The sequence below is a fragment of the Streptomyces sp. NPDC042364 genome (assembly GCF_056437585.1).
On the sequence record NZ_JBWKAJ010000003.1, the window covers coordinates 1 to 113983 of the forward strand.

General features: G+C 71.2%; 110 protein-coding genes, 2 tRNA genes and 1 pseudogene (1 of these 113 cut by a window edge). 20 read left to right on the forward strand and 93 right to left on the reverse strand.

Features of this window, described 5'->3' with window-relative positions:
- Positions 1–245: 245 nt before the first annotated feature.
- From AC067N_RS06500 to AC067N_RS06540, 9 genes are all read right to left on the reverse strand, one after another.
- Positions 246–617 carry a hypothetical protein gene (locus tag AC067N_RS06500; protein ID WP_478677781.1) on the reverse strand — a complete coding sequence of 124 codons (372 nt, stop codon included), beginning with the start codon at positions 615–617 and terminating at the stop codon, positions 246–248.
- Between the two features lie 88 nt (positions 618–705).
- On the reverse strand, positions 706–1335 hold the full coding sequence (locus AC067N_RS06505; RefSeq protein WP_478677782.1) for a hypothetical protein: 630 nt from the start codon (positions 1333–1335) through the stop codon (positions 706–708).
- Positions 1336–1363: 28 nt separating this feature from the next.
- Entirely contained in the window at positions 1364–1669 is a 306-nt protein-coding gene (locus tag AC067N_RS06510) for a hypothetical protein (RefSeq protein WP_478677783.1), read from the reverse strand.
- A complete protein-coding gene (locus tag AC067N_RS06515) occupies positions 1666–2241 on the reverse strand; it encodes a hypothetical protein (RefSeq protein ID WP_478677784.1) in 576 nt (191 codons plus the stop codon). Before AC067N_RS06515 ends, AC067N_RS06510 begins: the two co-directional genes overlap by 4 nt.
- Positions 2238–2633 carry a hypothetical protein gene (locus AC067N_RS06520; RefSeq protein ID WP_478677785.1) on the reverse strand — a complete coding sequence of 132 codons (396 nt, stop codon included), beginning with the start codon at positions 2631–2633 and terminating at the stop codon, positions 2238–2240. The genes AC067N_RS06515 and AC067N_RS06520 overlap by 4 nt, the downstream gene beginning before the upstream one ends.
- A gap of 163 nt (positions 2634–2796) precedes the next feature.
- Positions 2797–3216, reverse strand: a complete 420-nt coding sequence (locus tag AC067N_RS06525; protein ID WP_478677786.1) for a hypothetical protein — start codon at positions 3214–3216, stop codon at positions 2797–2799.
- Complete coding sequence (locus AC067N_RS06530; RefSeq protein WP_478677787.1) at positions 3213–3947, reverse strand: ATP-binding protein; 735 nt, start codon at positions 3945–3947, stop codon at positions 3213–3215. The genes AC067N_RS06525 and AC067N_RS06530 overlap by 4 nt, the downstream gene beginning before the upstream one ends.
- Before the next feature lie 9 nt (positions 3948–3956).
- Positions 3957–4778 carry a hypothetical protein gene (locus tag AC067N_RS06535; RefSeq protein ID WP_478677788.1) on the reverse strand — a complete coding sequence of 274 codons (822 nt, stop codon included), beginning with the start codon at positions 4776–4778 and terminating at the stop codon, positions 3957–3959.
- 37 nt (positions 4779–4815) lie between these two features.
- Positions 4816–5367, reverse strand: a complete 552-nt coding sequence (locus AC067N_RS06540) for an HNH endonuclease (RefSeq protein ID WP_478677789.1) — start codon at positions 5365–5367, stop codon at positions 4816–4818.
- A 111-nt stretch (positions 5368–5478) separates the two neighbouring features.
- Between AC067N_RS06540 and AC067N_RS06545 the strand changes: the two genes are divergently transcribed.
- Entirely contained in the window at positions 5479–5691 is a 213-nt protein-coding gene (locus AC067N_RS06545) for a type II toxin-antitoxin system prevent-host-death family antitoxin (RefSeq protein WP_478677790.1), read from the forward strand.
- A gap of 61 nt (positions 5692–5752) precedes the next feature.
- Here the strand turns inward: AC067N_RS06545 and AC067N_RS06550 are convergent, their stop codons facing one another.
- The 22 genes from AC067N_RS06550 to AC067N_RS06655 all read right to left on the reverse strand — a co-directional run bounded on the left by AC067N_RS06550 (position 5753) and on the right by AC067N_RS06655 (position 16022).
- Positions 5753–6088 (reverse strand): hypothetical protein, encoded by a 336-nt coding sequence (locus AC067N_RS06550; RefSeq protein WP_478677791.1) that lies wholly within the window; start codon positions 6086–6088, stop codon positions 5753–5755.
- The gene (locus tag AC067N_RS06555) at positions 6085–6294 is read right to left on the reverse strand and encodes a helix-turn-helix domain-containing protein (protein ID WP_478677792.1); all 210 of its coding nucleotides are present in this window, start codon (positions 6292–6294) and stop codon (positions 6085–6087) included. The genes AC067N_RS06550 and AC067N_RS06555 overlap by 4 nt, the downstream gene beginning before the upstream one ends.
- A 100-nt stretch (positions 6295–6394) precedes the next feature.
- A complete protein-coding gene (locus tag AC067N_RS06560; RefSeq protein WP_478677793.1) occupies positions 6395–6817 on the reverse strand; it encodes a hypothetical protein in 423 nt (140 codons plus the stop codon).
- A 65-nt stretch (positions 6818–6882) separates the two neighbouring features.
- The gene (locus AC067N_RS06565; RefSeq protein ID WP_478677794.1) at positions 6883–7344 is read right to left on the reverse strand and encodes an endonuclease VII domain-containing protein; all 462 of its coding nucleotides are present in this window, start codon (positions 7342–7344) and stop codon (positions 6883–6885) included.
- Between the two features lie 41 nt (positions 7345–7385).
- The gene (locus AC067N_RS06570; protein ID WP_478677795.1) at positions 7386–7544 is read right to left on the reverse strand and encodes a hypothetical protein; all 159 of its coding nucleotides are present in this window, start codon (positions 7542–7544) and stop codon (positions 7386–7388) included.
- A gap of 193 nt (positions 7545–7737) precedes the next feature.
- Positions 7738–8283 carry a WhiB family transcriptional regulator gene (locus tag AC067N_RS06575; RefSeq protein WP_478677796.1) on the reverse strand — a complete coding sequence of 182 codons (546 nt, stop codon included), beginning with the start codon at positions 8281–8283 and terminating at the stop codon, positions 7738–7740.
- Positions 8280–8900: a hypothetical protein gene (locus tag AC067N_RS06580; RefSeq protein ID WP_478677797.1), complete on the reverse strand. Its 621-nt coding sequence runs from the start codon at positions 8898–8900 to the stop codon at positions 8280–8282. The genes AC067N_RS06575 and AC067N_RS06580 overlap by 4 nt, the downstream gene beginning before the upstream one ends.
- Positions 8897–9298, reverse strand: a complete 402-nt coding sequence (locus tag AC067N_RS06585; RefSeq protein WP_478677798.1) for a DUF6205 family protein — start codon at positions 9296–9298, stop codon at positions 8897–8899. The genes AC067N_RS06580 and AC067N_RS06585 overlap by 4 nt, the downstream gene beginning before the upstream one ends.
- A gap of 3 nt (positions 9299–9301) precedes the next feature.
- A complete protein-coding gene (locus AC067N_RS06590; protein ID WP_478677799.1) occupies positions 9302–9592 on the reverse strand; it encodes a hypothetical protein in 291 nt (96 codons plus the stop codon).
- On the reverse strand, positions 9589–9873 hold the full coding sequence (locus AC067N_RS06595) for a hypothetical protein (protein WP_478677800.1): 285 nt from the start codon (positions 9871–9873) through the stop codon (positions 9589–9591). Before AC067N_RS06595 ends, AC067N_RS06590 begins: the two co-directional genes overlap by 4 nt.
- A complete protein-coding gene (locus tag AC067N_RS06600) occupies positions 9870–10199 on the reverse strand; it encodes a hypothetical protein (protein ID WP_478677801.1) in 330 nt (109 codons plus the stop codon). Before AC067N_RS06600 ends, AC067N_RS06595 begins: the two co-directional genes overlap by 4 nt.
- Complete coding sequence (locus AC067N_RS06605; RefSeq protein ID WP_478677802.1) at positions 10196–11026, reverse strand: exonuclease domain-containing protein; 831 nt, start codon at positions 11024–11026, stop codon at positions 10196–10198. The genes AC067N_RS06600 and AC067N_RS06605 overlap by 4 nt, the downstream gene beginning before the upstream one ends.
- Positions 11027–11107: 81 nt before the next feature.
- Complete coding sequence (locus AC067N_RS06610; protein WP_478677803.1) at positions 11108–11908, reverse strand: hypothetical protein; 801 nt, start codon at positions 11906–11908, stop codon at positions 11108–11110.
- The gene (locus AC067N_RS06615) at positions 11905–12393 is read right to left on the reverse strand and encodes an HNH endonuclease (protein ID WP_478677804.1); all 489 of its coding nucleotides are present in this window, start codon (positions 12391–12393) and stop codon (positions 11905–11907) included. The genes AC067N_RS06610 and AC067N_RS06615 overlap by 4 nt, the downstream gene beginning before the upstream one ends.
- Positions 12390–13274 (reverse strand): PD-(D/E)XK nuclease-like domain-containing protein, encoded by an 885-nt coding sequence (locus AC067N_RS06620; protein WP_478677805.1) that lies wholly within the window; start codon positions 13272–13274, stop codon positions 12390–12392. Before AC067N_RS06620 ends, AC067N_RS06615 begins: the two co-directional genes overlap by 4 nt.
- A complete protein-coding gene (locus AC067N_RS06625) occupies positions 13271–13702 on the reverse strand; it encodes a hypothetical protein (protein ID WP_478677806.1) in 432 nt (143 codons plus the stop codon). Before AC067N_RS06625 ends, AC067N_RS06620 begins: the two co-directional genes overlap by 4 nt.
- Positions 13699–13983, reverse strand: a complete 285-nt coding sequence (locus AC067N_RS06630) for a hypothetical protein (RefSeq protein ID WP_478677807.1) — start codon at positions 13981–13983, stop codon at positions 13699–13701. Before AC067N_RS06630 ends, AC067N_RS06625 begins: the two co-directional genes overlap by 4 nt.
- The gene (locus tag AC067N_RS06635; RefSeq protein WP_478677808.1) at positions 13983–14336 is read right to left on the reverse strand and encodes a hypothetical protein; all 354 of its coding nucleotides are present in this window, start codon (positions 14334–14336) and stop codon (positions 13983–13985) included. The genes AC067N_RS06630 and AC067N_RS06635 overlap by 1 nt, the downstream gene beginning before the upstream one ends.
- A 161-nt stretch (positions 14337–14497) precedes the next feature.
- Positions 14498–15130 (reverse strand): hypothetical protein, encoded by a 633-nt coding sequence (locus AC067N_RS06640; protein WP_478677809.1) that lies wholly within the window; start codon positions 15128–15130, stop codon positions 14498–14500.
- Positions 15127–15522: a hypothetical protein gene (locus AC067N_RS06645; RefSeq protein WP_478677810.1), complete on the reverse strand. Its 396-nt coding sequence runs from the start codon at positions 15520–15522 to the stop codon at positions 15127–15129. Before AC067N_RS06645 ends, AC067N_RS06640 begins: the two co-directional genes overlap by 4 nt.
- Positions 15523–15609: 87 nt before the next feature.
- A complete protein-coding gene (locus AC067N_RS06650; RefSeq protein WP_478677811.1) occupies positions 15610–15801 on the reverse strand; it encodes a hypothetical protein in 192 nt (63 codons plus the stop codon).
- Complete coding sequence (locus AC067N_RS06655; RefSeq protein WP_478677812.1) at positions 15798–16022, reverse strand: helix-turn-helix domain-containing protein; 225 nt, start codon at positions 16020–16022, stop codon at positions 15798–15800. Before AC067N_RS06655 ends, AC067N_RS06650 begins: the two co-directional genes overlap by 4 nt.
- A 258-nt stretch (positions 16023–16280) precedes the next feature.
- Here AC067N_RS06655 and AC067N_RS06660 point away from each other — a divergent pair, with 258 nt between their 5' ends.
- The gene (locus AC067N_RS06660; protein WP_478677813.1) at positions 16281–16727 is read left to right on the forward strand and encodes a helix-turn-helix domain-containing protein; all 447 of its coding nucleotides are present in this window, start codon (positions 16281–16283) and stop codon (positions 16725–16727) included.
- Positions 16728–16873: 146 nt separating this feature from the next.
- Complete coding sequence (locus AC067N_RS06665; protein WP_478677814.1) at positions 16874–17278, forward strand: hypothetical protein; 405 nt, start codon at positions 16874–16876, stop codon at positions 17276–17278.
- Here the strand turns inward: AC067N_RS06665 and AC067N_RS06670 are convergent.
- The gene (locus AC067N_RS06670; RefSeq protein WP_478677815.1) at positions 17214–18845 is read right to left on the reverse strand and encodes a recombinase family protein; all 1632 of its coding nucleotides are present in this window, start codon (positions 18843–18845) and stop codon (positions 17214–17216) included. The two genes, AC067N_RS06665 and AC067N_RS06670, sit on opposite strands and share 65 nt — an antisense overlap.
- A gap of 44 nt (positions 18846–18889) precedes the next feature.
- Here AC067N_RS06670 and AC067N_RS06675 point away from each other — a divergent pair.
- A pseudogene (locus AC067N_RS06675) lies at positions 18890–19600 on the forward strand (ammonium transporter); the annotation flags it as partial.
- 3 nt (positions 19601–19603) lie between these two features.
- A complete protein-coding gene (locus AC067N_RS06680) occupies positions 19604–19942 on the forward strand; it encodes a P-II family nitrogen regulator (RefSeq protein ID WP_055539461.1) in 339 nt (112 codons plus the stop codon).
- Between the two features lie 105 nt (positions 19943–20047).
- Here AC067N_RS06680 and AC067N_RS06685 read toward each other — a convergent pair whose 3' ends face one another.
- Positions 20048–20524: a hypothetical protein gene (locus AC067N_RS06685; RefSeq protein ID WP_478677816.1), complete on the reverse strand. Its 477-nt coding sequence runs from the start codon at positions 20522–20524 to the stop codon at positions 20048–20050.
- A 424-nt stretch (positions 20525–20948) separates the two neighbouring features.
- Between AC067N_RS06685 and AC067N_RS06690 the strand changes: the two genes are divergently transcribed.
- Positions 20949–22505: an oxidoreductase gene (locus AC067N_RS06690; protein ID WP_478677817.1), complete on the forward strand. Its 1557-nt coding sequence runs from the start codon at positions 20949–20951 to the stop codon at positions 22503–22505.
- 27 nt (positions 22506–22532) lie between these two features.
- On the opposite strand, the gene AC067N_RS06695 is transcribed toward AC067N_RS06690, so the two are convergent.
- From AC067N_RS06695 to AC067N_RS06715, 5 genes are all read right to left on the reverse strand, one after another.
- The gene (locus tag AC067N_RS06695; RefSeq protein WP_478677818.1) at positions 22533–22886 is read right to left on the reverse strand and encodes a cytidine deaminase; all 354 of its coding nucleotides are present in this window, start codon (positions 22884–22886) and stop codon (positions 22533–22535) included.
- 179 nt (positions 22887–23065) lie between these two features.
- Entirely contained in the window at positions 23066–23425 is a 360-nt protein-coding gene (locus tag AC067N_RS06700; protein ID WP_478677819.1) for an MmcQ/YjbR family DNA-binding protein, read from the reverse strand.
- Positions 23422–24729: a hemolysin family protein gene (locus AC067N_RS06705; protein ID WP_478677820.1), complete on the reverse strand. Its 1308-nt coding sequence runs from the start codon at positions 24727–24729 to the stop codon at positions 23422–23424. The genes AC067N_RS06700 and AC067N_RS06705 overlap by 4 nt, the downstream gene beginning before the upstream one ends.
- Complete coding sequence (gene ybeY / locus AC067N_RS06710; RefSeq protein WP_468070753.1) at positions 24726–25223, reverse strand: rRNA maturation RNase YbeY; 498 nt, start codon at positions 25221–25223, stop codon at positions 24726–24728. The genes AC067N_RS06705 and ybeY overlap by 4 nt, the downstream gene beginning before the upstream one ends.
- 14 nt (positions 25224–25237) lie before the next feature.
- Positions 25238–26305 carry a PhoH family protein gene (locus AC067N_RS06715; RefSeq protein WP_478677821.1) on the reverse strand — a complete coding sequence of 356 codons (1068 nt, stop codon included), beginning with the start codon at positions 26303–26305 and terminating at the stop codon, positions 25238–25240.
- A 496-nt stretch (positions 26306–26801) separates the two neighbouring features.
- Here AC067N_RS06715 and AC067N_RS06720 point away from each other — a divergent pair, with 496 nt between their 5' ends.
- The 4 genes from AC067N_RS06720 (at position 26802) to AC067N_RS06735 (ending at position 31126) form a co-directional block, all read left to right on the forward strand.
- Positions 26802–27008 carry a hypothetical protein gene (locus AC067N_RS06720; RefSeq protein ID WP_478677822.1) on the forward strand — a complete coding sequence of 69 codons (207 nt, stop codon included), beginning with the start codon at positions 26802–26804 and terminating at the stop codon, positions 27006–27008.
- A complete protein-coding gene (locus AC067N_RS06725) occupies positions 27005–28306 on the forward strand; it encodes a glucarate dehydratase family protein (RefSeq protein ID WP_478677823.1) in 1302 nt (433 codons plus the stop codon). The genes AC067N_RS06720 and AC067N_RS06725 overlap by 4 nt, the downstream gene beginning before the upstream one ends.
- A 259-nt stretch (positions 28307–28565) precedes the next feature.
- A complete protein-coding gene (locus tag AC067N_RS06730) occupies positions 28566–29678 on the forward strand; it encodes a carbohydrate kinase family protein (RefSeq protein ID WP_478677824.1) in 1113 nt (370 codons plus the stop codon).
- Between the two features lie 254 nt (positions 29679–29932).
- Positions 29933–31126 (forward strand): MFS transporter, encoded by a 1194-nt coding sequence (locus tag AC067N_RS06735; protein WP_478677825.1) that lies wholly within the window; start codon positions 29933–29935, stop codon positions 31124–31126.
- A 27-nt stretch (positions 31127–31153) separates the two neighbouring features.
- On the opposite strand, the gene AC067N_RS06740 is transcribed toward AC067N_RS06735, so the two are convergent.
- The 9 genes from AC067N_RS06740 to hrcA form a co-directional block, all read right to left on the reverse strand.
- Positions 31154–32143 (reverse strand): adenosine deaminase, encoded by a 990-nt coding sequence (locus tag AC067N_RS06740; RefSeq protein WP_478677826.1) that lies wholly within the window; start codon positions 32141–32143, stop codon positions 31154–31156.
- A gap of 49 nt (positions 32144–32192) precedes the next feature.
- Positions 32193–33101: a ribonuclease Z gene (locus tag AC067N_RS06745; protein WP_478677827.1), complete on the reverse strand. Its 909-nt coding sequence runs from the start codon at positions 33099–33101 to the stop codon at positions 32193–32195.
- Positions 33102–33107: 6 nt separating this feature from the next.
- On the reverse strand, positions 33108–33461 hold the full coding sequence (locus AC067N_RS06750) for a histidine triad nucleotide-binding protein (protein ID WP_478677828.1): 354 nt from the start codon (positions 33459–33461) through the stop codon (positions 33108–33110).
- A gap of 303 nt (positions 33462–33764) precedes the next feature.
- Positions 33765–37004 (reverse strand): S41 family peptidase, encoded by a 3240-nt coding sequence (locus AC067N_RS06755; protein ID WP_478677829.1) that lies wholly within the window; start codon positions 37002–37004, stop codon positions 33765–33767.
- Between the two features lie 99 nt (positions 37005–37103).
- Positions 37104–37670 (reverse strand): hypothetical protein, encoded by a 567-nt coding sequence (locus tag AC067N_RS06760; RefSeq protein ID WP_478677830.1) that lies wholly within the window; start codon positions 37668–37670, stop codon positions 37104–37106.
- Between the two features lie 330 nt (positions 37671–38000).
- Positions 38001–38750, reverse strand: a complete 750-nt coding sequence (locus tag AC067N_RS06765; RefSeq protein ID WP_478677831.1) for a 16S rRNA (uracil(1498)-N(3))-methyltransferase — start codon at positions 38748–38750, stop codon at positions 38001–38003.
- Entirely contained in the window at positions 38747–39919 is a 1173-nt protein-coding gene (locus tag AC067N_RS06770; protein ID WP_478677832.1) for a nitronate monooxygenase, read from the reverse strand. The genes AC067N_RS06765 and AC067N_RS06770 overlap by 4 nt, the downstream gene beginning before the upstream one ends.
- 123 nt (positions 39920–40042) lie before the next feature.
- Positions 40043–41179 carry a molecular chaperone DnaJ gene (gene dnaJ, locus AC067N_RS06775; RefSeq protein ID WP_478677833.1) on the reverse strand — a complete coding sequence of 379 codons (1137 nt, stop codon included), beginning with the start codon at positions 41177–41179 and terminating at the stop codon, positions 40043–40045.
- The gene (gene hrcA / locus AC067N_RS06780; protein ID WP_055543005.1) at positions 41180–42196 is read right to left on the reverse strand and encodes a heat-inducible transcriptional repressor HrcA; all 1017 of its coding nucleotides are present in this window, start codon (positions 42194–42196) and stop codon (positions 41180–41182) included.
- A gap of 315 nt (positions 42197–42511) precedes the next feature.
- Between hrcA and AC067N_RS06785 the strand changes: the two genes are divergently transcribed.
- Complete coding sequence (locus AC067N_RS06785) at positions 42512–43249, forward strand: MBL fold metallo-hydrolase (protein WP_478677834.1); 738 nt, start codon at positions 42512–42514, stop codon at positions 43247–43249.
- 42 nt (positions 43250–43291) lie between these two features.
- Entirely contained in the window at positions 43292–44101 is an 810-nt protein-coding gene (locus tag AC067N_RS06790; protein ID WP_478677835.1) for a DUF3097 domain-containing protein, read from the forward strand.
- Positions 44102–44141: 40 nt separating this feature from the next.
- Here AC067N_RS06790 and hemW read toward each other — a convergent pair whose 3' ends face one another.
- Both hemW and AC067N_RS06800 read right to left on the reverse strand, forming a co-directional pair.
- Positions 44142–45374, reverse strand: a complete 1233-nt coding sequence (hemW, locus tag AC067N_RS06795; protein WP_478677836.1) for a radical SAM family heme chaperone HemW — start codon at positions 45372–45374, stop codon at positions 44142–44144.
- A 61-nt stretch (positions 45375–45435) separates the two neighbouring features.
- The gene (locus tag AC067N_RS06800) at positions 45436–48024 is read right to left on the reverse strand and encodes a SpoIIE family protein phosphatase (protein WP_478677837.1); all 2589 of its coding nucleotides are present in this window, start codon (positions 48022–48024) and stop codon (positions 45436–45438) included.
- A 133-nt stretch (positions 48025–48157) separates the two neighbouring features.
- Between AC067N_RS06800 and AC067N_RS06805 the strand changes: the two genes are divergently transcribed.
- Entirely contained in the window at positions 48158–52291 is a 4134-nt protein-coding gene (locus tag AC067N_RS06805; RefSeq protein WP_478677838.1) for a HAMP domain-containing protein, read from the forward strand.
- Positions 52288–52860 (forward strand): response regulator, encoded by a 573-nt coding sequence (locus tag AC067N_RS06810; RefSeq protein WP_478677839.1) that lies wholly within the window; start codon positions 52288–52290, stop codon positions 52858–52860. Before AC067N_RS06805 ends, AC067N_RS06810 begins: the two co-directional genes overlap by 4 nt.
- Before the next feature lie 86 nt (positions 52861–52946).
- On the opposite strand, the gene AC067N_RS06815 is transcribed toward AC067N_RS06810, so the two are convergent.
- Positions 52947–54824 carry an AMP-dependent synthetase/ligase gene (locus AC067N_RS06815; protein ID WP_478677840.1) on the reverse strand — a complete coding sequence of 626 codons (1878 nt, stop codon included), beginning with the start codon at positions 54822–54824 and terminating at the stop codon, positions 52947–52949.
- Positions 54825–55127: 303 nt separating this feature from the next.
- A complete protein-coding gene (gene lepA / locus AC067N_RS06820) occupies positions 55128–56996 on the reverse strand; it encodes a translation elongation factor 4 (RefSeq protein WP_478677841.1) in 1869 nt (622 codons plus the stop codon).
- Positions 56997–57274: 278 nt separating this feature from the next.
- Between lepA and rpsT the strand changes: the two genes are divergently transcribed.
- Entirely contained in the window at positions 57275–57541 is a 267-nt protein-coding gene (rpsT, locus tag AC067N_RS06825; protein ID WP_055515178.1) for a 30S ribosomal protein S20, read from the forward strand.
- A 226-nt stretch (positions 57542–57767) separates the two neighbouring features.
- On the opposite strand, the gene holA is transcribed toward rpsT, so the two are convergent.
- The 8 genes from holA to leuS all read right to left on the reverse strand — a co-directional run bounded on the left by holA (position 57768) and on the right by leuS (position 68858).
- The gene (gene holA, locus AC067N_RS06830) at positions 57768–58754 is read right to left on the reverse strand and encodes a DNA polymerase III subunit delta (protein ID WP_478677842.1); all 987 of its coding nucleotides are present in this window, start codon (positions 58752–58754) and stop codon (positions 57768–57770) included.
- A 118-nt stretch (positions 58755–58872) separates the two neighbouring features.
- Entirely contained in the window at positions 58873–59118 is a 246-nt protein-coding gene (locus tag AC067N_RS06835; RefSeq protein ID WP_478677843.1) for a hypothetical protein, read from the reverse strand.
- 57 nt (positions 59119–59175) lie between these two features.
- Positions 59176–59985 carry an arylamine N-acetyltransferase family protein gene (locus AC067N_RS06840; RefSeq protein ID WP_478677844.1) on the reverse strand — a complete coding sequence of 270 codons (810 nt, stop codon included), beginning with the start codon at positions 59983–59985 and terminating at the stop codon, positions 59176–59178.
- Between the two features lie 4 nt (positions 59986–59989).
- Positions 59990–62641: a ComEC/Rec2 family competence protein gene (locus tag AC067N_RS06845; protein WP_478678283.1), complete on the reverse strand. Its 2652-nt coding sequence runs from the start codon at positions 62639–62641 to the stop codon at positions 59990–59992.
- Positions 62642–62715: 74 nt separating this feature from the next.
- Positions 62716–63951, reverse strand: a complete 1236-nt coding sequence (locus tag AC067N_RS06850) for a ComEA family DNA-binding protein (RefSeq protein WP_478677845.1) — start codon at positions 63949–63951, stop codon at positions 62716–62718.
- A 127-nt stretch (positions 63952–64078) separates the two neighbouring features.
- Positions 64079–64924 carry a DegV family protein gene (locus AC067N_RS06855; protein WP_478677846.1) on the reverse strand — a complete coding sequence of 282 codons (846 nt, stop codon included), beginning with the start codon at positions 64922–64924 and terminating at the stop codon, positions 64079–64081.
- A gap of 87 nt (positions 64925–65011) precedes the next feature.
- Positions 65012–65746, reverse strand: coding sequence for a hypothetical protein (locus tag AC067N_RS06860; protein WP_478677847.1), 735 nt, complete (start codon positions 65744–65746; stop codon positions 65012–65014).
- Between the two features lie 238 nt (positions 65747–65984).
- On the reverse strand, positions 65985–68858 hold the full coding sequence (gene leuS / locus AC067N_RS06865) for a leucine--tRNA ligase (protein ID WP_478677848.1): 2874 nt from the start codon (positions 68856–68858) through the stop codon (positions 65985–65987).
- A 435-nt stretch (positions 68859–69293) separates the two neighbouring features.
- Here leuS and AC067N_RS06870 point away from each other — a divergent pair, with 435 nt between their 5' ends.
- Both AC067N_RS06870 and AC067N_RS06875 read left to right on the forward strand, forming a co-directional pair.
- Positions 69294–70649 carry a cytochrome b/b6 domain-containing protein gene (locus AC067N_RS06870; protein WP_478677849.1) on the forward strand — a complete coding sequence of 452 codons (1356 nt, stop codon included), beginning with the start codon at positions 69294–69296 and terminating at the stop codon, positions 70647–70649.
- Entirely contained in the window at positions 70646–72262 is a 1617-nt protein-coding gene (locus tag AC067N_RS06875; RefSeq protein ID WP_478677850.1) for an NADH-ubiquinone oxidoreductase-F iron-sulfur binding region domain-containing protein, read from the forward strand. Before AC067N_RS06870 ends, AC067N_RS06875 begins: the two co-directional genes overlap by 4 nt.
- A 159-nt stretch (positions 72263–72421) precedes the next feature.
- Here the strand turns inward: AC067N_RS06875 and AC067N_RS06880 are convergent.
- From AC067N_RS06880 to AC067N_RS06920, 9 genes are all read right to left on the reverse strand, one after another.
- A tRNA-Ala gene (locus tag AC067N_RS06880) sits at positions 72422–72494 on the reverse strand.
- A gap of 201 nt (positions 72495–72695) precedes the next feature.
- Positions 72696–72929: a hypothetical protein gene (locus tag AC067N_RS06885; RefSeq protein ID WP_478677851.1), complete on the reverse strand. Its 234-nt coding sequence runs from the start codon at positions 72927–72929 to the stop codon at positions 72696–72698.
- A gap of 397 nt (positions 72930–73326) precedes the next feature.
- Positions 73327–73399 (reverse strand) — tRNA-Ala (locus AC067N_RS06890).
- A 131-nt stretch (positions 73400–73530) separates the two neighbouring features.
- A complete protein-coding gene (locus AC067N_RS06895; protein WP_478677852.1) occupies positions 73531–74199 on the reverse strand; it encodes a histidine phosphatase family protein in 669 nt (222 codons plus the stop codon).
- The gene (gene rsfS / locus AC067N_RS06900) at positions 74196–74642 is read right to left on the reverse strand and encodes a ribosome silencing factor (RefSeq protein WP_478677853.1); all 447 of its coding nucleotides are present in this window, start codon (positions 74640–74642) and stop codon (positions 74196–74198) included. Before rsfS ends, AC067N_RS06895 begins: the two co-directional genes overlap by 4 nt.
- 164 nt (positions 74643–74806) lie before the next feature.
- Positions 74807–76546 (reverse strand): LCP family protein, encoded by a 1740-nt coding sequence (locus AC067N_RS06905; protein ID WP_478677854.1) that lies wholly within the window; start codon positions 76544–76546, stop codon positions 74807–74809.
- 16 nt (positions 76547–76562) lie between these two features.
- On the reverse strand, positions 76563–77273 hold the full coding sequence (gene nadD / locus AC067N_RS06910) for a nicotinate-nucleotide adenylyltransferase (RefSeq protein WP_478677855.1): 711 nt from the start codon (positions 77271–77273) through the stop codon (positions 76563–76565).
- A 58-nt stretch (positions 77274–77331) separates the two neighbouring features.
- Positions 77332–77499 carry a hypothetical protein gene (locus AC067N_RS06915; protein WP_149829762.1) on the reverse strand — a complete coding sequence of 56 codons (168 nt, stop codon included), beginning with the start codon at positions 77497–77499 and terminating at the stop codon, positions 77332–77334.
- Between the two features lie 123 nt (positions 77500–77622).
- Positions 77623–77793, reverse strand: a complete 171-nt coding sequence (locus AC067N_RS06920) for a hypothetical protein (protein ID WP_478677856.1) — start codon at positions 77791–77793, stop codon at positions 77623–77625.
- 98 nt (positions 77794–77891) lie between these two features.
- Here AC067N_RS06920 and AC067N_RS06925 point away from each other — a divergent pair, with 98 nt between their 5' ends.
- The gene (locus tag AC067N_RS06925) at positions 77892–79019 is read left to right on the forward strand and encodes a M48 family metallopeptidase (protein WP_478677857.1); all 1128 of its coding nucleotides are present in this window, start codon (positions 77892–77894) and stop codon (positions 79017–79019) included.
- 78 nt (positions 79020–79097) lie between these two features.
- Here AC067N_RS06925 and AC067N_RS06930 read toward each other — a convergent pair whose 3' ends face one another.
- From AC067N_RS06930 to proB, 5 genes are all read right to left on the reverse strand, one after another.
- A complete protein-coding gene (locus tag AC067N_RS06930) occupies positions 79098–80168 on the reverse strand; it encodes an SCO2583 family membrane protein (RefSeq protein WP_478677858.1) in 1071 nt (356 codons plus the stop codon).
- Between the two features lie 101 nt (positions 80169–80269).
- Entirely contained in the window at positions 80270–80842 is a 573-nt protein-coding gene (locus AC067N_RS06935; protein ID WP_478677859.1) for an SCO2584 family spore wall biosynthesis protein, read from the reverse strand.
- 148 nt (positions 80843–80990) lie between these two features.
- Positions 80991–82277 carry a glutamate-5-semialdehyde dehydrogenase gene (locus AC067N_RS06940; protein ID WP_478677860.1) on the reverse strand — a complete coding sequence of 429 codons (1287 nt, stop codon included), beginning with the start codon at positions 82275–82277 and terminating at the stop codon, positions 80991–80993.
- Positions 82278–82465: 188 nt separating this feature from the next.
- Positions 82466–82930 carry a hypothetical protein gene (locus tag AC067N_RS06945; protein WP_478678284.1) on the reverse strand — a complete coding sequence of 155 codons (465 nt, stop codon included), beginning with the start codon at positions 82928–82930 and terminating at the stop codon, positions 82466–82468.
- Between the two features lie 161 nt (positions 82931–83091).
- Positions 83092–84198 (reverse strand): glutamate 5-kinase, encoded by a 1107-nt coding sequence (proB, locus tag AC067N_RS06950; RefSeq protein ID WP_478677861.1) that lies wholly within the window; start codon positions 84196–84198, stop codon positions 83092–83094.
- Positions 84199–84585: 387 nt separating this feature from the next.
- On the opposite strand from proB, the gene AC067N_RS06955 reads away from it, so the two are divergent.
- Complete coding sequence (locus tag AC067N_RS06955) at positions 84586–86655, forward strand: hypothetical protein (RefSeq protein WP_478677862.1); 2070 nt, start codon at positions 84586–84588, stop codon at positions 86653–86655.
- Positions 86656–87045: 390 nt separating this feature from the next.
- Here the strand turns inward: AC067N_RS06955 and obgE are convergent, their stop codons facing one another.
- The 8 genes from obgE to AC067N_RS06995 form a co-directional block, all read right to left on the reverse strand.
- Positions 87046–88482, reverse strand: a complete 1437-nt coding sequence (obgE, locus tag AC067N_RS06960; protein WP_478677863.1) for a GTPase ObgE — start codon at positions 88480–88482, stop codon at positions 87046–87048.
- Between the two features lie 140 nt (positions 88483–88622).
- Positions 88623–88877: a 50S ribosomal protein L27 gene (gene rpmA, locus AC067N_RS06965; RefSeq protein WP_468102637.1), complete on the reverse strand. Its 255-nt coding sequence runs from the start codon at positions 88875–88877 to the stop codon at positions 88623–88625.
- Positions 88878–88891: 14 nt separating this feature from the next.
- On the reverse strand, positions 88892–89212 hold the full coding sequence (rplU, locus tag AC067N_RS06970; protein ID WP_003990208.1) for a 50S ribosomal protein L21: 321 nt from the start codon (positions 89210–89212) through the stop codon (positions 88892–88894).
- Positions 89213–89415: 203 nt separating this feature from the next.
- Positions 89416–90762, reverse strand: a complete 1347-nt coding sequence (locus AC067N_RS06975; RefSeq protein ID WP_478677864.1) for a phospholipase D-like domain-containing protein — start codon at positions 90760–90762, stop codon at positions 89416–89418.
- Between the two features lie 304 nt (positions 90763–91066).
- Entirely contained in the window at positions 91067–95302 is a 4236-nt protein-coding gene (locus tag AC067N_RS06980) for an Rne/Rng family ribonuclease (RefSeq protein ID WP_478677865.1), read from the reverse strand.
- 245 nt (positions 95303–95547) lie between these two features.
- The gene (locus AC067N_RS06985; RefSeq protein WP_478677866.1) at positions 95548–96345 is read right to left on the reverse strand and encodes a TIGR03936 family radical SAM-associated protein; all 798 of its coding nucleotides are present in this window, start codon (positions 96343–96345) and stop codon (positions 95548–95550) included.
- Positions 96346–96393: 48 nt separating this feature from the next.
- Positions 96394–97524, reverse strand: coding sequence for a hypothetical protein (locus tag AC067N_RS06990; protein ID WP_478677867.1), 1131 nt, complete (start codon positions 97522–97524; stop codon positions 96394–96396).
- Positions 97525–97740: 216 nt separating this feature from the next.
- Positions 97741–98697: a proline dehydrogenase family protein gene (locus tag AC067N_RS06995; protein ID WP_478677868.1), complete on the reverse strand. Its 957-nt coding sequence runs from the start codon at positions 98695–98697 to the stop codon at positions 97741–97743.
- Between the two features lie 134 nt (positions 98698–98831).
- Between AC067N_RS06995 and AC067N_RS07000 the strand changes: the two genes are divergently transcribed.
- Entirely contained in the window at positions 98832–99836 is a 1005-nt protein-coding gene (locus AC067N_RS07000; protein WP_478677869.1) for a GlxA family transcriptional regulator, read from the forward strand.
- A 96-nt stretch (positions 99837–99932) separates the two neighbouring features.
- Here AC067N_RS07000 and AC067N_RS07005 read toward each other — a convergent pair whose 3' ends face one another.
- The 12 genes from AC067N_RS07005 to folC all read right to left on the reverse strand — a co-directional run.
- Entirely contained in the window at positions 99933–100394 is a 462-nt protein-coding gene (locus tag AC067N_RS07005) for a pentapeptide repeat-containing protein (protein ID WP_478677870.1), read from the reverse strand.
- A complete protein-coding gene (locus AC067N_RS07010) occupies positions 100361–101101 on the reverse strand; it encodes a hypothetical protein (protein WP_478677871.1) in 741 nt (246 codons plus the stop codon). The genes AC067N_RS07005 and AC067N_RS07010 overlap by 34 nt, the downstream gene beginning before the upstream one ends.
- Before the next feature lie 866 nt (positions 101102–101967).
- A complete protein-coding gene (locus AC067N_RS07015; RefSeq protein WP_478677872.1) occupies positions 101968–103926 on the reverse strand; it encodes a TIGR03960 family B12-binding radical SAM protein in 1959 nt (652 codons plus the stop codon).
- 97 nt (positions 103927–104023) lie between these two features.
- Positions 104024–105604: a CYTH and CHAD domain-containing protein gene (locus AC067N_RS07020; protein ID WP_478677873.1), complete on the reverse strand. Its 1581-nt coding sequence runs from the start codon at positions 105602–105604 to the stop codon at positions 104024–104026.
- 109 nt (positions 105605–105713) lie between these two features.
- Positions 105714–106910 carry a rod shape-determining protein RodA gene (rodA, locus tag AC067N_RS07025; RefSeq protein WP_478677874.1) on the reverse strand — a complete coding sequence of 399 codons (1197 nt, stop codon included), beginning with the start codon at positions 106908–106910 and terminating at the stop codon, positions 105714–105716.
- Positions 106907–109363 (reverse strand): penicillin-binding protein 2, encoded by a 2457-nt coding sequence (gene mrdA, locus AC067N_RS07030; protein ID WP_478677875.1) that lies wholly within the window; start codon positions 109361–109363, stop codon positions 106907–106909. Before mrdA ends, rodA begins: the two co-directional genes overlap by 4 nt.
- A gap of 128 nt (positions 109364–109491) precedes the next feature.
- Positions 109492–110163: a rod shape-determining protein MreD gene (mreD, locus tag AC067N_RS07035; protein WP_478677876.1), complete on the reverse strand. Its 672-nt coding sequence runs from the start codon at positions 110161–110163 to the stop codon at positions 109492–109494.
- 28 nt (positions 110164–110191) lie between these two features.
- A complete protein-coding gene (gene mreC / locus AC067N_RS07040; protein WP_478677877.1) occupies positions 110192–111142 on the reverse strand; it encodes a rod shape-determining protein MreC in 951 nt (316 codons plus the stop codon).
- A gap of 173 nt (positions 111143–111315) precedes the next feature.
- Entirely contained in the window at positions 111316–112335 is a 1020-nt protein-coding gene (locus tag AC067N_RS07045; RefSeq protein WP_004931372.1) for a rod shape-determining protein, read from the reverse strand.
- 373 nt (positions 112336–112708) lie between these two features.
- Positions 112709–113122, reverse strand: a complete 414-nt coding sequence (gene ndk, locus AC067N_RS07050) for a nucleoside-diphosphate kinase (protein WP_351245956.1) — start codon at positions 113120–113122, stop codon at positions 112709–112711.
- A gap of 127 nt (positions 113123–113249) precedes the next feature.
- A complete protein-coding gene (locus AC067N_RS07055) occupies positions 113250–113609 on the reverse strand; it encodes a DUF4233 domain-containing protein (protein WP_478677878.1) in 360 nt (119 codons plus the stop codon).
- Between the two features lie 8 nt (positions 113610–113617).
- Positions 113618–113983: the 3' portion of a bifunctional tetrahydrofolate synthase/dihydrofolate synthase gene (gene folC, locus AC067N_RS07060; protein ID WP_478677879.1), read on the reverse strand. The gene runs 1143 nt beyond the window's last position; 366 of the gene's 1509 nt are visible here — the last part of the coding sequence; its start codon lies beyond the right edge, outside the window; the stop codon is at positions 113618–113620.

The following is a 113983-nucleotide window of genomic DNA, read 5'->3' on the forward strand; positions in this document are numbered from 1 at the left end:
GTAGGCGGCGAGTTCGGACTCCAGCCGCTGGGCGCGCGCGTTCAGTCGCTGGTTCGTAGCGCGGGCCACGGCGAGTTCGGCGGTCTCGTGGTTGGGCACAGCTTCTCCTCGGGGATGATCAGGGGGCCGGACGCCGGTAGGTCGAATACCGGCGGCCGGCGTTCTGGTGCGCGGGGTGTCTGGTTGCCGGTCCCGCGTGGGTGTTCGTCGGCTGGGCGCGGGCTACACGACGGGGACGGTGGGGGTCACTCGCTCCAGCCGATGAGGCGGAACTCGACGCCCTGTTCCTCCAGCTCCCTCTTGGAGCTGCACTGCTCGGACGCCCAGACGAGGCGGAGGATCGCGTCGCCGTGGGAGGGCGGGCTGGTCTGGTACTCGCCCCACAGCCACCCCGCGTCGTCCAGCCAGACGGCGTCGTGCTTGTCGGTCGGGCGCTCGGCGGGCGGGGCGATCCCGGCTTCGACGGCGGCTCGCAGCCACTTGGCGGCCTCGTTGGTGGACTGCTCGCGCTCCTCGCTGGTGAGGTCGTTCCAGGCGGGGAGGTAGCTGATGGCCTCGTGGGCGATGCGCTGGCGGTGCTGGGCGAGGCGGAGGGCGCGGGGGTCGATGGTGGTCATGGTCGTGTCCTGTTCGGTTGGTGTCCCGCCCTCTTGGCGAGACGGTGCGGTTCGTGTCGATGGCGGGAGGTCGAGATGGACGGGACCGTCACACCGCCCCCGCGGTGTCCTCGCGCTTCCACTGCTCCTCGCGGTCGCGGAGCCGGCACTCCACCTCGAACACGCCCTCGTGGTCGCCGGTCTCGCGGGCGGCGGCAGCCAGTTCGGCGAAGCTGTCGCGGATCTCGTTGCGCTTCGCCTCAACCGCCGGGCGCTCCAGCTCGCGGATGCGGGCGCGGCGGGCGATCAGTTCCGACTCGCGGCGTGCGGCCAGTTCGCCGAGTTCCCGCTTCTCGCCGCGGAGCCGCTCGATCGTGGCGCGCATCCTGGCAAGTGCCTTCTCGTCCTCGCCGTGCCAGCGGATCAGCTTCGCCTTCTCGGCCTCGGTGTCGGCGAGTTCGGCGCGCTGGCGGCGGATCTCGGCGATCAGTGCGGCGACGTCTGCCGGTGCGTGGGCGATGAAGCGGGCGTTGGCGTAGGACTCGGTGTCCGTCCGGTCGGCGGTCAGGGTGGCGATGTCGCCGTCGGTGTTCATGCCGGTGGTCGTGGTGCGGGGTCGGGCTTGGATGGTGTAGGTGCCGTTGAGGTCGCGGTGGGTGCCCCATGGGCCGGGGGTGGCGGCTGTGTGGCGGGCTTCGATCTCGGCGAGCTGCTGCTCGGTGAGGGGCTGTGTGTTCATGGCGTCTCCTGGTGTGGTGGGCGGGGGCTCACGCGGGGGTGGTGGCGCGGGCTGGTGCTCCGCTGCCGGGGCAGGGGTGGCCGTGGGGTCCGTGACGGCGGATACGGCCAGCAGCGGTGATCAAGTGCCGGACGGTGCAGACCGGGCAGGCGGCACGCTGGCGGGGCTGGGGTTCGGTGCGGGGGATGTGGAGGCCCCATCCGCTGGAGATCAGGTATTCGGCGGCTCGTTCGGCGGCACCGCGTGGTGTGCGTTGGCCGGGTGGGGTGGTGAGGCGGTAGTCGTCGTAGGCGGCGGCGATGACGGCGATCGCAGCGTCCGGGATCGAGGTCACTGGGTGGTCTCCCTTCCGCAGTCGCAGAGGACGCGGCCGTTGCGGGCGGTGAGTTGGCGCCAGCGATGGAACGGACACGGCGCGACGAGAGCCGAGCCGGTGGGGTGCTGGACGATCGCGTAGCGCGGGTTGTACGGGCCGCCCATGGCTCTCAGAGGCTCTGTGGCGCCGCAGACGAGGCATCGCCCCACCCGACCCCCAGAAAGCTCCTCGTAGAGGCTCCTGCGGGATCCGGGGCAGTTCTTCGGCGGCGTGACGTGCCGGGGCTGGAAGACGAGAGTCCGTCCGGTGGGCCCGTCGGGTTCCTGTCCGGCGCCGACCGCCTTGCCGTCGCACAGGCCGCACACCAGCTCACCGGCAGGGGCGTCGTCGGTGGACAGGAAGTCGCCTTGCACGGCACCGGTGCACCACAGGCTGTAGACGGTGCGGCCGTCGCCGTAGCGGACGCCGGAGCGGACGCGATGCCAGCGGGACATGCCGCGGGTGCGGACGAACCGGGGGCCTTCGGTGAGGGCTTCGGTGTCGAGGCTGACGGTGCTGCCGGTGATGGGCGGGATAAGGGCGACGGTCACGGCTGGGCCTCCCAGCTCGGGCAGTCGATGACCGGGAACGCCACCCCGTCGGGCCACGCGCCGATGTCGCACCCTTCGGGGACTTCGGGGCAGTTGCAGTACGGATCACCCCAGCAGCCGCCGGCCGGGGCACCGGGGTCGAAGTGGCGGCAGGTCTTGCAGGCGCGGACGTCGGGGTTGTGCCAGCAGCGGGCGACGTGGGCTTTCGCCGCTGCTTCTTTGGCGCGGCTTTGTCCGCAGTGGGGGCAGCGGTGGCGGATGACGGTGACTGCGATCGGTGTGGCGGTGGCGAGGCGGTGGCGGTAGGCGGCGGTGTGCTGGTCGGCGATGGCCGTGGCGAGGGTGTGGGCGAGCCAGTCGGCGTACACGGTGGCGACGGTGAGGGCGGTCATCCGGCTTCTCCTGTCTGGCGGGCGGTCTGTGTGGCGGCGTGGGCGGCAAGCCGTGCGTCGTGGGATTCGACGGCGAGGCGCCGGCCTCGGGGGCTGGTGCAGCGTTGGCCGGGCGGGGCGTGACACCACGGGCAGCGGATGGACCACTCCGGCGGCTTGTCGGTCACCCGGGGATTTCCTTCGGGGTGAAGCCGGCCGGTCGGTAGCCGACGTGCCGGGCAAGGAGTTGGGCCGCGGCCTGGAGGAGGTAGGCCTCTTCGGGTCGGGCGAGTTCGAGGGCGGCGCGCCAGTCCCAGACGAGCGCTGCGGCGGGGTGTGCGTCCGGCTGGTGGAGAAGGTGGGCGATCTGGTTGAGGGCTTGCAGGCCGCGGCGAAGGGCTACGCCGGTGAGGCGCGTGCAGTCCGGGCAGAGGGGCAGAGCACTGCTGTCGACCAGGTGGACCAGATCGGGAATCGTGGATTCCTCGCAGCGGTGGCATTCGGCGAGCCGGGTGGTGTGGCGGATAGCTGGCCGTACCGGCTCGAAGGGGCCGAGGTAGTCGTCGGGTTCGCGGTGGGTGGGCGGTGAGACGAACTCGGTCACGAGACGCTCCGGAGTCCGCGGCGGAGGTCGGGCCCGTCGAAGCCGACGATGGTCGCGGTCTGCGCGAGACGGGAGGCGAGCCGGTCACCGAGGCGGGTCACCAGGTCCGCGGTGGGGGCGCCGGTCTTGATCGGCAGGTTGGTGGTGATCAGCAGCGGAAGGGACTCGTTGTACCGGTGGTTGACGATCCGGTACGTGGCCTCTTCGGTGAACTCGGAGAGCTTCTCGGTGCCGAGGTCGTCGAGGAGGAGCAGCGGGATCTGCATGAGGCGCTTGAGTTCGTGCTCGCTGCCTTTGTCGGAGCCTCCGGGGCGCAGCAGGCCGTAGAGGTCGGGGGCGGTGGTGGCGATCATCTGGAAGTTGCGGGGGCCAGCTTCCGCGATCCTCCGCAGTGCTCCGTACGCCTGGTGCGTCTTTCCTGCGCCGATGTTGCCGTGGAGGACGAGGATTCCGGCGCTCCGGATGTCGTCGGCTGCTCGGTCGGCCCATGCCTGCACGTGCGGGTGCGTGGCGGTCGCTTGCCGGTACCGGTAGGGGGCGGCGGTTTCCCAGCGGCTGAGGGCGAACTCGGCGCGTTGGCGGCGGTGGTACTCGGGGTGGCCGGGCTCGTCGGGCGTCGGCTCGTCGTCGATGGGGCCTGCGGTGACGTCGGGGGCGTGTTGGGCGATGCCGGCCATGAGGCGGGCGAGCATGCTGGGCCGGTTCTCGGCGAGGTTCTGAGGGTCGGTCATGGGTGGCTCCTAGAAGTGGCCGAGGTCTGCGGCGCGGTCTTCGGGGGTGGGTTCGCGGTAGGGCTGCCAGCCGCCGGACACGGCGCGCAGCTGAGGCCGGCCGGGCTCCGGCTGGGGGTCGGGTTCGTCGTCGTAGCAGCCCTTGTTGAGCCAGGTGGCGGGGTACTTCGTGTACTTCGCGTCCTGGTCTTTCCGCTCGTGGGCGTAGCCCTTGGCGGCGGCGACGATGTGCTGGGGGTCGGCGCCGCGCTTGATCGCGGCGATCCACGCCTTGCGTGCTTCTTCCTTGGCCCTGCGCTTCGGGTAGGTCAGCCAGAAGGCGCCGAAGGCTTCGAGGCAGTGGTCCTCGGTGGGCTCGTCTGTCTGAGCCGCAGGCGAAGAAGAGTCTTCTTGTAGTGGTGCTTGTGTTTCTTCTGCGTTATGGGGTCCGGATTCCGGACCCCCAGGGGTCCGATTTTCGGACCCCCCCGGTCCGGAATCTGTACCGGTCCGGTTTTCGGACCGGTCCGGAATCTGTACCGGTCCGGATTCCGGACCCCCTTCCTGGGCTGACCTGCTGTGACGCTTCGCTTTGGGGAGGGTGTAGACGGTTTCGCCGCGCGGCCCCTGCTGGCCCGTGATGACGGCGAGTTCGCCCATCTCGATGAGCTTGTCAACGGCGGCCACGACGGAGGAGCGGGCCGCGTTGCTGCGCTGGACGAGCATGGTCGTGCCGGCGTAGGCGGTGCAGCCCTTGCCGTACGCCTTGTCGGCGATCGCCAGCAGTACGAGGCGGGCAGTTCCCTTGGACTTGGAGTGGTTCCACACCCAGTCCTGCGCGTCGAGGCTCAACGGGGCCCTCTTTCGTTGGTGCCGATTGGAAGCGGTGTTACTGGGCTTGGTGCGTGCGGTCGCCCTTGCGGCTGTTGCAGGGGCGGCAGAGGACTCGGAGGTTGTCCGCCGTATCGGGGCCGCCGAGGGACCACGGGTAGATGTGGTCGAGGGTCAGGTCGTCCGTGGCGGCGCACTGCACGCACGCGTGGCCATCTCGGTCGAACACGGCGGCGCGCACATCGGCAGGGATGGCGGCTCGGTTCACCTGGCCGCCGCGGAGGGCAATCTTGGCGGCTCGCGCCTCGGCCTTGCGTCGTTCCCTCTCGGCTCTGGCTTTCTCTTCTGTGAGACGTTCAGGGGTGAGCAGCAGGAGCCATGTGCCTTGGAGGCCAGGCGAGTTGTGTTCGATACGTGCGTGGCCGTTGGTGATCATCAAGGCGACGGCTGTTCGGATCTCGTCGACGCTGAATTCGAGATCGTGTGCCATCTCGTCGTAGTCGAGAGGCCAGGCCTGGCAGCCACCGGCGCTGGCGTCGATGCGTCGGGCTATGGCCTTGGCGACGCCTGATCCGAACTGTGTGTCGGTGACCCAGTAGAGGACACGCATGGCGGAGTTCTCGTTTCGGTCGGCTTGGAGGGGCTTCACCCCATCCGCTTCATGTACATCATAGCGGTGAACGCGGTGAAGTACACGATGATCCTGAGGTACACTCCCGACATGACCGCGCCCAAGAAGGAGCACCAGGAGAAGATCGCCGAGTTCCGCAACTCGCTCGCCGACGCGATCGAGCGGGCCCGCTACTTCGACGAGACGACCGTGCTGACCAGCCGTGGCAAGCGCGTTGCCGTCCTGGTTGGCATGGACTTCTACGAGCGCGCGCTGGAGGCGCTGGGCGAGCAACGCGTGCTGGTCACGCCGGCCGAGTCCTGACACCGTCTTCTCCTTCCTCTGGCCCCGTACCGTCCGTACGGGGCCTTCGTGCTGCCGGGGCTCAGTCGCGGGCTTGGTTGGCGCGGCGGGCGTCCCAGACCGTCGTGTCGCGGTATTCGCTGTGAGCCAGGGACGGCGACGAGGCGCGGTAGCCGTGGCGGGCGAGCCGCGCCTTGACCGAGCTGAGGCGGACGCCGAGGACTTTCGCGAGCCGGTACTCGCTGACGCCCTGCTCGACGAGGACGAACAACGCCTCCGTGAAGTCCTTGCTGATCTGCCGCTTCGGGTCGTTGACGGGGGTGGTGCCGTTGACGGTGCGGGCGATGGCGTACATGGCGCGGAGTTCTTCGGCGACTTCGGGGGTGACCGCGTCGGCCGGGGTGTCGTCGGCGGTCATGAGGCGGTCTTCTTCCTGCTGCCGCCGCGTGCCCGGAAGGTGACGCCGGCTTCGACGAGGAGGGCGTGTGTGGCGCTGTAGCAGCGGCCCAGCTCGTTGGCGATTTCCTGGACGGTGGCGCCCTCCCGGTAGCGGCTGGCGGCCTTCTGGCGGGCTTTGTCGCGGGCTTCGCCGCGGAGGGTGATGCCGGGCGTGTAGTCCCTCATCGGGGTTCCTCTCGTGGGTGGTTGGGGGGCGGGAGCCCGCCGGGGAGGTGGCGGGCTCCCGGGTGGCGGCCGTTGGGGGAAGTGGCCGCCGGTCAGGTGGTCAGCGGACGGGGACGGTCCCGGCGATGGCGTCGGAGATGTCGGTGACGAACTGGTCCCGCTCGCCGTCCGGGACGTCGCTCGTGAACGCGATGTGGATGCGGGCCTGCAACGGGCCGTCGTTCCAGCCGATGTCGATGGCGCGCGCGTGGGGTTGCAATCCGTCGGCGCCGAGGCGGACGGCCCACTCGGACATGTCGGCCGCGCCCTTGATGAGTGCGTGGATCGCGAGGGCCGGGGCGTTGAGTTCGGAGGCGTCGAGTGCCTCGGACCATGTGGGCCCGTCGGTGTCGCGGGTGCTTTCGATGCGGGCGTCGAGCATGGCGGCGTAGGCCTGTTCCGGGCGCGTGTCCGGCCCGTGGGCGGAGACCTGGCGTGCGGCTTCGGCGCGGAGGTCTTCGTCGGTGTACGGGCGGTCGCCCATGGTGTCTCCTTGGGGTTGGGTGCCCCGGCCGGATTCGGGTCGGCCGGGGCGCTCGTGGGATGCGGTTACCGCTGAGCGCTGACGCTCAGAAGTGGATTGCCTTGGCCGTACTCGGCGAGGTACTCCGTCGCGCGCTCTCCGAACTCCTCGAAGAACCCGAGCCGCGTGTTGCAGAAGGTGCAAAGAAGGCCACGCACCACACCCGACTTGTGGCAGTGATCGACGTCCAAGTGCCGACCCTCCTTGGGAGGGTTTGCGCAGATCGCGCACCTGCCGTCCTGTGCCTCGGACAGCTGGGCGTACTGCGCAGCGCTGATCTCGTAGCCGCGCTTCAGATGACGGTTACGCCGTTTCTCCGGCGCCTCCTCGCCATTGCGGACACGGGTCGTGGGCCTACACGTTGCGCAGGTTCCTCGACGGCGGCCACGGCCGCACCGGTGGAACGACGATGCAGGTTTGACCTGCCTGCACTGGACGCATCTCCTATCCGGCTCCTCGGATGCGGGCGCCGCGTTGATCTCGCTCAAGTCGCTTCCTTCGAGTCGAGCCCCTCGTCGGGGCGCTTCGGTTAGTGGCGGTGGTGGTCGGCGGCGTACGCGACAGCCCACGTGGCGGCCGCCACCAGCCCGCCGACCGTGAACGTGACGGCAGGGCTGGCACCGTCGGAGTGGGCGACCGCCGCAGCAACAGCCCCGAACAGCAGGCCCGCAGTGAAGTGCCGTCTCATGACTGGTCCTTCGGTCGGTTCGCGCACACCGTCCGGTGCGCATGGATGGGGTTCGAGGCGAGGAAGTCGGCGACCAGGGCGCGGCCCGTGACCCGGCGATGCTGCATACACGCGGCGCACAGGAAGTCAGCGACAGCGACCTGACCCCGCTCCATACGCCGCACCGCGAGACCGCCCTGCCACGGGCCGGACATCACACGGCCGCCTTCACCCGCGGCCGGGACCGCTCCCGCTCATCCGCGAGATGCAACGGCTGCACACACCCGCTCACCTCACACAGCCGCTTCACCATCCCCTTCGGCTCACGACCCCGGTCAGCGATGAACGCCACCTGCCCCGGCGTGAACTGACGGCCCCGGAAGATCGGCGTCTTGGCGCCAATCCACATCAGGTGCCCGCCAGTCGACGCGTTGGCGTGCCGGTCGAACAGCTCCCGCACCGTGCGAGGCGGGGGCTTCTTCGGGCCGCGTTCCTGCGCGGCCGGCCGGCGTGTGAGGCGGCCAGCCTCACGGAGGAGGTCCCAGCGCTCGTCTTCGGTGAGCCCGCCGAGGACGCCGTGGAGTTCGCGGGTGTCGAGCGCCCACTGTCGGCAGGCATCGAGGGCGGGGCAGCGGCGGCAGTACGCCTTGGCCGCGTCGATCTCGCTGCGGTTGCTGCTGGGGTACATGACGTCGTTGCCGAGGCCGCGGCAGGCTGCGTGGGCCTGCCAGTCGGGGACGGCGCCGGTGTAGTTGCTCATCGGGCCACCGCCACGGTCTGTGTCGGCCAGTGCACGCCGTCGAGCGCCCGCCGCTGCTGCTTCGGGAGGTCGACCAGCGGATAGCCCAGCCAGTCCATGCCCATGGCCGCGAACACGGCGGCGTCTGCTGCGTCGTACTTGCCGGGCCCCTCGCACCAGATGCCGAGCTGCTCGTTGACGAACGAGCAGACCATGCCCTTGCAGATCCGGGCCCGCTTGTCGCGCGGGTGCTCCCTTGCAGGGTTGGCGACGCCGGTGGCGTAGGTGTACCGGGACTGCGGGTTGGCCACGGCGAACGGGATACCGCGGCGGTGGAGCTCGGTGGTGAGGACCCACCACAGGCCGGCGAGCTGGTGGACGGCGGAGCCCTTGGCGCCGCGGGCGACGTCCTCGATGACGACGAGGTCGGCGGCCTTGGCGCGGTCGGCGACTTCGCGGCGGAGGTAGTCGATGCGGGCGTGGCCGGTGAGTCCGGGGTGGCGGATGGCGTCGGCCCAGTCGGCTCCGGCGATGCCAAGGCTGTTGAGGCTGGCGTCGATTCCGATGACGAGAGGGCGGGGCCCGGCCGCCGCGGGGGTGGCCGGGGTCTCGACGTTGAACAGGGTCGGCGCGCTCACTCGGCACCGTCCTCGTCCGGCCACACGATGCGCGGCTCGACCTTCACCGCGCGGCCGTTACGGACGACGCCCCGCCACATGTCGGTGTTGTCCTCGCCCTCGCACTCCAGGCGGCCGGTGAATGTGTGGCGGGGGAAGGCGTCGATGACGGCCTGCACGTGCTCGATGAGGTGGTACGCCTTGAACGAGTCGTCCCAGCGAGGCATCACCACGGAGGCGGTCTTGCGGACCAGCTGGCCCTCGTCGGTGTCGATGGTCTCCTCGTCGGCGCGGAGGCGGACGTCGTAGTTGCCGTTGTCGTTCGGGCTGCCGGGCAGGAACTGGCTGTCCTTGAACTCCTGCCAGGTGAGCGGCGGCTCGATGCGGATCTCTCCGGTGACTCGGGTGTAGTAGCCCATGGGTCAGTCCCCCGTCGGGTTGGTGGTGGTGTGGTCGTCGGCTCCGACCGGCTCGTACAGGTCGGCGATCTCGGCGCCGTACGCCTTCAGATGCGCGGTCAGCTGGTCGAGGAGGAGCAGCGCGTCCGGGCCGACGTCGTGCGGCTCGTCGTTCACCCAGTCACCCGCAGCGTCGTCCCAGTGGGCGGCGAGGTACGGGCGCCGGCTGCGGTACCGGTCGAACAGGCAGTACGCGATGACCGTCAGGCCGATACCGACGCCGAGGGCGAAGCCGTACGGGAGGAGGTCTCTCATGACGCCTCCAGCAGTGACGTGGTGGCGCACGTCCAGCACTTGCGGGTCCACCGGCCGGTGGCGTGCGCGGTCGTGGACTTGCAGCGGGGGCACGGCGCGCACTCCGCGAACGAGGCCTCGCCGGTGTCGAGGAGCCGCATCAGCTGGTCCTCGGTGAGGACGGTGCCGCGGGCCGGGGTGGCAGGCGCGGGGATCGGCTCGTCGGGCAGCAGCAGCGGGCGGGGCCGGTGGCGGCCGTTCGGGGCGACGACCTGACGGACGTAGCGGCGCAGAGTGGTCACGACGCCACCCCCTGCCGCAGGTCGTGCAGTTCCCGGGTGTCCGCGATGTGCGACGTCTGCATGTCGTCGAGGCGCTGCTGCAACTCGCCGACCGCGCGCAGGGCCAGGTTCAGCCGCCGTTGGAGTTCGGCGTCCCCGACCGGGGGCTTCGGCTCCTGAAGCGGGGTGCCCGGCTTACGGTCCCGCTGCTGGTCCAGTTCGGCACGGAGCCGCTGGATGGTGGCGACGTGCCCGACGATGAGCTTGTTGGCGTCCTCAAGCTCCTTCGCGGTGCGCGCGAGTCGGGCGAGTACGGCGGCGTGCTTGGCCGCGGAGACGATCCTCACGACGCACCACCGATCGGGCGCAGCGGCCACGTGCCGTCAATGACCGCGTCCGGGTTGTGCTTCTCCCCGCTCCTCGCCGGGTCCCGGAGCCACTCTTGGTAGGAGGCGGCGTCATCGGCGGCCCACTTCACCTGGCGCTGGTGCAGCTCCTCGACGGTGACGTTTGCGAGGTCGTCGAATCGCTCGTACCGGCCGCGCCGGTTCGTGAGGCCGTGCACCCACGCGGGCCGGTGCTCGGCCGGCGTGTGCGCGATCGCCCCCATCTTGTACGCGGCCCGCGCGGACTGAAGGGCGTCGTACTCGGCTCCGTGCGCCGCGTCCTCGTCCCACGACAGGCCGTACGTCTCCGCGGTCGTCCGCATCTGGTACGGGCCCTGCGTGGGGCTCACACGCCGCCGGTAGGGGGCGGCGTGCTTGTCGAGGACCATCGTGTCCACGACCCGCGTGAGCGGCTGGCGGCAGATCCCTTCGAGGGTGTCGCCGAGGTGCCGCACGCACTCGTGGTTCAACAGGTTCAGGTCGAAGGTGCCGAGGTTGTGCCCGACGAGCGGTGTCCCCGCGGCGACGACTTCGGCCACCGACTTGGCGATCTCCGCGACCGCGGCGGGCGCCGGGGTGCCGTGCTCGGCGAGGTACTCGTCCGTCAGCTTGTGCACGGCGATCGCGCCAGGCTCCTGCGGGATACCGGGGTTGACGAGCCAGGTGCGGGTGTCGGTGGGCAGTTCGCCGCCGACGAGAATCAAGGCGCAGGAGACGATGCGGGCGGTCTCGGGGACCTTGTCGGAGCATTCGAAGTCGAGGGCGGCCATGCGCTGGCGATGCCACATGGTGGTTCTCCTTACGGTGTGGTTGCCTTGGGCCAGGCAGCCCCGCGATAAGCCCGCGGGGCTGCCACTCGCATGTGCGGGCTACGCGGGGGGCTGTGCGGTCTCGGGCCAGTCGGTGGAGCCGTGGACGGCGTCCTCGTCCCACACGCCGTCACTGGCCGTCTCGTCGACGTCGACGCGGCCGACGCTGTACTCCGCCGCCTGGGCCTGTTGCGGCTCCTCCACGGCGGACTGTGCGGGCGTGGGGGCGGTGATGGCGGCCACCGACAACGGCGCCTTCGCCGGAAGCACCTGACCGGTCGTGAACCCCTCGTACTCCTCCGACGCATACGGCATCCCGTGCAACGCGTCCGAGGCGATCAGCCTCGACAACTCGCCCGTCGCGCGGGCGATGAGCATGCCCTTCGGGTTCTTCTTCCACTGGTCCTTACCGAGGAGCCCCATCAACCGCGCACGGTCCACGGTCCACTCGATCTCCTGCCAGTTATCCGACCCCTGACGGCGGCCCCGCATCACGCAGCGGGTGTCGTCGGAGTGGACGAGCTCGATGTCGTGTCCCTGCTGCTGCACGATGGCGCGCATGGCGTGCGCCCTCAGCGCGGGCGTGCCTTGGATGACGTCGATGGACTTGAGCGTGGCCATCGGCTTCAGCCCCAGCTCGGCGCCGGCGAGGATCGCGGCGGTGATGTCGCCGGGCTTGCCACGCAGGGACTGCGGGACGAAGGAGGTCGCGGCGAGCTTCTGCGCCATCTGGTAGGCGAGGTCCGCCTCCTGGGCCCACGCCATGAGGGAGGTGGTCCCGGCGGTCGGCGCCGGGGTGGGAAGCTGGTTCTGGGTGGCGACGGCTTGCTGCTCGTCGCGGGTGGCGATCTCGTTACTCATGCGTAGTTCTCCCGGGGGAAGTTGGGGCGGGCGTATTCGCCGAAGAACCTGATGGCCGCCGCGTCGTAGGCGCGGGCGGCGTCTTCACGGGCGTCGTAGTAGCCAAGGGAGATCCGCTGCCCCTTGACGACGATCAAGGCCCTCCAGCGCTCGCCAGGGGCGTGCTGGACGCCACGGAAACCAGACCTGTTGTCGCGCCGCATGCGCTGATTGGCCTGGTTCTGCGAGGCCGTTGCAGGTCGGAGATTGGCGCGTCGGTTGTCGAGCCCGTTGCCGTTGATGTGGTCGACGTACGCCAGGCCTGTGACGAAGTTGTGCATGCCGCGCGTCGTGTACTTGCCGCCGTCAGGCCGGTAGTTCTGCTTCGCGTACGACGTGTTGAGCGACCGCTGCGCGTACCAGGAACCCGCCTCGGTGACTCGGTCGAAGTCTTCGTCGTCGACGAGGGCGACGCCGCCGCAGGTGAGTTGGATTTCCCTCGTCACAAGTACTCCTCGGCCTGTCGGATGGTGTCGTAGGAGGGCATGCCGATCGTGGGGATGTCGTCGACGGGGCCGGTCCAGTCGGGCCACTCGCCGGTGCGCTCGCAGTCGGCGTAGATCCGCAGCGCGCGCTCGTTGCGGGCGCGGCCGATGTCCTCTTCCTGAGCGGCGAGTTCACGAACCGTGATCAGGTACGGCGGCTTCTTCGACTGGAAGACGAAGACGAACCGGGCCCCCTCCGGCGCCAAACCCGCAGCCTGAACGCCGTCAAGGTAGAGGGCGCCTTGCTGGTGGTAGCTGTAGGAGGCGATCGCCTTGCTGCACGCCACCGGGTTCGCGTCCGTAGTCGTCTTCAGGTCGACGACGACCGTCACGTCCGGCCGCACGATCAGCCAGTCCGGGCGCACTCGGCAGCGGACCCCGGTCGCCGGGTCGGTCCAGTACACCGACCGCTCCGCGATGCCGTTGCCCGGCGCGAACATCGGGCCGGCCTGCCGGTGCCGACGGACGGCGGCCGCCATCGCGTCGACCTGTTCCTTCTCCTTCGGCAGGAGCGGGATCTTCCCGGCGTCGTAGGCAAGGTCGCGTGCGGCCTGCGCGTCGCCGGTCCTGTAGTTCGGGTAGGGGATCTCGACGATGTCGCTGCCCTTGCCGAGGACCGCGGCGTGGACGGCGTTGCCGAGGTCGAACTCCCGCTTCGGCGGCTGAGGGTGCCGGCGGTCGTAGTGGAACTGGGCGGGGCAACCGGGCTCCAGCAGTTCCCGCAGTCCGGTGGAGGAGACCGACGTGAGATCGGCGTGGTACTCCTCGGCGGTCAGGTCGTCACGGACGACCGGGCCGGCGGCCGGGGCCGTGGTGGCCCCGGCGTCGGTGGCGGTCGTCACGAGGCCCGCCTGTCCTGCTGCTCGGGCAGCGGGTTGGTGGCGAGGTGCTTGCGGGTGGCGCGCATCGACGGGTGCTTGATCTCGCTGGCGCCCTTCAGGAAGCGGGACGTCACCCGCTCCACGGCCGTCAGCTCAGCCAGCAGGCGGCGCACGTTCGGGATGTCCACCTCGACCTGCGCGGTGTCCATGCTCGCGACGTCCTCTACCTGCTCGATCGCGGCGTCCAGCTCGCCCTCGCGGGGCACGCTGGCGACGACCTCCGCCAACTCGTCGAGGGCGTCGAGGATCGCGTCACGGTCCTTGGGCTCGGCCCAGTGCTGGACGAGCTGCATCAGGGTGTCGCGGCGGATGTCGTCGACGCGGAGGACGCCGTGCAGGTGGTTGGTGCCGACGACGAACGACAGCGGCGGGTTCGTGGAGTGGTTCATCGGAGCTGCCCCTTCGGGGAGGTGGTGAGGAGGAGAAGGAGAGCGGCCACATCCCGGAGTGCTTCACGGGACGCATGCCGGGCGTTGTCCCACTCACGCAGCAGCGGGTACACGGCCTCGGAGCGGATCGCGCGGGCCAGCCACGGGCGCGGGTCGAAGTCGGTGAGCGCGGCGTCGTGCGTCAGGTACAAGACCGCCGCACACGACGCCCACCCGCAGACCGCCAGCGAGATCGCGGCGGGGACGGTCAGATCGGCGAAGAAGAAGACGAGGATCTCCATCAGGCACCGCCCGCCCGTTGCGGGTAGGTCCCGCCGTGGACGCGGACGACGTGGCCGTGAAGCTCCTCTTCGGCCGACCCGTCATCCACGTGCCAGACGCTCGTACGCCAGCCGCAACCGCAGACGCGGGACACCTTGGCGTCGCGTCCCTCGACCGGGCCGAAGCCGAACGGGCTCAGCTCCGAGAAGTAGCCACAGCACTCATCGGCCTCACACGAGTACGGGTCGATGACCGGAGCGAACGGGCGCCGCTCGTCGTCCTGCGGGCACCGGCACACGGCCTTCCGCGCGTTCCGACGAGCCAGCATCCGCGCCTTGATCTGCGCCTCAGTCGGCCGCTCCCACGCGTGCATGCCATGACCGCGAACCCAGCGACGGCCGTGATGACCGCGCTCCGTGCCGCACCAGCGGCAACCGAACGGAGGCGTAGCACCGACCGCCCAACGGACAACGTCGTGACGCAGCCCCGTGCGGTCGTCGCGGAGTTGAAGGGCGGGAACCCACTGCCTGATCTTCATCGGGTACCGCCCGTCTCGGGCAGGTCGTGGCCCAGCCGGTACGCGTGGTGCAGCGCACTGTGGAACTCCGGCTCCCGCTCGGGAACGACCGGGCGCGCACGCAGCTCCCGCACCGCGTCGTCCAACGCCTCGTTCGTCGAGTGCCGCTCCGCCTCCAACTCGGCAACCCGAGCACGCAGAGCAGCGTTCTCCGTCACCACCTCGTCGGCCCGCTTCACCAACGCCCTTGCCGCAGGAAGCGCCGCGCCGTAGATCCCGAATCGCGCGATCTCGTTCCCGATCGAGGCGCGCTCCGCCCGCAGACGCTCGGCCTCCTCCAGCACCGCAGCCAGCACCGGCGACACCACCGACGCCGCACGCTCATCCATCAACGCCAGCAGATCCAGCCCGCGGCCCGCCGTGATCGGGTCCCGAGGCGCCGGGCCCGCAGACATCGGCAACGCGTACGCCGACCCGACGATCCCGCGCTCCGCCAACTCCGCCAGCGTCGCCATCTTGAACGGCGGGCACTTACACGAGCCCTCCACCGCATACAGGCCAAGCCCGCTATCGGTCACCGCCCGCCGCTCCCAGCACACACCGTCCCGCGTGTTCACCGCCACCGGGTCATGCGACATCGGGGCGCTCACGCCGCCACCGCCTGACGGAACTCCGGCATCATCTGCTCGTCGTCGGTAACCAGCACCGACACCAACACCGTCACCGGCGGGAACTTCGGCAGCTCCGCCTCCGTCGCGGTACGCAGCGTCCACACCTGCACCCCGTCACCGGCCCGCGCCACGGTGATGGCGCCGCCCCGGGCCTCCAGCCAGTGGCCCAAGGTCTCCACGTCAGTGGCGAGGATGCGCACGGCGTCCGGGCTCGGCTCCATGCGGGCGCCGGACGGGAGGCCGTAGACGTTGCACTCGGTCTCGACGGCGAGACGGTTGCGCTCCAGCATCTGCATCTGGACGGCGAACGGGAGGTGGATCGTGCTGGTGAAACTGTTCCGACTGGGAAGGTCGGTAGGCTGTGCGGTCACGGGGACCTCTCTTTCTGTGTGTTGAAGGGGTCGCCGAGTCGTTGGGCCGTCATCCGGGCAAGGGGGCGGCCCATCGGCGTGATGGGGTCAGGCGGCGGCCGGGGCCGGCCTGTCGTCGGCCTGAGGCCGGGGCGCCGGGACGTCGCCGCCAGGGCGCGTCATGATCCGGCGGAGTTCTTCGACGAGCTCGGGGCTCGGGTCGGGTGCCGCCTTCACGCGCTCGCGGATCGCGGCGACCATCGCGTCGCCGAGAATCGCGCGGCGTTCCTCGCGGGTCATGCGGCGGCCTCGATCGGGATCCGCTTGATCTTCGTGCGGAGGTCGAAGTCGTAGGTCTCCGACAGCCGCATGGCCGTGTTCAGGTCAGGCTGGGCTTCGCCGCGGAGGATCCGGGACACGGACGATTCGGCGATTCCGGTGCGGCGTGCGATTGCGGCCTGGGTGTGGTCGCCGCTCGCCTTGATGGCCTTGAGGAGTTCTGGGACGTCGAGACGGAACACGTAGTCACCTCCCTCGCTGGGGGGTTGGCAGGGGTTGTCGCTGGTAGCAGGAAGTTCCTTGCTCACAAGGAAGACTCTGCCACGAACCTTCCTTGCGCGCAAGGAAGGTGGCGAGGTGAGTTGAGTACGATTTACATCGAACGCTCGTTCGCATATGACAGTGGCTAGTGTTACTGCAGGTCAGTGGCCTGTTCACCGACCTTGCGGGCCTGAGTTTTCCTAGCTATCTCCCTACCTAGGGAGGTAGAGTCATTCGACATGACCGACCGGACCCCCACACACGCGCAGCGATTCGCCGCCATCGTCGTGCCCGCAGCCGAACGCGCCGGCTACACCGACCGCGGCAGCAAAGCCCGATTCGCACGCGACACCGGTATGCCCGAGAGCAGCGTCACCCGCCTCTGGCAAGGCAAATCCCTCCCCGAAGCCCGCTTCTACCCCGCCATCGCCAAGGCAGCAGACATCGACCTCGGCACCCTCCTCGTCGAATCGGGCGTACTTTCACAGGAAGCTATCCAGTCACTGTCCGAAACTGACCGATCGCGGGTAGGCTCTAATCTCACTCCGGAAGAAGCGGCTGACGGGCTCGGAATCCGGGACGCAAGCGATCGCGCGCGCTTCTACGCAACCGTCGAACGCCTCAAGCGTCTCCCCGACGAAACCCCCGAGCAGGCCGACGACGGAGGGACGGCAGCTCAGATGTGACATGGGGGATGCGCATGAGGCTCGCGAGCGGCACAGCAATCGCTTACACAGCGGTGGCGACAGCACTTTGCGGAGGGGTAGCGCTCGCCCTCAACGGCATACTCCACGACCAGATCCCCCACTCCCTCGGTGGAGTGGGGGCCGTCATGATCGCTCTCACCACTGCGGCACTACTCGTCATCCGCCGGTGGGTCACCGACACCCGCACCGAACGCGGACTCCTCGCCACCGCCCAGCGCGAGGCCCAAACAGAACGGGCCCGCTACATCGCAGCCCAGGCCGCCCTGGAAAGCGAGCGCACCCGAATGCGCCGCGACCTCGACGCCGAGCAAGCAGCCCTAGCGGAACGCGCACGCGTCGAACGCGACGCCCTCGAAGCCGAGTTCGAAGAACGCCGCGCCGACCTCATCTGCGAAACCATGGAATCCACCGTACGGATGTTCCATGACGGCAAGTTCGCCCCCGACACCCGCCGCGACGCCACCCTCATTCAGTTCCCGAACCAGCAGCAAGAGCCCCGGTCTCGGGGGCGCGGAGTGGTCGGTCCCTGAACCCCGGCTCCCCCACGAACGAAAGCCGGATCCGGTCGTCCTCCAGCGGACGCCGGCCCAAACCCTTCGCCTTGTACAGCCGCACCGTCACGATTCTCCGGATCACCTCGCGCTTCTGATCCATCGTGAGCCCCGGCAGCAGCGGCTCACCATCGGTCGCAGGACGGCCATTCCACACAAGGTCCGGATCCTTCGCCTCAAGCAGCTGGAGCAGCAGCGGAGACGGCCCAGTGAAAGTCTGCAACTTCTTCCGCGCGGCATCCAGCCTCGGCTCCAGCCGCGACTCCATCGACGCGAGTGACGCCGCCGACAGCTTGAACCGGCCGGCCTCCTCATCGAACTCCTCGGCCAGACGGCGGGCCTCACTCAGCTGTTCCTCGTAGCTGTTGATGAGCTTCTGCGTGGCGGACGCCATCTCCGCGACCTTGTCGTCCTTCGGGACGAGCGCCGCGCGGGCGGTGTCCTTGTCACTGAACCAGTCGATGACGTGTTCCTCGACGAACGCGTCGATCAGCTTCTCCGCGATGGACGTGTCCCGCTTCTCGGAACAGAACAGCGAGGCCTTGCGCCGTGTGCCGGGGGACAGCCACTGGAGCACCGCGTGGTCACCGCACTCGCCACACAGGGCGATGTAGGACAGCAGGTGCTTGGGCTCCGTGCCCCGCTGCAAGTTCCGTGCCGGGTCGGTCACCTTCGCCGTGACCCGGTTGAACAAGGCCCGCCCCTCAGGGGTGTCGAGCCCCTTGAGTGGCGCCCACACGGCCTTCACGTAGGTTCCGCGGTGCAGCCGCTCACCAAGGTAGGCCCGGTTCAGGATCATCCTCCGGGCCGTCAGTACCGACCACGGCTTTCCGTCGTGGCGGGCCGCATCCGGCTCCGAGGCCAGCCAGCGAGCGAGCGCCTTGAGGGAGTGCCCCTCGTCGATCCGCTGCAACGCCTGCACCACATACGGGCCGCGCACAGGGTCTTCCGTCTGCCCAATGCAGCGGCGTCGGCCACCGACGACCTCGTAGTTACGGACGTACCCGTAGATCGCCTTACCGTGGGGCATGCCCTCGCTGGCGGTGCGGGTCATGGTGCGGAGGTTGCGGTCGCGGATGCCTTCCGCTTCGTCTTCGGCGTCGACCGCGTGCATGGCGGTGGCCTTGCGGTCGTCGCGGCGGGACAGGTCGTAGATCTGCCCGTTGTAGCAGAGCAGCGTGTTTGTCGACATGCAGGCGTTGCGGAGGCGTACGTACGCCTCCAAGTCGCGGTAGTAGCGCGACGCCTCGAAGGCGACGACGATCCGCCGTACTCCGGCGGGTGGGCTGTCGTGGGTGATCGTGTCGATCAGGGCTTCGAAGTCGTCGCGTGCCTTGCGCCCGTGCCGGCTGGCCGAGATGTCGGTGTCTTTGAACTCGTGGGCGATGGCCCAGTTGTAGGCGGCGCAGAGGTTGCGTCCGTTGGCGAGTTGGTCTTCGACGGAGCTGCCGATGCCGCTGGCGTCGTCGCTGTTGCGTCCGTAGAGGAGGCCCTCGAATTGCATGCCGGGGAAGACGAGGTGGATGTATTCGGGCGCGTAGGGCATGGGTTGATGGTAGCGAAGTTCAGTGGGGGTAAGCCCGGTTGTGCCCGCACAACCTGCCCATGGTCATGCTGGGCGCGGGTCTGCTCTGGTTCGGCTGGTTCGGCTTCAACGCCGGCTCCGCCCTCGGCGCCAACGGCCTCGCCGCCGCCGCGTTCCTCAACACCCTCGCCGCCGGCTGCACGGGGCTGCTGGGCTGGCTGTTCGTCGAGCAGAGGCGCGACGGCCACCCGACGACGCTGGGCGCGGCCTCCGGCGCCGTCGCGGGTCTCGTCGCGATCACCCCCTCCTGCGGCTCGGTCTCGCTGCTCGGCGCGCTGGTCATCGGCCTCGCCGCCGGTGTCGTCTGCTCGTACGCGGTGAGCTGGAAGTTCCGGCTGAACTACGACGACTCCCTCGATGTCGTCGGCGTCCACCTCGTCGGCGGGGTCATCGGCACGGTGCTCATCGGCGTGTTCGCCGTCGAGTCGATGACCGGCGGTCCCGAGGGCCTGCTGCACGGCGGCGGGCTCGGCCAGCTGGGCAGGCAGGTGGTGGCCGTGGTCGCCGTCGGGCTGTACGCGTTCCTCGTGACGTACGGCGTCGGCAGGGTGATCGACAAGCTGCTGGGCTTCCGCGCGGACGAGGAGCACGAGCACACCGGTCTCGACCTTACGGTCCACGCCGAGACGGCATACGATCACGGCGTCCTGGGCCACGGCGCCCCGGTCACCGCGTCCGTTCCGTCCACTTCCTCCACGCAGAAGGCCAAGGCTTAAGGCATGAAGCTCATCACCGCGATCGTCAAGCCGTACCGCCTCGACGAGGTCAAGACCGCCCTCCAGGAGATGGGCGTGAACGGTCTGACCGTGAGCGAGGCCAGCGGCTACGGCCGGCAGCGCGGCCACACCGAGGTCTACCGCGGCGCCGAGTACCAGGTCGACCTGGTCCCCAAGGTCCGCATCGAGGTCGTCGTGGACGACGCGGACTCCGAGGCCGTGATCGAGGCGATCGTGAAGGCCGCGCAGACCGGCAAGATCGGCGACGGCAAGGTGTGGGCGCTGCCGGTCGAGACGGTGGTGCGGGTCCGCACGGGCGAGCGCGGTCCGGACGCGCTCTGACGCACCGGGACGAGGGTGAGGGGTGGTGCCGCCGGGCGGGCGGCACCACCCCTCACTCGTTCACCCTGGTGCGGCGGGTACTACGAGTGCGGCGGGTACTGCGGATCAGTCGAACACGAACGGGCCCGGCGACTGCGGTCCGCTCGCCGTGCAGCCGACCGGGAAGCCGAAGACGACCATCTGCAGGGAGCCGCCGTACGCCTCCAGGCTGTCGCCGGGGGCGACGGTGCCGGTGAGCGGGCCGACGACCATGCCGTCGCCGGCGGCCAGCGCCGGGTTCTCGGTGCCGGTGAAGGACGTGGTGCCGCCGCCCGCCTTCACGAAGGTCAGCGTGGACCGGATCGAGTCCTCGGCGAGGGCGATCGGGGCGGTGATCTCCTCGGAGGAGAGGGTGACGGTGGCGGAGGTGCCGTCCTGGGTGGCCGTGAGCGTGGCCACGCCGGAACCGCCGATCGCGCAGGTGGCGTTGATCGTCGCGGACTGCGGGGTGACGGCCGCGGCGGCGGGGGCGAGAGCGAGGCCGGTGACGGCGAGCGTCCCTGCGGCGAACGCCGCGCCGACTCCGAGTCGTATGCGTCTCATCGAGCGATTTCCCTTCCCTTGCACGGGAGTTGCACGAGGCTTGGGGACAGCCCCGTGCGGCCCGGTACGGGCATTGCCATGTGGGGGCGGTACAACGCGCGGCCGCGCGGCGGAATCTGACGGTCCGCCATCGGAACGGCTCCATTGAGGCGCGCGGGGCCTGAGATTGCAAGAGAAGTTCTGCCGGTTGCGCCAAGGGTCGACAAAAGTGGCCGAACCCCTGCGTCGATTGCCCGCTCAACCACTCCGGCACGGACGGACACCGGGGCGTTCTGCCCCACCTGGCGCGGGTTGTCCGCGCCCGGAGCCGGCTGTCCACTCGCGGGCGGTCGATTCTCACATGCCCCGACAGCCTGTTACCGGCCGTAACGCTACGGCGCGGGCGCCCTCTGGCGCCGCCGACGAAGATCCTTACCCTGTACGGGTGCTGTCCTATGACGAGTTGACACCGCCGGAGCGCGCACTGTGGGACGCGTTCCCGGAGGGGCGGCGGGTGGACCTGCGCACGGGCGGCCCCGAGGACGACGTCGCCGGGGGCGGGGAGTGGGGGCCGGAGCGAACGGTGCGGGCCCAGGTGCTCGCGGCGCTGCTGCTCGGCGGCAACGCCGCGCGACCTGGCAGCATCGCGTGTCTGAGGCTCGCCGGGGCGCGTCTGAGCGGGCGCCTGGACCTGGCCGGCGCCCAGCTCTCCCACGCGCTCTGGCTGGAGGACTGCTGGTTCGAGGAGTCGGTGAACCTCCTCGGAGCGTCGACGCAGACACTCGTGATCACCGGCAGCCGGATACCCGGCCTCGGGGCCGATTCGGCCCGGATCGAGGGCAACTTCGACCTCCGCCGCTCCGTGGTGGAAGGCGGCGCGCTCTCACCGTTCAACCGGATGGCCATCGCCCTCTCACTCACCGACGCACGGGTGGCGGGCGGCCTGCTCCTCAACGGGGCGCGGTTGATCGCGCCCGACGGGTGGGCCCTGTCAGGTGGCGGCCTGGCCATGGAGGGCGGCCTCTTCTGCCGGGACGGATTCGTGGCGCACGGCGAAGTACGCCTGGTCGGAGCCCAGTTGCCGGGCACCCTGACCATGCGGGGGGCACGGCTGGAGGGACCCGGCCCGCGTGGTGTGGTCCTCGCCCTCGACAATGCCGTGGCATCGTCGATCACGCTCACCCGGGGGTTCACCGCGAACGGCACCGTGAGACTGCGCGGCACCCAGGTCGCCGACCGTCTGACCTTCGGCGGCGCCGTCCTGAACGGCCCCTCCGACGGCGACGGTCCGGCCCTCGTCGCCACGCGTCTGCAGGCCGTCGACCTCGACCTCACTCTCGCCCGGCCCCCATCGGGCGCCCTGGACCTCCGGGGCGCCCAGGTGTCGTACCTCCACGAGAACGAGTACAGCTGGCCGGAGACGGTGGACCTGGACGGTTTCGTCTACGGCTCGATCAAGCGGGAGGAGGCGGACGGTGCGCGTCGCGAGGCCGTGGGCGACCGGGAGTCCGTGGCCCGCCGGGTCGCCTGGATACGGAGCGGACAGGGCTACAACCCGCAGCCGTACGAACAGCTGGCGAGCTGGTACCGCAAGGCCGGACACGACGACGACGCCCGCCGGGTACTGCTCGCCAAGCAGCGGCATCGCCGCCGTACGCTGGCCCCCGCCGCCCGCGCCTGGGGCCACCTCCTCGACGTCACCGTCGGCTACGGCTACCGCCCCTGGCTGGCGGGGGTCTGGCTCCTCGCCCTGACCCTCTTGGGCACGCTGGTGTTCGACACCTACCCGCCCACCCGGGTGAAGCCGGACGAGGGCGCCCCCTTCCAGCCCCTCGTCTACACCCTCGACCTGCTGATCCCCATCGGCGGCCTGGGCCAGCGCACGGCCTGGTACTGGACGGACGCCTTCCCCCGGGGACTGGCCTACACGCTGATCGCCTTCGGCTGGATCCTGACAACGGCGGTCGTCGCGGGCGTCACGCGGACCCTCCAGAGGAACTGACGGAGGGACCGCCCGCCCCGGCGGGGGTCAGCCCGCCGTCACCGTCGCCCGCACCGCGCCGTCCGGTCCCGCCAGCAGGACCGGGGTCGCGGGGCCGCCGAGGTCGCGTACGGCGGCACGGTCCTCGTCGGAGACGGTCTCCGTGTCGGTCACCACGGCCGCCGCCTCCAGGGACTTCGCGCCGGAGGCCACCGCCATGGCGACGGCCGTGCGCAGCGCGCTGAGCCGCAGGGAGTCCAGGGCGACGGTGCCGGCGACATACGTGCGGCCCGTCTCGTCGCGTACGGCCGCGCCCTCGGGCACGCCGTTGCGGGCCCGCGCGGAACGGGCCAGGGTGACGATCTTGCGGTCCTCGGGGTCGAGCGCGCTGCTGTCGGTCATGAGCCGAGCATACGTAGCCGCGGGACGGGCACCCGCGCTCACCCCGCCACCGGGTACAGCACCCCGCGCCCGCCCTCCGGTGTCCCCGGCCACGACCAGGCCCTCGCCCTGGACACGGCGATCCTCCTGACGGCGGCGGTACCGGTCGCCGTGGGCCTCCGCGTGTCCGGCGCGGCGCGTCAGGGACGGTCGAGACGCAGCCGCTCGGCTCTCGGCAGCCCGGCCACGACCAGGTCGTACGAGTCCTCGACGAGCTCCCGGACGAGGGCGTCCGGGAGGTCCCCGTCGACCGTCACCGTGTTCCAGTGGCGCTTGTTCATGTGGTACCCGGGGGCGATCAGACCGGGGTGCTCGCCGCGCAGCCGGACCGCGTCCTCGGGGTCGCACTTGAGGTTGACCTTCAGAGGCCGCTGCTCCGTCCAGCTCAGCGCGAACATCTTGCCGAGGACCTTGAAGACGGAGATCTCCGGGCGGAACGGGAAGTCCTCGACGGTCTCGTCGAAGGACAGGCAGAAGGCGCGCAGTTCGTCGGGGCTCACTCCGGCTTCGGCTCCTCCTCCGGCGGCCCGGCCGGGCCGATCGGCTCCACCAGCACCGTGACGATCTTGTTCCGGCGGCCGGCCGCGGCCTCCGCCGTGAGCCGCAGTTTCCGCCCGTCGGGCAGTTCCACGACCGAGGAGGCACCGGCGATGGGGACCCGGCCCAGCGCCTTGGCGAGGAGACCGCCGACGGTCTCCACGTCCTCGTCGTCGTAGGCGTCGAGGCCGTACAGCTCGCCGAGGTCGGTGATGTCGAGGCGGGCCGTGACCCGGTGGCGGTCGTCGCCCAGTTCCTCCACCGGAGGCAGCTCCCGGTCGTACTCGTCGGTGATCTCACCGACGATCTCCTCCAGGATGTCCTCGATGGTGACGATGCCGGCGGTGCCGCCGTACTCGTCGATGACGACGGCGACGTGGTTGCGCTCCTGCTGCATCTCACGGAGCAGGTCGCCGGCGTTCTTGGTGTCGGGGACGAAGACGGCGGGGCGCATCGCCGTGGAGACCAGTTCGTTCTCGGCGTCCCGGTTGATGTGCGTCCTGCGGGCCAGGTCCTTGAGGTAGACCACGCCGACGATGTCGTCCTCGCTCTCCCCGGTGACGGGGATGCGCGAGAAGCCGGACCGCAGGGCGAGGGTGAGCGCCTGGCGGATCGTCTTGTACCGCTCGATGACGACCAGGTCGGTGCGCGGGACCATCACCTCGCGGACGAGGGTGTCGCCGAGCTCGAACACCGAGTGCACCATGCGGCGCTCCTCGGCCTCGATCAGCGACTCCTGCTCGGCGAGGTCGACCAGCGCGCGCAGCTCGGCCTCGGAGGCGAAGGGACCGCGCCGGAAGCCCTTGCCCGGGGTCAGGGCGTTGCCGATGAGGATCAGCAGGGCCGGGACGGGGCCCATGATCCGGGCCAGCGGCAGCAGCACGTACGCCGCGGCCGTGGCCGTGTTCAGGGGGTGCTGGCGGCCGATGGTGCGCGGGGAGACACCGACGGCGACATAGGAGACGAGGACCATGACGCCGATGGCGACGACCAGCGCCTCCCAGGTCTCGTCGAACTCCTTCAGGCACGCGTACGTGACGAGCCCGGCGGCGGCCATCTCGCAGGCCACGCGCACCAGGAGCGCGACGTTCAGATAGCGGGTCGGGTCGGCCGCGACCTGGGCGAGCTTGGCACTGCCGCGCCGCCCGGACCGTACGGCCTCCTCGGCACGGAAGCTGGAGACACGCGCGAGGCCCGCCTCCGCGCAGGCGGCGAGCCAGGCGACGACGACCAGGGCGACGGCACCGCTGACGAGAGAAGCGCTCATGACACGGTCGGGGCCGGGGACGGGCCGGTGAGGCCCTTCTCCGCGCGCCAGCCGTCCACGATGGCCGCCTGGAGACCGAACATCTCGGCCTTCTCGTCGGGCTCCTCGTGGTCGTAGCCGAGCAGGTGCAGCACTCCGTGGACGGTCAGGAGCTGGAGCTCCTCGTCCATGGAGTGCTGCGTGGCCGCTTCCCTGCCCTGCTTCTCGGCGACCTCGGGGCACAGCACGATGTCCCCGAGGAGGCCCTGCGGCGGCTCGTCGTCGTCCTTCGACGGCGGACGCAGCTCGTCCATGGGAAAGGACATGACATCCGTGGGGCCGGGCAGGTCCATCCACTGGATGTGCAGCTGCTCCATGGCGTCGGCGTCCACGACGATCACCGAGAGCTCGGAGAGCGGGTGGATGCGCATCCGGGCGAGCGCGTAGCGGGCGATGTCGAGGATCGCCTGCTCGTCGACCTCGGTTCCTGACTCGTTGTTGACGTCGATCGACATGGTGCTGTGCTTGTCTACTTCCCCTTGTGCCCGGACTTGCCCCGGCTCTTGTGGGAGCCGTTCTGGGTGCCGTGCGTGCTGTCGTACTGCTCGTACGCGTCGACGATACGGCCGACGAGCTTGTGCCGTACGACATCGTGCGACGACAGCCGCGAGAAGTGCACGTCCTCGACGCCGTCCAGGATGTCCTGGACCTGGCGCAGACCGGACTTCGTGCCGTCCGGCAGGTCGACCTGCGTCACGTCACCCGTGATCACGATCTTCGAGTCGAAGCCGAGGCGGGTGAGGAACATCTTCATCTGCTCGGGCGAGGTGTTCTGGGCCTCGTCCAGGATGATGAAGGCGTCATTGAGCGTACGGCCCCTCATGTACGCCAGGGGCGCGACCTCGATCGTCCCGGCGGCCATGAGCCTCGGGATGGAGTCGGGGTCGAGCATGTCGTGCAGCGCGTCGTACAGCGGGCGCAGATAGGGGTCGATCTTCTCGTAGAGGGTGCCCGGCAGGAAGCCCAGCCGCTCGCCGGCCTCGACCGCGGGACGGGTCAGGATGATGCGGTTGACCTGCTTGGACTGGAGGGCCTGCACGGCCTTGGCCATCGCCAGGTAGGTCTTGCCGGTGCCGGCGGGGCCGATGCCGAAGACGATGGTGTGCTTGTCGATGGCGTCGACGTACCGCTTCTGGTTGAGCGTCTTGGGGCGGATGGTGCGGCCGCGCGAGGAGAGGATGTTCTGCGTGAGCACCTCGGCCGGGGTCTCCTGGCCGTCGCTCTTGCCGTTCTCACTCGCTCTCAGCATGGCGATCGAGCGTTCCACTGCGTCCTCCGTCATCGGCTGTCCGGTGCGGAGCACCAGCATCATCTCGTCGAACAGGCGCTGGACGAGAGCGACTTCGGGGGCGTCGCCGACCGCGCTGATCTCATTGCCCCGGACGTGTATGTCGACCGCCGGGAAGGCCTTCTCGATCACGCGCAGGAGGGAGTCGCCGGAGCCCAGCACGGTCACCATGGGGTGGGCCGCGGGGACGGTGAACTGTGCTCTCGCCTTGCCCTGCGCGGGGGTGTGGGCTGTGGGTGTCTGAGTCATGGGCCGGCCCTGTGGCCGCACGTCCTCCTTGTAACGGCTCGCAGGCCCTGTGCGGGGGCTGCGCTTGCGCTTCAAGGGTACGCCGGGGCACCGACAACGCCGTAGGAGTTTTCGATGGTGCGGACGAGCCCGGTGAGCACGGTGGCTCAGCGCCGGACCAGGGCACCCTCCGTCCCCGGCGGCACGCCTCGCTCTGGTCTCGATCCTCGCCTGTCCTGGTCATCACCTCGACGATGCGGGCCTCGGGGGCCGACGTGAGGCGGGCGGCCGGGACCGAGCGCTGACGCTCTCCTCCCGGTCGACGGAGTGGCCGCGGGCGCGGGTGGCGGCGAGGGACGTGCGGGTGGTGCGGGTGCGGGGCGTGAGCGCCTCGTACGGGCCCTCGGGGCGTTCCGTGTCCGGGCGCTCGGCGAGGAGCGCTGCCCATTGACGCCCCGGATTCACCTATCTAACCTCCGTTCTCATATGCGAAGAGCGTCTACATGGGGAGATGCCGGTGCGCCATGACCCGGACCGTCGCACCGCCACGGTCCGTCGGCTGCGCGTGTCCGTCGGCTGCGCGTCGGCACGGCGAAACCCCTCGGCCGCCGATCTCGCCGAGCTGGAGCGGCTGCCGGCCGCCGGGCTCGCCCTCGCGTCCCGACTCGCTTCCGCACCGCGGGACATGGCCCCCGCCGTGCCGACCCCAGGAGCCGCCCCGTGACCGCTGTCCGCGACCTGACCATCGCCGAGGTGCGGCTGACCCCGATCCTGGTCGCCGACCCGCCGCTGCTGAACACCCAGGGGGTCCACCAGCCGTACACGCCCCGGCTGATCGTGGAGGTGGTGACCGCCGGCGGGACCGCGGGGCTCGGTGAGACGTACGGCGACACCAAGTACCTGGAGCTGGCGCGGCCGTTCGCGGCGAAGCTGGTGGGCCGCACGGTCGACGATCTGAACGGTCTGTTCACCGTTGCCGACGAGGTCGCCGTCGACGGGTCCCGGATCTCCGGGCAGGTGGACGTGGGTGGTCTGCGGGGCGTGCAGACCGCCGACAAGCTGCGTCTTTCGGTCGTCTCCGCGTTCGAGGTGGCCTGTCTGGACGCCCTCGGCAGGGCACTGGACCTGCCGGTGCACGCGCTGCTCGGCGGGAAGGTGCGGGACGCGGTGGAGTACAGCGCGTACCTGTTCTACAAGTGGGCGGACCATCCCGAGGGGGTCGTCGCCGAGAAGGACGACTGGGGTGCGGCCCTCGATCCGGCCGGGGTGGTGGAGCAGGCCCGGCGGTTCACGGAGCGCTACGGCTTCACCTCCTACAAGCTCAAGGGCGGTGTCTTCCCGCCCGAGGAGGAGATCGCCGCGATCCGGGCCCTCGCCGAGGCGTTCCCCGGCCGTCCGCTGCGGCTCGACCCCAACGGGGCCTGGTCCGTGGAGACCTCCGTACGGGTCGCGGACGCCCTCGCCGACGTCCTCGAGTACCTGGAGGACCCGGCGCTGGGGACGCCCGCCATGGCCGAGGTCGCCGCGCGTACCCCGGTGCCGCTCGCCACCAACATGTGTGTGACGACCTTCGCCGAGATCAAGGAGGCGTTCACCAGGGACGCCGTGCAGGTCGTCCTCTCGGACCACCACTACTGGGGCGGTCTGCGCAACACCCGGGAACTGGCCGCGATCTGCCGTGCCTTCGGCGTCGGCGTCTCGATGCACTCCAACACCCATCTCGGGATCAGCCTCGCCGCGATGACCCAGGTGGCGTCCACGGTGCCCGACCTCCACCACGCCTGCGACTCCCACTACCCCTGGCAGTCCGAGGACGTCCTGACCGAGCGCCTCACCTTCGAGAACGGGTCCGTACGGGTCTCCGACGCACCGGGCCTGGGCGTCGAGCTCGACCGCGCCAGGCTGGCCGTCCTCCACGAGAGGTGGCTGACCGACGACGGCTCCCTCCACGACCGCGACGACGGGGCGGCGATGCGGGTGGCGGACCCCGCCTGGATCACCCCGTCGGTGCCGCGCTGGTAGCCCAGGGTTCGGCTGCGGGTGGCTGTGGGGTTGTTCCGCGCCCCTGATAAGCGACCGGGGCTGCGCCCCGTGCTTTTCGATGAGGGGCGGGCCGCAGGCCCGACCCTTCAGGGGCGCGGGGAACTGCGCGAGCAACCCCCACCCACCCGCACCCGCCGACGAAACACGCACCCCCGGGCCATCACGCGCCCCGGCCCACCCAGCGGAGCGTTTTGGTGCAGACTGGCCAGATCCACGCACCACCGCCAGGGAGCACATCGTGACCGCGTCCACAGGGGAGCGTCCACACCTCCGGCCCCAGGTCGACCCGCTGTCGGCCCTGAGGACCCCGGACGACCCGCCCTGGGACGTGTATCTGACCGGCACCGTCTTCCTCGACATCATCTTCACCGGCCTCGACTCCGCCCCGGTCCGCGGCACCGAGTCCTGGGCCCGGGGCATGGGCTCCAGCCCCGGCGGCGTGGCGAACATGGCCACGGCGCTGGCCCGGCTCGGCCTGAAGACGTCCCTCGCCGCGGCCTTCGGTGACGACCACTACGGCGAGTACTGCTGGGACGCCCTGGAGCAGGGTGAGGGCATCGACCTGTCCACCTCCCGCACCGTCGCGGGCTGGCATTCCCCGGTCACCGTGTCCATGGCGTACGAGGGCGAACGGACGATGGTCTCGCACGGCCACGCCGCCCCCACGGAGGAGTCCGCGCCGGAGTGCCCGCCGTACGCGCGCGCTGCCGTCGCCTCCCTGACCCCCGGCGTGCGCGCCCCCTGGATCACCCAGGCCGCGCGCAAGGGCACCCGGATCTTCGCGGACGTCGGCTGGGACGAGACCGGTGCCTGGGACCTGGCGGGACTGGCCGACCTCGAACACTGCGAGGCGTTCCTGCCGAACGCGGAGGAGGCGATGCGGTACACCCGCGCCGACTGCCCGCGCGCCGCCGCCCGCGCGCTGACCGAGCATGTCCCGGTGGCCGTGGTGACGCTCGGCGCGGAGGGCGCCTACGCCGTGGACGGCCGTACCGGAGAGACGGCCGAGGTACCTGCGATCGCGGTGGAGGCCCTGGACCCCACGGGCGCAGGCGATGTGTTCGTGGCCGGTTTCGTCACCGGCACCCTCGCGGACTGGCCGCTCGCGGACCGGCTGGCGTTCGCGGGTCTGACGGCCGCCCTGTCGGTGCAGGAGTTCGGCGGTTCGCTCTCGGCGCCCGGGTGGTCCGAGATCGCCGCGTGGTGGCGTCGGGTGCGGTCCCTCGACGTCCAGGACCCGGCGGCCCTCCGCCGCTACGCCTTCCTGGAGGACTTCCTCCCCGAGGGGCCCGTGGCTCCCTGGCCGCTGCGCCGCGCGGTCCCCACCATCGGCTTCCGCCGCTCGGCCTGAGGCGCACGCGTGAACGGACCTGTACAGCAAGGCAGTTGAGACACCGACCGCACCCAGGGGGCACCCTCTTCTACCCCACCGCCCACGCCCCAAACGCTATGTGCCGCACATCACACCCCCCGCGTTTCCTCCGTGCTCCGCGGCCTTGATACAAATTCTCCGCGCGTCCCTGTCCGTCGACAGCCGCCCAATTCCCCTGCCGGGCCCCCGTCGTCGGGGTCCGCAGCCGCACCCTCGCACGTCCAGGAACGCCCGTGTCCCCCCGCACCCCCACCCTGCCCTGGCCCCTCGTCGCCCTTTTCACGGCCGGGTACCTCGCCGCGTACCTCCTGCCGACCACCGTCGGCAGACTCGACGCGGCCCTCCCCCTCACCGCCACCGAGGCCGGCGCCGTCGGCAGTGCCCTGCTGCTGGGTTCGGCCACGGCGGGCTTCACGCTCGCCGCGCAGGTGGAGCGGTTCGGTCCCCGCCGCCTCGCCCGCGCGGGCCTGCTGCTCGCGGCCGTCGGCTACGGCACCGCCGCGCTCACCACCACCCTCCCCGCGGTGGTCGCGGGAGCGGTCCTCGGGGGCCTCGGCTCGGGTACGGCGACCGCCGTGGCCGCGGCCGGCATCGCCGCGCAGCGTGACCCCCACCGGGTGTCCACCATGGGCCTGCTGGGTGTCTCGGCGCTGGCCGGTGTGCTCTACCTGACGATTCCCCACCTGGGTCCCGGCCACGGTCTGCCGTTCGCCGCCCTTGCCCTCACGGCCCTGCTCACCCTGCCGGCGACCGGCCGTCTCACCACCGCCGTGGCGACGGCCCACACCGACGGGGAACGCGGCCCGCTCCCCCACCGCCGCTCGGGTCTGGTCCTCGCCGCCGCCCTCCTGCTGTGGTCCCTCGCCCAGAACTCCCTCTGGGGCGTGAGCGGCCGTATCGGCACCACCCAGGCCGGCCTCAGCGAGGTCACCGTCGGCGCGGTCTTCGCGGCGGCCCTCGGCGCGGGCCTGCTGGGGGTGATCGGCGCGAGCGCGCTGGGTGCGCGGCTGGGCCGGGCGCTGCCCATCGGCGGCGGCACCGCGCTCATCGCGGGCTGTATCGCGCTGAGCGCCTCGGCGACCGATCTCAGGGCCTTCGCCACGGGTGAGATCGCCTGGAACGTGCTCTACCCGGTCGTGCTGTCGTATCTGATCGGCCTCGCCGCCTCGCTCGACCCGCGCGGCCGCTGGGCGGTCCTCGTCGGCTCCGCGTCCTCGCTCGGCACGGCCGCCGGCCCCCTCACCGGCAGCCTGCTCTCCGCCCACGCGGGCTTCCCGGCGATGGGCGCGATCCTGGCCGTGGGCCTGCTTCTGATCGCCGCCCCCCTGACGGCCGTGGCGCTGCGCACCACGACCACCACGACCGAGCACGCCCGCTACCGGGACCGGTCGGCGGCCGAGCAGCCGGAGTACCGCCCGGCGGCCTGAGCCCGGACCCGTGGGTGACGGTCGCCGTCAGAACTCGTACGCGTCCACCTCGGCGAGATACCGGGCCCGTCGCTCCTCGTCGTCCTCCAGGAAGGAGGCGGTGAAGGAGTTGCGGGCCAGCTCGCGCAACCGCTCCTCGCCCAGGCCGAGGGTGCGGTGGACGGCGTCGAAGTTGTCGCCCGCGTAGCCGCCGAAGTAGGCGGGGTCGTCGGAGTTGACCGTGCAGAGCAGCCCGGCGTCGAGCATGGCGGGCAGCGGGTGGTCGGCGAGGGTGTCGACGGTCCGCAGCCGGACGTTGGACAGCGGACACAGCGTCAGCGGGATCCGCTCCCGCACCAGCCGCTCGACGAGGGCCGGGTCCTCCATGCAGCGCAGCCCGTGGTCGACGCGCTCGACCCCGAGCACGTCCAGGGCCTCGGTGATGTACTCCGGCGGCCCCTCCTCGCCCGCGTGCGCCACCCGGCGCAGCCCCAGCGCGGCGGCGGCCTCGTACACTTCGCGGAACTTGACCGGCGGGTGCCCCACTTCGGCGGAGTCGAGCCCGATGCCGGTGATCCGGTCGAGGTACGGCCTGGCGGACTCCAGGGTCTCCATGGCGGAGGCGGCGGACTCGTCGCGCAGGAAGCACATGATGAGCCGGGTGGAGACCCCGTGGTTCTCGTCGCTCTTCTCCAGCGCCCGCCACAGCCCCTCGACGACGGTGCCCATGGCCACCCCGCGGGCCGTGTGCGCCTGCGGGTCGAAGAACATCTCCACGTGCCGCACGCCCTGCGCCGCGGCCCGGGCGAGGTAGGCGTCGGCGAGGTCCGCGAAGTCCCGCTCGGTGCGAAGCACGGCCATCAGCTCGTAGTACAGGTTCAGGAACGACTGGAGATCCTCGAACCGGTACGCCTCGCGCAGGGCGTCCGTGTGGGCGTACGGGAGCGTCACCCCGTTCCGGGCGGCCAGCTCGAAAGCCAGCTCCGGCTCCAGCGTGCCTTCGATGTGCAGGTGCAGTTCAGCTTTGGGGAGGGACATCGAAGCATGGTACGTCCGGCGTACCGTGACTTCGCATACGCCGCGTGCGTCACCGTCGTTTCGGCAACGCCACCCTCATCAGGTCGTGCGCCACACTCAGCTCCCCCTCGAAGCCGGCCGCCCGCGCCTGCCGCTCGAACTCCTCCGGCTCCGTGTAGCGCTGGCTGAAGTGGGTCAGCACAAGATGCCGTACGCCGCAGTCCCGGGCCACGGAGGCCGCCTGACCGGCGGTCAGATGCCCGTGGTCCACCGCGAGTTCGATGTCCTCGTTCAGGAAGGTGGACTCGATGACGAGCATGTCGGCGCCGTCCGCGAGGGCGTAGACCCCGTCGCACAGCCGGGTGTCCATGATGAACGCGAACCGCTGTCCGCGGCGCAGCTCGCTCACGTCGTCCAGGACGACGCTCCCGAGGACGCCCTCCCGCTGGATCCGCCCGATGTCCGGCCCCTTGATGCCGTGCTCGGCGAGCCGCTCGGGCAGCATGCGGCGCCCGTCGGGCTCGACGAGCCGGTAGCCGTACGACTCGACGGGGTGGGAGAGCTTGCGGGCGTCGAGCGTGTACGCGGGGGTGGCGGCCAGTACCGCGCCGTCCCCGTCGACGGGGACCTCGGCGATCCGCACGGTCTCCCGGTACGCCGTCGCGTACCGCAGCCGGTCGAAGAACCGTTTGCCGGAGCGCGGGTAGTGCGCGGTGATCCCGTGCGGGACGCGGTCGAGGTTGATGCGCTGGATGACTCCGGCCAGCCCGAGCGAGTGGTCACCGTGGAAGTGGGTGACGCACAGGCGGTTCAGGTCGTGCGCGGCGACGCCGGCGCGCAGCATCTGGCGCTGGGTGCCCTCGCCGGGGTCGAACAGCAGGCCCTCGCCGTCCCACCGCAGGAGATAGCCGTTGTGGTTGCGGTGCCGGGTCGGGACCTGGCTGGCGGTGCCGAGGACCACCAGTTCACGTGAGGACACGGCTCGTCACCCGGGGGGCCACTGGAGGCCGCGGCCGCCGATGACATGCGCGTGGGCGTGCCAGACGGTCTGCCCCGCGCCGCTGCCGGTGTTGAAGACGACGCGGTAGCTCTCCAGCTTGTCCTCGTCCGCGACGGCCTGGGTCTCGCGCAGGACGTCCGCGGCGAGCGCGGGGGCCGCGGTGGCGAGCGAGGCGGCGTCCGGGTAGTGCGCCTTCGGGATCACCAGGACGTGGGTCGGCGCCTGGGGGTTGATGTCCCGGAACGCGAGGGTCGTCTCCGTCTCCCTCACGATCGTCGCCGGTACATGCCCCGCCGCGATCTTGCAGAACAGACAGTCGTCCTGCGGCTCCCCTGCCATACGTCGCCTCCGCTGCGCCGATGTGATCACTACGGCGCCATCGTATCGACCGGGGTGCGACGTCGCTCCGCGAATTGGGGGCCGGGGTTTCCCGGGTCGGTGCGGGTGGGTTGGGGCTGGTCGCGCCCACGCGGCGGAGCCGCATGTGTCACCGCCCCGCGCCCCTGGAGGGACGGGCCTGCGGCCCACCGTTCCCCGAAAAGCACGGCGCGCAGCCCCGGTCGCTCTTCAGGGGCGCGGGGAACTGCGCGAACGGCCCCCACCGACCCGCACCCGCCCAACAAGCAGCGCGCCCCCGAGCTATCAGGCGCCCTCGCCCGGCTCCCGCGGCAGCGTCGGTGCCGTCTTCGCCGGCGTCTCCTCCAGCCCCGCCAACGCGATCCGGATCGCCTCGTCCAGCTGAGGGTCGCGGCCGGCCGCGTGGTCCTGCGGCGCCTGGACGACCTCGACGTCCGGGTCGACGCCGTGGTTCTCGACGCCCCACCCGTACCCCTCCAGCCAGAACGCGTACTTCGGCTGGGTCACCAGCGTCCCGTCGACCAGCCGGTACCGGCTGTCGATCCCGACGACCCCGCCCCACGTCCGCGTCCCGACCACCGGGCCGATGCCGAGCGCCTTGATGGCCGCGTTCACGATGTCCCCGTCGGACCCGGAGAACTCGTTGGCCACGGCGACGACGGGGCCCCGGGGCGCGTCGTCGGGGTAGCTGGTCGCCCGCATCCCGCGCGGCAGGTCCCAGCCCACGATCCGCCGCGCCAGCTTCTCCACCACGAGCTGCGACGTGTGTCCTCCCCGGTTCTCCCGGACGTCCACGACGAGCCCTTCCCGGGCGACCTCGATCCGCAGGTCCCGGTGGAGCTGCGCCCAGCCGGACCCGACCATGTCGGGCACGTGCAGATAGCCGAGCCGGCCGCCGGACTTCTCGTGGACGTAGGCCCTCCGGTCCGCCACCCACGCGTGGTAGCGCAGCGGTTCCTCGTCCGCGATGGGCACGACGACGGCATGGCGCGGGTCGCCGCCGCCGGAGGGGAGGACGGTCAGTTCGACCGGCTTGCCCGCGGTGCCGACGAGCAGCGGCCCGGGCCCGGCCACCGGATCGACCGGCTGTCCGCCGACGGCGACGATCGCGTCCCCGGCCCGCACGGCCACGCCCGGCGCGGCGAGCGGCGCGTGCGCGTCGGGGTCGGAGGTCTCCGACGGCAGGACGCGGTCGATGCGCCAGGTCCCGTCCTCGTGCCGGGAGATGTCCGCGCCGAGGAGTCCCTGCCGCCGGTCGCCGGAGCCCCCGCCGCCGCGCGGGGTGACGTAGGCGTGGGACGTGCCGAGTTCGCCCTGCACCTCCCACAGCAGGTCGACGAGGTCGTCGTGGGTGGCGACCCGGTCGAGGACGGGCCGGTAGCGGTCGAGGACGGCCTGCCAGTCGACACCGCCGAGGTCGGGGCGCCAGAAGTTGTCCCGCATGAGGCGGCCGGTCTCGTCGAACATCTGCCGCCACTCGGCGGCCGGGTCCACCGTCTGCCGGACGCGGCCGAGGTCGACGGTGATGTTGCTGTCGCTCTCGTCGTCGCCCGAGGCCCGCCGGTCGCTGGGGACGACCTTGAGTTTGCCGTCGGTCCACAGCAGCACCCGTTTGCCGTCGCCGCTGACGGCGTAGTGCTCGGCGTCGGAGGCCAGGTACTCCAGGCGCCGCTGGGCGAGGTCGTACCGCTCCAGGGACGTCTTCGGGTCGGGGTCGTCGGGGGTGGCCCGGGAGTGGCCGAGGACGCCGGTGACGGGGTGGCGCAGCCACAGCACACCGTCCTTGGCTGCGCGGAGCGTGGAGTAGCGGGCGGCCTCGACGGGGAAGGGCACGATCCGGTCGGCCAGCCCTTCGAGGTCGATACGGGTGACGGGGGCGCCCTCGCTGTCCGGGGTCTCCTCCTTGTCGGGGGCCTCGAACGGCCGGCCGTGGCGCTGCGGCCCGAAGGGCGAGGGGGTGGTGGCGGCGAGCGTGATGAGGTGCGGGCGGGCGCCGCTGACGAAGTGCAGGTCGAAGACGTGCTCGTCGTAGACGGGGTCGAAGGCGCGCGCGGAGAGGAAGGCCAGGTGCTTGCCGTCGAGGGTGAACGCAGGCGAGTAGTCCTGGAAGCGGAGCGGGGTGGCCTCGGTGACGGACAGGTCGGCGGTGTTGGCGAGCTTGAGCTGGCGCAGCGGGCGGGCGCCCGGGTGCGACCAGGCGAGCCAGGCCGAGTCGGGCGAGAAGACGAGCCCGGTCGCCTCTCCGTCCTCGCTGCGGTCGACCTCCCGTACCTCGCCCGTCTCCCGCTCGACGAGCAGCACCCGCCCGTCGTGCGCGGCGACGGCGACCCGGCTGCCGTCGGGGGCCACGGCGAGCCCGAGGACCCGGCCCAGCTGCCCGGCGGCGAGCCGGCGCGGAGTCGTGCCCGGTCCGGCGCCGGTCGCGGGGGCGAACTCCAGGGCGTCGTCGCCCTCCGCGTCCGTCACCCAGACCACCCACTCCTCGCCCTCCACCCGGAAGGCACGCGGCAGCCGGGCCCGCACCCCGTGCTCGGCGGCGAGCGCCCGGGCGGGGCCGGAGCGGTGGGTGACCCAGTGCACGGAGCCGCGTACGGCGACCGCGCTGCCCCGGGCGGTGTGATCGGGCGAGGCGGAGCCGAACCAGCGGGAGGCGTTCACCGGGAACGGCTGGAGGTCGACGCGCTGCCCGCCCAGCCGGACGTCGACCCTGCGCGGCTCGGCCCCGTCGAGGTCGTCGAGCAGCCACAGCTCACCGGCGGACGCGTACACGACCCGCGTGCCGTCGGTGGCCGCGTGCCGGGCGTAGAAACCGTCGACGGGTGTGTGGCGCCGCAGGTCGGAGCCGTCCGCGAGCGAGGAGTACAGCGCGCCGACGCCCTCGTGGTCGGAGAGGAACGCGATCCGGTCGCCCACCCACAGCGGGTACTCCAGGTTCCCGTCGAGGTCGGCGTGGAGGCGGACGAACTCGCCGTCGCCCTCACGGTCGATCCACAGCTTGCCCGCCGTGCCGCCCCGGTACCGCTTCCACCAGGCGGCCTCGCGCCCCATCGGCGCGGACAGCAGCACGGTGGCCGGACCGTACGCGACATGGCCGACGGGGCCGTACGGCAGGGTCGTGGCGGGTCCGCCGTCGAGCGGGACCGCCCGCGCCCAGCTCCGCCGCAGGCTGGCCTCTCCCTGGGTGCTGAGCGCGAGGACCTGCCCGTCGGGGGTCCAGCCGCGCACCTGGGTCCGCCAACTGCCCCAGTGGGTGAGGCGCTTGGCCGGGCCGCCGTCGACGGGCGCGACATGCACCTCGGGGGCGCCGTCCCGGGTGGAGGTCCACGCGACGAGCGTGCCGTCCGGGGAGATACGCGGATGGTTGACGGGCATGTTGTCCGCGCTGACGCGCCACGCACGACCGCCGTCGAGAGGGGCGACCCAGACGTCGTCCTCGGCGGTGAAGGCGACCAAGTCGCCGTGCAGGTGCGGGTATCGGAGATACGCGGACTGTACGGACTGTGTGGACAGTGCGGTCTGAGTCACCCGGTCACTGTAAGCAGCGGGCGGGCATATGGGGAGACGTTTGGATCATGTCGCCCCCCGGGAACCGCACTTGCCCCCTTCGCCCCTTCCGTCCTCCGGTTACTTGCCTTCCGGCCAGCACTGCGGGTCCTTCTGGCACCAGATGGTCTGGGTGACGGTCACCGTCACGGTGGGTCCGGGCCGACCCGGCTGGTTCGATGTCCCGGGGGTGGGGTCGGGGGCGTTGCAGTTGCCGAGCACGTCGACGCGGAAGCGCTGCCTGCCGTCGACCTTGGCGGTCAGGTCACCGCGGACGCACTTGCCGTTGACCTCCTTGGTCACCTTTCCGGTGATCGTGATGTCCCGGCCCTTCCTGTCCTCGCCCGTGCAGTCCACGTTCGCCACGGTGTCGACGGAAGCGGAGGGAGAAGCGGACTTCTTCCTGTCGCCGCTGTCGCCGCCGCTGTCGCCGTACGAGGCCGTGCAGGTGAGCCACTGGACGTCGACGCCGTGCCGCTCCAGTTCCCTGGTGCCCGTCTGGTCCGTGGTGAAGGCGACCGCGCCGGTGTTGATCCCACCCCCCTCGCAGGCCACCAGTGTGACGACAGCCGCGATTCCGAGGCCGGCCCGCGCCAACGTCCGGCGTCCGGCGGACCGGTTGACCCTTACTCGTCCGAAAACCCCCATGGACGCCACCTTCCCACCGGGGGTCCCGGCCCCGGAAGACCACAAGCAGCCACGCTCTCCATGCGGGGTGTTCCCCCGCGGCGGCGCGGATATCCGCCTGCCCCGGGACTCGGGGGTGCGGGTGGGGTGGGTGGGGGTTGTTCGCGCCCGCGCGCGGAGCCGCATGTGTCGCCGCCCCACGCCCCTGAAAAGGCGCGGGCTGCGCCCCGCGCTCTTCCTATGAAGGGGGGCCGCAGGCCCAACCCTTCAGGGGCGCGGGGAACTGCGCGAGAAACCACACACCACCCGCACCCGCCAAAACCACCCGAACCCCCGAGCTACAAGGCGCCGTCACGCCCAGCGCCCCGTACGGGTCAGCAGCAGCGCCCCCGCCGCCGTACCGGCCGTGGACGTACGCAGAACACTCGGCCCCAGCCGGTAGGCGCGGGCCCCGGCTTCCCCGAACAGCGCCAACTCCTCCGGGGAGACGCCCCCTTCGGGCCCCACGACCAGCACGATCTCCCCCGCGGAGGGGAGTTCGGCCGAGGCCAGCGCCGCGTCACCGCTCTCGTGCAGCACACCGGCGAAGTCCGCGGCGGCGAGCAACTCGGCGACCTGCTTGCCGGTCGCCGGTTCCGCGACCTCGGGGAACCGCACCCGCCGTGACTGCTTCCCCGCCTCCCGGGCCGTCGCCCGCCACTTCGCGAGGGCCTTGAGCCCCCGCTCGCCCTTCCACTGGGTGATGCACCGCGACGCCGCCCACGGCACGATCGCGTCGATGCCGACCTCGGTCATGGTCTCGACGGCCAGCTCGCCCCGGTCGCCCTTCGGCAACGCCTGTACGACGGTGATCCGGGGCCGCGCGACCGGCTCCTCGTGGACGGACTCCAGGTCCATCACCACGAGCCGGTCCTTGCCCTCGGCCGCCTTGACGATCCCTTCGGCCCAGCGGCCCCGCCCGTCGGTGAGGACGACGTCCTCGCCGGGACGCAGCCGCTTCACGGAGACGGCGTGCCGCCCCTCGGGCCCGTCGAGCACGAACTCACCACCGCTGCCGTCCGGCAGCTCCAGCGACTCGACCACGAAGACAGGAGCGGTCATCGGCCCTCACCGCCCGCCGGGGCCCCGGAACCGCCCCCGGCCACGCCCTCGCCGGAGCCGGAAGCGGAGGCGGCCCCCGACCCCGGCCCGGCCGTCCCGATCCCGGCGGAGACGACCGCGGCCCGCGCCTCCGCGATCTCGGCGGCCAGCACCCCGACCAGCTCCCCGGCCGGCAGCGCCCGCGCCATCCGGTGCCCCTGCCCGGCCCACAGCGCCATGCCCTGCGTGTCCTCGGCCTTCGCGGCGGCCTTGCGCAGCGGCGAGGTCAGGTGGTGGACCTCGGGGTACGCGACGGGCGCGTAGGGACCGTGCTCACGCATGAAGCGGTTGACCAGTCCCCGGGCAGGCCGCCCGGAGAAGGCGCGGGTCAGCTCCGTTCGGACGAAGAGGGGGTCGGTCAGCGCCCGCTTGTGGACGGCGGCGGCCCCGGACTCGGGCGTGGCGAGGAAGGCCGTACCCAGCTGGGCGGCGCTCGCGCCCGCCGTGAGGAGAGCGGCGATCTGACCGCCGCGCATGATTCCGCCCGCCGCGACGATCGGCAGCGCCACGGCCTCCCGGACCTGGGCGACCAGGGAGAGCAGCCCGATGCCGGCGCAGTCCCGCTCCGGGTCGTCCCGGTGGGTGCCCTGGTGGCCGCCGGCCTCGACGCCCTGCACGATCACCGCGTGGGCGCCCGACCGCTCCACGGCCTGCGCCTCCTCGGCGGAGGTCGCGGTGACGAGGGTCAGCGTGCCCTTGCGGGCGAGGGACTCGATGACCTCGGGGGTCGGGCAGCCGAAGTGGAAGGAGACCACCGGCACGGGGTTGTCGAGCAGTACGGCGAGCTTGGCCTCGTAGCCGTCGTCCCGCCCGCTGTCGGGGTCGCCCAGTTCCGTCTCGTACCAGGAGGCCTCACCGGCCAGCTGCTCCGCGTACACCTCGACGGCGGCGGGCTCCGCGTGCTCGGGCTGCGGCATGAACAGGTTCACGCCGAAGGGGCGTGAGGTGAGCGCCCGGAGCGCCTTGATCTCCTGGTACATCCCGTCGGCCGTCTTGTACCCGGCGGCCAGGAACCCCAGGCCCCCGGCCTCGGACACGGCGGCGGCCAGTGGCGGGACGGAGACACCGCCCGCCATCGGGGCCTGCACGATCGGGAGGGGAAAGAGATCGGTCAGTGCGGAGGAGGACATGGCCGCATGCTTTCACGTCCACGGACCGTCGCCGAATCGGGTGGGCGGACGGTCCGGCCGCGAGTGGTTCGTGGTGGAACCGCACGACCGGCCCTCACCCACCCGCAGCCGGACGACCCACGGTCAGCGCCCGTTGAACGCGTCCTTCAGCCGCGAGAACAGCCCCTGCTGCCCCGGCTGGAACTGCCCCGTCGGCCGCTCCTCGCCCCGCAGTGCCGCCAGCTGCCGCAGCAGCTGCTCCTGCTCGGGGTCGAGCTTCGTCGGCGTCTGCACCTCGACGTGGACGATGAGGTCGCCTCGGCCTCCGCCGCGCAGATGCGTGACACCGCGCCCGTGCAGCGGGATCGACTGACCGGACTGGGTGCCGGGCCGGATGTCGACCTCCTCCAGACCGTCCAGCGTCTCCAGCGGCACCTTCGTGCCGAGCGCCGCCGCGGTCATGGGGATCGTCACCGTGCAGTGCAGGTCGTCGCCGCGCCGCTGGAAGACGGCGTGCGGCAGCTCGTGGATCTCGACGTAGAGGTCACCGGCGGGACCGCCGCCGGGTCCGACCTCGCCCTCACCGGCGAGCTGGATGCGGGTGCCGTTGTCGACACCGGCCGGGATCTTCACCGTCAGCGTGCGCCGCGACCGCACCCGTCCGTCGCCCGCGCACTCGGGGCACGGGGTCGGGACGACGGTGCCGAAGCCCTGGCACTGCGGGCAGGGACGCGAGGTCATGACCTGGCCCAGGAAGGACCGCGTGACCTGCGAGACCTCGCCGCGGCCGCGGCACATGTCACAGGTCTGCGCGCTTGTGCCGGGGGCCGCGCCCTCGCCGCTGCAGGTGCCGCACACCACGGCCGTGTCGACCTGGATGTCCTTCGTCGTGCCGAAGGCGGCCTCGTCGAGGTCGACCTCCAGCCGGATCATCGCGTCCTGGCCGCGGCGCGTGCGCGACCGGGGGCCGCGCTGGGACGCCGTACCGAAGAAGGCGTCCATGATGTCCGAGAAGTTCCCGAAGCCACCGGCGCCGAAGCCGCCCGCGCCTCCGCCGCCCGCCTGGGACAGCGGGTCGCCGCCGAGGTCGTAGACCTGCTTCTTCTGCGGGTCCGAGAGAACCTCGTACGCGGCGTTGATCTCCTTGAACCGCTCCTGCGTCTTCGGATCGGGGTTGACGTCCGGGTGCAGCTCGCGAGCGAGCCTCCGGAACGCCTTCTTGATCTCGTCCTGGGACGCGTCGCGGCGCACGCCGAGTACGGCGTAGTAGTCCGTGGCCACTTAAGACTCCGCCAGGATCTGTCCGACGTACCGTGCCACCGCTCGTACCGCTCCCATCGTTCCCGGATAGTCCATGCGCGTAGGTCCGACCACGCCCAGTTTCGCGACTGCCTCGCCGCCCGAACCGTAGCCGACCGAGACGACGGACGTGGAGTTGAGTCCCTCATACGCGTTCTCGTGACCGATGCGGACGGTCATGCCCGAATCCCCCGCCTCCCCGAGCAACTTGAGGAGCACGACCTGTTCCTCCAGTGCTTCGAGGACGGGCCGGATCGTGAGGGGGAAGTCATGTCCGAAGCGGGTCAGATTGGCGGTGCCGCCGATCATCAGCCGCTCCTCGTTCTCCTCGACAAGGGTCTCCAGCAGCGTGGAGAGCACCGTCGAGACCGTACCCCGGTCCTCGACGTCGAACGCCTCCGGCAGGTCCTCGACCAGCCGGGGCACATCGGTGAACCGGCGGCCCGCGACCCGGCTGTTCAGCCGGGCGCGCAGATCCGCGAGAGACGTTTCTCCGAACGGCGCCGGGCAGTCGACCATCCGCTGCTCCACCCGGCCGGTGTCCGTGATCAGCACGAGCATCAGGCGGGCGGGGGCCAGCGACAGCAGTTCCACGTGCCGCACCGTCGATCGGGTGAGCGACGGGTACTGCACGACGGCGACCTGGCGGGTCAGCTGGGCGAGCAGCCGCACGGTCCGCGCGACCACGTCGTCCAGGTCGACGGCGCCGTCCAGGAAGTTCTGGATGGCGCGCCGCTCGGGCGCGGTCATCGGCTTGACACCGGCCAGCTTGTCGACGAAGAGCCGGTATCCCTTGTCGGTGGGGATGCGGCCCGCGCTGGTGTGGGGCTGGGCGATGTAGCCCTCGTCCTCCAGCGCCGCCATGTCGTTGCGGACCGTCGCCGGGGACACGCCGAGGTTGTGCCGCTCGGTGAGGGCCTTCGACCCCACCGGCTCCTCGGTGCCGACATAGTCCTGGACGATGGCGCGCAGCACCTGGAGCCTGCGTTCACTGAGCATTCGCGCACACCTCCAGCTCGTCTCCGCGCGACTTCCCCCTTGGCACTCGCCCGCGGCGAGTGCCAACACTCCCCGCCCAGTGTACGGCGGTGGGGTACGCCCCCGGCAAGGCCGGTCCAGCCATGTCGTGCCGAGGTGTACCGACCTGTCCGGCGATGTCGCACCGCTTTCCACCGACGGGTCCGGGCCCTTCGCGTGGCCGGCCGGCCACGCGGAGGGTGATGAGGAACACGGGGTGGCAGGGGCGGGAAGGTGCCGGGCGCCGCGGACACCGTACGGGGCACGGGCACGGCCACTGGGGGCTAGCTTCGGGTCATGACGGTGACTTGGAAAGAGTGCGGGTGGGAGGGTTTGGCGCCGCGGGTCGGACGGTGCCGCCTCCCCGGCTGGGACTGCACGGTGGGGCTGGTGGTCGGGGACGGCGCGGCCCTGATGATCGACGCGGGTTCGAGCCTGCGGGAAGGCGCGCGGTTGCGCGGCCAGGCGCGTGAGCTGCTGGGCGGCACCCGTGTGACACATCTCGCGCTCACCCACTCCCACTTCGACCATGTCTTCGGTGCGTCCGCGTTCTCCGGGGTGGAGGTCTTCGGCGCGGTGGGCCTGGACGGCGTCCTGGACGGCGGGCGGGACGGGCTGCGCGCCGACGCCGTGCGTCACGGGCTGCCCGTCGAGGACGCCGCCGAGGCGGCCGACCTGCTGGTACGCCCCCGTCATCACGTCTCGGGCGAGTGGACCCTGGACCTGGGCGACGGCCCCCAGGTGCTGCTGGCGAACGTCGGCCCCGGTCACACGCCCCACGACCTGGCGGTGCTGGTGCCCGGCTCGCCCACCGCCCCCGAGATCGTCTTCTGCGGGGACCTGGTGGAGGAGTCCGGCGAGCCCCAGGCCGGTCCGGACGCGGTCCCGTCCCACTGGCCGGCCGCCCTGGACCGGCTGCTGGAGCTGGGCGGCGAGGACGCGCTGTACGTGCCCGGGCACGGGGCGGTGGTCGACGCGGCGTTCGTACGGGCCCAACGCGATGCGCTCGCACGCCGCTTCGGCGTGTCGGGCTGAGCACGGGGGATTCCGGGCGCGGGTTCTCCTATCGTCATCCGAATGCGCCAGTACTCTCCGGACCTGACCCCGCCGTGGAAGAAGCCCAAGCCGGTTCCCGAGGTCCCGGCCGATCCGGGCCTGGTGGTCGAGGAGGCCGACACCGGTTTCTGCGGCGCGGTGATCCGCTGCGAGGCGGGCACGGTGACCCTGGAGGACCGCTTCGGCAAGCACCGGGTGTTCCCGCTGGAGCCGCGGGGGTTCCTGCTGGAGGGGCGGGTGGTGACGCTGGTGCGCCCCTCGTCCGCCGCTCCGCCCCGTCCGACCCGTACCGCGTCCGGCTCGGTCGCCGTCCCCGGCGCCCGCGCGCGGGTGGCCCGCGCCGGCCGCATCTACGTGGAGGGCCGCCACGACGCCGAACTGGTCGAGAAGGTCTGGGGCGACGACCTGCGGATCGAGGGCGTGGTGGTGGAGTACCTGGAGGGTGTGGACGACCTTCCGGCGATCGTCGCGGACTTCGCCCCCGGCCCCGACGCGAGACTCGGCGTCCTGGTCGACCACCTGGTCCCCGGCAGCAAGGAGTCCCGCATCGCCGCGTCCGTGACCGGCGAACACGCCCTGGTCGTGGGCCACCCCTACATCGACGTCTGGGAGGCGGTGAAGCCGTCGTCCCTGGGCATCGAGGCGTGGCCGCGGGTGCCCCGCGGGCAGGACTGGAAGACGGGGGTGTGCCGGGCCCTGGGATGGCCGGAGAACACCGGTGCGGCGTGGCAGCGGATCCTGGGGAGTGTGCGGTCCTACAGGGATCTGGAGCCGGCGCTGCTGGGACGGGTGGAGGAACTGATCGACTTCGTCACGGACGGCGAAGGGTAGGCGGTCGGTCCACAACAGGCCGGACGGCGACCGGCAGTGGTCAGTCCACGAGGTCGCGGACCACCGCGTCGGCGAGGAGGCGGCCCCGCAGGGTCAGGACCGCGCGACCCGCGTCGTACGGCCCCCGCGCCAGCAGCCCGTCGGTGAGCGCCCGGTGTGCGGCCGCGCGCCCGTCCTCCCGCAACAGGTCCAGCGGCACACCTTCGCGCAGCCTCAGCTCCAGCAGGATCCGCTCGACCCGGCGGTCCTCGTCCGACAGCAGTTCACGTCCCGCTCCCGGCGACCTCCCGGCGGCCAGCGCCGCCGCGTACGCCCCGGGGTGCTTGACGTTCCACCAGCGCACGCCGCCGACATGGCTGTGCGCGCCCGGCCCCGCGCCCCACCAGTCGGCGCCCCGCCAGTACAGCTCGTTGTGCAGACACCGGCCCGCGTCGGAGGTCGCCCAGTTGGAGACCTCGTACCAGTCGAAGCCGGCGGCCGACAGCATCTCCTCGGCGATCAGATAGCGGTCGGCGTGCACGTCGTCGTCCGTCATCGGCACCTCGCCCCGGCGGATCCGCCGCGCGAGCTGCGTGCCCTCCTCGACGATCAGCGCGTACGCCGAGACGTGGTCCGGACCGGCGCCGAGCGCCGCCTCCAGGGAGGCCCGCCAGTCGTCGTCGGACTCCCCGGGCGTGCCGTAGATCAGATCGAGGTTGACGTGCTCGAATCCCGCCGCGCGGGCCTCCGCGACGCACGCCTCCGGGCGCCCCGGCGTGTGCGTCCGGTCGAGGATCCTCAGGACGTGCTGCCGGGCGCTCTGCATACCGAAGGAGACCCGGTTGAAGCCGCCGGCCCGCAGGGCCGCCAGGTAGGCGGGGTCCACGGACTCCGGGTTCGCCTCCGTCGTCACCTCGGCGTCGTCCGCGAGCCCGAACTCGTCCCGGATCGCCCCCAGCATCCGTACGAGATCACCGGCGGCCAGCAGCGTGGGGGTGCCACCGCCGACGAAGACCGTGCGGACGGGCCGCGGGTCGTCGCCGAGGACCTTGCGGGCGAGGCGGATCTCGTCGACGACGGTGTCCGCGTAGTTGTCGCGGGAGGCGAGCACCCCGCCCGTGCCGCGCAGCTCGGTCGCCGTGTAGGTGTTGAAGTCGCAGTACCCGCAGCGGGTCGCGCAGTACGGGACGTGCAGATAGAACCCGAGGGGCCGCTCGGCCGCCCCGGCCAGGGCGTGCGCGGGCAGCGCCCCGTCGTCGGGGACGGGCTCACCGTCGGGAAGTGCGGAAGGCATGCCCTCCATTGTCCAGCACCCGGCGCGGCGTCCCGTACGGCCGTCCTCTCGCCTCGCGGGTCTACTCCGCCTGCAGCACCAGCAGCGCCAGGTCGTCCTCGGGTACTCCCGGGCCGAACTCGTGCACGAGCCGGCGGATCCGTTCGGCGATCAGCTGGGCGTTGAGTCCGGCGCACCCGGCCAGCGCGCTCGCGAGGCCGTCGCCGTCGTCGAACATGACGGGGCCGCTGCGCCGCTCGGTCACCCCGTCGGTCACGCACAGCAGTGTGTCGCCGGGGCGCAGCTCGAACGTCTCGGAGACGTACTCCGCGTCCTCGATCACACCGAGCAGGGTCTGCGGCTCGGCCATGGTCCGTACGTCGCCCTCGGGGCCGAGGAGGAGCGGCAGCGGGTGCCCGGCGGAGGCGAGGGTGCAGTGGACGCCGCCGTCGAAGGGGACGAGTTCGCCGTAGAGGAGGGAGAGGAAGCGGGTCTGGGAGGCCTCGGGGTCGGCGAGGGCCGGGGCGCCCGCCGTGACCAGGGCACGGGCGGCGGCGTCGGCCGTTTCGGTCGCGTCGTCGAGGAGGAGCTGGTTGAGGCGGTCGAGTACGTCGGCGACGCCGTAGCCCTCGCGGGCGAGCAGCCGCAGCCAGGGCCGGGCGAGGCCGATGACGACGGCGGCCTCGGGGCCCTTGCCCTGGACGTCGCCGAGTGCGAAGCCCCAGCGGCCCCGGCCCGCGGGGAACAGGTCGTAGAAGTCGCCGCTCGGTCCCCCCTTGTCACGCGGCTCGTACACCAGGGCGCTGGTCACGCCGGGGATCTCGGCGACCGCGCCCGGCAGCAGACCCCGCTGCAGGACGCGGCTGATCGTGGCCTGGCGGGCGTACTGGCGGGCGGCCCCGATCGCCAGCGCGATCCGGCGGCTGAGGTCCTCGACGAGCCCGGTCAGCTCGTCCGGGAAGCGGAGCAGTCCGGCGCGGCCGATCACGAGTGTGCCGAGCGGCCGCCCACCGGCGATCAGCCGGTACGCGAGCGCCGCCCCGCCCTCACCGCCGCCCCCGGGCTCGCCCCTGTCCCCGCCGTCGGACGACCCCGGCCCGCCCGCCCGGAGCGATGCGGTGCCCGGCTCCGCCGCCGCCCGCGCGCTCCCCGGGGCGCCCGTACCCGGCGCGCCCGGCCCGGCTGACGACGCCGCCGGAGTCCCCGGAGCGCCCGTTTCCGCCACCGCCCCCGGGCGCCCCATCCGCGGCCACGGCACCGGCACGGCGCGCGACCGCACCGACTCGGGCAGCCTGGGCGGGTCCTTCTCCAGGGCCCGGCGAAGGTCCTCGATGCGGTTCTCGCTGCCGTGCCAGACCCGGGCGAGCCGGGGCGCGGGGCCGAGGGAGCCGTCGGAGCCGCGCCAGCCGAGGGTCTCGTCCTCCAGCCACACGGCGCACCAGTCGGCCAGGCGGGGCACCAGGAGCTGTCCGGCGAGCGCGGCGACCAGGTCCTCGTCGAGCTGCCCGGCGAGCAGATCGGACGCCTCGGCGAGGAAGGAGAGGGCGCCCCGGTTCAGCCACTCCCGGTCCCCCTCAACACCGCGCCGCGGGACCGGTGCGACGAGATCGGCCGGCCCCCTGTCGACGGGGCCGGTGGGGACGAAGCCGGTGGGGCCGGTGGGGCCGGCGAAGCCGACCGAGCCGACCGGACCGACAGGCTCGATGGGCCGGGCGGGCTCGCCCTGCTCGATCGCGCCGACCTCAGCGACCACACTGCCCGGGCCGGCAGGGCCGACGGGGTCCAGCCGGCCTCCCGTGCGTCCCGCCTCTGCCGGCGTGGCTCCCGCGTCGTCCCCGCGGCATGCTTCACCCCCGAGCCCCGTCCCGTCCCCGAGCCCCGTCCCGTCCCCGAGCCCCACGCCCCCGCCCCGCCCGGCGACCGCCTGACCCCGGTGGTCTCCGAGCCCCGGTCCGCCGGGGCACGCCCGTGCTTCACCGTCTTCGGCCCCGGCGTACGGGCCGGCCCCCGTGCCGTCCCGTCCCGGGACACCGGCGTAGGCCCCGACCACCCCCAGTTCCCCTTGCGCGCCCCCGAATCCCCCGATCCCCTCGTCCCCCTCGTCCACCGCCAGCGCCCCGTCCACCGACAGCCGGGCCCAGACGGTCTTCGCCCCGGTCCGGTAGGTGATGCCCCATGCCTCGGAGACCGCCGCCACGAGCCGCAGGCCCCGCCCGTACTCGGCGGCACCGTAAGGACGTTCGACGAGGTACGGGCGGGCGGCGCCTTCGTCGCGTACCGCGCGAGAGGGATGGTGGTCGGAGACCTCGACGACCAGCCAGCCCGAGGCGGTGCCGTCGTCGCGGTCGTACCGGCACAGCAGTTCGACGTCGGTGCCGGCGTGGACGACCGCGTTGGTGACCAGTTCACTGACCACGACGAGCACGTCCTCGACGAGCCGTCCGCTGAACGAGTCGGCACCAGGGAGGTCGAGTTCCGCCCACTCCCGGAGCGCGCTGCCGACGAAGCGCCGGGCGGCTCCGGGCGCGAGCGGGCCTCCGGGCAGCGACAACCGCGCCACGGCGCGCCGATCGGCGCCGGCGCGCACGGACCCGACGTAGGCCGTGCCGGCGTGGGCCTCCGGCGCGCTTCCGTCCTCCGGACGCGCGGGCGCGTCAGGAGAACGCGGCACGGTCTCCCGTTGCGTCGGAATCGCCCCCACTGAGCAGCTCCCTGAGAAGTTCGGACGAATAGGCCTCAGGCGGCACGGACAGAGTGACAGACTGGCCACGCTCATAAGCGCCGAGTTACCGAAGTGGGCAACCATGAGTGAGAACAGTGCTACGCGGGCGCTTGAAGACGGTCAAAAAGACAGCGGAACGGACGGACTGATCCGGGTGTCCGATCTGCGCGCGCTCACCGCGTCCATGACGGCGGCACGCGACGGTACCTTCACGAAGGCCCCGGAGACGGGTCCCGCACCGGTCGCGGAGCTGTGCGCCCTCTTCAACCAGATCATCGACCGCAGTACGCACTTCGGCAGCGAAGTGCAGCGGGTGCGGCGGGAGCTGGTGCGGCACGGCCGGCTGGACGAACGGCTCTCGGCCAGCCCCGGCCAGGGCGCCTGGGCGACCCGCGTCGACGATGTGAACCAGACGCTCGACGCCCTGGTCGCCCCCGCGGCGAACGCCACGCGGGTGCTGGACGCGGTGGCCGACGGCGATCTGACCCAGCGCGTCGACCTGCACGACGGCAACCGTCAACTGCGCGGGGACTTACGCCGGCTGGGCCGCGCCGTGAACAAGATGGTGGACCAGCTGTCGCTGTTCACCGGCGAGGTGACCCGGGTGGCCCGCGAGGTCGGCACCGAGGGGCGGCTCGGCGGCCGGGCCAAGGTACGGGGCCTGTCCGGAAGTTGGCGGGACGTGACCGAGGCGGTCAACACGATGGCCTCCCGGCTGACCGCGCAGGTGCGTGACATCGCCCTGGTGACGACCTCCGTGGCACGCGGAGACCTCACCCGTACGGTGACCGTCGAGGCGACCGGCGAGCTGCTCGAACTGAAGCTCACGGTGAACACGATGGTCGACCAGCTGTCCGCGTTCGCCGACGAGGTCACCCGCGTCGCCCGCGAAGTCGGCACCGAAGGCCAGCTCGGCGGCCGGGCCCAGGTCAGAGGCGTCTCCGGGGTCTGGAAGGACCTCACCGACAACGTCAACTTCATGGCGTCGAACCTGACCTCCCAGGTCCGCAACATCGCCCAGGTGACCACCGCCGTCGCCAACGGCGACCTGAGCCAGAAGATCACGGTGGACGCCCAGGGCGAGATCCTGGAGCTGAAGTCGACGATCAACACCATGGTCGACCAGCTCTCCGCCTTCGCCGACGAGGTCACCCGCGTCGCCCGCGAAGTCGGCACCGAAGGCAACCTCGGCGGCCGGGCCCAGGTCAGAGGCGTATCCGGGGTCTGGAAGGACCTCACCGACAACGTCAACTTCATGGCGGACAACCTGACCTCCCAGGTCCGCAACATCGCCCTGGTCTCCACGGCGGTCGCCCAGGGCGATCTCGGAAAGAAGATCACGGTCGAGGCGAAGGGCGAGATCCTGGAGCTGAAGTCGACCATCAACACCATGGTCGACCAGCTCTCCGCCTTCGCCGACGAGGTCACCCGCGTCGCCCGCGAAGTCGGCACCGAAGGCAACCTCGGCGGTCAGGCCCAGGTCAGAGGCGTCTCCGGGGTCTGGAAGGACCTCACCGACAACGTCAACTTCATGGCCCTGAACCTGACCTCCCAGGTCCGCAACATCGCCCAGGTGACCACCGCCGTCGCCAACGGCGACCTCTCCAAGAAGATCACCGTCGACGCGCGCGGCGAGATCCTCGAACTGAAGGACACCGTCAACACGATGGTGGAGCAACTGCGGGCGTTCGCCGACGAGGTGACGAGGGTCGCCCGCGAGGTCGGCACCGACGGCCGGCTCGGCGGGCGCGCCCAGGTACTGGGCGTGTCCGGTGTCTGGCGGGACCTGACCGACAACGTCAACTCCATGGCCGACAACCTGACCTCCCAGGTCCGCAACATCGCGCAGGTGACGACCGCCGTCGCCAACGGGGACCTCTCCAAGAAGATCGACGTGGACGCGCGCGGCGAGATCCTCGAACTGAAGACCGCCATCAACACCATGGTCGACACCCTCTCCTCGTTCTCCTCCGAGGTCACCCGGGTCGCCCGCGAGGTCGGCTCGGAGGGCCAGCTCGGCGGCCAGGCCCGGGTGGAGGGCGTGTACGGCACCTGGAAACGCCTCACGACGAACGTGAACGAACTGGCGCTGAACCTGACCACCCAGGTCCGCGCCATCGCCGAGGTGGCCTCGGCCGTGGCCCAGGGCGACATGTCCCGTTCGATCACGGTGGAGGCGCGCGGCGAGGTCGCCGAGCTGAAGGACAACATCAACCTGATGGTGGCCAACCTCCGCGAGACGACCCGCGCGAAGGACTGGCTGGAGTCCAACCTCGCCCGCCTCGCCGCCCTGATGCAGGGCCACCGCGATCTGATGGAGGTCGCCGACCTGATCCTGCGCGAGCTGACACCACTGGTGAAGGCCCAGTACGGCGCGTTCTACCTGGCCGACCCCGACCAGGACGGGCCGGCCCTGCGCACGGTGGCCCCCGGCAAGGGTCTGGCGTTCATCGCGGGGTACGGGTCGGCGCAGGACGCGACGGTCGAGACCGGCGGCCTCCCCGTGCACGGTCTCGTCGCCCAGGCGGCCCGCGAGAAGAAGCGGATCCTGGTCGAGCAGACCCCACCGGACTACATCAAGATCAACAGTGGTCTCGGGGAGGCTGCCCCGTCCAGCGTCGTCATCATCCCGATCCTCTTCGAGGACAAGCTCCTCGGTGTGATCGAACTCGCCTCGTTCTCCCGCTTCTCCGACGTCCACCTGGCGTTCTTCGACCAGTTCGTGAACACCATCGGCGTGGCGATCAACACCATCATCGCCAACTCCCGCACCGAGTCCCTCCTCGGCGAGTCCCAGCGCCTCGCCATGCAGCTCCAGGAACGCTCCGACGAACTCCAGAAGCAGCAGGCGGAACTCCAGCGCTCGAACGCCGAACTGGAGGAGAAGGCGGCCCTGCTGGCGACCTCCTCCCAGTACAAGTCGGAATTCCTGGCGAACATGTCGCACGAGCTGCGCACGCCCCTCAACTCGCTGCTCATCCTGGCGCGCCTGCTCTCCGACAACCCGGACGGCCATCTCACCGACCAGGAGGTCCAGTTCGCGTCGACCATCCACCGCTCGGGCTCCGACCTCCTCCAGCTGATCAACGACATCCTGGACCTGTCGAAGATCGAGGCGGGCCGGATGGACGTACGCCCCAAGCGCCTCCCGCTCATCAAGCTGCTGGACTACGTCCACGCCACCTTCCGCCCCCTCACCCTGGACCGGGGTCTGGCCTTCGAGGTCACCGTCGGCGAGGACGTGCCGCGCGAGATGTACTCGGACGAGCAGCGCCTCCAGCAGATCCTGCGCAACCTGCTCTCCAACGCGATCAAGTTCACCGCGTCCGGCCGGGTCGAGCTGACCGTCAGCCGCGTCAAGGACCCCGAGCACCACTACGCCCACGAGGACTCCGACGAGGTGATCGCGTTCGCGGTCTCCGACACCGGCATCGGTATCGCGCCGGAGAAACTGCCGGTGATCTTCGAGGCGTTCCAGCAGGCCGACGGCACCACGAACCGCAAGTACGGCGGCACCGGCCTCGGCCTGTCCATCAGCCGGGAGATCGCCGGTCTGCTGGGCGGCCGCATCATCGCCGAGAGCATCCCCGGCAAGGGCTCGACGTTCACGCTGTACGTGCCCGTGTTCAGCCCCGGCCACGCGGCGACCGGCACCGCCGGGGCGCCCGTCGCGCCGATCCCCGACCAGCTCACCGCCGAGCCGTTCCCGGCCGCCCCCGAGGACGACACCTGGCCCGCCCCGACCAAGCTGGAGGCGTGGAAGGCGGGGCGCGCGGGCCGGATCCTGCCCGGCCGCCGGGTGCTGATCGTGGACGACGACATCCGCAACGTCTTCGCGCTCACCCATGTGCTGGGCCGCGTCGGCATGCCGGTCCTGTACGCGGAGAACGGCCGGGAGGGCATCGAGACCCTGGAGCGCAACCCGGACGTCGAACTGGTCCTGATGGACATCATGATGCCGGAGATGGACGGCTACGAGACGATCTCCGCCATCCGCCGCACCCCCCGCTGGGCCGGTCTGCCCATCGTCGCGCTGACCGCGAAGGCGATGCCCGGCGACCGCGAGAAGTCCATCGCCCGGGGCGCCAACGACTACGTACCCAAGCCGGTGGACGTCGACCAGCTGCTCACCGTGGTGTGCGCCGTCCTGGACCCGGAGGGCGCCGAGCCGACGCCCGAGAAACACACCGAAGAGAACGAGGCACCCTCACCATGACCACTCAGGACCGGACCGACGGACGCGCGGGCATCCTCCTCGTCGACGACATGGAGGACAACCTGGTCGCACTGGAGGCCGTCCTGGCATCGCTCGACGAGCCGCTGGTACGGGCCCGTTCCGGCGAGGAGGCCATGAAGGCCCTGCTGCGACAGCGCTTCGCCGTCGTCCTCCTCGACATCCGCATGCCCGGTATGGACGGATTCGAGACCGCGGCCAATCTCAAGCGCCTCGACCAGACCAAGGACGTCCCGATCATCTTCCTCACCGGGACGGACGCCGAGATGGGCTACGCCTTCCGCGGCTACGCCACCGGCGCCGCCGACTATCTGACCAAGCCGTTCGACCCCTGGGTCCTCCGCGCGAAGGTCAGGGTCTTCCTGGAGCTGCACCGCAAGACCCGCCGGTTGGAGATCCTGCGGGCACGGCAGCAGGAACAGGCGGAACAGGTCCTGTCCCGCCTGAACTCGCTGGAGAAGCAACTGTCCGAGGAATCCCCGGACCTGGCGGAGACCCGCATACAGGTCCGGGAACTCAAGGCCCTGGTGACCAGGGACCACACCGGCTGACGGAAGGGGGCGCGGGGAACCGCGCGACCGGCCACGGCGGACCCGCGGCCGCCGGGCAGTCCCCGCCGCCCCCTTCCGTGTCCGCGCTACTTCTCCCGCGTCCCGGCGTACATCTCCTCGATGAGGTGCTGGTACTCCTTCTCCACCACCGGACGCTTCAGCTTCAGGCTCGGCGTCAGCTCACCGTGCTCTACATCCAGGTCCCGCGGCAGCAGCCGGAACTTCTTGACGGTCTGCCAGCGCTGCAGCCCCTGGTTGAGCCGGGTGACGTACCCCTCGATGAGTTCCACCGTGGCCGGCGCCGAGATGACCTGCTCGTACGACTTGCCCTCCAGGCCGTTCTCCTTGGCCCAGCCGAGGAGGGCCGCCTCGTCCAGGGCGATGAGGGCCGTGCAGAAGTTGCGGTCGGCGCCGATGACCATGACGTTGGACGTGAAGGGGCACAGCGCCTTGAACTGGCCCTCGATCTCGGTCGGCGCGACGTACTTGCCGCCGGAGGTCTTGAAGAGGTCCTTCTTGCGGTCGGTGATCCGCAGGTACCCGTCGGGCGACAGCTCGCCGATGTCACCGGTGTGGAACCAGCCGTCCGGCTCCAGGACCTCGGCGGTCTTGTCCGGCAGCCCGTGGTAGCCCTCCATGATGCCGGGGCCGCGCAGCAGGATCTCGCCGTCGTCGGCGATACGCACCTCGCAGCCGGGCAGCGGCTTGCCGACCGTCCCCGTGCGGAACGCCTCACCCGGGTTCAGGAACGACGCCGCGGAGGACTCGGTCAGGCCGTAGCCCTCCAGGATGGGGATCCCCGCGCCGGCGAAGAAGAAGCCGATCTCCGGTGCCAGCGCCACCGAGCCGGAGATACAGGCGCGCAGCCGCCCGCCGAACGCCTCGCGCAGCTTCTTGTAGACCAGCGCGTCGGCGACCTTGTGCTTGGCGCCCAGCCCGAACGGCACGGACGCGGTGCCGGTGCGACGGAAGTTGTCCTGGCTGACCTTGGCGTACTCGCGGGCGACCTCGGACGCCCACTGGAAGATCTTGTACTTGGCGGCGCCGCCCTCCCGGGCCTTCGCGGCCACACCGTTGTAGACCTTCTCGAAGATGCGCGGCACCGCGGCCATGTACGTCGGCTGCACGACCGGCAGGTTCTCGATGATCTTGTCGACCCGGCCGTCGACGGCGGTGATGTGCCCGACCTCGATGTGCCCGGACAGCAGCACCTTGCCCATGACGTGCGCGAGCGGCAGCCACAGGTACTGCACGTCCTCCGCGCTGAGCAGGCCGGTCGCGGCGATGGCCTTGCCCATGTACGCCCAGTTGTCGTGCGGGAGGCGCACGCCCTTGGGGCGGCCGGTGGTGCCGGAGGTGTAGATGAGGGTGGCGAGCTGGTCCTTGGTGATCGCGCCGACCTTCTCCTTGATCAGGTCGGGCTTCTTCTCCAGGTACGCGGCGCCGCGCTTCTCCAGTTCCGCGAGCGAGAGGATCCAGTCCTCCGAGAGGTCGGCGCCCTCGGGGTCGATGACGACCACATGGGTCAGCTCGGGCAGCTCGGCCTTCTTCTCCCGGGCCTTCTCCAGCTGCTCCGCGTTCTCCGCGATGAGGATCTTGCTGGCGGAGTCGGACAGGATGTACGCCGACTCCTCGGCGTTGGTCGACGGGTAGACCGTCGTGTTCGCGGCGCCCGCGCACATGATGCCGAGGTCGCACAGGATCCACTCGATCCTGGTCGCCGACGAGAGCGCGATGCGCTCCTCCGGCTGCACCCCCAGCTCGACCAGCCCGGCCGCGATGGCGTCGACCCGTGCGGCGGCCTCCGCCCAGGTCATCGGCTTCCACTCGGAAGGTCCCTGGCCGGAGGCAGGCGGCACCGGGTAGCGGAATGCCTCGGCGTCGGGCGTGGCCGCCACGCGCTCCAGGAAGAGGGCCGCCATGGACGGCGGGCGGTTCTCGATCAGGGTCTGTGTGTCGCTCACGACATCCTCCGGGGCCCGCGACAGTGCGGCAGGGTCAGCATGGACTGTGCGGCTGGCTCAAAGCGGCTGTTGTTTAACTCGCGAGTAACCATCGAGTGGTGATCAGGGTAGAGCGCGGTTGGCTGGTTCGTAAGGGGCGGCGGGCCGTCACTTTCCACCGAGAACGACCGTACGAGCACTCGGCCCCGACGCCGGGAAGACATGCGGGCCCGCCGCGCCGAAACGCGACGGGCCCGCATTCTGCCCAAGTTTCCGGGGGTAACCACGGCTACCGCCGGGACCTGCGGAGATCCCCGCAGACGGCTACTTCTTGCCCTTGGCCCCGCCCGCGCTGTCGTCGCTGGACAGCACGGCGATGAAGGCCTCCTGCGGAACCTCCACAGAGCCCACCATCTTCATCCGCTTCTTGCCCTCCTTCTGCTTCTCCAGCAGCTTCCGCTTACGGGAGATGTCACCGCCGTAGCACTTGGCGAGGACGTCCTTGCGGATGGCGCGGATGGTCTCGCGGGCGATCACCCGGGAGCCGATCGCGGCCTGGATCGGCACCTCGAAGGCCTGCCGCGGGATCAGCTCGCGCAGCTTGGCGACGAGCCGCACCCCGTACGCGTACGCGGCGTCCTTGTGGGTGATCGCCGAGAAGGCGTCCACCTTGTCGCCGTGCAGCAGGATGTCGACCTTGACCAGGCTGGAGGTCTGCTCGCCGGTGGGCTCGTAGTCCAGCGAGGCGTAGCCGCGGGTCTTGGACTTCAGCTGGTCGAAGAAGTCGAAGACGATCTCGGCGAGCGGCAGGGTGTACCGGATCTCGACACGGTCCTCCGACAGGTAGTCCATGCCGAGCAGGACACCGCGCCGGGTCTGGCACAGCTCCATGATCGAGCCGATGAACTCGGACGGGGCGAGGATCGTGGCGCGCACGACCGGCTCGTACACCTCCGAGATCTTGCCCTCGGGGAACTCGCTCGGGTTGGTGACCGTGTGCTCGCTGCCGTCCTCCATGACGACGCGGTAGACCACGTTCGGCGCGGTCGCGATCAGGTCGAGGCCGAACTCGCGCTCCAGCCGCTCCCGGATCACGTCGAGGTGCAGCAGTCCGAGGAAGCCGACGCGGAAGCCGAAGCCGAGCGCGGCGGACGTCTCCGGCTCGTAGACGAGCGCGGCGTCGTTGAGCTGGAGCTTGTCCAGCGCCTCACGCAGTTCGGGGTAGTCGGACCCGTCCAGCGGATACAGCCCGGAGAAGACCATGGGCTTGGGGTCCTTGTATCCGCCGAGCGCCTCGGTGGCGCCCTTCTGCTGGCTGGTGACGGTGTCACCGACCTTGGACTGGCGGACGTCCTTCACACCGGTGATGAGGTAGCCCACCTCACCGACGCCGAGGCCGTCGGCCCCCAGCATCTCGGGCGAGTTCGTGCCGATCTCCAGCAGCTCGTGCGTGGCCCCCGTCGACATCATCTTGATGCGCTCACGCTTGTTGAGCTGCCCGTCGATGACACGGACGTACGTGACCACGCCGCGGTACGAGTCGTACACCGAGTCGAAGATCATCGCGCGGGCCGGGGCGTCCTTGACGCCGACCGGGGCGGGGACCTCGGCGACGACCCTGTCGAGCAGCGCGTCGACCCCGACACCGGTCTTGGCGGAGACCCGCAGCACGTCGTCGGGGTCGCACCCGACGAGGTTGGCGAGTTCCTCGGCGAACTTCTCCGGCTGGGCGGCCGGCAGGTCGATCTTGTTGAGGACCGGGATGATCGTGAGGTCGTTCTCCATCGCCAGGTACAGGTTGGCGAGGGTCTGCGCCTCGATGCCCTGCGCGGCGTCCACGAGGAGGACGGTCCCCTCGCAGGCGGCCAGCGACCGTGACACCTCGTAGGTGAAGTCGACGTGCCCGGGGGTGTCGATCATGTTGAGGATGTGCGTGTTGCCCGGATCGCCGGTCGGCGCCCAGGGCAGGCGCACCGCCTGGGACTTGATCGTGATGCCGCGCTCACGCTCGATGTCCATGCGGTCGAGGTACTGGGCACGCATCTGCCGCTGCTCGACCACACCGGTCAACTGGAGCATCCGGTCGGCGAGCGTGGACTTGCCGTGGTCGATGTGCGCGATGATGCAGAAATTGCGGATCAGAGCCGGGTCGGTACGGCTCGGCTCGGGCACATGGCTAGGGATCGCGGGCACGCAGGGTCCTGATTCTTGAGGCGTCCGCAGCCGTCTGCGGTCTCGGGTCGGATCTAGCGGGTCTGTACGAACGGGGTCTACCGGGTCTACACGTAGGCTCCATGGTCCCACGCGCGCGGGGCTGGGGCGGGTTTGGGCCACTCGCGCAGCCACTGGTAGCCTGGGTGGCTGTGTCTCATGCCCTCTCTGCAGGAGGCACATCCCAAAGAAAACCAAAGGTGCCCGGGGCACGCATGCTCTGCATGTCCTCGGTCGCCGGTAGCTGAAAAGGCTCATTCGTGGCGAACATCAAGTCCCAGATCAAGCGGAACAAGACCAACGAGAAGGCGCGCCTGCGCAACAAGGCCGTCAAGTCGTCGCTCAAGACCGCGATCCGCAAGGCCCGTGAGGCCGCTGCCGCGGGTGACGCCGAGAAGGCCACCGAGTACCAGCGCGCTGCCGCGCGTCAGCTCGACAAGGCCGTCTCGAAGGGCGTCATCCACAAGAACCAGGCCGCCAACAAGAAGTCGGCGCTTGCTTCCAAGGTCGCTTCCCTCAAGGGCTGAGCTTCACCTTTGATCTGACCGCCGGACGGACCCGTAGCGGGCCCTCTCTCATCCGCTCCCGCCCGGCACCCCCGGACCTGCACGCGGCCTGCGTTCGCCACGCGGGTGCAAGTCCACCATCGTGAAACGAAGGCCCCGTCGCCCTCCCTTCCCCAGGGAGGCCGACGGGGTCTTCGCGTTGTCGGCTCGTTCGGGGCGGGCGTGCCTTCGCGTCGGGGCGCGAGACTCAGCCCCGGCGGGACCGCGCCGCCCGGGCGATGGTCACGACCGCCTTCTCCAGGGCGTACTCCGGGTCGTCGCCGCCGCCCTTGACCCCGGCGTCGGCCTCGGCGACCGCCCGCATCGCGACGGCGACCCCTTCCGGCGTCCACCCCCGCATCTGCTGCCGCACCCGGTCGATCTTCCATGGCGGCATGCCCAGCTCACGCGCCAGATCCGCCGGACGGCCGCCCCGTGCGGAGGACAGCTTCCCGATCGCCCGGACGCCCTGCGCCAGCGCGCTGGTGATCAGCACCGGCGCCACCCCGGTGGACAGCGACCATCTGAGCGCCTCCAGCGCCTCGGCCGCCCGCCCCTCGACGGCCCGGTCGGCCACCTCGAAGCTCGACGCCTCGGCCCGCCCGGTGTAGTACCGCCCGACCACGGCCTCGTCGATGGTCCCCTCGACATCCGCGCACAGCTGCGACGCCGCCGACGCCAGCTCCCGCAGATCGCTGCCGATCGCGTCGACCAGCGCCTGGCACGCCTCCGGGGTCGCGGACCGCCCGAGCGTGCGGAACTCGCCCCGCACGAACGCCAGCCGCTCCGCCGGTTTCGTCATCTTCGGGCAGGCCACCTCACGCGCCCCCGCCTTGCGCGCCGCGTCCAGCAGCCCCTTGCCCTTGGCGCCACCCGCGTGCAGCAGCACCAGGGTGATCTCCTCGGCCGGGGCCCCGAGATACGCCTTCACGTCCTTGACCGTGTCGGCCGACAGGTCCTGCGCGTTGCGCACGACCACGACCTTCCGCTCGGCGAACAGCGACGGACTCGTCAGCTCGGCGAGCGTGCCCGGCTGCACCTGGTCCGAGGAGAGGTCCCGCACATCCGTGTCGGCGTCGGCGGCCCTGGCGGCGGCCACCACCTCCTGCACAGCCCGGTCGAGCAGCAGCTCCTCCTGCCCCACGGCGAGGGTGACAGAAGCGAGGGGGTCATCGTGAGCGGTCTTCTTGGCCATCACGCACAGCATCCCACGGGGCACCGACAACGAGCACGGGCGGCGCGTCCCGCCGCACCGGAGCGGACCGCCGGGCAGCCGAGCACCGCCGCGGCGCCTGCCGCCACGGCTCACACCACTACGGCTCCTCCCGCCATCCCTCCCACTCCCCCGCGAACTCGTCCAGCGCCACCGGATCGAGCCGCTCGTCCTCGTCCCGCAGCACCAGCAGCCACTGCGCGTCCTCGGCGTCGTCCTCGCCGGCCAGCGCATCCCGCACCAGCTGCGGCTCCTCGCTCATCCCGAACCGCTCCCCGAGCGCCTCCGCCGCCTCTTCCGCGGCCTCGCGATCGGGCAGCACCAGCACATGTCTCACATCGCTCACGCCCCCATTTTCCGCGACCCGCCCACCACCCCACGCCCGGCCGGCTTCCGGGCTGCCCTACACCGCCCCACGCACCTGCGGCACCCGCCCCAACTCCATCCCGAACCGCTCCCGGTACACCGCCAGGACCTCCGCGTCCGTCCCCAGCTCGGTCACCTCCCTGTCGCCCTCCGCGGACGTGACCGTGAGGGTGCGGCCGCTGAGCGTGATCCGCCCCCCGGTGTCGCCGACCCGTGAACAGACCAGCGACCGGGTGAAGTGCGAGGCCGGCGAGGTGCTGTGCCACCACGCGCCGGCCACGAAGTCCCCGAGCAGCCGTGGCCGCACCTCCAGCCGGTACTGGGGCTTGCCGTCCCGCAGCACGTCCAGGTCCCCGAACTCCCGCGCCCCGCTCTGCCGGTCCGCCTCCACCACCCGGAACGTGCCCGCCGGGTCCTCCTGCTCGCCCCTGCCCCCGAACTCCAGCGGATAGTGGCTGTTCGTCCCGAACCCCACATCGGCCAGCCAGTCGCCCCCGTCCACCGTCCGGACCCGCAGCGCGAGATGGTCGTACGGGATGCCCAGTCGCTTCTCCTCGCCGTGGACCCGTGCCGCGAGCAGCGTCACGTCGAAGCCCAGCGCCGCGAGCATCGCCCCGAACAGCCCGTTCAGTTCGTAGCAGAAGCCGCCCCTGCGCTCGCCGACGATCTTGTCGAACAGCCGCTTCTCCTCCAGCACGATCTCCTCTCCGAGGTGGATCGACAGGTTCTCGAACGGCACCGTCCGCAGATGGCGCAGGTGCAGTTCACGCAGGACGTCGACGGTGGGCCAGGCCGGGTGCTCGGCTCCGATGCGCTGAAGGTAGGCGTCAAGCTCTGCGGTATCCATGACCTCAGTCTCTCGCCACCAGCAGCTCCTCGGCCGTACCCGCGACGGCGATCGCGCCGTCCTCGTCCGTACGCAGCACCGTGGCGCCCCCGGCCCGCAGCGCCCCGACGGTGCTCGGCGCCGGGTGCCCATAGGGGTTGTCCGCGCCCACGGAGATGAGCGCCAGCCGGGGGGCCGCCGCACGTATCAGGTCCGGGTCCTGGTAGGCCGACCCGTGGTGGGCGACCTTCACCACGTCCACCGCTGCCAGCCCGGCGGCCTCCGTGGATCTCGACAGCTCCCGCTGCGCGGGCGGCTCGAGATCGCCGAGGAGCAGCAGGGTCAGCCCGGCCGAGCGGACGAGCATGGTCACGCTGGCGTCGTTCGGCCCGTCCGGGGTGGTCGCGTCGGCCGGCGGCCACAGCACCCGCCACGCGAGGTTTCCCGTACGCCGTTCCTGCCCGGCGACGGCGCGGGTCACCGGAATCCGCCGGGCCGCCGCCTCCCTGTGCACGAACTCGGCCTGGTCCGCGGGCTCCTGGAACCCTGTCGTCTCGATCGCCCCCACCGCACGCCCCCGCAGCACCCCCGGCAACCCGGCCACGTGGTCGGCGTGGAAGTGGGTGAGGACCACGAGAGGGATCTCGGTGATGCCGAGGGCCGTCAGACAACGGTCCACCAGCACCGGGTCGGGGCCGGCGTCCACGACCACGCCCCTGCCGTCGCCCGCCGCCAGCACGGTCGCGTCGCCCTGCCCGACATCGCACATCACAAACCGCCAAGCCGGTGGCGGCCACCCCGTGATCACCCTGGTCAGGGGCGGCGGCTGCACCACGGCCAGCAGGAACACCAGCAGGCAGGCCCCCACCAGCCACGGGCGGCCCACGAGCCGCCGCCCGACGAACACCGCCGCCACCGTGACGAGGGCCAGCAGCGCCGCGCCCGTCCAGCTGCCCGGCCAGTCCACCCCCGCCCCCGGCAGGGACGCTCCCGTGCGCGCGATGTCCGCGATCCATCCGGCGGGCCAACCCGCGCACCAGGCGATGCACTCGGCCACGGGCATCGCCACCGGAGCCGCCGCCAGTGTGGCGAACCCGAGCACCGTCGCCGGTGCCACGGCGAACTCCGCCAGCAGATTGCACGGCACGGCCACCAGGCTCACCTTCGCCGACAGCACCACCACGACCGGAGCGCACACCGCCTGCGCCGCCCCCGCCGCCGCCAACGCCTCGGCCGGGCGCGGCGGCACTCCCCGTCGCTGGAGCGCCGCGCTCCACCGCGGGGCGAGCGTGAGCAGGGCCCCGGTCGCCAGGACGGACAGCAGGAAGCCGTAACTCCGGCCAAGCCACGGGTCGTACAGCACCAGCAGCAGGACGGCCGTGGCGAGCGCGGGGATGAGCGATCTGCGGCGCCCCGTCGCGATGGCCAGCAGCGCGATCGAGCCGCAGGCCGCCGCCCGCACCACGCTCGGGTCCGGTCGGCACACGATCACGAAGCCGAGCGTCAGCGCACCGCCCGCCAGCGCGGTCGCCCGCAACGGGATGCCCAGCCGGGGCGCGAGCCCGCGCCGCTCCGCCCGCTGGGCCAGCCCGGGCGGGCCGACGAACAGGGCCAGGAGGATGGTGAAGTTGGCCCCGCTGACGGCCAGCAGGTGAGTGAGGTCGGTCGCCTTGAACGCCTCGTCCAACTCGGCCGGGACCCGCGAGGTGTCCCCCACGACGAACCCCGGCAGCAACGCCCGCGCGTCCGTGTCCAGCCCGTCCGTCGCTGTGCGCAGCCCTTCCCGCAACCGCCCGGCGAACCGCTGCGCCGCACTCGCCTCGTCCACCACCTCCGGCGGCCTTCCCCCTCGCACCCGCAGCACCGCCGCGACCCGGTCGCCCCCGGCCAGGGCAGGCACGGCCTGTGCGGCGACCCGAACCCGCGTCGACGGCAGCAGCGTGAGCCACGGCGAACGGCCCGCTTCCCGCGCGGACGACCGCCGTTCCACGTCGACGATCACCAGAACCGGCGTCCGGGTGTCCACGACCGTGCCTTCGGGCCCCTTCACCCTGCGGGCATCGGCCCGGAGCAGCACGGCCGTCGGTGCCGACCGGCCGCTCTGGATGCGCGGACGCGTGAGCCGGGGGTCGGAGGTCAGCTCGACCTCGGCGGTGACATGCGCGTACCGCTCGGCCAGCCCGGGAACCGGGCCGCGCCGCAGATCCGCTCCGTGCAGCCCGGCGGAGGCAGCCGACGCGGCGACGCACAGCAGCACGGCCGCGACGGACACCTTCGTCGCCGCGGAGTACGGCACCCCCTGATCAGCCGCCCGCCTCCCGCGGGGCTCCGGCATCGCATGGGTCTCGGGCCTCGCAAGGGGCTCCCGCCCGACCCGACAGCCCCACCGTGCCCGATGTGCCCCGGCGCGCCCGTGGCCACGACACCCATGGCCCCGCGGCTGACGCCCCAGATGCCGAGGGCCGTGCCCCCGAGAGCGCCCTCGATGAGCGACGAGCAGTGTCACCCCCACGACCAGGCAGACCGCGACCACGCCGACGACCCACCCCGTCGAGGCGTGCACCAGCAGCGCCGCAGTCCCCCACGCCGCCAGCGCCGGTGGCACCAGACGCAGATCCGTCGGGCCCTCCTGTCTCGGATGGGCGTCACCGAGCCGGTGCTCGGAGGCCGCGTGCACGGCCGGGCGGCGCCCAGCCGCCCGTGCCCCGGTACGCGCCTGGGCGGGCGCCGGTACCCCTGTCTGCGGCGCGCTCATGGCCGTACGAGGTTCCGCAGGTCGGCGAAGCGGCGGTCGCCGATGCCGTTCACCTCGCGCAGTTCGTCGACCGAGCGGAAGCCTCCGTGCCGGGTGCGGTAGGCGATGATGTGCTGCGCCAGGACGGGACCGACCCCGGGCAGGGTGTCGAGCTGCTCCGCGGTGGCGGTGTTGAGGGAGACGGGTGTCGTGGGAGCCGCCCCGCCGGCCCCGGCCCCGGAGCCGGCCGCACCTGTGCCGCCTGCGCCCGGACCTGCGCCCGCCCCTGCCGTCGGTGCCGGACGGCCGACCAGGACCTGTTCGCCGTCGACGAGGAGGCGCGCCCGGTTGAGTCCGTCGGTGTTCGCGCCCGGCCGCACTCCGCCCGCGGCCCGTAGCGCGTCGGCCACCCGGGAGCCGGCCGGCAGCCGTTGGATGCCCGGGCGGCGGACCTTCCCGCCGACGTCCACGACGATCCAGGGCCCGGCCGTGGAGGCACCGGCCCCGGGCGAGCCCCCGGGCCCACCGTCCGCCTCCCCGAACGAACCCGCCGGAGCCGGTCCGGCCGACGGGGCCGACGCGGCTCCCGCCCGCACGACCTCGGGTGCACTCACCGGTTGGGTCCGGCCGGCCCAGAAGTGCTGCCCCGCGAACACCGCGGCGACGACCAGCACGACGCTCAGCGCGATCACACTCTTGCGCTCGATGCCGCACCGCACCTGCAACCACAACGGCAACCGCTCCCGGACCGCCGGCCCGACCCTGTCCCGCCAGCCGTCTCTCACCTCACGGACGAGGGCATCACCGTCACTGTCGTCGTCACCACGCCCGAGGCCACCACGGTCAACATCACCAGCAGCACCACGAGCACCGACACCGACAGCCCGCCCACGCCGCATGTCCTCGGCGCCGCCCAGCGACGCGTCGTCCGCCACCGCCGTCTGCACCCCACCGGATCCCTCGGACCGCCCGCCCCCGGCCTCCCCGGCCCCGGCACCCCAGACGTCCCCGGCCCCGGCAGCCGCCCCATCCCTGCGCCCTCGCGGCGGCCCATGCCCCGACTCCCGTGGCCCTGCGGTCCTCTCCGGGAAAAGCGCCTCCGCGCGGGACCTCAGCGTCTCCGCCGAGGCCCGATGGCGTCCGGCACGGCCCCTCGGCCGCCCACGGCGGCTCCGGGTGCGGCCGTCGGAGGACGGGCCCCGCCCGGGCCCGCTGGTGACTGTCGCTGAACGCGAACGTGATCGAAGTGCCATGCGACGAGGATCGGGCACATCCCCATATCCACGATGATCTTGCTCAATTCCCGTGGATTACTCCACAGTTGTGGACAACTCCATCACCCACACGAGCGACCAGGGCAACCGACGGCAACCCAGCCCCTCACCGGGGAGAGACGACCGCCCCCAGCAACCCGGGCCCGGTGTGCGCCCCGATGACCGCTCCGACCTCGCTCACGTGCAGATCGGCGAGCCCCTGGACCCGGTCCCGAAGTCGCTCCGCGAGTGCCGAAGCCCGCTCGGGCGCGGCGAGATGGTGGACGGCGATGTCGACCGGCGCCCCGCCGGCGCGTTCCGCGACGATCTCCTCCAGGCGGGCGATCGCCTTGGACGCCGTGCGCACCTTCTCCAGCATCTCGATGCGACCGCCGTGCAGCTGCAGCAGCGGCTTCACCGCGAGCGCGGACCCGAACAGGGCCTGTGCCGCCCCGATCCGGCCGCCGCGACGCAGATACTCGAGGGTGTCGACGTAGAAGAACGCGGACGTACCCGCCGCCCGCTTCTCGGCGGCCGTGACGGCCTCGTCCGCCGTGCCGCCCGCCTCCGCGGCCTCGGCGGCGGCCAGGGCGCAGAACCCGAGGGCCATCGCGACCATCCCGGTGTCCACCACCCGCACGGGCACGGGCGCCTCGCGCGCCGCGAGCACGGCGGCGTCGTACGTACCCGAGAACTCGGCGGACAGGTGGAGCGAGACGATGGCCGTGGCACCCGACTCGGCCACCTTGCGGTAGGTCTCCGCGAACAGCTCGGGGCTGGGGCGGGAGGTGGTGACGGACCGTCTCCTCTGCAGCGCCTGGGCCAGGGAGCGGGCCGAGATCTCGGTCCCCTCCTCGAGAGCCTGATCACCGAGGACCACGGTCAACGGCACCGCGATGATGCCGTGACGCTCCATCGCCGGCGGCGGCAGATAGGCCGTTGAATCGGTGACGATCGCGACATGGCGGGACATGAGCTGGAGGTTACCCGCCAAGTCCCGCCGGCGGCAGCCCGGCCCCGCCGACCGTCGCACCGCACCGACGGGCCACCGCGCACCTCATCAAGTCGTGCTCTCCGGGCGCGGCTTCTTCTGCCACGGATGGGTCGGACGCGGTCCCGGCGGGGTGATCGCCGGTCGGGGAGGTTCCTCCGCGGTGCGGGACTCCGGGGTCTCCTGCCACCTCTGTCCGCCCGAAGCCGTCGGCTCGGGCTTCGGAGCCTCGGGCCAGACGTGCGCGGGCTCGGTCGGATCGGTGGTCCAGTGCCGCAGCGCGCCCGCCTCGACGTCGATCTGGGCGCTGAGGGTCTCCAGGTCGTCCTCGGCGAACTTGCGGGCCCGGTCGTGCGCCGCCCAGCGCAGGGCGTCCGCCGAATTGATGATCTTCTCGGTGCGGGCGCGCAGATCGGGCAGCCGCTGGACCAGCTTCGCGCGGTCCGGCTCGGGCTCCAGCCGCCTGAGCTCCTCGTCGAGCTCGCGGCCGTGCCTGCTGAGCTGCTGGAACAGGGCGAGGGACTCCTTCAGGGACTCGTCCTCACCGACGGACGCCTGGAGCGCCTCCTGGGTGGCCCGCATCGAGGTGCGCAACCTCAGGCGCAGGTCGGCCAGTTGGCCGACCGGGCCCGGTTGGGCGAGGCTCCTGGCGCGCAGGGTGGTGTCCTCGACCGTCCGCTTGGCCTGCGTGATCGTACGGTCCACGCCGCGCTTGGCCGCGCCGACCGCCTTCACCGTGGCGTACGCGCCCAGCGCCACGAACAGTACGAAGAGCAGGGCGACGATTGCGATCACGGCTTCCACGGCGCGCTCCTCCTTCGACCGGCACGCCACATACTGCGGCGCTCTTCCACGGTAAACGCAACGGGCAGGCCCACAGTTCCATCGGAACCCCGAACCTGCCCGTAGGGGATCACCCCGACCTGCCGTACGACCACCCTCAGCGACACCGCCCAGGGCCCGGACCGACGACCTCCGCGAAGCACCAGGTCAGGGACCCGCCCCCGTCCGACGACGGCTGCCGGGTCCCTGCCCCTGCCCGCTACACGACGATGTTCACCAGCTTCGGCGCGCGCACGATCACCTTGCGGATCGGTGCCCCGGCCAGGGCCGCGACCACCTTCTCGTCGGCCAGGGCCACCTTCTCCAGTTCCTCCTCGGAGATGGCCGGCGGGACCTCCAGCCGGGCCTTGACCTTGCCCTTGATCTGGACGACGCAGGTGACGGCCTCGTCGACGACGTACGCCGGGTCGGCGACCGGGAAGTCCCGGTGGACGACGGAGTCGGTGTGGCCCAGCCTGCGCCACAGCTCCTCGGCGATGTGCGGGGCCAGCGGCGCGACCAGCAGGACCAGTGCCTCGGCGACGGGCCGCGAGAGGGGCCCGCCCGCCTTGGTCAGGTGGTTGTTCAGCTCGGTGACCTTGGCGATCGCGGTGTTGAAGCGCAGCCCCTCCAGGTCCTGGCGCACGCCGTCGATCGCCTTGTGCAGCGCCCGCAGGGTGTCCTCGCCGGGCTCGGAGTCGACGACCGTGACCTCACCGGTCGCCTCGTCGACGATGTTGCGCCACAGCCGCTGCAGCAGCCGGAACTGCCCCACCACCGCGCGCGTGTCCCACGGCCTGGAGACGTCCAGGGGGCCCATCGCCATCTCGTACAGACGCAGGGTGTCGGCGCCGTACTCCTCGCAGATGGACTCCGGGGTGACCGCGTTCTTCAGGGACTTGCCCATCTTGCCCAGCAGGCGGCTGACCTGCTCGCCCTGGTAGTAGAACGCGCCGTCGCGCTCCTCCACCTCCGCGGCCGGCACCGCGAAGCCACGGCTGTCGCGGTAGACGAAGGCCTGGATCATGCCCTGGTTGAACAGCTTGTGGAACGGCTCGGCGGACGAGACGTACCCCAGGTCGTACAGGACCTTGGACCAGAAGCGGGCGTACAGCAGGTGCAGCACGGCGTGCTCGGCACCGCCGACGTACAGGTCGACACCGCCGTGCGGCCGGCCCTCGCCCGGGCCCATCCAGTAGCGCTCGATCTCGGGGTCGACCATCCGCCGGTCGTTGTGCGGGTCCAGGTAGCGCAGCTCGTACCAGCAGGAACCGGCCCAGTTGGGCATGGTGTTGGTCTCGCGCCGGTACTTCCTCGGACCGTCGCCCAGGTCCAGCGTGACGTTGACCCACTCCTCGTTCCGCGACAGCGGCGTCTCGGGCTGGGTGTCGGCGTCGTCGGGGTCGAAGGTGCGGGGCGAGTAGTCCTCGACCTCGGGCAGCTCCAGGGGCAGCATCGACTCGGGCAGCGCGTGGGCGACGCCGTCCTCGTCGTAGACGATCGGGAAGGGCTCGCCCCAGTAGCGCTGGCGGCTGAACAGCCAGTCGCGCAGACGGAAGTTGACGGTGCCCTGGCCGATGCCGGACCGCTCCAGCCACTCGGTGATGCGCGCCTTGGCCTCGACGACGCCCAGGCCGTCCAGGGAGACGCCCTCGCCGGTGGAGTTGACGATCTTCGCGTCGTACGAAACGAATGCATCGTCCCAGGTCGACGTGTCCGTGCCCCGGCCGTCCGTGGGCTCGACGACGCAGATGATCGGCAGCTCGAAGGCGCGTGCGAACGCGAAGTCACGTGAGTCGTGCGCCGGGACGGCCATGATCGCGCCGGTCCCGTAGCCCATCAGGACGTAGTCGGCGATGAAGACGGGGACCTTCTCGCCGTTGACGGGGTTGGTGGCGTAGGAGCCGGTGAAGACGCCGGTCTTGTCCTTGGCCTCGGCCTGGCGCTCGACGTCGGACTTCGAGGCGGCCTGGGCTCGGTAGGCGGAGACGGCCTCGGCGGGGGTGGCGTGGCCGCCGGTCCACACGTCGTGGGTGCCCTCGGGCCAGGCGGCCGGGGTGAACTTCTCGACCAGCGGGTGCTCGGGGGCCAGCACCATGTAGGTCGCGCCGAACAGGGTGTCGGGGCGCGTGGTGAAGACGGTGATGTTCTCGCCGTCGATCGGGAAGTCGACGCGGGCACCCTCGGAGCGGCCGATCCAGTTGCGCTGCTGCAGTTTGATGGCCTCGGGCCAGTCCAGCTCCTCCAGGTCCTCCAGCAGGCGGTCGGCGTACGCCGTGATCCGCATGTTCCACTGGCGCAGCTTGGCCTTGAAGACGGGGAAGTTGCCGCGTTCGGAACGGCCGTCGGCGGTGACCTCCTCGTTGGCCAGGACGGTGCCCAGGCCGGGGCACCAGTTGACCGGCGCGTCGGAGGCGTAGGCCAGGCGGTACTCGCCCAGGACGTCGGCGCGTTCGGCGGCGCTCAGTGTGTTCCAGGAGCGCCCGCCAGGCACTCCGCGCTCACCCGACTCGAACTGGGCGACCAGCTCGGCGATGGGGCGGGCCTTCCTCGCCTCGTCGTCGTACCAGGAGTTGAAGATCTGCAGGAAGATCCACTGGGTCCACTTGTAGTAGTCCGGGTCGATCGTGGCGAACGACCGGCGCTTGTCGTGCCCCAGGCCCAGCCGGCGCAGCTGGGACTTCATGTTGGTGATGGCGGCTTCGGTGGTGACCCGGGGGTGCTCGCCGGTGGCCACGGCGTGCTGCTCGGCGGGCAGGCCGAAGGCGTCGAAGCCCAGGGTGTGCAGGACGTTGTGGCCGGTCATCCGCTGGTAGCGGGCGAAGACGTCGGTGGCGATGTATCCCAGGGGGTGGCCGACGTGCAGACCCGCACCGGAGGGGTACGGGAACATGTCCATGATGAACTTCTTGGGCCGGGCGGCCAGCTCCGGGTCGCCCGCCAGGTCGCCCGTGGGGTTCGGTGCCGCGTAGGTGCCCTCGGCGTCCCAGAAGTCCTGCCAGCGTGCCTCGATCTCGGCCGCGACGGCGGCCGTGTAGCGGTGCGGCGCGGCATCCACCGATGCACCTGTGGCAGCGGGGTTCGTCTCGCTCATGATCCTCAAAGCTCCATCGATCGTCTCTGCCAGCGGTATGTGTCGTCCGGAAACGAAAAATCCCCTCGCACAGGAGGGGACGCCGCGCCGATTCCGACCACGCCGTTCATCGGCGGTCGGGACTGATCAGCGCGGCTCGCTAAGCAGAAGGCGTACGGCACGCATGGGCTCAGGGTACCCCAGGGCCCACAGCCGTCGCGACGAGGTTCCGGGCCATCATCGGACATGAACCAGCCGCCTGTCAGCCATGAGATCCGGCCAAAAAAGTTGAACAAAGTTCAAATCTTACTTCGCGTAACAACCGCTAAGGGACATCACAGATGTGAGATTGACCCTTGATAACAGCGCAATAACTCAAACCACCTACTGCTCGGTTTGGCACCACTTACAGTTCGACGACGGGACCGCTTTCCCGAACTGTTCGGAGTTGCCCCCATGAACCCTCGTCGCAGTAACAGCTCGCTGCCCCAGACCGGCCGTTCGGCCTACGGGATCGCGACCGCTGCCGCTCTGCTGCTGATACCCGTAAGCGTGCTGGTCGGAGGTGACGCGTACCGGGAGTTCCTCAACTTCGGCGCGGGCGTTCTCTCCCTCGTGTCGCTGACCCTCTCGGTGCTCTGGGGGCTCGTCGCCCAGGACCGGACCCTGCTCAGCGTGCGCCAGCGGATCATCGGCCAGGCCGTCCACCGGACGACCGCCATCGCGTCGGTCGCGTTCCTCGTCCTGCACGTCAGCGTCAAGCTGGCACTGGACCACGTCTCCGCGATCGCCCTGTTCCCCTTCGCCCTCGGCGTGACGGGCACGGGCGTACTCATCGGCTTCGGCGCGACCGCCGGATCCCTGATGATCTTCGTCGCCATCACCGGCGCGCTGCGCAGCAACTTCGCCTCTCCCGCGGAGGTCGCGGCGCGCTGGCGGACGATGCACATGATGGCCTACCCGGCCTGGTGTTTCGCGCTCGTGCACGGACTCTACGCGGGTCGCGAGGCCAAGCCGATCTTCATCATCCTCTACTCGCTGGGCCTGATCGCGGTGGCCGCCGCGCTCCTGCTGCGGGCGGCCCCCCGTGCGGTCAAGCGCCAGTTCATCGAGCGCATCACGGCCATCCTGGGCACCGACGGCCAGCGGCCCCCCGAGGTCGAGGAGCTCGTCAAGTCCCGTTCCACGCTCCAGGAACCCGCCGGACGACGCGAGGAGGGACCGCGCGACTCCCAGAAGCGCGACACCGGCCAGTTCCCGCTGCCGGGCTTCGGCGGCCAGGCCCCGAACCCCGCGCCGGGCGACACCCTCGTGCCCCCGCCGCGCACGGCGGCGTCCGCGTCCGCCGACACCGGCCCCGGCTTCGCGGCGGCCTACCGCGCCGTGTCGATGACGCCGCGCGCCCCGGAGCCCACGGCGCCCTACCTCACCCAGCAGCAGCCCCCGCTGGACATGCAGCCCACACAGGCCATGCCCCGTCTGGACGACGGTCCGGCCACGGGCACGCGCTGGCCGTCGCCGTCCCCGCCGCCGGTCGGCGAGGCGCCCCCGTCGGCGTACGACCCGCTGCAGGACACCTTCGCCGGGCAGCCGATCGGCGGGCAGTCGTACCAGGGCCAGACCTACCAGGGCGAGGCGTACCCGACGGGAGTTCCGGAAACTTCCTACGGAACCGCTGAGACGAACGCCCCCTACGGCACGTACAACCCGAACGACACGTACAACAGCGGTCCCGCCACTGAAACGCTGCCCGGATACGACCAGCCGGGCTCAGGCGAACCCTGGAACGCCCCTTCCGGAGGCTTTAAGTGAACGAGGCCCTTCCCGACGTCCCCGAAGTCCGTGTGGTGGGGCTCCCCCAGCTCACCTCGGGCTTCGACCTCGTCGAGAGACTCGATCTCCCCATGCACCTCAAGGTGCACGGTCCGCTCGAACCGATGGGCGGGGAACAGCTGGCCCAGCTGTCCGAGCGGATCAATCTGAAGGGCAGGGGCGGGGCGGGCTTCCCGTTCCACAAGAAGCTGCGCTCGGTCGCCGAGTCGGCGATCAAGCGCGGCATCCGGCCGGTCGTCGTCGTCAACGGCAGCGAGGACGAGCCCGCCTGCCGCAAGGACACGGTGCTGATCAACCGTGCCCCGCACCTCATCCTGGACGGCGCCCTGCTGGTCGCGGAGGCCCTGGGCGCCCGGCAGCTCGTCATCGGGGTGACACGTGAATCCACCCAGCGTTCGATGGAGGCCGCCCTCGCCGAGCGGGGCCTCGGCAACCGGCGCGGCGCGGCCATCCGCGCGAGCGTGCAGCGCAACCCGGTCCGGATGGTCACCGGCGCGGCCGCGTCGCTGATCCGTTCGATCGACGGCGGCCCGGCCATCCCGCCCGGCCGCAAGACCAGCGCGTCCAAGAGCGGTGTCGGAGGCGCGCCGACCCTGCTCTCCAACGCCGAGACCTTCGCCCAGCTCGCCATCGGCGCCCGCATCGGCGCCGAGCGGTACGGCAACACCGGTCTGTACGACGAGCCGGGCACCGTGATGCTCACCGTCTCCGGCGCGGTCGCCCGCCCCATGGTGATCGAGGCCCCCACCGGTGTGCCGCTGCGCTACATCCTCCAGCTCGCCGGCGCGCCGCCGGTGCCGCAGGGCGTGCTCACCGGCGGCTACCACGGCAAGTGGATCGACGCGGCGACGGTCAACGAGGCGGTCGTCTCCCGCAACTCCCTGGACGCGGTGGGCGGTGCCCTCGGCGCGGGCGCGATCCTGCCGATCAGCCAGGACACCTGCCCGCTCGGCGAGTCGCTCCAGGTCGCCAAGTGGCTCGCCGAGGAGAGCGCGGGGCAGTGCGGTCCCTGCTACCTCGGTCTGCCGGCCGCCGCGCGCGGCATGGAGGACATCCTCAACGGCGGTGGACCGGCCGCCCTGGAGGCCCTCAAGCAGGTCGCCAAGAACGTCAAGCGACGCGGTGCGTGCTCGCACCCCGACGGCTCCGCGATGTTCCTGGAGTCGACCATCAAGGCCTTCACCGACGACCTCGCCGCCCATGTCCTCGGCAATGGCTGTGGACGGCCCGTGGAAGGTGTCCTGCCGCTGTTCGAGGGCGGCAGGGCACCGACGGGCCTCCCGGGCGGGGCGGGCCAGGAGGAGTCCGGCGCCAGCCGCCAGAAGATCTTCGTCGACTGGACGCTGTGCCGGGGCCACGGTCTGTGCGCCGACATCCTCCCGGAGGTCTTCCAGCTGGGCGCCGACGGCTTCCCCACCGTCGCGCAGGCGAAGGTCCCGCAGTACGCCGAGGCCAAGGCGCTGCGCGCGGTACGGCGCTGCCCCGCGCTGGCCCTGCGCATCGAGGAGGACACCAGGGGCAACGCCCCCTCCCGCAACCTCCCGGTCCTCTCCCAGGGCCGTGGCCGGCGGGCCCTGGGCAGCGGTCGCTGACGTCTCGCGACGCCGTGGAAGGGCGGGTCACCCCGGTCGGGGGTGACCCGCCCTTCCACGTCCCATCGCCGTCGTACGCACCCGTGGTCGGCATCGCATCACCGACGTCGGAGCGCCAACAACGCGAAGACCCCGTCCACTTGGACGGGGTCTTGTCTGTGGAGCTAAGGAGAATTGAACTCCTGACCTCCTGCATGCCATGCAGGCGCTCTACCAACTGAGCTATAGCCCCTTGCGGTTTTCGCTGGGTTCCCCCGGCGACGACGCCAACATTACCGGTCCCCTGCGCTGACCACCAAATCCTTTCCGACCGGTGCACCCTATGGGCGATTTCTGGGGTTATGACCGTCGGTGCCGAGCGTGCTGAACCGCCGCCCCCGAACCCGCCGTTCGCGGACGGCGCCGCGGCGGCGCCGAGTTGGCCCCCTGCCGCTCAGGCGGTCACGAACGAGTAGAAACGCTTGAGCGTGCAGTGCTCTTCGAGGAGCCGGCCGTAGATCGGCTCACCCTCCAGCTCACGGTAGGTCTCGATGGGGTCGCCTTTTATGATCAGCGCCCGTGCGCATTCCTCGCACCAGTACTGGTAGTCGGCGTTGACGGGTTCCATGTCGCGGACGATCGGGGTGCCGCTGCCGCACCAGTCGCATGTCCTCCTGTGTGCGCCCATCGATCAGCTCCAGCTGTGGCCGCAGGCCGTGCACACGTAGGAAATACCTCCGTTGTCACCGAGTACTTGGGCAACGTGGAGCGAGCCGCAGGAAGGGCACAGGAGGGTGGTCTTGCTCCGCATCACCACAGCGGCGGAAAGGTCGTGGACCTTCCCGCGGATGCTCGCAGGCATCGCTACTCCCTCCCGTCGGGCCGCGCCCCCTTCCGGCCGTTTGATTCTGCCACGGCCGGACCAATACGGTCAGCGACGCCTTCGTACCAGTCCGGACACGCGGCGGGAAAGAAGGTCGTCCTCAGAGGTATACGCCCGTGGGGCGCCGCGCACTCAAGGAGGTCACGGATCTCACACGAAAAATCCCGTCCCCTGCCGGGAACGGGATCTTCTGTCCGATCTGTGGAGCTAAGGAGAATTGAACTCCTGACCTCCTGCATGCCATGCAGGCGCTCTACCAACTGAGCTATAGCCCCTTGCCCCATGCGGCCGAGGCCGTATGGTGTTTCGCCCCGCTCGGCGGGGCGAACAAGAAGAACTTTAGCCTGCGACCAGCCGGAAAGTGAAATCCGGGTCCCTGCCCGCCGCCGGGGCCTTCCGCGGCCACTCAGTCGTCGTCGCCGAGCACCGGCTCGGGGAGGGTGCCGGCGTTGTGCTCCAGGAGGCGCCAGCCGCGGGCGCCCTCGCCGAGGACGGACCAGCAGCAGTTGGAGAGGCCGCCGAGGCTCTCCCAGTGGTGCGGCTCCAGGCCGAGGAGGCGCCCGATGGTGGTGCGGATGGTGCCGCCGTGGCTGGTGACCACCAGGGTGCCGTTCTCCGGGAGCTTGTCGGCGTGCCGGAGCACCACCGGGGCGGCGCGGTCGGCGACCTCGGTCTCCAGTTCGCCGCCGCCGCGGCGGACCGCCTCGCCGCGCTTCCACGCGCCGTACTCCTCGCCGTACCGGGCGATGATCTCGTCGTGGGTGAGGCCCTGCCAGACGCCCGCGTACGTCTCCCGCAGGCCCTCGTCGAGCGAGACCTCCAGGCCGGTGAGGGCGGCCAGCTCGGCGGCCGTCCTCGCGGCGCGCCGGAGGTCGGAGGCGACGATCGCGTCGGGCTTGAGGGAGGCGAGCAGCCGGGCGGCGCGGCGGGCCTGGCCGAGGCCGGTCTCGGTGAGCTCGACGTCGGTGGTGCCCTGGAAGCGGCGCTCCACGTTCCACGAGGTCTGGCCGTGCCGCCACAGGATGATCCGGCGTCCGCGGCCCTTGCGGTCCGCCGCGTCGGGACCCGCGGTCACCGCAGTTCCCCGCCCAGCTCGGCGGCCTCCTCGGCGGCCTGCAGCTTCGCGTGCTCCGCGGCCCTGCCCTTGGTGGCCTGCGCGTCGGCGGGCAGCTCCAGCTCGGGGCAGTCCTTCCAGAGCCGCTCCAGGGCGTAGAAGACGCGCTCCTCGCTGTGCTGGACGTGTACGACGATGTCGACGTAGTCCAGCAGCACCCAGCGGGCCTCGCGGTCGCCCTCCCGGCGGACCGGCTTGGCGCCGAGCTCCTTGTTCAGCCGCTCCTCGATCTCGTCGACGATCGACTTGACCTGGCGGTCGTTGGGCGCGGAGGCGAGCAGGAAGGCGTCCGTGATGGACAGCACATCGCTGACGTCGTACGCGATGATGTCGTGCGCGAGCTTGTCGGCGGCCGCCTGCGCGGCGGTGTGGATGAGCTCGAGGGAGCGGTCGGTGGCGGTCACTACATGGCTTTCCGTCGGCGGTCAGGAACCCTCACGGGCTACCCCAAGGGTCTCACGGACCGCAGACACAGCCCCACGGGTTAACGGACCCCTGGGCGACCATGCCCCGGAGCACAGCCGTCGAGGCGGCTCCGGGGCCTGCTGCCGGCGATCCGCCGGGACGGTCAGCCGGTGGTGCCGGCCGCACCCGCGGTGCCGGTCGTGCCCGTCGGGTCGGTCGTCTCGTAGTTCTGGCCGAGTACGACCGTGACGTCGGCGTTGGACGTGGTCTCGCCCTTCTTGACGGCGCTCGTGGGCAGGCCGAGGGTCTTGGCGACCTCGACGGCGTCCTGCTTGCGGGCGGCGTCGGAGTAGATCACCCGGGAGGCGGCCTCGGCGGTGCCCACGGTGCCGGCGTCGAGGAAGGTGTAACCGCCGTTGAGCAGGACCACGCGGGCCTGTTCGGTGGCGTCCTTGTCGCCGGTGGCGTTGCGGATGCCGACCCGGACGGCGTCCCCGGCCTCGGGGCTCCTGGCGGTGCCGCCGAGCAGGTCCTTGACCACGCTGTCGGAGTCCTCGGCGCTGAGGGTGCCGTCCTGCTGTACGGGGAGCAGCTCGCTCGTGTAGTCGCCACCCTTGGCGCGGTCGGCGAGCTTGGCGAGGAAGGCGCCGAGGTCCTTCTCGCCGAGCGAGGGGTCGAGGATCTGGCCGAGGGTCTGCACGGTGACCGTGGCGGCCTGGGCGTCGGAGGACAGCTTGCGCAGCACGCCCTGCATGACCTGCCCGAACCGCTTCAGCTGGGCGTCCTGCGACTCGCCGGAGGCCCGGTAGGTGGCGTAGGCGACGGCCATCTTGCCGCTGAGCGTCTGGTTCTCGCCCTTGGTGACGAGGGGCGCCTCGCCCTTCTTCTTCGCCTCCGGGTCCGGTACCGAGACGTCGGTGTCGAGGTCGATGTTGCCGACGAGTTCGACGAGGTTGCTCAAGAAGGGGGTGTCCAGGCGCCAGGTTCCCTCGATGTCGGTGCCGAGGACGGTGTCGAGTTCCTCGCGGGTGCCGGCGGAGCCGTCGTCCTCCACGGACTTGGCGAGGGTGGTCGTGGTGCCGTCGTCGCCGGTCAGGGCGAGGGAGTTGGGCAGCAGGACGGTCGCGCCCCGCTTGGTGGTGCTGTTGTCGACGAGCAGCGCCGTGGAGGTGCCGCCCTTCTTGGTGTCGTGCAGATGGACGGCGATCACAGCGCGTTTCTGGGCGCCCGCGGCGGTCGTGGTGCCGGTCTTCCCCTCGGAGGAGGAGCCGGGCAGCACACCCGCGAACCACAGGTAGCCGACGCCGCCGACCGCGACCAGGGCCAGCACGACCACCAGGGCGATCATGCGGCTCCTGGCCCGCCGCTTGGCCTCCTCGCGGCGCTCGGTGCGGTTCTCGGTGAAGTTCAGCCAGTCGATGACGTCCTCGGAGTCGTCGTCGGGCTGGTCCACGAAGGCGAACTGCTCGGTGCGGTACTCCGGATCGCCGGCCGCCGCACCGGCCTCGGGCCCGCCGTCCTCGGCGGTCTCCTGCGGGCCCGTCTGCTGCGGGATGTAGGCGGTCTGCTCGGTGACCTGGGCCTGAGGGCCGGTGACCGCGGTCTGCCCGTACGGGTCGTAGGCGTCGTACGCGGGTGCCGCTGCCTGCCGGCCCGTGTCGTAGGCGGTGCCGTAGCCCTGGGCGGGCTGCTGTTGGACATGGCCGGTCGCGTACGGGTCGTAGCCGTAGCCCTGGTCGTAGCTCTGGCCGTAGCCGTGTTGCTGCCCGTAGGGGTCGTACGCCTGTTGCTGAGGCACCTGCTGGGCGGGCGCCTGTCGGTACACCGGCTGTCCGAACTCGTCGTAGCCGACGAGTTCGTACTGCTGGTCGCCCCCGTAGCCAGCGTCGTATCGGTCGTTCACCGGTGCCCCTCTCGGCTCACTCGCCGCGGTACAGCTGCCGCTTGTCGATGTAGCGCACCACTCCGTCCGGCACCAGATACCAGACGGGGTCGCCCTTCGCGACCCTCGCGCGGCAGTCGGTGGACGAGATGGCGAGCGCCGGAACCTCAACGAGCGTGACCCCGCCCGCGGGCAGGCCGGGGTCGGCCAAAGTGTGGCCGGGACGAGTCACCCCGATGAAGTGCGCGAGGGAGAACAGCTCCTCGGCGTCGCGCCAGGTGAGGATCTGGCCGAGCGCGTCGGCGCCGGTGATGAAGAAGAGATCCGTGTCCGGGTTGAGTTCGTGCAGCTCGCGCAGGGTGTCGATGGTGTACGTGGGGCCCTTGCGGTCGATGTCGATGCGGCTCACGGAGAAATGGGGGTTCTCGGCCGTCGCGATGACCGTCATCAGGTACCGGTCCTCGGCGGCCGACACCGCGCGGTGGGACTTCTGCCAGGGCTGGCCGGTCGGTACGAACACGACCTCGTCGAGACCGAACTGGGCGGCGACCTCCTGGGCCGCCACGAGGTGCCCGTGGTGGATCGGGTCGAACGTTCCGCCCATGACGCCGAGGCGCCTGCGCCCCGTCTTCGGCGGAGTGTTCTCCGGCGCCGTGCCGGTGCTGCCGGCCCGGCCGCCGGTGGTCTCGTGCGCCTGGTCGTTCGCCTTGTCATGCTCCGGACCGGTAGGCAGTTCCTGCTCTCCCATGCGTCGAGACCCTACCGGCCCGGCGGACACACTCTGTTCGAATGTCCTTTTGCGCGGATTAGCGGTCGCGGTTGAAGCGGGTGGTGATCCACAGCAGCAGCATCAGGGCGACGAAGGCTCCGCCGCCGGTCAGGTAGGGGCTGAGGCTCTCGTGGTTGCCGCCGTGCTCCCCGCCGCCCTCGGCGGCGAAAGTGACCAAGTCGGCAGCGGTGCTGTGGAAGCTCATCGTCGGCAGGACCTATCCGTGTGGGATCGGGATAAAGACTCGGCCCATCGTAAGCGGGGGCCACGTCGGCGATCACGCCGACTCCGCCCCGAGATGAACGGACGGCGCTTCCCCGCCGTACCGTCAGTCGTCCCGCTTGTATCCGCGCAGGAGGAACCAGGCCATCAGGACGGACCCCAGGATCATCACGATCAGCACCACACGCAGCAGGTTTCCGGCGCCCTGCTCCTTCCCGGCGGCGTCCGCGGCCGCAGTGAACCAGGGGTTCGCCGTGGCGAGCGGGAGATGCTCCATGAGATCGCTCCTTACGGTTGATGCCCTGCCACGGTAACTCCGCCTAGGCTGGACTCCGCTTCGGGGGCAAGATGGGCAATCAAACGCATGGGGGATACATGCCGGACGACAGCCACGAGCAGAACGGGCACGAGAACGTGCCGAGCAGGCAGCGCAGGCGCTTCGAGGGGATCTCCTCGCGGGCGTACGAACACCCCGCGGACCGCTCGGCGCTGGTGGCGCTGCGCAAGCTCAGCGGCTTCGACACGGTGTTCAAGGCACTCAGCGGTCTGCTGCCGGAGCGCAGCCTCAGGCTGCTGTTCCTGTCCGACTCCGTACGGGTCTCGGACCAGCAGTTCGCGCACCTCAACGACATGCTGCGGGACGCCTGTTACATCCTGGACCTGGAGAAGGTCCCGCCGATGTACGTCAACCAGGACCCGCAGCCGAACGCGATGTGCATCGGTCTGGACGAGCCGATCATCGTCGTGACGACCGGGCTCGTCGAGCTGCTCGACGAGGAGGAGATGCGGGCCGTGATCGGCCACGAGGTGGGCCACGCGCTCTCCGGCCACTCGGTGTACCGCACGATCCTGCTGTTCCTGACCAGCCTCGCGCTGAAGGTCGCCTGGATCCCGCTGGGGAACCTCGCGATCATGGCGATCGTGACCGCGCTGCGCGAGTGGTTCCGCAAGTCGGAGCTGTCCGCCGACCGTGCCGGGCTCCTGGTCGGCCAGGATCTGAAGGCCTCGATGCGCGGTCTGATGAAGATCGCGGGCGGCAACCACCTGCACGAGATGAACGTGGACGCGTTCCTCGCGCAGGCCGAGGAGTACGAGGCCGGGGGCGACCTGCGGGACTCCGTGCTGAAGATCCTCAATGTGCTGCCCCGCTCGCACCCCTTCACCACCGTGCGGGCGGCCGAGCTGAAGAAGTGGGCGGAGTCCCGCGACTTCCAGCGGATCATGGACGGCCACTACCCGCGGCGCAGCGAGGACAAGGACACCTCGGTGACCGACTCCTTCCGCGAGTCTGCGGAGCACTACACCAGCCACGTGAAGAGCTCCAAGGACCCCCTGATGAAGCTGGTCACGGACATCGCGGGCGGCGCGGGCGACCTCGGCGGCCGGGTGCGGCGGGGCTTCAGCGGCTTCGCGAACGGGGGCGGCTCCGCCTCCGGCGGCACGGCGTCGGGCGGTGGTACGGGCACGGACACCGCCCAGGAGAGGCGTCCCGACGACGAGTGACGCGGCGGACACCGCCGGTGCGCCGAGAGCGCCCGGTCCGGAGGTTCCGCCTCCGGACCGGGCGCTTCCTCGTGGTGCTCACACCGTCGGCTGGGCGCTCCGGGCCAGCGAGCCGCACAGGGCGGTGGCGCCGCCCGTGGCGTACGGGTCGGTGCCGGCCGGGCCGCCGGCCTTGTCCTTCTGGCCGGCGAGCAGCGGCCGCAGATGGTTCGCGGCGTCGTCGGCGCAGGCCAGCGGTCCTGCCTGGACGTAGGAGACGAGGAGCTCGGCCTGGTGGGTGCGCAGGTCGTCCTGGTCGAAGCGGAAGTGCAGCTCGCGCCGCACGGTGAAGAGGGACGCCTCGGAACCCGCCCCGGTGCCCGCGGGGCGCAGCGCGTACACGAAGGTGTGGGCGGCGACGACCTCCAGCGTTCCGGAGTCGAACTCCGCCGCCTGGAGGGTGCCCTGGACGCGGATCCTGGTGTCGGCCAGCCGGGCGCGGGAGGGGTCGAAGCGGACCAGCCAGCCGGTGGGTGCGTGGCGTCCGTCGGCGGCGGGGTGGTCGAAGCTCTGGTCGAACTGGTCGAGCTGGTTGGAGTCGAGCAGCCGTCGCACCGGCTCGACGGTGGTGCCGCCGAGCACCCGCGGGTCGAGCGCGGAGGCGACCAGGTACTCCTTGGCGACGGTCAGCGAGGTGACGACCTGGCTGTCGGAGAAGTGTTCGGTGCGGCGGGTGGCAGGCATCGTGATGCCGTCGGCGCCGGTGCGGAAGTGGGCGGCGGGGCTGTTCTCGTACAGCGTCTCGGGGTCGTCGGCGCCGGGGACGGGGGCCTGGGGGGCCAGCGGGATCACCGTCATCCTCAGGGGCTCGGTGGAACTCGTGGCCCGGGGTTGGTACGGATGGCGGACGCCCATGTAGATCGCGGTGCCGAAGGCGATGGCGATCAGCAGGACGAGGATCAGCGCCTGCCGGGAGAGGCCGCGGCGCAGGGGCGGGCGGCGGCGGACGGCCGGGGCGTGGTCGGTGAGCCGCTCCCGGGCGGAGAACTCCTGGATGCGGGCAGCGCGAACGAACGATTCGTCGAACACGACGGATCGGTACTCGTCGTCGCCGCCACCGCCGGGGGTGCCCTCGGGTGTCCCCTCGGGTGGGTCTCCGGGCCCGCCCATACCTTCAGGGTAGGTCTGCGGGAGCTCCGGTAAACGCAGAGGTGTGCGACAACTTCTGACAGGTTCTCACCAGGATTTCGAACGCCCTATCGAGTCGTGGGTCAGGGACGGCGCGGTACCGCCGGCACGGCCGGCTGGGAGTGGTCCGCGGAGGCCGAGGGGCCGGCCGAGGTGCCCTGTTCGACTCCGGTGGTGGCGGGGGGCGGGGCCTCGTCGCCGCGGCTGGAGGAGGCGCCCCGGTACACGGCGGTGAAGGCCAGCGCGACCATGCCGATGCCCATGACCAGGGCGAGGACCCAGGCGACGGGGCGGTGCCAGCGGGTCTGCCTGCCGTAGGGCCCGGCGGGGCCGTAGCGGCCCTCCAGGATCTCGGGGTCGTCGAGATCGTCGAGGTCGTGGCCGAAGTCGGGGCCGTCGGCGAAGCCGTCGTCGTAGTCGTCGCCGCGAGGGCCTCTGGAGTGCGCCCGGCGGGCCTCGGCCTCCTGGGCCGCGGCGCGGGCCTCCGCGGCGGCGAGCAGCCGCTCGACCGCGGTCGGCTCATGGACCACGGCCGCCCGTACGAAGTCCTCGTCGAAGACCACGGAGGCGAACTCTTCGTCCATACCTCCGCGGTCGCGGTCGTCGTCGGGCTCCCAGCCGTCCGGGAACGGCGTGCCCCCCACGTCCTCCGGCACGGATCCAGAGTAGACCGGGGTGGTCAATTTGGGCAGACGGTAAGGAAATTCATCCGTTGTGCCCAGCCGGTTCGCCGGTCGCTTCGCTGGAACCGACCGGCGCCCCACGAGGCCCGTACGCCCTGCTGGGCGACGTATGCGCCGGGTGTCAGCGGCGTACGTGCCCGTCGCCCGTGACGATGTACTTGGTGCTGGTCAGCTCGGGCAGGCCCATGGGCCCGCGGGCGTGCAGCTTCTGGGTGGAGATGCCGATCTCGGCACCGAAGCCGAACTGGCCGCCGTCGGTGAAACGCGTGGAGGCGTTGACGGCGACGGTCGTGGAGTCGACCAACCGGGTGAAGCGGCGGGCGGCCTGCTGGGAGGTCGTGACGATCGCCTCGGTGTGCCCGGAGCTCCACAGCCGGATGTGCTCCACGGCCCGGTCCAGCGAGTCGACGACGGCCGCGGCGATGTCGTACGAGAGGTACTCGGTCTCCCAGTCCTCCGTGGTGGCCTCGACGACCGTGGCCCGGGTCTCCTTGGCGTACGCGAGGACGCGCTCGTCGCCGTGGACGGTGACGCCGGCGTCGGCGAGGGCGTCGAGGGCGCGGGGCAGGAACTCGGCGGCGATGTCCTGGTGGACGAGGAGGGTCTCGGCGGCGTTGCAGACGCTGACCCGCTGGGCCTTGGAGTTGATCAGGATCTCGACCGCCGTGTCGAGGTCGGCGCCCGCGTCGACGTAGACGTGGCAGTTGCCGGTGCCGGTCTCGATCACCGGGACCGTGGACTCCTCGACGACCGTGCGGATCAGGGAGGCGCCGCCGCGCGGGATGAGCACGTCGACCAGGCCGCGGGCGCGCATCAGCTCGCGCACGGAGTCACGGCTCTCGCCGGGGACGAGCTGGATGGCGTCGGCGGGCAGCCCGGCGCCGCCGACGGCGTCCCGCAGGACGCGGACGAGGGCGGTGTTGGACTCGTAGGCGGACGACGAGCCGCGCAGCAGGACCGCGTTGCCGGACTTCAGGCAGAGGGCGGCGGCGTCCACCGTGACGTTCGGGCGGGCCTCGTAGATGATGCCGACGACACCGAGCGGGACGCGGACCTGGCGCAGATCGATGCCGTTCGGCAGGGTCGAGCCGCGGACGACCTCGCCGACCGGGTCGGGCAGCGCGGCGACGTCGCGCACATCGGCGGCGATGGCGCGGATCCGCTCGGGGTTCAGCGTCAGCCGGTCGATGATCGCCTCGCTGGTGCCGGCCTCGCGGGCGCGCTCGATGTCCTTGGCGTTGGCCTCGACGATCTCACTCGTACGGACTTCCAGCGCGTCGGCGATGGCGAGCAGCGCGTCGTCCTTGTCGGCGCGCGGGAGCGGCGCGAGGTCGGCGGCGGCGGCCTTGGCGCGATAGGCGGCCCGGGTGACCGGGGACATGGAGTCGTACGGCGAGAGCGTGGTCATAAGGGAAGGGTAGTGCGCCGCGGGAGGCGGCCCCAGTCGCTGTCCCACAAGCCGAGACGGACCCCGGACGCGCCCCCGCGCGGCGGCCCGCGCCCTCTGATCCGCGCCCCCTGATCCGAGCCGCCGGGACGGCACACCTGGCCGGACAGCTTGTCCGACCGGACACCACGCCCGGCCTGACAGCACGCCTAGAACGGGTGGACACCGACGCGGGCCGCAGGTGGCGGTCCGCAGCCCTCGGCGATGCGCTGGTGGTAGGTCTGGCGGTCGATGACCTCCAGGCCGACGATCTCCCAGGGCGGCAGTCCGGCCGTACGGCGGTGCTCGCCCCACAACCGCAGGGCCACGGCGGCCGCGTCGTGGAGGTCGCGGGCCTCCTCCCAGTAGCGGATCTCGGCGTGGTCGTTGGCGTAGCGGCTGGTCAGCAGGAAGGGGTGGTCGTGGGCGAGCTGTTCCAGGCCGCGCCGCACCTCCTTCAGCGGGGCCTCGGGCCCCGAGACGCTCAGCGTGACGTGCCACAGCCGGGGCAGGTCCTGCGGCTCCCCGGCTCCGCCCTCGTACGTGTCCGAGGAGGTGACGCTGGTCAGCGTCCGCTCCTCGCCGGCCGCACGGGAGGTACCACCACCACGGGACGCCGTAGCCCCGGGGCGCACTCGTCTCACGACGGCCTCCTTCGCAACGATGCGGGCTTCGCATGGGGGGGTGCGGAATGCCCCTGGGACAAAGTTGAGCAGGCTCAGGGGCTCCGTGGGGCGGTTTTACGGAACGCGCACCGACGCGGGCCGTGCTGCGGCACCCTTCGCGGGGCGGCTGGTCAGGGGTGGAGGAGCACGAGATCGTCCCTGTGTACGACCTCTCGTTCGTACGCGGGACCCAGCTCGCGCGCCAGTTCCCGGGTCGAGCGGCCGATCAGCTGGGGGATCTCCTTGGCGTCGAAGTTGACCAGCCCGCGGGCCACGGCCCGGCCCGCGCCGTCGCGCAGTTCTACCGGGTCACCGGCGCTGAAGTCTCCGTCGACGGCCGCGATACCGGCCGGCAGCAGCGACTTGCGGCGCTCGACGACCGCGCGCACGGCCCCGTCGTCCAGGGTGAGCGCGCCCTGCGGGGTGGACGCGTGCTGGAGCCAGAGCAGCCGGTCGGCGGAGCGCTTGCCGGTGGGGTGGAAGTAGGTGCCGGTGTCACGGCCGGCAAGGGCGTCAGCGGCGTGGACGGCGCTGGTCAGGACCACGGGGATGCCCGCGCCGGTGGCGATGCCGGCCGCCTCGACCTTGGTGACCATGCCGCCGGTGCCGACGCCGGCCTTGCCCGCGCTGCCGATCTCCACATGCGCGAGGTCCTCCGGGCCCCGTACCTCCGCTATCCGCGAGGTGCCCGGACGGCTGGGGTCGCCGTCGTACACGCCGTCGACGTCGGACAGCAGGACCAGCAGGTCCGCCCGGACGAGGTGGGCGACCAGGGCGGCGAGACGGTCGTTGTCGCCGAAGCGGATCTCGTCCGTGGCCACCGTGTCGTTCTCGTTGACGACCGGCAGCGCGCCCATCGCGAGGAGCTTGTCGAGGGTGCGGGAGGCGTTGCGGTGGTGGGAGCGGCGGCTCATGTCGTCGGAGGTGAGGAGCACCTGGCCGACCCGGACGCCGTAGCGGGCGCAGGAGGCCGTGTAGCGGGCCACCAGGAGCCCCTGGCCGACGCTGGCGGCGGCCTGCTGCCGGGCGAGGTCCTTGGGGCGGCGGCGCAGGCCCAGCGGAGCGAGCCCGGCGGCGATGGCGCCGGACGAGACGAGGACGATCTCCCGCTCCCCGCCGCTACGGGCCTTGGCCAGCACGTCCACCAGGGCGTCCACCCGGTCCGCGTCCAGGCCCCCGGAGGCCGTCGTCAGCGACGAGGAGCCCACCTTGACGACGATCCGGTGCGCTTCCGCCACTCCCTGCCTTGCCGCTGACACCTGTATCCCCAATGTTCCGAACCAGCCCGGTGTGTGCAGTGCGCAATCTACGTGAGCGGCCCGGCCGGACGCGTCCTCATTTCGAGGGGCGGACGGCGCGGGTCCGCTCCGGCACGCCCCGGAGCCCCTGAGAGGAAGAGGGTGACAAACGCCTCGGAGTTCCGGGCGATATGCCCCATTGCTGGTGACTGGTCTCATGGAAGATTGCTCCTCGACCGCCCTAGGTCATACGGTCAGGATCGGCCTTCCTCGTCTCGTGCGGCATCCTGGGTCGGAAGGCGCCCGGGGGCGCGCGCACAGTGGCGGGCCACCCCCACTACTCTCATTCCCCCTCCATCCGTCGCACCCTCCGCAGGAGCCCCGCCCGTGCCCTCCGCAGGCCTCGTACCCCGCCGCATCGTGCAGCTGTCAGCGCTGTTCGCGATGTTCGCGCTCTTCACGGTCCAGATCGTCTCCGCGCTGCTGCCGAACATCGCCCTGTTCGTCGCCGCCGGCGCGGCGGGCCTCGTCTTGGACACGTATCTGCAGTACCGGGACCCCGGACTCCTCGCGCTGCTGGGCAAGGTCCGCTTCGACGCGCTGGTGCGCCAGCTGCTGCGCGACATGCTGATCCTGGTGGGCCTGCTGCGCATCGACGGCATCGACCCGCTGCGCGAGCAGGCACCGCTGCTGGTCGGCCTGTGCCTCTTCTACGCGGTGCACTTCGCCTGCCAGGGCGTCTCCGTGCTGGTCCGCCGCAGCCGCACGCTGCCGATCGTCACGCGCAACATCGACGCCTCCGAGCTGCGCCTGACGGCCGCGCCGCCGCGCATCCTGGCCCGCCGCCAGGCCCACCGGCTGCTGACCTTCTCCCTGCCGATCACCGCCGGTCTGCTGGCCACGGCGGCCACGCAGGACGCCACCTGGGGCGGCCTCGGCCTCGGCTTCGGCCTCACCCTCCTCGTCGGCGGCACGGCGTACCTGGCGACCTGGCTGCTGCCCAAGAAGCGGGCGAAGAGCGAGCAGCAGGTCATGGAGTGGCTGGACGGGTGGCTGGAGCGCTACCAGCCGACCGTCGCCATGTACTTCTCCGGCGGCACGACCTCGGCCTACCAGGCGAACATGTGGCTCTCCACGCTGTCCCGGCTGGACAAGCCGCTGATCGTGCTGCGGGAGCGCTTCATGGTCCAGAAGATCGACGCGACGGACGTGCCGATCATCTGCTTCCCGAAGGTCTCGACGATGTTCTCCCTGGAGAACTCGACCCTGAAGATGATGCTGCACCCGGCCAACGCCGCGAAGACCTCCCAGGTGTTGCGCATCCCCACCATCAAGCACGCGTTCATCAACCACGGCGAGAGCGACAAGCTGTCCTCCTGCAACCCGTACGCGAAGGCGTACGACGAGGTGTGGGTCGCCGGTCCCGCCGCGCGCGAGCGGTACGCGCTCGCCGAGGTCGGTGTCGAGGACAAGGACATAGTCGAGGTGGGGCGTCCGCAGCTGGCGCCGATCCGCCCGTACGCGGGTCCGCCGACCGGCCCGTACACGACCGTCCTGTACGCCCCCACCTGGGAGGGCTGGGACGGCAACCCGGGCAACACCTCGGTGGTCCTGGCCGGCGAGAACATCGTCCGTGCGCTGCTGGCCGACGAGAAGGTACGGCTGCTGTACAAGCCGCACCCGATGACCGGCTCGGTCGACCCTCGGGCGGGCGCCGCGAACGAGCGCATCAAGGCGATGATCCGCGAGGCGAACACGAGGCGCTCGGGGGCGCGGCCGGGTGCCGACGCCGCCGCGGAGCTGGTGCGCCGCACGACCGAGCTGGACAAGCTGACCTCGACGTCGTTCCGGTCCAGCGCGGACGAGATGGAGCGGATGCTGCTCCAGGGCACGCCGAGCGGTGACCGTGAGGCGGCCATCGCCGAGGCCACGCTGGCCTGGGAGAAGGCGTACTGGGCGTCGTTCCCCGAGTGGGAGCACCTCATCATCACCGAGGCCCGGCCGGCGATCTTCGCCTGCTTCAACGCGTCCGACCTGCTGATCAGCGATGTCTCGTCGGTGGTGTCGGACTGGCTGTCCAGCGAGAAGCCGTACGCCGTCGGCAACACGTCCGGGCTGCCGGAGGCGGCGTTCCGTGCGGCGTTCCCGACCGTGTCGGCGGGTGTCGTGATCACACCGGACGCCCGTGAGGTGCCGGGGCTGCTGGACGCGGTGCGCAACCCGCAGAAGGACCACTTCACGCGGGCCCGCGCCGATCTGAAGGAGCAGTTGCTCGGGCCGTCGGACCCGCCGTCCATCGTCCGGTTCGGTGCGGCCGTCAGGACGCTGTGCGCCAAGGCCGACGAGCGCCGGGTCCGCATGGAGTCCCGCCTCGCCGGCGAGATCCCCTCCCCCCGCCAGTCCCAGGACGAGGTGGGAGCCGAGGGAGAGACCAGCGACGCGGAGGCGCTCCGCTAGGTGCAGCCGAAAAGGCCCCGGCGGTGGATTGGACACCGCCGGGGCCTCTTCATTGCCTGCGCTACGCCGAGGTTCGGGGGACGCGAGGGGGGTGGAGCGGCTGTGGGTGCGCCGGGGGCTTGTCGCGCAGTTCCCGCGCCCCTGGGGGCTGGACCGGCGGCTGCGGAAGGCCGCCGTGGCCCCGGCACGCCGTGTCGTCGCGCGGGGCGGCAGCCGGCTCGTGGTCGTGGCCGGCCCCGCTTCCGGTGTCCCAGCCGCGGGTAGTCGTGCCGCTGGGGCGGCGCGGGTGGGCGCGGCGGTGCCTGGAGCGGCGGGTACCGCGCCCCGGGCCCCGGCGGCCGCAGCTACCGGGTGCTCTGAGGGCACGGGCCCGGGGACGCGTCGGCCCCTTTAGAAGGGCTCGAAGTCGTCGTAGGCCTGCTCGATCTCGTCGCGTTCGGCCTGGCGGTCGCGGCGGCGTTGGACGGCGGGACGGGACTCTTCGAAGCGGTGGTCCTCGCCCCGGCGGCCGAGCATCTCCGCGCCGGCCGTGACGGACGGCTCCCAGTCGAAGACGACCGCGTTGTCCTCGGGGCCGATGGCGACGCCGTCGCCGGAGCGGGCGCCCGCCTTCATCAGCTCGTCCTCGACGCCGAGCCGGTTCAGACGGTCGGCGAGATAGCCCACCGCCTCGTCGTTGTTGAAGTCGGTCTGGCGTACCCAGCGCTCCGGCTTCTCGCCGCGCACCCGGAAGAGCCCGTCGTCCTCGCGGCTGACGGTGAAGCCCGCGTCGTCGACCGCCTTCGGGCGGATGACGATCCGCGTCGCCTCCTCCTTCGGCTTCGCGGCCCGCGCCTTGCCGACGAGGTCGGCGAGCGCGAAGGACAGCTCCTTCAGACCGGTGTGGGCGACCGCGGACACCTCGAAGACCCGGTAGCCGCGGGCCTCCAGGTCCGGCCGCACCATCTCGGCGAGGTCCTTGCCGTCGGGCACGTCGATCTTGTTGAGGACGACGATCCGCGGCCGGTTGTCGAGCCCGCCGTACTGCTTCAGCTCCTCCTCGATGACGTCGAGGTCGGAGACGGGGTCGCGCTCGGACTCCAGGGTCGCCGTGTCCAGGACGTGGACGAGGACGCTGCACCGCTCCACGTGGCGGAGGAACTCCAGACCGAGGCCCTTGCCCTGACTGGCACCGGGGATCAGGCCCGGCACGTCCGCGATCGTGTAGACCGTCGAGCCCGCCGTCACCACGCCCAGGTTGGGGACGAGGGTGGTGAACGGATAGTCCGCGATCTTCGGCTTGGCCGCGCTCAGCACCGAGATCAGCGAGGACTTGCCCGCGCTCGGGTAACCGACCAGCGCCACATCGGCGACGGTCTTGAGTTCCAGGACGATGTCGCGCAGGTCCCCCGGCTCGCCGAGCAGCGCGAAGCCGGGCGCCTTGCGGCGGGCGGAGGCGAGGGCCGCGTTGCCGAGGCCGCCCCGGCCGCCCTGCGCGGCGACGAAGGAGGTGCCGTGGCCGACGAGGTCGGCGAGGACGTTCCCCTGCTTGTCGAGGACCACCGTGCCGTCCGGGACGGACAGGACGAGGTCCTGGCCGTCCTTGCCGGAGCGGTTGCCGCCCTCGCCCGGCTTGCCGTTGGTGGCCTTGCGGTGCGGAGAGTGGTGGTATTCGAGCAGGGTGGTGACGGACTGGTCCACGGTCAGGATCACGTCGCCGCCGCGTCCGCCGTTGCCCCCGTCGGGGCCGCCCAGCGGCTTGAACTTCTCACGGTGGACGGAGGCACAGCCGTGGCCTCCGTTACCCGCGGCGACATGCAGTTCGACGCGGTCCACGAAGGTGGTCATGGTGGGTGCCTCCAGTTACGCGCAATGCGTGGTGTACGGAATTGTCTCAGCTCTAACACGTCAAAGGCGGACCCGCTTCCCGCTTCGGGAAGTGAGGTCCGCCTCGACGAATCGCTCTACGGAAGCCCTGGTCGGAAGACTCAGGCGACCGGAACGATGTTCACGACCTTGCGGCCACGGCTGGTGCCGAACTGCACCGCACCGGACTGCAGCGCGAACAGCGTGTCGTCGCCGCCGCGGCCGACGCCCGCGCCCGGGTGGAAGTGGGTGCCGCGCTGGCGGACCAGGATCTCACCCGCGTTGACGACCTGACCGCCGAAGCGCTTCACGCCGAGCCGCTGGGCGTTCGAGTCGCGACCGTTCCGGGTGGACGATGCGCCCTTCTTGTGTGCCATCTCTCCTCAGTCCCTTACTTCGCAGCCGTGGGGATCTCAGTGACCTTGATCGCCGTGTACTGCTGGCGGTGGCCCTGACGACGGCGGTAGCCGGTCTTGTTCTTGTAGCGCAGAATGTCGATCTTCTGGCCCTTGTGGTGGTCCACGACCTCGGCCTGGACCTTGATGCCGGCCAGCACCCACGGGTCGCTGGTCACAGCGTCGCCGTCGACAACGAGCAGGGTCGAGAGCTCGACCGTGTCGCCAACCTTGGCGGTGGAAATCTTGTCAACCTCAACGATGTCGCCGACAGCAACCTTGTGCTGGCGACCACCGCTGCGCACGATGGCGTACACGCGGATCTCACTCTCTCGCTCGGGAACGGCACCCCCGCAGTCCAGCCACCCGACATGCGGACGGCCTCTCCCGAGGCGCCCGGCGCCCGGAAGGATGAGGTTTACGGGGATGTGGCGCGTCTGCTTACGGACACGCCGACGGTCAAGGTTACGGGGCGACGATCGAACGGGTCAAACCGAGCCCCGCCCCACGACCGCGGAACTCACCTGACCGGCTTCTCGCCGTCCGCCGGCAGCGGCTTCACACCCTTGCAGAGGTCCGTGGTGTCCGCCCGGCCCGGATAGGCGACCTTGATCACCTGGTCGAAGTGGGCCTTGTACATGTCGTGCACGGCGTCGTCGTCGACCTTGACGATCGACTCGTCGTTCTCGCGCAGCGCGGGCCCGGTGTAGTTGCCCGAGCCGGTGAAGCTGATCCTGTTGCGCACTCCGTCGTACATGCCGTCCACCAGGATGTACTTGGAGTGGATGATGTACGGCGTGGTCAGCTTCTGCCCGGGGTTCAGCGGGTCCCGGTCGTCGTTGTAGCACCGCACGGTCGGCCCGCCCGAGGTGTGCATCTTCTCCCAGGTGCCCGCGGTACCGCCCGAGCTCTTCGCGCTGTCCGACTCGGCGTACACGATGCTCACGTTGCAGCCGGCCTTCTTCAGCGCGACCAGCTTCTCCGCGATCGCCATCCGCGTGATCTTGAAGATCGCCACCCGCACCCAGGTCTTCCGGGTGACCCCGCCGGTGTCCTTGTAGGAGCACTGCACGTTGTTGAGCACCGAGTACACGCTGTCGGTGGCGCGGGTGTTCCCCGCCCGGGGGAAGAAGTACGCCTTGTAGAGGCCGTTGCTGACGGTCCGGTACTCCCAGCTCGCCCAGTCGCGGGCCACCATCGTGTCGAAGTAGTCCGCGTAGGCGTCGTACATCGTCGGGTTGTTCGGCAGCAGCAGCGCGTCGTTGAAGAACTTGGTGTGCGCGGAGGGCGTCGAGTTCGAGGTGGTCTGCACGACGACGTTCGTGGCGCCCTCGACCGCCGAGAACAGCCAGAACTTGTTGTGCATGATCGACTGCCCGTACTTCGGATCGCCGAGGCACGACTTGTCGACGGGGCAGGTCGCGATGTACGAGCCCTTCGTGCGGTCGGTGCCCAGCGCTGCCGCGAGACTGCTGTACGCGGTGTTGGCGGGGCGGTCGCTGACGCTCGACTCGTCCAGCAGGACCTGGACGTTGACGCCCCGGTCCTTGGCTGCGACGAGCGCGTTGACCACGGACGCCTCCCACACGTGGTAGACGGCGACCTTGATGGTGGAGCCGGGCAGCGCGGCGGCCGTGAGGTCGATGAGCCGCGTGCGGATGGCGAGTTGCTCGCCCTCCTCGCCCAACGGATCGTTGAAGACGGGCCCTTCCGTCCAGGTGGGGGCGGCCTGCGCGGTCCCGGCGGACATCGCCACCTGCACCCCGGCCGCCGACAGGACGGTGGCCAGCGCCACGGCCTTGCGCGCGATCCCGGCCGGCCCCACGGCACGGTGCCGCCTCGTACTCGTCAGGCGCGCACGCGCCATGCGATCCCCTCCCCGTTCCCCGCTCACGGCCCCGGGTCCTCGCCCCCACGGACGGGCCGCGCATCGAGGTAGTGCTTCAACGCTCTTGCTCGTTCGACTACGTGAGTTTTGCAGGCGTCTGCGGGTGATCCAAGAGGCAGGGGGTGTTTACGCGCCAAAAGTGGTACCCAAACCGCCCCAAACATCCCGGCATTATGTGAGGTTTCTCCCCCGGCACGGGCAACGCGAAGGCCCCCGCCCGGCAGTTGATCCGCCGGACGGGGGCCTCGCTTCCGGAGCGGGCCGTGGCCCGCCCCGGGGGGGCTCAGCTCTCGTCGGTCGAAGCGGTGACCGTGTTCGACGCCTGTTCGGCGGCGACCGTGGTCTTCTTCGAGGCCGTCTTCTTCGTCGCCGCCTTCTTGGCCGTGGCCTTCTTCGCGACCGTCTTCTTGGCGGCCGTCTTCTTCGTGGCGGCCTTCTTCGCCGTCGCCTTCTTGGCCGTCTTCCGCGCCGCCGCCTTCTTGGCGGGCGCCTCGGACTCCTCCGCGACCGCGGCGGACTCCTCGGCCGAAGCTCCGGCGGTGTCCTCCGCCGAAGCGGACGGCACGACCACGACAGCGGCCTCCTCCGGCGCGGTGGGCGCCGTCGCCTTGCGCACGGCACGCCGCCTCGGGCGGGCCGGAGCCGCGCTCTCGGCGGTGGCGGCCGCCTCGGGCTGCTCAGCCGCTTCCACGACCGGCTCGGCCACGGCTTCGACGACCGGCTCCGCGACGGACACCGTCACGACGGCCTCGTCCGCGGCCGCACCGGCGGGGGCACCCGCGGGCGCGGACACCTTCCGGGTCGCCCGACGACGTGTACGGCCCTTGGGCGCGGCCTCCTCGGCGCTCACCGCGGCCGGCGTCTCGACGACCGGGTCCTCCACCGCGACCGGCTCGGCCTCGGCGGCCTCCCGCGACTTGGGCGCCCGCTCCTCGGCCTCGTCCGACGACACCTCCGCCGCGGTCTCCCGCCGCCTCGGCGCACCCGAGGGCGCGGAGGCCCGACGGGTCGCCCGGCGGCGCGAGCGACCACGGCCGACCGCGGCCTCCGCCTCGGCGACGCTGCTGTACAACTCCTCGTCCGGCTCGAACTCGGGCGAGGGAAGCGCCACCGGCTCGGCGACCTCGGCGGCCACCTCCGCGACCTCGGCCTCGACCGGCTCCACCGGCTCGGCGGCCTCCGGCTCGACGGCCTCGGGCACGGCCACCTGCTCGTGGTCGTGCTCCGCGCCGCCCCGCCCGCGCTTACGGCGCTTGCCGCCGCCACCGGCGGTCGTCGGCTGGTCCATGTGCACGATCACGCCGCGCCCGTTGCAGTGGACGCAGGTCTCGGAGAAGGACTCCAGCAGACCCTGACCGACCCGCTTCCGGGTCATCTGCACCAGGCCCAGCGAGGTGACCTCGGCGACCTGGTGCTTCGTACGGTCGCGGCCCAGGCACTCCAGCAGGCGCCGCAGCACCAGGTCCCGGTTGGACTCCAGCACCATGTCGATGAAGTCGATGACGACGATGCCGCCGAGGTCGCGCAGCCGCAGCTGACGCACGATCTCCTCGGCCGCCTCCAGGTTGTTCCTGGTGACCGTCTCCTCCAGGTTGCCGCCCTGGCCGGTGAACTTGCCGGTGTTGACGTCGATCACGACCATGGCCTCGGTCTTGTCGATCACCAGCGAACCACCGCTGGGCAGCCACACCTTGCGGTCCAGCGCCTTCATCAGCTGCTCGTCGATGCGATACGTCGCGAAGACGTCGACCTCGGAGGTCCACTTCTGCAGCCGGTCCGCGAGGTCGGGCGCGACATGGGAGACGTACCCGTGGATGGTCTCCCAGGCGTCCTCGCCGCTGACGATGACCTTGGAGAAGTCCTCGTTGAAGATGTCGCGCACGACCCGGACGGTCATGTCCGGCTCGCCGTAGAGCAGCGTCGGGGCGTTGCCGCTCTTCGCCTTCTTCTGGATGTCCTCCCACTGCGCCTGCAGTCGCTCGACGTCACGGCGCAGCTCGTCCTCGCTCGCGCCCTCGGCGGCGGTGCGCACGATGACGCCCGCGTCCTCGGGGACGATCTTCTTGAGGATGGTCTTCAGCCGGGCCCGCTCGGTGTCGGGCAGCTTGCGGCTGATCCCGGTCATCGACCCCTCGGGGACGTACACCAGGTACCGGCCGGGCAGCGAGACCTGGCTGGTCAGACGGGCGCCCTTGTGCCCGATCGGGTCCTTGGTGACCTGGACGAGCACGGACTGCCCGGACTTCAGCGCGCTCTCGATGCGCCGCGGGCCGTTGGCCATGCCCAGCGCCTCGAAGTTGACCTCACCGGCGTAGAGGACCGCGTTGCGCCCCTTGCCGATGTCGATGAAGGCGGCCTCCATCGACGGCAGCACGTTCTGCACCTTGCCGAGGTAGACGTTGCCGACGTACGAGGTCGCCTGCTCCTTGTTGACGTAGTGCTCGACGAGCACGTTGTCTTCCAGGACGCCGATCTGGGTGCGCTCGCCGCTCTGGCGGACGACCATGACGCGCTCGACGGCCTCGCGGCGGGCGAGGAACTCGGCCTCGGTGATGATCGGGACGCGGCGGCGCCCCTGCTCACGGCCTTCCCGGCGGCGCTGCTTCTTCGCCTCCAGACGGGTCGAGCCCTTGATGGACTGCACCTCGTCCGACAGCTCGGTCTCCTTGGCGCGCCGCTCGCGCGGCTCACGGACCTTGACGACGGTGCGCTCGGGGTCGTCCGAGGCCGAGTCGGCCTCGCCGGAGGAGTCCCCGGCGCGGCGGCGGCGGCGACGGCGACGCCGGCTGCTGCTGGAGCCGGAAGCCTCGTCGCGCTCGTCGGAGTCGCCCTCGTCCTCGGCGTCCTCGTCCATCTGCTCGGCGGTGTCCTCGGCGTCCTGCCCGGCCTGCTCGGCGGCGAGCTCGTCGCCCTCACCGGACTCGCCCTCGGCCGACTCGCCCCGGCGACGACGACGGCCGCCACGGCGACGGCGGCGCCGCGAACCGCTGGTCTCCTCCTCGCCGAACTCGTCGCCGTCGGCACCGTCCTCGGCGGCCCCCTCGGGCTCCTCGGACTCGTCCGTCTCCTCGGCCTCGTCAACCTCGTCGGCCTTGTCGGCCGTCACGGGCTCCGTCTCGGCCGGCTCACCGCGGCGGCGGCGCCGGCGACGCGAACCGCCGGTGCTCTCCTCCTCGGCGTACCCGCCGCTGTCGGCGGTCTCGTCGCTGTCGGCGACCTCCGCCTCGGCCTCGGCGGCGGCCTGCGCGGCCGCCCGCTCCGGCGTCTGGAACATCGGCTCGGTGAACACCGGCGCCTGGAACACGGCCACGGCGGGCCGGGCGGGCCGCGCGGGCGCGTCCTCGGCCGCGGACGCCGTCGGCTCGGAGAACCCGACGGCCGCCTTCCGGGCGACCCGGCGCCGGGCGCGCCGGGCGCCGCCGTCCTCGCCCTCGGCGGACGCCTTGGCGGCCGGGGCGGAGGGAGTCTGGGCAGACGTGGTCCCGGCAACCGCGGGCGTCTCGGCCGGCGCGGTCGGAGCCGCAGCGGAGGTCTCGGTCGACGGAGAGCCGACGGCGGTGTCGCCCTCGGTCGGCCCCTCGGGAGCGGTCACCCGGCGCGTGGCACGACGGCGCGTGCGGCGCGGCGCGGCCTCCTCGGGGGCCGCCTCGACGGGCGCGGCGTCCTGAGCGGGCTCGGCGGCGGCCTCGACGGTCTCCGGGACCTCCGGGCTCTCCGCGGGAGCCGCCGCGGCCTCGGCCGCCTTCGGCTCACCGGCGGGCGCGGAGGCGCGGCGCGTGGCACGTCGGCGCGTACGCCCGGCGGGCGCGGCGTCGGCGGCCTCGGCGACCGCCTCGGCAGGGGCCTCCGTGACGGTCTCGGCGGCGGTCTCGGGCGCGGCCGACCCGGTGCTCTCGGCGGTTACCACGGTTTCCGCGGTCCCGGCCGCCTGGGGCGCACCGGTGGGGGCCGAAGCTCGGCGGGTGGCACGGCGCCGGGGACGCGCGGCGGGCGCGGCCTCCTCGGCGGGGGCGGAGACCTCGGCGGCGGGCGTCTCGGCGACGGCGGCGCTCTCCTCGGCGGCGGTGGCCGCCGGCACCACGGTCTCGGCGGTCTCGGTGCCCTTGGGGGCACCGGCGGGCGCGGAGGCACGGCGCGTGGCACGCCGGCGCGTACGCCCGGCGGGCCCGGCCTCGGCCACATCGGCGACCGCCTCTGCGGCGGCCTTGTCGGCCTCCTGGACCTCTTCGGCGTCCTCAGCGGCTTCGACGTCAGCGGTGGCGTCGGCCTCAGCGCTCTCCGCGGCCACGGCGTTCTCGTCCGCCACGGCGGCCGCACCGGGCTCGGTGGCCGCGAGGTCCGCGGGTTCCGCCGCCGCCACGGTCGGCTCGACCGTCTCGGCGGACGCCTCGTCCGCCGCGGACGGCGGTCCCGCGGGGCGGGACGCGGCACGGCGGCGACGGCGCGGCGGCAGGGTGTCGCTGGGCGTGTTGTGTTCGGAGCCCTGCGTGGACTCCGTGTTCTCGATCTGTTCGGGCATGCGGGCGTTTCTCCCGTCAGGCTCCCGGGCGCCGCACCCGGGTCCGGCGTGGCCGGTGACGTCCGCGGCTCGCGTCGTACGCGACTGCCGCCGTCCGGGGCGCGGGCGCCGCTCGGGAGCTCTCTGTGTCCTGTCTCGCCGGTTCCGTACGCCGTGTTGCGTACGGCCTGGCGAAAGTCTTGTGGTCGGTGCGCTGCCCGACCCAGGTGGCTCCCGGATACGAGGGCGGCGCTACGACGTCCGTCCTACGCGGGGCCTTCCGGCGCCGACGCCTTCGCGGCGGCAGTGGGGGCGGCCGTTGTGAGGGCCGCCGCTGCCTCGCGGTCGGGCGCGAGCGGGTCGGTCACCGTGCCGGTCTCTTCATCGAACAGCCCCTGCGCCAGCCTGGTCACCGCTGCGGGGACCGGCGGCGCCAGGTCGGCCACGGCGCGGAGACCGGACAGGACGTCGTCGGGTCGTACGGCAGGCGTCACGTGCCGAACAACCAGCCGCAGTATCGCACAGGGCTGGTCGGTCGGCCTATCAGCCTCCGCACTCCGCGTCTCGGCACCGTCGACGCTGTCGAGTTCCACCACGGCGGCACGGGCGTCGAACGTCCGGACGCCGTTCTTGGTCATGCGCTGGACCTCGACGGCCTCGGCCGCGTTGAAGGCCGCGACCGCGCGGGCGGCGTCCGCCGGGTCCACGCCGTCCAGCCGCAGCTCCCACACGGAGGCCGTGAGCCGGTCGGCGAGGCCGGAGGTACGGGCCTCGACCGCGTCGACGACGTCGAGCCCGGCGGGCAGGGACTCGTCGAGAAGGAGCCGGAGCTTCTCCGGGTCGCGCGCGTCGGTGAGCGCGATCTCCAGGTACTCCGCCTCACTGCCCGTGCCGGTGGGTGCGGCATTGGCGTACGACACCTTCGGATGCGGCGTGAACCCCGCCGAGTACGCCATGGGCACCTCGGCACGGCGCAGCGCACGCTCGAAGGCGCGCTGGAAGTCACGGTGGCTTGTGAACCGGAGGCGGCCGCGCTTGGTGTAGCGCAGTCGGATGCGCTGCACCGCGGGTGCGGGCGGCGGGCCTTCGGGCTGTCGCTTGCCCAGTGTCGTTCATTCCTTCGTGAGAGCGGTCGTACTGCTACCAAGAGTACGTGCCTCGGCGGCTCCCGGTTCCCGCCGGGCGACCGGCGTCGGTTCCGCCGGCCGTCCGAAGAGTGCCCTGCGCACAGCGGCGCGGGCCTCGCGGAGGGATTCGCGGGCGGTGTCCAGCGTCTGGCGGACGCTGCGGCCGACGGTCCGCGCGGCTGCGGCGGCGGGCTTCCCGATCGCGTCCCGTACGAGATGACCGGCGGGCGTGAGGACGGTCCGGTACACCCAGCGCGCCGGCTCCACGAAGATCCAGTGGAAGACGGTGGCCAGCGCCCGTCCGACGGCCGCCGAGACGTGTCCGGCGATCCGCCACGCATGGCCGAGCGCGTCCCGGACCTCGCGTCCTACGACGGCGAGGACGCGTCCGGCCGGCGCGAGCACCCACCGCCACATCGCGAGCGCGGGCAGCACGAGCAGGACGCGCAGCGTCCAGTAGAGGCCGAGCCCGAGCCCGATGAAGATCATCCGTGTGAGCCGTACGACTCCCCCGGCCGCCCACGCGAGGACGTGGCCCACGGGCGTCAGCACGTACCGGTACAGCCACCCGGCCGGTACGACGACGAGGTGACGCACCAGCCAGGCGAGGCCCCGGCCGAGCGGCACCAGCGTCCATCCGTACAGCCACACGAGCCCGGTCCCGACACCGGCGACGACCCACACCACCCCGCCCCAGGCACCGGCCGCCGCCCAGGCGACGGCACGGCCGATCGGGGTGAGGACGTACCGGTGGAGCCACACCACCGGTATGACGAGCAGCCGGTGGCCGAGCCGGCCGAGGCCCTTGGCGACCGGGACGGCGACATGGCGCCACAGCGCCACCCACGGCCACACGAGGACGGCCTCGGCGACCCACAGCAGGGCCCGCCCCACGGGTCGCAGCGCCGTGTCATTCAGGAACCGGCCCGCCACGACGAGCGCGTCCCACGCCATCCGCACCGGCAGAACCAGCACGAGCACGACGATCCGTACGGGAATCCGGATCGCGACGGTGAGGCACCCCTCCGGCGCCTGCGGTGCGGGCGTCCGCGCGGGGGGCGTCCGCCGCGCCGACGGCTCGGCCGGCTGCTGCGCGGGCCGCTTCTCCAGGTCCATGCCGACCAAGACGCCTCAGCGACCTGTCCGGATGCAGCCCGGCGCCGTCGACTTCCCTCTCCCCGGTCTGGCCCGACCCCGGGCGCGCCCGAACCGGACGGCGCCCTGGGACGCGTGGTGCGAACGCCGTCCGGAGGTCTTCCCTACCGACGCGCCGAAGGCTGTCTCAGCCGGCCGGGACCGGCTTCCTCACGGCCGGCGGCGGAGGCCTCTTGGTCATGCGGCCGCGTCGACCAGGGCCTGGAGCAGGCGCTGGGGGTCTTCGGCGATGCGGTTGCAGACGTAGAGCCACCATTCCGTGCCGAAGACGATGTACTCCCGGGTGGGGTGGCCGCGCTCGGCCATGGCCCGGAGGCGGTCGGGCCCGAGGCCGAGGAGGGTCTCGAACTCCCAGGGAACGGAATCGTGCCCCTTCCCTCCGAGGTGCTGGTCAACGCGGTTGATCAGATCCCAGTCGTGGGTGGCGAAGGAGCACGGACGGCCCGAGTCGGCCAACTGTTGCGCGTACGCAAGATAGGCGGCGGTCAGGGCCGGGTCCTCGCGCCGGTGGGCGATGGCCTCGGGTTCGAGGAAGGCGCCCTTGACCAGGCGGATGCGGCCGGGACGGGAAAGCAGCTCCGGCAGGTCGTCTGCGGTGCGATACAGACGTGCCTGGACGGTGATGCCCACATGATCGAACCGCTCGCACAGCTTGCGGTGCAGGGCAAGCACCTCGTCGGTACGGTCGGAGCCTTCAGCCGAGATCACCATCTCCCGCCCGGTGTCGGCGGTGGCCCGAGCGATGCGGGAGGCGTTGGCAAGGGCAAGCTCCGCATCGACGGCCAAGCCGATGTGGGACAGGTCCAGGGAGATCGAGCACCCGGGTGGCAGCAGCCGGGCCGCGGAGAGGAACGTGTCGGTCTCCTCCGTGGCCCGCCGCGGGTCGCGGCAGCTCTCGCCCATGTACTCGACGTTCACGCGGTGGCCGGCAGCCAGGACCTGCTGCGCCCGCTCCAGGGCGTCGTGCAGGGTTTCACCGGCCACGTACCGCCGCGCGACCTTGCGGGCCAGCGGGCCCAGGACCGGGTCACCCGGGACACGCCACTTCAGCTCCTCGTCGAGCGCGAGCCCACGCAGGACTTGGGCAGCCTGTGACGAGAGGTCGGCGTTGGCGGCGGAAATCTGCGTGGTCATGAGATGTGCCTCGCTGTTCGCGGGATGGATGAACGCCTGCGAGCCTTCCACTCCCGTGCTCCCACCTGAGAGTGGCAGAGACGACAGGTAAGCTGAAATTCCTGCCACTGTCGTAGGAGGGGGATCGGGAACGGATGCTTCACGACGTCGCCGTCCTGGCCCTTCAGGGTGCCCACGCATACGAGCTGGGCGTGTTCTGCGAGGTCTTCGGGATCGACCGCAGCGATGACGCGCTGCCCGTGTACGACTTCGCTCTCGTCTCGGCCACCGGCGACAGCGTGCCGACCCGCCACGGCTTCGAGGTGCGGGCCCGGCACGGCCTGGAGCGGCTGGCCTCGGCGGACCTCGTCTGCATCCCGGCCTACGACCTCGATGTGCGCCAGCCGGACCATCTGACCGAGGAACTGCGGGCTGCCGTGAAGCGTGGCGCTCGGGTCCTGAGCATCTGCACCGGGGCCTTCCTCCTGGGCGAGGCCGGGCTGCTCGACGAGCGACGCTGTACCACGCACTGGCGCTACACCGACGAACTCGCCCTCCGCCACCCGCGTGCCCGGGTCGAGTCGGACGTGCTCTACGTCGACGAGGACCCGGTCATCACCGGCGCCGGCACCGCCGCCGGCGTCGACACCTGCCTCCACCTCATCCGCAAGGAGCACGGCAGCGCCGTCGCCAACGCGATCGCCCGCCGCATGGTCACACCCCCACACCGTGACGGCGGCCAGCACCAGTACCGCCAACGCCCCCTCCCCCGGGAGGGGACCGGGTCCCTCGCCCCTGTCCTGGCCTGGGTGGAAGCCAACCTCGACCAGGACCTGACCGTCGACGCGATGGCCCACCGCGCCCACCTCTCCCCACGGACCTTCGCCCGACGTTTCCGGCAGGAAACCGGGACCACACCACTGCAGTGGCTGACCGGACAGCGAGTCCTGCTCGCGCAGCACCACCTGGAGACCACAGACGACCCGGTGACCGCGATCGCCCACCGCACAGGCTTCGGCACCGTCGACAACCTCCGCCACCACTTCGCCCGACACCTCGGCACGACTCCCCAGGCATACCGGCGGGCGTTCAGAGCCCTGCCCACCAGCCGACGATCCGCGCCCCGCACAGTTCCACCAAGGCCGCGCAGTACTGACTGATCGCTGTCCGGTAGCGCCTCAATCACCCGATCGAGTGGCCCGCCCACGTCAGTGAGAGTGACCGCTCGATACGCCTCGAGCCGTCGGGCCCCTCGGTCACGGCATGGACCGCAGGGGCGGGTGCTGCGTCGTTATCCCTGAGGGCTGGAGCAGTGGCGGAGGTTCGGGGCCGGGATCCTCGGTAACAACGACGCCGGCGGCCGCGTGGTCGAAACCGGCTGGCCAGCGAGTGTGCTCGCTGGCCACCGCGCCGGTCAGACGTGCCTGGAGAAGGTCGGCCGTGCTCAAGTCGGAGCCACGCAAGTCGGCCAGGCGCAAGTCGGCGCGGCAGAAGACAGCGCCGCCTGCGTCGGCCTTGCGCAGGTTCGCCTCGCGCAGGTCGGCCTCGGTGAAGTCCGCGTCACGCAAGTCGGTTTCGACCAGTCGTGCGCCCCGCAGGTCAGCCAGAACGCAGCGTGCCCGGCGCAGGATCGCCGTCTTGAGGTCGGCGTGCCGCAGGTTGACCGAGACGAGAGACGCCTGCGTCAGGTTGGCGTGGTACAGGCCCGCCGCCTCCATACAGGACCGGTCGAGGTTGACCTCATGCAGCCACAGCCCGTCGCAGTCGCCCGGCGCAGGTCCGTAACACTGAGGTTCACCCAGGACTGCTCCCGGGGTTGCAGCAACAACACGCCGAGCCCGGTCAGCGCCACCTGGGCGTCGGCGGCACGGACCTCCAGCGGCACGACGTCGTTGATGGGCACGTCCGTCGCTGGCGCTTCCGGTCCGGCGGGCGGCCAGGGCAGGTGTGTACGCAGGTAAGCGGCCTGGATGGAGATGACGGCCTCGCGGTCTCGGGCGGAGTGCTCCGCGATTCGCCACAGCGCGTGGAGCCCGCCGATGCGTGTTTCCAGCTTGTCACTGCCGAGCTGATCGACGGCCGTGCTGAACCGGTCGGTGACATAGCCCTCCTGGGTGGCGCGCAAGCCGTCCTGGCTGACTCGCAGTTGCCGCCAGGTGGCGTACGCGCCGAACAGCACGACCATGCCGCCCACGGCCTGCAGAAGTGTCGTACGGACGTCGTTTACCGCCTTCAGCCGGTCCTGCGCAGCGACGCTCGCCCCGGCGAGATCGTGGTCGACCACCACACCCGGCAAGACGACGAGCACCGCGCCCAGAACGGCCAGCCCTGCTGTCCCGGCGAGCAGGGCCCCGATCGCACGATGCCTGACCAGCCGGTCGCGCCACGGCCTGCGGCGGTCCGGCTCCCCCATCTCCATGGGCATGGGAGCCTAGGCGCCGCTCAGAAGACGATCAAGATGTACGACTTGGAGCGGCGGCGCTCCACTCCCACTGGCCCGACGGGCAATCACCGGACGACGGCAGAGCGTTGCCAGTTCTCATCGACATTCTCGACCCCTGTGATCGCTAAGTGCTGCCCGAAACCGTCGATAAACGTTGCCCACTCTCGCCTACAGAACCATGCGGGACGGCTTCGCGGGGCCACTGCACGTACTTCTTCACGACGCTCTCGCCACCGGGATAGCCGCGCTCGCGAACAGGCGGCAACGGCGAGTACACCAGGCCAGCGGCGCCGACGCCGCGCTCAAGGCGTGATGTAGTCCCCCCAGCCAAACGTCGCCACGTACGCGCGTCGCACGGCGTTCCATCCACGCCAATCGCGCAGACGCGCAACCAACAACGCCATGGAGTACCAGGCACCGAAACAGCCTGCGATTGTCCATGCCCATCCGAGGCTTCCCAGGTTTGCGACGACAACCACCGCGATGGCGGTCGCCACCAAGCCGACGTGAGCGCCGCGCACATCCACACTCATGGCACGGCGCACCGACCGGCGGTCCGCGGGTGCATCCCGCGCAAGCCGATGCTCCGCAGCCGCACCTTCACCGTCGAAGTCAGCGCCGCCCGTCACGGGCACCTCCGAAGCGCTCGGTCACCGGCACCGTGTCAGACCCACTCCTCGGACAGAACCCGCGAAGAGCCTCCAGGAGGCGGCAGCGGCGTCCGAGGCGCATCCCGTGAGGTCCGCTGCCGCACGCCGCGAGCACCAAGCCCACGAAGCACAGCGGCAGCCTCCTCCTCCGTCACGTCCGCCAGCGCGTCCACGATGCGCCGCAGCGCCTCACTGACCTCAGTGCCCGTGCCCGTGTCCGCTGGTCGCAGCGTCCTTCTTGACCGTCAGCGGCAGCAGCTTCCTGCCGGTGGGGCCGATCTGAATGTGCGTGTCCATCTGAGGACACACCCCGCAGTCGAAGCACGGCGTCCAGCGGCAGTCCTCCACCTCGGTCTCGTCGAGGGCGTCCTGCCAGTCCTCCCACAGCCAGTCCTTGTCGAGACCGGAGTCGAGGTGGTCCCAGGGCAGGACCTCTTCGTAGGTGCGCTCGCGGGTGGTGTACCAGTCGACGTCCACACCGAAGTCGGCGAGGGCCTTGTCGGCGCAGCTCATCCAGCGGTCGTAGGAGAAGTGCTCGCGCCAGCCGTCGAAGCGGCCGCCGTCCTCGTAGACGGCGCGGATGACGGCGCCGATCCGGCGGTCGCCCCGCGAGAGCAGGCCCTCGACGATGCCCGGCTTGCCGTCGTGGTAGCGGAAGCCGATGGAGCGGCCGTACTTCTTGTCGCCGCGGATCTTGTCGCGGAGCTTCTCCAGGCGGGCGTCCGTCTCCTCGGCGGAGAGCTGCGGGGCCCACTGGAAGGGGGTGTGGGGCTTCGGGACGAAGCCGCCGATCGACACCGTGCAGCGGATGTCGTTCGACCGCGAGACCTCACGGCCCTTCGCGATCACGTTCATCGCCATGTCGGCGATCTGGAGGACGTCGTCGTCGGTCTCCGTCGGCAGGCCGCACATGAAGTACAGCTTCACCTGGCGCCAGCCGTTGCCGTAGGCCGTGGCGACGGTCCGGATCAGGTCCTCCTCGGAGACCATCTTGTTGATGACCTTGCGCATGCGCTCGGAGCCGCCCTCGGGCGCGAACGTCAGACCGGACCTGCGGCCGTTGCGCGTCAGCTCGTTCGCCAGGTCCACGTTGAAGGCGTCCACGCGGGTCGACGGGAGCGACAGACCGATCTTGTCCTCCTCGTACCGGTCCGCCAGGCCCTTGGCGATGTCGCCGATCTCGCTGTGGTCCGCGGAGGACAGGGACAGGAGGCCGACCTCCTCGAAGCCCGTCGCCTTCAGGCCCTTCTCGACCATCTCGCCGATGCCCGTGATGGAACGCTCGCGCACCGGGCGGGTGATCATGCCGGCCTGGCAGAAGCGGCAGCCGCGGGTGCAGCCTCGGAAGATCTCCACCGACATGCGCTCATGGACCGTCTCGGCCAGCGGCACGAGCGGCTGCTTGGGGTACGGCCACTCGTCCAGGTCCATGACCGTGTGCTTGGACACGCGCCACGGCACACCGGACCTGTTCGGTACGACGCGGGCGATACGGCCGTCGGGGAGGTACTCGACGTCGTAGAAGGCCGGGATGTACACCGAGCCGGTCTTCGCCAGGCGGAGCAGGACCTCCTCGCGGCCGCCGGGACGGCCCTCGGCCTTCCAGGCGCGGATGATCTCGGTCATGTCGAGGACGGCCTGCTCGCCGTCGCCGATGATCGCCGCGTCGATGAAGTCGGCGATCGGCTCCGGGTTGAAGGCGGCGTGGCCGCCGGCCAGGACGATCGGGTCGTCGAGCGTGCGGTTCTTGGACTCCAGGGGGATCCCGGCGAGGTCCAGGGCGGTCAGCATGTTCGTGTAGCCCAGCTCCGTGGAGAAGGACAGGCCGAACACGTCGAAGGCCTTCACGGGGCGGTGGCTGTCCACCGTGAACTGCGGCACCCCGTTGTCCCGCATCAGCTGTTCGAGGTCGGGCCACACGCTGTAGGTGCGCTCCGCCAGGACGCCCTCGCGCTCGTTGAGCACCTCGTAGAGGATCATGACGCCCTGGTTGGGCAGACCGACCTCGTACGCGTCCGGGTACATGAGTGCCCAGCGCACGTCGCAGGCGTCCCACTCCTTGACGGTGGAGTTGAGCTCACCGCCCACGTACTGGATCGGCTTCTGCACATGCGGGAGCAGGGCCTCTAGCTGTGGGAAGACCGACTCGACAGACATCGCGGGGATTACCTTCGTGAGCTGACAGGGGTGACCATCTAGCGTAACGCCCCGGGAGCCGCCCCTCGCACGCCGACGGTCACCGCACCCCGGCCCCTCAGAAGGCGCCGTCGGCCGTCATCGTCCGCCATGCCTCCGGCAGCGCCGCCTCGGCCAGCTCCGCCCTGCGCTCCTCCCTGCCGTACAGCACCCCGTACGTGAAGGAGCTCTCGCCCGCCTGGCCGGCCTGGAACGCCATGTCGCGCAGGGCGTCACGGGCCATCACGCTGTCCTGGTGGTCGCCGAGGAGGGACTGGAGGGCCTTCATGTCCCGCACGAGCCGCTTGGCGGGCTTGCCGAGGAGCGGGGTCGCCGCCTCGGCCGCGTACCGGGTGCGCTTGGCCTTCTTGCGGGCCTCGTGCATGGCGAGGTCCCGCGCGGAGCCGGACGGCTCGGCCAGGGCGTGCTCCACCAGGTCCGACACCTTGCCGAAGGCCCGTTTCACCGCCTTGCCGATCACCTTCTCCGGATCGCTCCCGGCCCCTTTCAGCAGCGGCGGTTCGGCGATCACGGCGTCCAGGGTCCGCAGGAGCGCCAGATACCGCTCGCTGTCCAGGGCGGCGATCAGACCCTGGCGGGATCCGTGGCTCCCCGCCTCCACCCAGGTCCGCACCCGGGTGCGGATCGAACCGACGACCAGGCCCTCGGGCAGTTCGGCGAGGGCCTCCGTCACCCGCTCCGCCAGCACCTCGTGGTCCCGGCCGACGCCCAGTTCCCCCGCCAGCCACTTCAGTTCCTCACCGATCGGGTCGGTGACGTTCCGGTCCAGCACCTTCCCGTACGACTTGAAGGTGCTGCGCAGCCGGCGGGTGGCCACGCGCATGCCGTGCACGGCGTCGAAGAGGTCGCGGCGGACGGCCGGGTCGAGTTCGACGATCGCGTCCCGCTGGGTGCGGGCGTACGCGAGGACGTACTCGGCGGCCGAGCCGGGCTGCCCCGCGGCCCCGCCGCCCTTCTTCTTGGACTTCGACTTGGACTCCGACTTGGACTTGGACTTGGACTTGGACTGGGCCGGGGAGCCGGATTTCGATCCGGGCTTCCCGGCCGCCGTCTCCCGCAGGGCCCTCGCCAGCTTGGAGGGTGACGCGGACGGCCGCACGCCCGCCTTGCGCAGCTTCTTCTCGACCTTGTCGAGGAACGCCGGGTCGCCGTCGTCCGCGAGTTCCACCTCGATCTCGGACCACTGCGCGGTTCGGCCGCCGTCGATGAGCCGCTCGGCGTGCACGGCGTCCACACTGACCTCGGCGAGCAGGGTGCCGTCCGCGTCGAGCAGATCGCTGACGTCCCGTGTGGACCGGAGCCGGACCAGCGGCACCAGTTCGGCCTCCCGGACCCGGGAACGCACGAGCCCCGCCAGGTCGCGGGGCAGCGTCTCGGACAGCGGGGCCCGGATCTCGTCCCGTACTCCCGAGGAGACGGGGAACTTCAGGTGCCAGCCGGCGTCGTCGCCCCCGGTGCGGCGCCGCAGCGTGATCGAGGCGGCGGCGAGACGTTCGTCGGGGGTGTCGTAGTAGACGGCGTCCAGTTCCGCCACGCCCTTGTCGACGACCGTCGCGACCCCGGCCACACCGGTCAGATCCGGCAGGCCGCTCTCGTCGGACTCGTACTTACGCTCGATCTCGCGCTTGGTGTCCGCCATGAACCGAATCTAGTCGGACCGGTGGCAAAAGGGCAGCCCACGCTCTCCCTGAAGGAGCGCGTGGGCCGTCGTCCGCAGGGGCCTCCGCGGCGGGGCTGAGGGACACCCCTCAGGCCGACATCGGCCGCTCCACCCTGATCGACTGCAGCAGCCCCACGGCCACCCACACCGCGAACATCGACGAACCGCCGTACGACACGAACGGCAGTGGCAGGCCGGCGACCGGCATGATGCCGAGGGTCATACCGATGTTCTCGAAGGACTGGAAGGCGAACCACGCGATGATGCCGCCCGCGACGATCGTGCCGTACAGCTCGGTGGTCTCGCGGGCGATCCGGCAGGCGCGCCACAGGACGACGCCCAGCAGCAGGATGATCAGCCCGGCTCCGACGAAGCCCAGCTCCTCGCCCGCGACCGTGAAGACGAAGTCGGTCTGCTGCTCCGGCACGAACTGTCCGGTGGTCTGCGAGCCCTTGAACAGCCCGGTGCCGAGCAGTCCGCCGGAGCCGATGGCGATCCGGGCCTGGTTGGTGTTGTAGCCGACGCCCGCAGGGTCCAGCTCGGGGTTGGCGAAGGCCGCGAACCGGTTGATCTGGTACTCGTCGAGCACCCCCAGCTGCCAGACGGCGATGGCGCCGATCGCGCCGGTGCCGATGAGACCGAGGATCCACCGGTTGGACGCGCCGGAGGTGAGCAGCACGCCCAGGACGATGACCACCATGACCATGACCGAGCCGAGGTCGGGCATGAGCAGCACGATCAGTATCGGGACGGCGGCGAGCCCGAGGGCCTGCACGACGGTGCGATGGTCCGGGTGCGGTTTGTCACCCGCGTCGACCCGCGCGGCGAGCAGCATCGCCATCCCCAGGATGATCGTGATCTTCACGAACTCGGAGGGCTGGAGCGAGAAGCCGCCGCCGATGACGATCCACGCGTGGGCGCCGTTGATGGTCGCGCCGAGCGGGGTCAGCACCAGCAGGATCAGCAGGAGCGAGATGCCGTAGAGGATCGGCACGGCCGTGCGCAGCGTGCGGTGGCCGAGCCAGACCGTGCCGACCATCAGGGCGAAGCCGATGCCGGTGTTGAGCAGGTGCCGGAGCAGGAAGTAGTACGGGTCGCCCTGGTTGAGTTCGGTGCGGTTGCGGGTCGCCGAGTAGACGAGGGCGGCGCCGATCAGGGAGAGCGCGATGGCCGAGAACAGTATCGGCCAGTCGAGCCGGCGGGCGAGCGAGTCGCGGGCGAGCAGCCGGGTCCAGCCGGATCGTTCGGGTCCGTACCCGGAGACGGAGAAGCTGTTGCCGGTCATACGGACGTCCTCCGTGTGAGCGCTCCGCCGGGTGTGCCGGGATGGGCCGTCGCCGGTCGGACGCGGCACCGCCGTGGCCGGTCGCGCGGTTCCCCGCGTCCCTTCGGGGTGCTGCCGCGGCCGGTACGACGTCGCGCCGCCCGGTTGCCGTTGCCGCCGCGGGTGCTGAGGATCGCCGGCACGTGGTCGGCGACCGCGGTGTCGTCGCCTCGCTCGGTGACGGTGGCCGGGGCGGCCGGGTCGGCGTTCACGGTCCCGGCACCCTGCCCGAAGGACACGGGCTGGGCCTGCGGGCCGGCGGCCACCGTCCGGGCCTCCTCCTCGGCCAGTTCCTCGTCGGTCTTCTTCGGCGGGTACGTGTCCAGCTTCGGGGCGTCGATCGAACCGTCGGACTCGATCTTCGGCAGCTTCTTCTGCGGGGTCGGCAGCAGCGCCTTCTTCTTGTCGATCTTGCCGTCCTCGGAGACGCCGTACAGGGCGTTGTAGAGCTTGCGCACGGCGGGCGCCGAGGCGCCGGAGCCCGTACCACCCTGGGAGATCGTCATGACGATCGCGTAGTCCTCGGTGTACGTGGTGAACCATGAGGTCGTCTGCTTGCCGTAGACCTCGGCGGTGCCGGTCTTGGCGTGCATCGGGATCTTGTCCTGCGGCCAGCCCTGGAAACGCCAGGCTGCCGTACCGCGGGTGGCGACTCCTTCGAGGGCTTGGTCTATCTCGTCGCGGGTCTGCTTCGACATCGGGAGCTTGCCGTGGGACTTGGGCGCGATCTCCCGCACGTGCTTGCCGTCGGGGCTGATGACGGCCTTGCCGACGGTGGGGTCGTACAGGGTGCCGCCGTTGGAGATGGCGGCGTAGATGGTGGCCATCTGGATGGGGGTGACGAGGGTGTCGCCCTGGCCGATGGAGTAGTTGACGGAGTCACCGGCGCGCAGGCGGTTGCCTTCGAGGCAGTTCTCGTAGGCGATCCGCTCGGCGTAGGTGCCGGTCTTCTTACCGGTCTTGCACCAGACGTTCTTGTTGGCCTTCCAGTAGTCCTGCTTCCACTTGCGGTCGGGGATGCGGCCGGTGACCTCGTTGGGCAGGTCGATGCCGGTCTCGGCGCCGAGGCCGAACTGGTGGGCGGTCTTGTAGAACCAGTCCTTGGCGTTCTTCTTCGGCTTGGTGCCGCCGTCGCGCTTCCACTCCTCGTGGGAGAGGCGGTAGAAGACGGTGTCGCAGGAGACCTCCAGGGCGCGGCCGAGACTGATCGCGCCGTACCCCTTGGACTCGAAGTTCTTGAAGACCTGGCCGCCGATGGAGTACGAACTGGAGCACTCGTAGGGGCCGTTGAAGGAGTAGCCCGCGTTCACCGCGGCGGCGGTGGGGATCACCTTGAAGACGGAGCCGGGGGCCGACTGGCCCTGGATGGCGCGGTTCAGCAGCGGGTAGTTGGACTTCTTGCCGGTGAGCTTGGCGTAGTCCTTGGCGGAGATGCCGCCGACCCAGGCGTTGGGGTCGTAGTCCGGGTTGGAGGCCATGGCGACGACGCGGCCGGTCTTGGCCTCCATGACGACGACGGCTCCGGAGTCGGCCTTGTAGTTGGTGCCGGTGTTCCGGTCCATCTGCTTGCGGGCTTCCTTCATCGCCTCGTTGAGTTCGTACTCGGCGATGCGCTGCACCCGGGCGTCGATGCTGGTGACGAGGTTGGCGCCGGGCCGTGCGGGGTCGGCCTCGGCCTCGCCGATGACTCGGCCGAGGTTGTCCACCTCGTAGCGGGTGACGCCGGCCTTGCCGCGCAGTTCCTTGTCGTACTGGCGTTCAAGGCCGGACCGGCCGACCTGGTCGGAGCGCAGATACGGGGAGTCGGTGTCCTGCGCCTTGGTGATCTCCTCGTCGGTGACCGGCGAGAGGTAGCCGAGGACCTGGGCGGTGTTGGCGCCGCCGGGGCTGGCGTAGCGCCGTACGGCCTGGGGTTCGGCGGTGATGCCGGGGAAGTCCTCGGAGCGCTCGCGGATCTGGAGGGCCTGCTTGGCGGTGGCCTCGTCGGTGATGGGGATCGGCTGGTAGGGCGAGCCGTTCCAGCAGGGCTGGGGGGTCTCGGAGTCGCACAGCCGGACCTTGTCCATGACCTCCTTGGGCTTCATGCCCAGGACGCCGGCGAGCTTGGTGAGGACGGCTTTGCCGTCGTCGTCCATCTTCAGCAGTTCGGTGCGGGAGGCGGAGACGACCAGCCGTGTCTCGTTGTCCGCGATGGGCACTCCGCGCGCGTCCAGGATGGAGCCGCGCACGGCGGGCTGGACGACCTGCTGGACGTGGTTGCCGGAGGCCTCCTTGGCGTAGGCGTCGCCCTCGCGGATCTGGAGGTACCAGAGGCGGCCGCCGAGGGTGCCGAGGAGGGAGAAGACGAGGATCTGGATGATGACGAGCCGGATCTGGACCCGTGGGGTCCGGCCGGTCTCCGGGATGTTGGTCACTGTCTCCCCCTCTCAGTGCGTGGACGAGTGCGGCCGGTACATGGGGTGGGGCGCCCGGTTGTGGTCGGTTCCCCTCGGCGTTTCGCGTGCCGTGGTTCGTGCGGTGGTGTGTGCCGTGTGACGTGCCCTCACAGCCGCTTGACCCCCTTGATGCGGCCCGCCCTGGCCGCCCGGGAGCGCGCGGCCTTCATGCGCAGACCCCCGCGCTGGCGGCCGATGCGCAGACCCGTGCCGGAGGAGAGCCAGCCGGCGGAGACGTCGGCGGCCTTGGCGGCGTTGCCGGTCTCGGCGAGCGGGTCGTTGTCGGCGCGCCGGGCGAGCGCCATGATGCCGGGCACGACGAAGGGCGCGAGCAGCAGGTCGTAGAGGGCGGCGGTGAACAGCAGGCTGGGCAGTCCGACATGGCGGGCGGCGTCGTCGCCGACGAGGGCGCCGACGCCGGAGTACAGCAGCGTGGCACCGAGTGCGGCGACGACGACCACGACCATCGGCCCGGTGGCCGACTTGAGGCGGCCGGTCTCGGGCTTGGCGAGGCCCGCGAGGTAGCCGATGACGCAGAGGACCAGGGCGTAGCGTCCGGCGGCGTGGTCGGCGGGCGGGGCGAGGTCGGACAGCAGTCCGGCGCCGAATCCGATGAGGGCGCCGCCGACATGGCCGTACGCCAGGGCGAGCCCGAGGACGGTGAGGAGCACGAGGTCGGGTACGGCGCCCGGCAGGTGGAGTCTGGCGAGGACGCTCACCTGGATCACCAGGGCGACGATCACCAGGGTGGTGGAGAGCAGCATCCGGTTGAAACGCATGAAGGGGTCAGCTCCTACTGTCCTACGTCTACTGCTCGGGCCGGCCGTCGGCGGCGCCGCCGGGTTCGTTCACGCCCGGGGTGACGGTGACCGTCACGGTCGGCCGCGGGGTGGGCTTCGGTTTGGCCGGAAGCACCGTGTCACGCGGGTCCTTGCGGGGCGGCTGCACGACGACGCCGACGATGTCGAGCTGGGTGAAGGCCACGTACGGCTTGACGTAGACGGTGCGGGTGAGGTCGCCGCCGGAGGGGTCGACGCGGGAGACGACACCGACGGGGACGCCGGGCACGAACGGCTTGTCGGCCTGGGAGCCGAACGTGACGAGACGGTCGCCCGCCTTCACCTTGGCCTTGCCGTTGAGGAGTTCGACGCGCAGCGGGCGGTCGCCCTGGCCGGAGGCGAAGCCGAGTTCGTCGGTCGCCTCCATGCGGGTGCCGACGGTGAAGTCCGGGTCGTTGGCGAGGAGGACCGTCGCGGTGTTCGGGCCGACGGTGGTGACGCGGCCGACGAGCCCGTCGCCGTTGAGGACGGTCATGTCGCGGGTGATGCCGTCGTCGCTGCCGATGTCGATGGTGACGGTCCAGGAGAAGCCCTGGGCCGCTCCCACGGCGATGACCTCGGCGCCCTTGATGCCGTACCGGCCGTTGGCGGCGGTCTTCAGCATCTTGTCGAGCTGGCGCACCCTGCTGTTGTTGCGGGCGTCGCTGCCGAGGGACGCCTTCAGCTCCGCGTTCTCCTTCTCCAGCGCGGTGAGGCGGTCGTGGCGGGAACCTGAGTCGCGGACCGCGCTTATGGCGTTGCCGATCGGGTCGACGGCGGTCGACACCCCGTCCTCGATCGGGCCGAAGACGGTGGCCGCGGCACGTCGGGCACCGTCGACCGGTGAGTCCTCCCCGCCGCGGATGTCGACCGTGATCAGCGCGAACGCTACGGCGATCAGCAGCACCAGGAGCAGCCGGCTCTCTCGTGTGTCCCTCACGTGCGGCGGCCGTGCCTTCCTCATAGGAATTCGACAGGAATGGGGGAATTCGGGTAGCCCCTGGGAAACCCGGGACGGGAACCGGAGGGGCGCTTTGTGGAGCTTATGCCTCGATATCAACGATCCGCCGTACGAGAGGAACTCGTCTCGTACGGCGGAATCGAAGTGTTACGTCATCTGCGGGGCTGGGCGTCCAGCACCTGCTGCAACGCCTCGAACTCCTCGACGCACTTGCCGGAACCGAGCGCCACGCTGTCCAGCGGGTCCTCGGCGATGTGGATCGGCATACCGGTCTCACGGCGCAGTCGCTCGTCCAGTCCGCGGAGCAGCGCGCCGCCGCCGGTGAGGACGATGCCGCGGTCCATGATGTCGCCGGAGAGTTCCGGCGGGCACTTGTCCAGGGTCGTCTTGACGGCGTCGACGATGGCGTTGACGGGCTCCTCGATCGCCTTCCGCACCTCCGCGGCGGAGATGACGACGGTCTTGGGCAGCCCGGACACCAGGTCACGGCCCCGGATTTCGGTGTGCTCGTCAGCGTCGAGGTCGTACGCCGAACCGATCGTGATCTTGATCTGTTCGGCCGTCCGCTCACCGAGGAGGAGGCTGTACTCCTTCTTGATGTGCTGGATGATCGCATTGTCCAACTCGTCGCCCGCGACGCGGATGGACTGGGCGGTGACGATGCCGCCGAGGGAGATGACCGCGACCTCCGTGGTGCCGCCGCCGATGTCCACCACCATGTTGCCCGTGGCCTCGTGGACCGGCAGGCCGGAGCCGATGGCCGCGGCCATGGGCTCCTCGATGATGTGCACCTGGCGGGCGCCGGCCTGGGAGGACGCCTCGATGACGGCGCGCCGTTCGACACCGGTGATGCCGGACGGAACGCAGACGACGACCCGGGGCCGGGCGAGATAGCGCCGCTTGTGGATCTTCAGGATGAAGTAGCGGAGCATGCGCTCGGTGATCTCGAAGTCGGCGATGACGCCGTCCTTCAGCGGACGGACCGCGACGATGTTGCCGGGCGTCCGGCCGATCATCTTCTTCGCCTCCGCGCCGACCGCGAGGATGCCACCGGTGTTGGTGTTGATCGCGACGACGGACGGCTCGTTCAGTACGATCCCGCGACCCCTGACGTACACCAGCGTGTTGGCGGTCCCGAGGTCGACAGCCATGTCACGGCCGATGAACGACATTGAGTTCCCCATCAGGATTCGTCTGGCCTTCCCGAGTGGAGCACTGAGGGCTTTTGAGGGCGTTTCAGGGCTTTTTCGGGTCGGCGAAGTGGGTGCTGTGACGTGAAGGCTTACATCGTAGTCTCGCCCGCACGAACACTGCGCGAGGGTCTTCGCCATTGTGGGCATGCGATGCGCCGCCTCGCCTCTGGAGACGATCCATCGGGGGTGCGCGTTCCCCCGATCGCCACGCATATGCCGTTGTACGGCCGCGTTTTCGGAGATGTGGCAGGTCAGGCGGGGAGTAGGCCGTGTGGGTGGTGGCCGGATACCGCGGCGGAACAAGGGCGGTGGGGGCGAGCGGACCTCACCGCCCCCGCCGCCGCGAAGGGTACTACGCCCGGCCGGGGAAGAAGATCTTGACCTCGCGTTCGGCCGACTCCTCGGAGTCGGACGCGTGGATGAGGTTCTCGCGGACGATGACGCCGTAGTCACCGCGGATGGACCCGGGCGCCGCGGCGATCGGGTCGGTCGGACCGGCCAGCGCCCGCACACCCTCGATGACGCGCTCGCCCTCGACGATCAGCGCCACGACCGGCCCGGAGGACATGAACTCCACCAGCGGCTCGTAGAACGGCTTGCCCTTGTGCTCGCCGTAGTGCTGCTCCAGGGTCTCCTGGTCGAGTGTCCGCAGTTCCAGCGCGGTGATCTGCCAGCCGGCCTTCCGCTCGATACGGCTGATGATCTCGCCGGTCAGGCCACGCCGGACGGCGTCGGGCTTGAGGAGGACGAGGGTGCGCTGGCTCACGGTGGTGACTCCTTCATTTCACAAGTGTGCGGAGCTCAGAGGCTACAGGGCGGGCCCGAGCGGGTGTCACGCAGCGTCAGCGGGCCCGCCTCGGGACGCGGCCCGGGGAGACACCCGCCCCGGACGGTCAGGAAGCCCCCGCACCCGCCTCGGTGGAGGCCTGGGCCGCGAACCGTGCCTTGGCCTCGTCGACCTTGCGGCCGAAGTGGACGGACGCCCACCACAGGGCCGCGAACAACGCGCCCAGGAAGAACATGGACGGCACGAAGAACCCGGACAGGATCAGCGCGATCTGAAGCGCCCAGCCGAGCTGGACGCCACCGGGCCGGGTGACCAGCCCGCACAGCACGACGCACAGGAACATGGCGGCACCGCTGACCGTCCAGACCGTCGACATGGCCAGGTCCGGGTCCTTCATGGCGACCAGTCCGGCGAAGCCGATCACGAAGAACTCGCCGATCAGGGTGGAAGCGCAGAGGGTACGCATGGATGAGATCAGCCCTTCCCCAGCAGCAGCCGGGCCTCGCCTACGGTGATGACGGAACCGGTGACGAGGACACCGGCGCCCGCGAACTCGCCCTCCTCCTCGGCGAGCGTGATCGCCGCTTCCAGGGCGTCCGGCAGCCGCGGCTCGACCTGGACGCGCTCCTCGCCGAAGACCTCCACCGCGATCGCCGCCAGTTCGTCGGCGTCCATCGCGCGATGGCTGGAGTTCTGCGTGATCACGACCTCGGCGAAGATCGGCTCGAAGGCCTCCAGGACCCCCCGTACGTTCTTGTCGCCGCTGGCGCCGACGACCCCGATGAGCCGGCTGAAGTCGAACGCCTCACCGACCGCCTCGGCCGTGGCCCGCGCGCCCGC

Bases quoted from the DNA above. Each gene is read 5' to 3' on its own strand.
- AC067N_RS06665 (WP_478677814.1), top strand. From the start codon at position 16,874: ATGATCGCTCTCACCACTGCGGCACTACTCGTCATCCGCCGGTGGGTC.
- AC067N_RS06530 (WP_478677787.1), bottom strand. From the start codon at position 3,947: ATGACCGACCCTCAGAACCTCGCCGAGAACCGGCCCAGCATGCTCGCC.
- AC067N_RS07015 (WP_478677872.1), bottom strand. From the start codon at position 103,926: ATGTCTGTCGAGTCGGTCTTCCCACAGCTAGAGGCCCTGCTCCCGCAT.
- hrcA (WP_055543005.1), bottom strand. From the start codon at position 42,196: ATGCTCAGTGAACGCAGGCTCCAGGTGCTGCGCGCCATCGTCCAGGAC.
- AC067N_RS06850 (WP_478677845.1), bottom strand. From the start codon at position 63,951: ATGGCACTTCGATCACGTTCGCGTTCAGCGACAGTCACCAGCGGGCCC.
- AC067N_RS07005 (WP_478677870.1), bottom strand. From the start codon at position 100,394: ATGGAGGCGGCGGGCCTGTACCACGCCAACCTGACGCAGGCGTCTCTC.
- AC067N_RS06995 (WP_478677868.1), bottom strand. From the start codon at position 98,697: ATGACCACGCAGATTTCCGCCGCCAACGCCGACCTCTCGTCACAGGCT.
- AC067N_RS06760 (WP_478677830.1), bottom strand. From the start codon at position 37,670: ATGGGGGTTTTCGGACGAGTAAGGGTCAACCGGTCCGCCGGACGCCGG.
- AC067N_RS06940 (WP_478677860.1), bottom strand. From the start codon at position 82,277: ATGACCACGCTCTCGCCGTACGACTCCATGTCCCCGGTCACCCGGGCC.
- AC067N_RS06685 (WP_478677816.1), bottom strand. From the start codon at position 20,524: ATGAGACGCATACGACTCGGAGTCGGCGCGGCGTTCGCCGCAGGGACG.
- AC067N_RS06505 (WP_478677782.1), bottom strand. From the start codon at position 1,335: ATGAACACACAGCCCCTCACCGAGCAGCAGCTCGCCGAGATCGAAGCC.
- AC067N_RS06785 (WP_478677834.1), top strand. From the start codon at position 42,512: ATGACGGTGACTTGGAAAGAGTGCGGGTGGGAGGGTTTGGCGCCGCGG.
- AC067N_RS07000 (WP_478677869.1), top strand. From the start codon at position 98,832: ATGCTTCACGACGTCGCCGTCCTGGCCCTTCAGGGTGCCCACGCATAC.
- AC067N_RS06625 (WP_478677806.1), bottom strand. From the start codon at position 13,702: ATGAACCACTCCACGAACCCGCCGCTGTCGTTCGTCGTCGGCACCAAC.
- AC067N_RS06635 (WP_478677808.1), bottom strand. From the start codon at position 14,336: ATGCACGCGTGGGAGCGGCCGACTGAGGCGCAGATCAAGGCGCGGATG.
- AC067N_RS06545 (WP_478677790.1), top strand. From the start codon at position 5,479: ATGACCGCGCCCAAGAAGGAGCACCAGGAGAAGATCGCCGAGTTCCGC.
- AC067N_RS06790 (WP_478677835.1), top strand. From the start codon at position 43,292: ATGCGCCAGTACTCTCCGGACCTGACCCCGCCGTGGAAGAAGCCCAAG.
- AC067N_RS06765 (WP_478677831.1), bottom strand. From the start codon at position 38,750: ATGACCGCTCCTGTCTTCGTGGTCGAGTCGCTGGAGCTGCCGGACGGC.
- AC067N_RS07010 (WP_478677871.1), bottom strand. From the start codon at position 101,101: ATGCCCATGGAGATGGGGGAGCCGGACCGCCGCAGGCCGTGGCGCGAC.
- AC067N_RS07020 (WP_478677873.1), bottom strand. From the start codon at position 105,604: ATGGCGGACACCAAGCGCGAGATCGAGCGTAAGTACGAGTCCGACGAG.
- AC067N_RS06630 (WP_478677807.1), bottom strand. From the start codon at position 13,983: ATGGAGATCCTCGTCTTCTTCTTCGCCGATCTGACCGTCCCCGCCGCG.
- AC067N_RS06695 (WP_478677818.1), bottom strand. From the start codon at position 22,886: ATGACCGACAGCAGCGCGCTCGACCCCGAGGACCGCAAGATCGTCACC.
- AC067N_RS07045 (WP_004931372.1), bottom strand. From the start codon at position 112,335: ATGTCGTTCATCGGCCGTGACATGGCTGTCGACCTCGGGACCGCCAAC.
- AC067N_RS06805 (WP_478677838.1), top strand. From the start codon at position 48,158: ATGAGTGAGAACAGTGCTACGCGGGCGCTTGAAGACGGTCAAAAAGAC.
- AC067N_RS06840 (WP_478677844.1), bottom strand. From the start codon at position 59,985: ATGGATACCGCAGAGCTTGACGCCTACCTTCAGCGCATCGGAGCCGAG.
- AC067N_RS06680 (WP_055539461.1), top strand. From the start codon at position 19,604: ATGAAGCTCATCACCGCGATCGTCAAGCCGTACCGCCTCGACGAGGTC.
- AC067N_RS06750 (WP_478677828.1), bottom strand. From the start codon at position 33,461: ATGGCAGGGGAGCCGCAGGACGACTGTCTGTTCTGCAAGATCGCGGCG.
- AC067N_RS06570 (WP_478677795.1), bottom strand. From the start codon at position 7,544: ATGAGACGGCACTTCACTGCGGGCCTGCTGTTCGGGGCTGTTGCTGCG.
- AC067N_RS06990 (WP_478677867.1), bottom strand. From the start codon at position 97,524: ATGGACCTGGAGAAGCGGCCCGCGCAGCAGCCGGCCGAGCCGTCGGCG.
- AC067N_RS06715 (WP_478677821.1), bottom strand. From the start codon at position 26,305: ATGACTCAGACACCCACAGCCCACACCCCCGCGCAGGGCAAGGCGAGA.
- AC067N_RS06980 (WP_478677865.1), bottom strand. From the start codon at position 95,302: ATGCCCGAACAGATCGAGAACACGGAGTCCACGCAGGGCTCCGAACAC.
- AC067N_RS06660 (WP_478677813.1), top strand. From the start codon at position 16,281: ATGACCGACCGGACCCCCACACACGCGCAGCGATTCGCCGCCATCGTC.
- mreD (WP_478677876.1), bottom strand. From the start codon at position 110,163: ATGCGTTTCAACCGGATGCTGCTCTCCACCACCCTGGTGATCGTCGCC.
- AC067N_RS06920 (WP_478677856.1), bottom strand. From the start codon at position 77,793: ATGGAGCATCTCCCGCTCGCCACGGCGAACCCCTGGTTCACTGCGGCC.
- AC067N_RS06540 (WP_478677789.1), bottom strand. From the start codon at position 5,367: ATGCGTGTCCTCTACTGGGTCACCGACACACAGTTCGGATCAGGCGTC.
- AC067N_RS06575 (WP_478677796.1), bottom strand. From the start codon at position 8,283: ATGAGCAACTACACCGGCGCCGTCCCCGACTGGCAGGCCCACGCAGCC.
- AC067N_RS06605 (WP_478677802.1), bottom strand. From the start codon at position 11,026: ATGTGGCATCGCCAGCGCATGGCCGCCCTCGACTTCGAATGCTCCGAC.
- leuS (WP_478677848.1), bottom strand. From the start codon at position 68,858: ATGAGCGAGACGAACCCCGCTGCCACAGGTGCATCGGTGGATGCCGCG.
- AC067N_RS06885 (WP_478677851.1), bottom strand. From the start codon at position 72,929: ATGGGCGCACACAGGAGGACATGCGACTGGTGCGGCAGCGGCACCCCG.
- AC067N_RS06585 (WP_478677798.1), bottom strand. From the start codon at position 9,298: ATGGGCTACTACACCCGAGTCACCGGAGAGATCCGCATCGAGCCGCCG.
- AC067N_RS06915 (WP_149829762.1), bottom strand. From the start codon at position 77,499: ATGAGCTTCCACAGCACCGCTGCCGACTTGGTCACTTTCGCCGCCGAG.
- rodA (WP_478677874.1), bottom strand. From the start codon at position 106,910: ATGACCGGCAACAGCTTCTCCGTCTCCGGGTACGGACCCGAACGATCC.
- AC067N_RS06975 (WP_478677864.1), bottom strand. From the start codon at position 90,762: ATGGCGCGTGCGCGCCTGACGAGTACGAGGCGGCACCGTGCCGTGGGG.
- AC067N_RS06870 (WP_478677849.1), top strand. From the start codon at position 69,294: ATGAACCCTCGTCGCAGTAACAGCTCGCTGCCCCAGACCGGCCGTTCG.
- AC067N_RS06650 (WP_478677811.1), bottom strand. From the start codon at position 15,801: ATGACCCGCGAGGAACGCCGCGCGATTCTCGGCGACGCGATGGTCGCC.
- AC067N_RS06670 (WP_478677815.1), bottom strand. From the start codon at position 18,845: ATGCCCTACGCGCCCGAATACATCCACCTCGTCTTCCCCGGCATGCAA.
- AC067N_RS06610 (WP_478677803.1), bottom strand. From the start codon at position 11,908: ATGAGTAACGAGATCGCCACCCGCGACGAGCAGCAAGCCGTCGCCACC.
- AC067N_RS06770 (WP_478677832.1), bottom strand. From the start codon at position 39,919: ATGTCCTCCTCCGCACTGACCGATCTCTTTCCCCTCCCGATCGTGCAG.
- rpmA (WP_468102637.1), bottom strand. From the start codon at position 88,877: ATGGCACACAAGAAGGGCGCATCGTCCACCCGGAACGGTCGCGACTCG.
- AC067N_RS06520 (WP_478677785.1), bottom strand. From the start codon at position 2,633: ATGACCGCCCTCACCGTCGCCACCGTGTACGCCGACTGGCTCGCCCAC.
- nadD (WP_478677855.1), bottom strand. From the start codon at position 77,273: ATGGGAGAGCAGGAACTGCCTACCGGTCCGGAGCATGACAAGGCGAAC.
- AC067N_RS06930 (WP_478677858.1), bottom strand. From the start codon at position 80,168: ATGGGCGGGCCCGGAGACCCACCCGAGGGGACACCCGAGGGCACCCCC.
- AC067N_RS06925 (WP_478677857.1), top strand. From the start codon at position 77,892: ATGCCGGACGACAGCCACGAGCAGAACGGGCACGAGAACGTGCCGAGC.
- hemW (WP_478677836.1), bottom strand. From the start codon at position 45,374: ATGCCTTCCGCACTTCCCGACGGTGAGCCCGTCCCCGACGACGGGGCG.
- AC067N_RS06550 (WP_478677791.1), bottom strand. From the start codon at position 6,088: ATGACCGCCGACGACACCCCGGCCGACGCGGTCACCCCCGAAGTCGCC.
- holA (WP_478677842.1), bottom strand. From the start codon at position 58,754: ATGGCCAAGAAGACCGCTCACGATGACCCCCTCGCTTCTGTCACCCTC.
- AC067N_RS06560 (WP_478677793.1), bottom strand. From the start codon at position 6,817: ATGGGCGACCGCCCGTACACCGACGAAGACCTCCGCGCCGAAGCCGCA.
- obgE (WP_478677863.1), bottom strand. From the start codon at position 88,482: ATGACCACCTTCGTGGACCGCGTCGAACTGCATGTCGCCGCGGGTAAC.
- AC067N_RS06855 (WP_478677846.1), bottom strand. From the start codon at position 64,924: ATGTCCCGCCATGTCGCGATCGTCACCGATTCAACGGCCTATCTGCCG.
- AC067N_RS06740 (WP_478677826.1), bottom strand. From the start codon at position 32,143: ATGTCCCTCCCCAAAGCTGAACTGCACCTGCACATCGAAGGCACGCTG.
- AC067N_RS06500 (WP_478677781.1), bottom strand. From the start codon at position 617: ATGACCACCATCGACCCCCGCGCCCTCCGCCTCGCCCAGCACCGCCAG.
- AC067N_RS06705 (WP_478677820.1), bottom strand. From the start codon at position 24,729: ATGAGCGCTTCTCTCGTCAGCGGTGCCGTCGCCCTGGTCGTCGTCGCC.
- AC067N_RS07055 (WP_478677878.1), bottom strand. From the start codon at position 113,609: ATGCGTACCCTCTGCGCTTCCACCCTGATCGGCGAGTTCTTCGTGATC.
- AC067N_RS06590 (WP_478677799.1), bottom strand. From the start codon at position 9,592: ATGAGAGACCTCCTCCCGTACGGCTTCGCCCTCGGCGTCGGTATCGGC.
- AC067N_RS06555 (WP_478677792.1), bottom strand. From the start codon at position 6,294: ATGAGGGACTACACGCCCGGCATCACCCTCCGCGGCGAAGCCCGCGAC.
- ybeY (WP_468070753.1), bottom strand. From the start codon at position 25,223: ATGTCGATCGACGTCAACAACGAGTCAGGAACCGAGGTCGACGAGCAG.
- AC067N_RS06810 (WP_478677839.1), top strand. From the start codon at position 52,288: ATGACCACTCAGGACCGGACCGACGGACGCGCGGGCATCCTCCTCGTC.